The sequence below is a fragment of the Desulfacinum infernum DSM 9756 genome (genome assembly GCF_900129305.1).
GTDB classification, from domain to species: Bacteria; Desulfobacterota; Syntrophobacteria; order Syntrophobacterales; family DSM-9756; genus Desulfacinum; species Desulfacinum infernum.
Window position 1 is genome coordinate 1 of record NZ_FQVB01000006.1, and the last position, 115,343, is coordinate 115,343.

A 115,343-nucleotide genomic window follows, 5' to 3' on the forward strand; every position below is an offset into this window, starting at 1 on the left:
AGGACGCTTCGCGAAAGCGGAATTCGTCACCACTGGGCCACCTTGCGAACGCATCTGAGTGGCCAAGTGCGGGTGACCACCAGCATGGTCAATGACAAAGGGCAGGTCATTCACATACGACACACGTCCGAGCCGGAACCGGTTCACGTGAAAATTTACAATGCTCTCGGGCTCCCGGTACGGCCATTAAGGAGGCTGACCGTCATCGAATGAAAAATTTGTAGTGTAGAATTTGAAAGCACTCTACAACAAAATCAGTAACTTACACACAAAAGTGACAAACTTGGGCTACTATCTTCCCCGTGAATGGGCGGTGGTCGAAATCCTGGAAGACGTTGAGCCGCTCCCCGAAATCGTGGAAGCCTGCAAGCGATTGAAGCGGACAGGCTACACCCTGGCCCTGGACGACTTCGTCCTTGCAAACCACCATCACCTCCCCTTGCTGGCCCTCGCGGACATTCTCAAGGTGGATGTCCGTTTCACCACCCCGGAGGAACGGCGTCTTATTGTACGAAAGTTCGGAGATCAGGTTGAACGCTTTCTGGCGGAAAAGACCGAGACGCGGGAGGAATTCCACGAGGCTCTGGAGGCGGGCTATTCCCTCTTTCAAGGATATTTCTTCAGCCGCCCGGTCATCATTGCCCGCAAAGATATCCCCGTCTACAAAGTCAACGCCCTGCGGCTCATCCAGCAGATCAACAGACCCGACCTGGACCTCGACGCCCTGGAGAAGGTGATCAAGCAGGACCCCGCCCTGGTTTACAAGCTGCTTCGCTACGTCAATTCCGCCTTCTTCGCTTTCCGCCACAAGGTGGGATCCGTGCGGCACGCGCTGGTCCTTCTGGGAGAGCGGGAGCTCCGGAAGTGGGCCACCCTTTCGGTCTATACGCGCCTCACCATGAAAGAACCCCAGGAACTTCTCCGGCTGTCCCTGGTCCGGGCGCGGTTCCTGGAGCTGCTGGCTCCCTTGGTGGGCATGGCAAGCGAAGCGGATCAGCTCTTTCTCATGGGCATTTTCTCGGTGGTGGACACCTTGCTGGGAAGGCCCATGGCAGAGGCCCTGGAGGAAGTCCCGCTGGAAGACGATGTGAGGGAGGCGCTCCTGGGAACGCTCAACCGCTATCGGGTCCTCTTCGAGATCGTTCTGGGCTACGAAAAGGCCCACTGGGACACCATCAGCCGGATCTGCACGGGCCTCAAGCTGGATCCGGGCGCCATAACATCCCGCTACCTGGAAGCCGTCGACTGGACCGAAAAGGTTTACCGCATCCGCTGACGTAAGCTCTCCGGGGAACGGTCATGGGCGTCCCTGCGCGGTTCTTCTTCACGTCATTCGGGCCGGTAGGCGCAATACTCGATCCAGTTGTGTACCTCGGATAGGAGCGACCGGTACTTTTCCTTTCCCTTGCTGTACATGATGGCGTTTTCGATGGCGATCCCGCACTGTTCCGCCACGGCCATGGCGTATTCCACTTCGTACTTGTGGAACCGGCGCTTCTTTTCCGTGAAGATGCGCATGCTGCCGATCACCCGGTCGCGGATCACGATGGGCACGGCCAGGATGGATCCGATCCCCTCCAGGGCGGCTTCCGCCGGGTACTGCACCCGGGGATCGTTTTGCACGTCGTAGATCTGCACCGGCGTGCCCGACGTGGTCTCCGCGATGCTCTTTTCCGCATCCAGGGGGCCCTTTTCCAGGTACTTTTCGCTGAGCCCGTAGGCGGCGGCCTGATCGAGGCGGGCCTTGTCCTTGTCCAGCAGAAGGAGCGTGCAGCCCTTGGCCTGGAAGATCTTGGTCACCTCCTCCACGATCACCTGCAGCACCTTGCGGTATTCCAGGGTGGAGGTGACCGTCCGGCTGATGTTCATGAACCCCTGCAGGTAGGGATTCTTGAAGAGCCGAAGCATCCCCACGCTCTCTTCGTCGATGTCCCCGGCCACGAAGGCCTGTCGCTGAAAGCACTCCAGGCTGAGGGCGGTGAAGGGGCAGGCCTCCAGGTCCGACACGTCCTGGACGTTCAGCGGGCAGCACCCGTCTTCCTGCACCTTCTTCGCCAGGCGGTCCACCACCATCTCGGCCACCTGCGGCTCGGATAAACTGCCCAACAGCCCCTGCAGGACCAGGGTCAACGCCTTCTGCACCTGCGGCTTGTCCTTTTTTTCTTCCATGGTCCATCCTTCCCTCGACGCCCGACGCCGTCGGCGCCGTCAGCCAAGAGCCAGCACGGCGCGCCGAGCCATTTCCCAGAAACCTTGGGGCAGCACCCCCACTCCCACCGTGAGCAGGCCGGCCAGGATGAGCGCCGCCCGCTCCCCTCCCGAAAGCCGGATCGCGGGCTCCGGGCCGGCTTCGGCCGCCTCCGATCGCCTGTAGATGGCGATCACCACGCGCAAGTAATAATAAGCGGCCACCACCGAATTGATCACGGCCAGGATCACAAGCCATGTATAACCCGCCTCCACGGCCGCCGAAAAGACGAGCAGTTTCCCCAGAAAGCCCGCCGTGGGCGGGATGCCCGCAAGGGAGAAGAGAAAGAGGGCCATGGCCGCGCCCACCAGGGGACACCGAAAACCCAACCCCTCGAAATCCTGCAGGAGTTCCCCCCCGTCCCGCTCCTTCTGACCCACCACCATGACGCCGAAGGCGCCCACGTTCATCACGGTGTAGGCCAGGAGATACACCAGCAAGGCGGTCACGCCCGACGGGGTTCCGGCCACGACCGCCACCATGAGATACCCCGCATGGGCGATGCTGGAATAGGCCAGCATGCGCTTGACGCTCTGCTGCACCAGCGCCATCACGTTTCCCACGGTCATGGTCACCGCCGCCAGGATCCACAGGGCCGTCGTCCAATGGGGCACCACGGCCGGAAGCGCCTCCCGGAAGGTGCGAACCAGCGCGGCCAGCACCGCCGCCTTCACCCCCACGGCCATGTAGGCGGTGATGGGCGTGGGCGCGCCCTCGTACACATCGGGCGTCCAGAGATGAAAGGGAACCAGCGCCAGTTTGAAGGCGAATCCCGCCAGCACCAGGGCCGTTCCCAGGAGGAGGTAGCTGTTGAAGACCCGCTCTCCGGTGCCCAGATAGGACGCCATGGCCGTCATGGAAAGAGAGCCCGTGGCGCCGTAGAGGAAGGTGAGGCCGTAGAGAAAAAACCCTGACGCAAAGCCCCCCAGGAGCACGTATTTCAGGGCGGCCTCGTTGGCCCGCCGTTCATGGCGCGGCAGCCCCACCAGCACGTAAACGCTGATGGAAAGGATTTCCAGGCCCAGAAAGATCATGATGAAGTGGACCGCCTGGGCCATGAGCACCATGCCCGTGGCGGCAAAAAGCACCAGGGCGTAGTATTCGCCCGTCCCGGCGCCGTCCCGGCGACGGCCTTCCAGGGACAGCAGGAGCACCAAAAGCGCCCCCAGCAGGATGACCGATGTGACGAAGAGCGCATACCGGTCCCAGACCACCATCTCGAAAAAGAGCGGTTCCCCCGGACTTTCGCTCTGCCAGGCGGCGAACAGAGCCGCCGCGGTTCCGGCCACGGCCACGCCGCCCAGCCGGCCTTTGCGCCCCAGCGGAGAAAAGGCGTCCAGGAGCAGGATCAGCACCCCCGTGGCAAAGAGGATGAGAACGGCCAGAAGGCCGCTGCACTGGTAAAGGGCTTCCACCACCGACATGGACGTCGCCTCACTTTCGATCCGCTGGATACCAGGAAACGAGACATTCGGGTTTGAGCTGCGTCTTTTCCCGGGCCGTCTGCTGCACTTGCTGCACCCGCGCGAGAACCCGGTCCACGGCGGGTTCCGACTTTTTCAAAAAGCCCGTGGGCGCCACGCCGATCCACACCATGCAGGCCACCAGCGGCACCAACAGGCCCACCTCCCGAGGCACCAGGTCCAACAGGGACCGGTTTTCCTCCTTGTGAACCTCGCCGAAGAAAACCCGCTGCACCATCCACAGCATGTACCAGGCCGCCAGAATGACGCCCGTGGCCCCCAGCGCCGCCCACAGCGGCCGGACCTTGAAGGTTCCCAGAAGGATGAGAAACTCCCCCACGAAGCCGTTCAGGCCCGGCAGCCCAATGGAAGCCAGGGTGGCGATCATGAAAAAGACGGCCAGCCGGGGCACGGGGGTGGACAGGCCTCCGAAGTCGGCGATCATCCGCGTATGGCGCCGCTCGTAAAGCATGCCCACCAGCAGGAACAAGGCGCCGGTGCTCAGCCCGTGGTTGATCATCTGGATCAGGCTTCCCTGCAGGCCCTGGAGGGTGAAGGTGAAGAGTCCCAGCAGGACGAATCCCAGGTGGCTCACACTGGAATAGGCGATGAGGCGCTTCAGGTCCTTTTGCACCAGGCACATGAACGCCCCGTAGATGATTCCCGCCAGGGCCAGGGCCACCATGAGCGGCGTGAAAAAGACGGACGCCTCCGGAAAGAGCGGCAGGTTGAACCGCAAAAAGCCGTAGGTACCCATCTTGAGAAGCACGGCGGCCAGCACCACGCTTCCCACGGTGGGCGCCTCCGTGTGGGCGTCCGGGAGCCACGTGTGGAACGGAAACATGGGCACCTTGATGGCGAACGCCACGCCGAAGGCCGCAAAGAGCCAGAGCTGCAGGCGGAAAGGTAGCCGAAGGGCCATGAAGTCCGTGAGATCGAAGGAATAGGTACCCGTGGTCTTGGCCTGATGGAAGTAGAGCACCAGGATTCCGACCAGCATGAAGACGGACCCGGCCATGGTGTAAAGGAAGAACTTCACCGCCGCATAGACCCTTCGGGCGGGGTGTCCCCACACCAGGATGAGAAGAGCCATGGGGATGAGCATGACTTCCCAGAAGAGGTAGAAAAGGACCAGGTCCAGGGCCAGGAAGACTCCCAGCATGCCCGTCTGGAGGAGCAGCAGGCACACCAGAAATTCCTTCACACGATCCCGAATGTCCCGCCAGCAGGCCAGCACGCAGATGGGTCCCAGGAAGGCCGTGAGCATCACCAAGAGCAGGCTGATGCCGTCCACCCCCAGATGGTAGGAGATGCCCAGGGCGGGAATCCAGGGCGTCCATTCCTCGAACTGCATGCCCGCTCGGGCCGGGTCGAATCCCCCGTAGACGATCAGGGCGAAGCCGAAGACCACCGCCATGGTCACCAGGGCCACCCAGCGCTGGAGCGGCCGGTTTTCCCGGTCCACGAAGACCAGGAGGAGCGCCCCCAGAAGGGGCGTGAAAACCATGGCGGAAAGAACGGGAAAGAACACGTTTTCCATGACATCATCCCTCGAAGGGCCTTCGCACCCCGTGAAGATCGCCCCTGCCTTTCGGCTACGCCCCTATACGGCCAGGGCGGCCAGAATCAGAAGACACACCCCCGCCAGGACCGACAGAGCATAGTGCTGGACCAGCCCCGTCTGGATGCGACGAAGCACGGCTCCCGCCCGGCGGAAGAGGGCGCCGGCCCCGTCCACCGCCCCATCGATCACCGCCCGGTCCACCCACTCATGCACGGTTTCCGCCAGGCGCTTCAGGGGCTCCACCACCACGGCCTGATAGAGCTCGTCCACGTAGTACTTGTGGAGGAGCCATCGGTAGGCGCGGGAAAACCGCGCCGCCACCTTTTCCGGCCGCTGGGGATCGGCCACGTACCAGCGATATGCCACTCCGATGCCCGCCAGGGCCACCATGACGGAAAGGCCCATGAGCGCCCCTTCGACCCACAGGGACGGATGGGTCCCATGTTCCGAGGTTCCGGCAAGGATGCCGCGGGCCGATTCAAAAACCGGGGAAAGGAACCGGGCGAACCGCTTTCCGTCCTCCAGGATCGGCACCTGCACCCAGCCTCCCACCAGGGAGAGAACCGCCAGGATCGTCAGCGGGACCGCCATGGCGCCGGGGGCTTCGTGGACATGATGGGCCGTTTCGGGGTCCATCCGGCTTTCCCCGAAGAAGGTCCGGAAGACCAGCCGGAACATGTAGAAGGCCGTGAGGGCGGCGCCGCCCAGTGCCAGGGTGTAGAGGAGCCCATGGCCCGTCATGAGGGTTTCGAAGAGGATTTCGTCCTTGCTGAAGAATCCGGCGAAGGGAAAGATCCCCGCGATGGCCAGGGATCCGGCGAGGAAGGTCCAGAAGGTCACCGGCAGCCAGCGGCGCAGCCCGCCCATGCGCCGGATGTCCTGTTCGCCGCCCAGGGCGTGGATGACGCTGCCCGCACCGAGAAAGAGAAGGGCCTTGAAGAAGGCGTGGGTCATGAGGTGGAAGATCCCGGCCACGTAGGCCCCCACGCCGCAGCCGAGAAACATGTAGCCCAGCTGACTCACCGTGGAATAGGCCAACACCCGCTTGATGTCGTTTTGCACGAGCCCGATGGTGGCGGCGAAGACCGCCGTGGCGCAGCCCACCGCGGCCACCACGCCCATGGAAAGCGGAGCCAGGGCGTAGAGCACCGAACAGCGGGCCACCATGTAGACCCCGGCGGTCACCATGGTGGCCGCATGGATGAGGGCGGAAACCGGCGTGGGACCTTCCATGGCGTCCGGAAGCCACACGTAGAGCGGGAGCTGGGCCGACTTGCCCACCGCTCCCACGAAAAGAAGCAGCGTGATGCCGGTCAGGACCATGTCTCCGGGCTGGAACCGCTGGACGGCGGCCTGGAAGATTTCGCTGAATTGGAGCGTCCCGAAGGTCCAGAACGTGAGAAAGATGGCCAGAAGAAAGCCGAAATCGCCGATCCGGTTCACGATGAAGGCCTTTTTGCCCGCATCGGATGCGGAGCGCTTTTCGTACCAGAAGCCGATGAGCAGATAGGAACAAAGGCCCACCCCTTCCCAGCCCACGAAGAGGACCAGCAGGTTTCCGGCCAGAACGAGCAGCAGCATGGCGCAGGCGAACAGGTTGAGGTAGGCGAAGTAACGGGCATAGCCGGGATCGTCGTGCATGTAGCCCGTGGAATAGATGTGGATGAGCAAACCCACTCCCGTCACCACCAGCACCATGACCATGCTCAGGGGATCCAGCAGAAAGGAGGCCCGCACGGAAAACTCGCCCACCGCGATCCAGGTGTAGTAGACCGGCTCCCAGATCCTCCGGTCGGGAGCCTGCTGCAGCAGAAGCCAAAACAGCCGAAGCGCCGTGAGAAACGCCAGCGCCATGGCGCCGCAGGCCACCGTTCCCACCCGTTTCTTGGACAGCCGCCGTCCCCACAGGCCGTTGATGAGAAAGCCGGCAAAGGGAAATGCGGGAATGAGCCATGCACTGTCCATGTCTTCTCCTTCGTGCCCCACCGCCCAAGCGACGGCGGCGTTATCCCTTCAGCATGCGGATGGCGTCCACGTGGATGGTCTTCCAGTTGCGATGGAGGGTCACGATGATGGCCAGCCCCACGGTGACCTCCGCCGCCGCCACCACCATGACGAAAAAGACGAAAAGCTGGCCGCTCAGATCCTGGAGCTCCCGGGAAAAGGCCACGAAACTCAGGTTCGCCGCGTTGAGCATGAGTTCGATGGACATGAAGATCACGATGGCGTTTCGGCGGACCAGCACGCCCGTCACGCCGATGGCGAACAGCAAGGCACTCACCAGCAGGTAATAATGGAGCGGCACCATCTTCCGGCCTTTCTTTCAGCGTCTTTCTTTCTTGGCCAAGACCATCACGCCCACCACCGCCACCAGCAGCAGCACGGACGTCACTTCGAAGGGCAGCAGTCCCCGGGTGAAGAGAAGACGGCCCAGCGCCCGGATGTTGCCTCCCTGGGCCGCCACCCAGTCGGGCCCGTGGGATCCGGCGGGCGCGAGTCGAGCGAGGGCCCCGGTCACCGCCGTCAAGACGCCTCCCACGAAGAAAAGCACCAGCGGGACCGCCCAGCGGACCCTCACCTTGAAGGCGGCCCGGTCTTCACCCCTCGGCTTCAGGTTCAAGAGCATGATGACGAACAAAAAGAGCACCATGACCGCCCCGGCATAGACCAGGACCTGCATGAGGGCGATGAATTCCGCCTGGAGGAGCAGGTACAGCCCGCCCATGGAAAAGAAGGACAGGATGAGAAACAGGGCGCTTTTCACCGGATGGGGGTGCCAGACCACGGCGGCGGCGCTTCCCACGGTCAATGCGGAAAAGGTGACAAAGAGGAAGAGTTCCATCGCTTGTCCTTGTGGCTTCGCCCCCTACTCTTCCAGGAGCTTTTCCTTGTGGTAGACCAGAACGTCCCGCCGGTATTGGGCCAGTTCGTATTTGCGGTTGAGCATGATGGCCCCCTTGGGGCAGGCTTCCTGGCAGAATCCGCAGAAGATGCACCGGGCGAGATCCACGATGAATTCCCGCGGGTGCTTGTCGTGCATCTCCTCGCCGCCTTCGGGCTCCACCGTGATGGCCTTGGACGGGCAGATGGTTTCGCACAGGTGGCAGGCCACGCACTTGATGCGCCCGTTTTCGTCCCGAAGCAGCCGGGGGTGGCCCCGAAACCGCTCGGAAACCTCCCGTTTCCTCTCCGGGTACTCGATGGTGATGGGCTTGCGGAACATCTGTTCCAGGGTCTTTCCAAGCCCCTTAAGCAACGGTCCGATCATGGCCTTCCTTTCAGCTAAGGGTCATGGCGCTCCCTGCACCACCCTGGAAGGGCTGCGCTGCGCCGACATGCCCTCTTCAACCCTTCGCCCTGTCCCTTGTCCCTTTCCCCTTTCCCCTTTCCCCTTTCCCCTTTCACCTTTCACCTTTCACCTTTCACCTTTTACCTTTTACCTTTTACCTTTTACCTTCACCCCCACCACGCCACGGCGCACCCGGTCGCCAGGATGTTGGCCAGGGAAAGAGGCAGGAGCACCTTCCAGCCGAAGCTCATGAGCTGGTCGTAGCGCACGCGAGGGTAGGTGGCGCGCACCCAGATGAAGAAAAAGACCAGGGCGCCGGTTTTCAGGACGAACCAGAGACCGGACGGCAGCCACGGCCCCTGCCATCCGCCCAGATAGAGGGTCACGGCCACGGCGCTCACGGTGATGATGTGAGCGTATTCGGCGAGCTGAAACAGGCCGAACTTCATGGAGCTGTATTCGGTGTGGTAGCCGGCCACCAGCTCGTTTTCGCACTCGATGAGGTCGAAGGGGGTGCGGCAGGCTTCCGCAAAGGCCGCTGTGAGGTAGAGCACGAAGCCCAGCGGCTGGTAGACGATGAAGGGAAGCCGCGCCTGGGCGTCCACGATTTCGGTGAGGCGCATGGATCCGGCCACCAGCAGAACCCCCACCACCGCCATTCCCAGGGACAGCTCGTAGCTGATCATCTGGGCGGTCACCCGGATTCCTCCCAGCAGGGAGTAGCGGTTGTCCGAGGCCCACCCGCCCAGAACCACGCCGTAGGTGGAAAGGGACGAGATGGCCAGGATGAAGAGGACGGCGCCGGGAAGATCCGCGATGACGCCCCGGTGAATGCCGTATTGGGCCAGATCCACCGTGCGCCCGAAGACCTCCACGGTCTCCGGCGCCACCGTGTCCGCAAACGGGATGGCCAGAAAGGGCGTGATGGCCGCCACAGCCGTCACCCACGGCGCGATGGCATAAAGTCGCGGTTCGCTCACGGGAAGCGAGATGTCTTCCTTGAAAAAGAGCTTCACCCCGTCCGCCAAAGGCTGCAGGAGCCCCCACGGTCCCACCCGGTTGGGGCCCAGGCGAAGCTGCATGAACCCGAGCACCTTTCGTTCCATGAGGGTGGCGTAGGCCACGGCCGTGAGCAGGACGAAAAGGAGCACGGCCGTCTTGATGAGGGTGATCACGCCGTAAACGATCCAGTCCATACCGTCCTCTTCCTATTTCGGCCCGGGATCGGCCGCCGCGCGGGTCACGCGCACGGGACGGAGAATCCCCCCGTCCGTCAGCCGGCTTACGGGCAGATCCTCGAAATGCAAAGCCGCCTGCACCGTTTGCCGCGGCACCCGCCGGTCCAATTCCACCGGGCCGGAAACGGCGCCCGATGCGGACTCCACCCGGACCTCATCGCCGTCCTTCACCTTCAGTTCGGCCGCGTCTTGAGGATGCAGCCGGAATCGTCCCCGGGGCTCCAGGGTTCGGGCTCCCAGCCCGTAGCGGCTGAGGGTTCCCGACTGGAAAAGGGACCGGCTCACCAGCAGCAGGAACGGACGGTCTTTCTCGGATCGGGGCGGCAATTCGAGCCAGGGGATGACCGCCTTCAGGCTGGGGTCCAGCACCCGGCGCCAGCCCGTGGATCCGTATTTGGTACGGTACAGGCGATTCCACCAGAATCCTTCGGCGGGAATGTCCGGCAGGGCGTATTGATCGTAATGGGGAAACAGTCCGCTGATCTCCGAAAAGATCTCGGAAGCGGACAGGTATTCCATGGGACGGCCCAGACGCCGGGAGAGCTCGCAGAGAATCTTCCAGTCCTCCAGGGGCCCGTCCGGGAAAGAAATCCCCTTCTGGCGCTGCACGCGAAGCTCCCCGCTGGTCACCGTCCCCTCGGTCTCCACCGCCAGTCGTGCCGGGAAGACCACGTGGGCCTTGGAAGCCGTCCGATTCAGGAACGCTTCCTGGCACATGAGAAACGGCACCCGATCCAGGGCCTTTTCCACGACGCCTGCGTTGAGGGTGGTGCCGAAAAGATCCGTTCCCAGGATCAGCAGCCCGTGGACGGGTTCCGGGCCTTCCCCGGCCGCGGCGGCCAGCATGGCCGGAAGCGGCAAACCGGGATCCCGGGGCACGTCCGTCTTCCAGACCGCTTGGAAGCGGTCGGCCTCATCCAAGGGAGCGTAGCCGGGAAGCCAATAGGGGCTCACGCCCATGTCCGAACAGCCCTGGGTGTTGGCCTTTTCCGCGGTGAGGTGCACCTTGAGCTTCTTTCCCAGGACCAGCAGGAGGTCCGCCACGTAGCAGGCCGCGTCGTAGCCGTCCTGGAGGCCCGCCAGGTCGTAGCCCACCACCAAGGAAGGCCTTTCGGCTTCCAGGAGCCGCTCCGCCAGAAAGACCATCCCATCCCGGTCCAGTCCGGTCACATCCTGCACCAGATCCCACCGGGTGGCGTCCAGCCGGCGCCGGAGAACTTCCTCCCGTCGAAAGTCCCCCAGTCCGCGAAGCCTTTCTCCGCCGGTTTCAAAGAGGGCCTTCAGGATCCCCAGCACCACGAAGCCCGAACTTCCCGGCCGGCAGGTCCCGCCCCATCGGGCCGAAGATCGGAACCGGGTGTGCCGGGAGCTCACGACCAGAAGCTCCCGAAGACTCTTTCGTTTCTGCGCCTGGTTGATGCGCCAGACCAGCGGCGGCGTCTCCTTTTTCACGTCGGAACCCACCACCAGGACCGTGTCGGCCCGATCCAGGTCGTCCAGGGTTCCCAAGGCCACCTGGAATCCCGAAACTTCCCGGATCGCCCGATGGGATGCTCCTTCCCCTTCGGCCCAGGCCACCCGGGGGCGGCCCAGAACATGGACCAAAGCCCGAAGCATCTTCTGGTGATCCAGGGCGCCGGTGGAATCCACGTGGGAAGTCCCCAGTACCGCCCGACAGAACTTCTGGAAGGTGTAGTTGCTTTCGTTGGTGGCCCGGGCCGAACCGATCCCGGCCAAGGCCCGCGGTCCGTACCGGCTACGGATCTCCCGGATCCTCTCCGCCGCATAGTCCAGCGCTTCCTCCCAGCCCACGGGAGTAAGCACCCCGTCTTTCCGCACCAGGGGCTGCGTAAGACGCTTTTCGTGCTGGACAATGTCCAGGCTGAAACGGCCCCGGCTGCAGATGATCCCGCCGTTCACCGACTCGTCGAAGGAGGCCGTCACCCGTTTCAGTTTCCCCTTCTTCGTTTCCAGCACCAGATGGCAGCCGCCGCCGCAGTAGGGACAGACGATCACCTGTTTCCGAAGCTGCCAGGCGCGGGCCGAATACTTGAACGTCTTGTCGATGATGGCCCCCGTGGGACAGACCCCGATGCACGAGCCGCAGAACTCGCAGTCCATCACCTTGCCGCCGGCGGTCACGGCCGTGCGGTAACCCCGGTTGTCGAAGTAGAGGGCGGCCGCCCCCACCCAGCCCCGGCAGGTGCGCACGCACCGCTCGCAGTTGACGCACCGGTCGGGATAGCGCTCGATCAAGGGGGACTGGCTGTCGTACTGGGGGGTGAGCTTGGCCGCCTGGTAGGGCTGGTCGGAAATCTTCAGCTCCCGGGTGAGGTTTTGCAGTTCGCATTCCCCGCCCTTGTCGCAGATGGGACAGTCCAGGGGATGGTTGATGAGCAGCAGCTGCAGGAGTTCCCGGCGGTAATGGGCGAGGCTTTCCGATTCGGTGACCACTTCCATCTTGTCCGCCACCGGGGTGGTGCAGGCGGGAACGGGTCGGGGCGGCCCCGGCTTGACTTCCACCACGCAGATGCGGCAGGCCCCGATGGGGCTCAAGGCCTTGTGGTAGCAGAGCCTGGGGATGCGGATGCCGTTGGCGTCCGCCACTTCCATCACCGTCATGCCCGGCTGGGCCTGGTACGCCTTTCCGTTGATGGTCACCGTAATCATCGCTATCGATCCACATCCGCCAGGACAATATCAATGGTTCCAATGAGGGCGATCAGGTCCGCCAGCAGACGCCCTTCGGCCAGCTTGCTCAGCACCTGCAGGTTCACGAAGCTGGGGGTGCGGGCCCGCACGCGGAAAGGCCTGGACGTGCCGTCGCTCACGATGAAGAAGGCCAGCTCGCCCTTGGGGGCTTCCGTGTGGTGAAACACCTCCCCTTCCGGCACCCGGATGCCTTCCTCCACCAGCAGGAAGTGCTGAATGAGGGATTCGATCCTGGTGTAGACGTCCGTCTTCTTGGGATAGGTGATGGTGGGATCGTCCACCGCGATATCCCCTTCGGGCAGCCGATCCAAGGCCTGCTCGATGATCCGGCAGCTCTGGCGCATCTCCTCCAGGCGGACCAGATACCGATCGTAGGTGTCGCCGTTTTGCCCCACGGGCACCACGAAATCGAACTCCTCATACCCGCAGTAGGGATCCGCCCGGCGAACGTCCCAGGCGATGCCGGAACCCCGCGCCACCGGCCCGCTCAGCCCGTAATCCAGCACCTCGTCCACGGTGAGCACCCCCACGTCCCTGGTGCGCCGGATCCAGATGGGATTGCGGGTGAGGAGCGTTTCGTAGTCCTTCATCTTATCCGGGAAGGTCCGGCAGAATTCGCGAACTTCCGTGGTCCACCCGTCGGGGAGGTCCCTGGCCAGGCCGCCGATGCGAAAGTAGCAGGGAAAGAGGCGCCCGCCGGCCACGGCCTCGAAAAGGTCCATGAGCTGCTCGCGCTCCCGGAACGCATAGAAGAGCGGCGTCATGGCGCCCAGGTCGTGGGCGTGGGTGCCGAGCCAGAAAAGGTGGCTGGCGATCCGCGTCATTTCGGCGATGATCACGCGGATGTAGCGCGCCCTTGGAGGCACCTCCACTCCCAGCAGCTTTTCCACCGCCAGGACGAAGCCCAGGTTGTTGGCCGATCCCGCCAGGTAGTCGATCCGGTCCGTGAGCGGCAGGCATTGTTGGTACGTGCGGGCTTCCATGAGCTTTTCGATGCCCCGGTGCAGGTAGCCGATATCGGGCGTGCAGCGCACCACCACCTCGCCTTCCAGTTCCACCACCACGCGGAGCACGCCGTGGGTGCTGGGGTGCTGGGGCCCCACATTGAGGATGAGACGTTCCGGGTATTGACTCATGGGCTTTTCCACACTGACCTGCCGTCGGGTTGCCGCAAAGGGAGGGGAAGCTGACGGTTGAAGCCGTCCTCGCTTCGCTCCCACACCCCACCCATCGGCGTATCTTTGCGCCAGAACCGGACGAATCTCGCCTCTTGTCCGGTTCTCTTTCACCTGACTGAGGGACTTTTCCTTCGGATGTCTCTTACACCGCGTGATGAGCGGGCGGGGATAAACCCCGCCCCTACCCAAGGGGTCCGTGCCTTCTTGTAGGGGCGGGCTTTACGCCCGCCCTTCAGGCCTGTCCATGACAAAGAATCGTCCGATTTCGATTTCACACTAGTCCAGATCCCAATCGGGCCCTTCCGTGGGATAATCCTTTCTCAGCGGATGCCCTTCCCAGTCGGGCGGGAGGAGGATCCGTCTCAGGTCCGGATGTCCTTGGAAATGGATGCCGAAAAGATCGTAGACTTCCCGCTCCAGCCAGCCGGCGGCGCTCCAGAGCGGCGTGAGGGAGGGCACGCCGGGCGGATCCCCCTCGGCCCAGGTCTTCACCCGCAAAAGAGCGGACTTTTCATGGCACCACACGTGATAGACCAGCTGGAATCGGGGGCGTTTGGGGAGATAGTCCACCGCCGTCACGTCACTCAGGTACCGAAACCCCCACCGGTCCCGAAGCTCCTTCATGACCTCCAGAAGCCGGTCCCGGGGCACCACCGCCCACCACTGGTCCCGGAAGACTCCCCTTTCCAGGACCGCGTCCGCAGGAAGCCCCTCCAGAACCTCTTCCACCCACAAACGGGTCTCTCCCGGACGGCTCATGAACGCACCTCCCCGATCCTTTCCACATCCGCCGGGACCCGCACCGGCCCTTCCTTACGGGTGAGGAAAGGATCCTTGCGGATCTTTTCGTGGAGCTTCAGGATGCCGTACAGGAGCGCCTCGGGCCGGGGCGGGCAGCCGGGAATGTACACGTCCACGGGAAGATGCCGGTCGATGCCCTGGACCACGGCGTAGCTTCGAAAGATCCCCCCGGAACAGGCGCACGCGCCCATGGCGATGACCCACTTGGGCTCGGGCATCTGTTCGTAGATGCGGATCACGGCGGGAAGCATCTTCTTGGTGACCGTTCCGGCCACGATCATGAGGTCCGCCTGGCGGGGCGAGGCCCGGAAGGCCTCCATGCCGAATCGGGCGATGTCGAACCGGTTGGCCGCCGTGCAGATCATCTCGATGGCGCAGCAGGCCAATCCGAAGGTGGCGGGCCACACGGACGACTTCCGGGCCCAGTTGACGAACCGTTCCAGGGTGGCCGTCAGCACCTGGTTCTGGATTCGCTCTTCTATTCCCATTCCAAGGCCCCCTTGCGGAAGAGATAGACCAGGCCGATGAGGATCACCGCGGTGAAGAGAAGCATCTCCACGAAGCCGAACCATCCCAGATCCCGAAAGACCACGGCCCAGGGGTAGAGAAAGACCGTCTCGATGTCGAAGATGATGAAGATCATGGCCACCACGTAGAACTTGATGGGGAAATGGATCTCCAGGGTGCCCAGGGGATCCATGCCGCATTCGTAAGGGAGCATCTTCTCCCGGGTGACCCGGCGCCGGCCGATGCGGGCCGAAAGAAAAAGGATGACCGCCATGACCCCCATGGTCACCGCGAGGTAGATGAGTGCCGGAATGTAGACGGCGGTCATGGAATCACCTCCAGCCGGTTCCTTTAGGCGGGGCACACCCCCAGGGGGCAGGCCTTGTCCACGATGTGGGCCAGGTATTCGTCCTTCAGCCGCTCAATGGTGGTTCTCACGAAAAAGATGGGCGACATGGCCAGGGCGCAGTTGGCCGTGGCCGACATGGTCCGGGCCAGGTCGATCAGGTGGTCCAGGTCGCTCTCGCGACCTTCGCCTGCGGCGATGCGCGTGAGCGTATCGTAGAGGACCCGGGTTCCGCGGCGGCACGGCGTGCAGAATCCGCACGATTCATGCTGGAAGAAGTGCATGATGTTTCGAACCACGTCCACCACGCAGGTGCGCTCGTTCATCACCAGCATGGTGCCCGAACCCAGCGCCCCGCCTCTCTGCTGCATGGACGCGTAATCCATGACCGTGTCCAGATGCTCGGCGGTGAAAAAGCCGAAAGACGCCCCGCCCGTCTGGCACATCTTGAAGGGAATGCCGTCGCGCATCCCGCCGCCGTAACGCTCAATGAGCTCGCGAAGGGTCAGGCCCAGCGGAGCCTCCACGATCTGGGGCTCGTTCACGTGGCCGCAGATCTGGTAGAGCTTCACGCCCGGGGAATCCTCCGTACCGAAGGACCGGTACCAGGCGGCGCCGTTTCGAAGGATCGCGGGCACGTTGGCCAGGGTCTCCACGTTGTTCACCACGGTGGGGTTTTCCCACAGACCCCGCACCCCGGGAAACGGGGGCTTCACCCGCGGGTTTCCCCGCAGCCCCTCGATGGACTCGATGAGGGCCGTTTCCTCGCCGCACACGTACGCACCGGCGCCCGAGCGGATCTCGATGTCGAAGCTGAAGCGGGACCCCAGGATCCTTTCGCCCAGAAAGCCGCGCTCCCGGGCCTGCTCCACCGCCTTCTGCAGCCGATACATGGAGAGGTAGTATTCGCCGCGAACGTAGATGAACCCCTTGTTGGCCCCCACGGCATAGCCGGCGATGATCAACCCTTCCACCAGCCGGTGGGGGTTTCCTTCCATGATGTAGCGGTCCTTGAAGGTTCCCGGCTCGCCCTCATCGGCATTGCAGATGACGTACTTTTCCGGCGCCTTGATGGGAAGCGTGAAGGACCACTTGAGTCCTGTGGGAAAGCCGGCTCCGCCCCGCCCGCGGAGGCCCGACTCCTTCACTTCCTCCACCACGTCTTCCGGGGCCATGGACGAAAGCACCTTCTTCAGGGCCTCGTAGCCGCCCATTTGGATGTAGTCGTCGATGCTTTCCGGATCCACGTCGCCCACGCCGTGGAGCAGCACCGCCCGACGATGCACATCCAGGTCCTTTCGCACCCGGCCGCCGGAACCGGGGAGTTTTCGAAAATCCACCGTGCGGCCCGCCCGGTAATCGTCGATCACCTTCCGGATCTTCTCCCGGGTGAGGTTTCCGAAGACCACCTCGTTGATCTGCATGGCGGGAGCCACTTCGCACACGCCCAGGCACGAAGACCGTTCCAGGGTGAAAAGACCGTCCGGCGTGGTCTCCCCTTCTCGCACGCCCAGGACATCCTCCAGGACGTGGATCAGGTTTTCGACCCCCAGGATGTGGCAGGCGGGAGATTCGCACACCCGGATGATGAACCGACCCCGGGGCTGGAGGGAGAGCATGGTGTAGAAGGTGGCGATGCCGTAGAGGTAGCTCAGGTGCACATCCAGCGCGTCGGCGATCTCGGCCAGCACATTGGCCGGAAGCCAGTTGCCGCAGACGGCCTGGGCCTCGGTGAGAAGCGGAAGAAGCGTTCCCTTCTTGCCGGCATGCTTGCCGATGACCTCACGAAGACGGTTGGATTCCTCGGGGGTAAGATCCTTGGTGGGGTTCAGAAAAACCGCCGGTCGCCTCATGCACCACCTGCCTGTGTTGTCTTGTGGCCGGGGTCACTGTCGCAGGAGCGGTCGCTGTCGCGGGAGCCAGAGAGAGTGAGATTTTGCACAACCATGCCCCAAGAGAAGGCCGCGTGTCAAGAAATTTTTCACAAAGTTCTTCCGCCGCTGTGCGTTTTCGCGGCCCCCTTTCCCCCCGGAAGGTCATCGTAGCCCTCAAGTTTCGCCTAAAAGATGACGATGGAATAAGAGATGCGGTTGAGGTTCACCATTGATCCGCCCGACCCCATCGGCCTGCATCAGCGGCCCGAGGGGGACGAGCGCTGGCCGGTGGTCTCCATGACCGGACCGGCGCGCACAGGGCCGGTCACGAACGGATTGCACCGCCGAGGAGGCACCCCATGACCGACCGACTGTCCCTTAGAGCCAAATTGACCGTAATGTCCATGGGCCTTGTTGTCATTCCCGTACTCCTGGTTTCCCTCTTCAGTACGCACCAGATCCAATCCTCCATGGGCGCCCTGATCTCCGAAACCAGCCTGAGTCTTAAGGCAGAGGCCGTCAGTAAATTGCAAATCGGATTGGAACGCGACCGGCTAACCGTTCAAGGGCTCATCCAGAGGGTGGAATCGGAGGCTCTGAGCTTGGCCGCTTCATCCAACACCCTTGGATACCTGAGCGCCCGAAACGGAGAGAATGACCTCCTCAACGATCTGGCGCGCCGTCAAGTGGAACGGGTCGTGGAGGGTGTTCTCAATACCTGCCGAGCGCAGCAGGAGCTGCTCACCAAAAAACTCCAGAGCGACCTGACCGTGGCCGATCACCTGCTTCGATCCCACGGAGACATCCAGAAGTCGCCGCTGCCCTTCCCGTGGAAAGCCAAGAATCAGTTTACGGGTGAAGAGGTGTCAATCCAGTTGCCGCTGCTGGAAATCGGGGGTCTCTTTCTTCGCCCCACCTCATCCATGGCCGAACGGGTTCCGGTCGTGGATGACGTCAAGGAACTCATCGGCAGCACCTGCACCATCTTTCAAAAGATGAACGACGCCGGAGACATGGTGCGCGTGGCCACCAACATCACGACCCCCGACGGTCTGCGGGCCATCGGGACGTTTCTTCCGGCAATCAGACTGGACGGCCTTCCCAACCCTATCATCCAGGATGTGTTGGAGGGCAAGACCCATATCGGGCGCATCCAGATTTTCGGCGACTGGCACACGGCCGCCTACAAGCCCCTGCAGGACTCGGAGGGCCGAATCGTGGGCATGCTTTACGTGGGCGTCAAGGAACAGGACAGCCGGGAGCTGGTAGAGAGCATCACGGAGACGCGCTTTGGGGAAAGCGGCCACGTTTTCGTTATTAATTCCACTGGAAAAATCCTGCTCCACCCGGATAATTCCATGGTCGGCAAAAATATCATCACAGACCTGAATCTGCCGGAGCTCCAGGAAGTCACCTATCGAAAGAGAGAAGGTAGGAACCGTTTCTTTACTTACACCTACCAGGGGCGCAAAAGGTTCGTGGTCTATAACTATTTCAAGGATTGGGACTGGATTCTGTGTGCCACCGGTTACTGGGACGAACTGACGGAAGAGGCGGCCCGGATTTCCCTCGACTTGTTAAAGAAGGACATCCAAGCCTTTGCCGATAACGCGCTCCTGGAAACCCAGAGCGGTCTCCATCCCCTCTACACCCAGGTGCGGTTCATAGACGCCCATGGCCTGGAGCTCATCAAATGGCAACAAGGTTCGCTTACGGACGAACTCCAGGATGTCTCCAAGCAGCCATGGTTCCTCAAGTGCCGAACCATCGAGGAAGGCCGGGTGGTGCATGGAGGGCTCCTGGAGCAAGGCGTTGCAGGGGGGCCGGAAATGCTCGTGGTGAGTCCGGTGTATCTCCACGGAGTTTTCAGGGGGGCCGTCGCGCTCAACATGAACTGGGAACTCGTGTGGCAAACGATCCAGGATCACACCTACGGAAAAAGCGGTTATCCATTCGTGATCGATGCCCAGGGCCGGCCGGTGGCCCATCCCCAATACGATGTCACCAGCGGCATCCGGCTTACGGAGGACAAATACGGGGACTTGGCGGAATTGGTGAGATCCCGGATGCTCACGGGTGAGACCGGCTACGGGGAGTATACTTTTCAGGGAATCCGCAAGGTGGCGGTCTTTGCGCCCATCCACTTGGGGAACCACCTGTTCAGTATTGCCGCGACCCTTCCCATTCAGGAGGTCTACGCGCTGGCGGACACCATGGAACTGACCACCGAGAGCGCCCTGGACCGCCTTAATCTCTTTGCCGGCCTCTTCGCCCTGGCCATGGGACTCGTGGCCATACTGGTCGGCTACCGCACGAGCACCCGCATCGCCCTGCCGCTCACGCGGGTGATCGACGGCCTCAATGAAGGAGCCGAACAGGTGGCCGCCGCCTCCCACGAAGTCTCCTCCGCCAGCCAATCCCTGGCCGAGGGGGCCTCCCGGCAGGCGGCATCCCTGGAGGAGACCTCGTCAGCCCTGGAAGAGCTGGCGGCCATGACCCGCCAAAACGCCGAGAACGCCCGGGAGGCCACGGAGCTCATGGACGGCGCTTCGGTCATCGTCCGCAAGGCGGATCTGTCCATGGACGAGCTGATCGTCAAGATGGGCCGCGCGACCGCCAGCAGCGAAGAGACCCAGAAGATCATCAAGACCATCGACGAGATCGCCTTCCAGACCAATCTCCTGGCTCTCAACGCCGCCGTGGAGGCGGCGCGGGCGGGAGAAGCCGGGGCGGGGTTCGCCGTGGTGGCCGAAGAGGTGCGCAACCTCGCCATGCGCGCCGCCCAGGCGGCCAAGGAGACCGGAGATCTGCTGCACAAGACCATCGCCCAGATCAAGGACAGCTCGGATCAACTGCAAGAAACGAACAGCCTCTTCGCCCAGGTGACTCAAAGCACTGCCAAGATCACCCAGCTCGTAAAGGAGATCGCCCAGGCTTCCGGCGAGCAGGCGGAAGGCATCGAACAGATCAACCGGGCGGTGGCCGACATGGACCGCACGGTTCAGATGACGGCGGCCAACTCCGAGGAATCCGCTTCCGCTGCGGAGGAATTGAACGCGCAGGCGGAACAGATGCGGGCCCTGGTCTTCGAACTGCTCCAACTGGTCCGAAGCCGCCGGGAGGCGGAAAGGCTTCTGGCTGGACGCGAAGAGGCCCAGGAGGCCGAATCCGAGGCCGTACACACCCACCCCGTATCCACCGGGAAAGACGAAGATCCGACACCGGCCCTCCCCCGCCGTGCGACCAAGGGGAATGGCGGGGGTCGAAGCGCCATCGATTGGGAAGAGGAGGGATTCTAAGCCGTCGGGAGGCTGCCTAGGAGCCTGTCCGAGAATGGCAGATTTGCGCCGTTCAACGTCCATTCGTCATCCCCGCGAAGCTTGTCCCCGGCTTGAACGGGGAGCGGGGATCCAGAATTTCCAGTAAGTTATGAACTCCCGCTTGCGCGGGAGTGACGGGTGGCGGAGTTTTCAGACAGGCTCCTAGGAGCCTGTCCGTGAATATTTTTCCGGCTCGAGAGGCGAAGGGTTTTCCCTTCACTTCGTAGCCGCGGGGCTTTAGCCCCGCTGGAAAGGGTCATCGCACCCTCTTGAGATTACAACAACTATTCCCGATGGCCTCTCTGACACCCGTGGAGTCCTCCGCAGCCCTAAAGGGCTGCGCTACAAGAAATGTGGTCACCCACGGAGTTTTCGGACAGCCTCCTGGGACCTCCTCGGGCCGGCGGCCAGTGCGGGAGCCTTCGCCGATGGCGGGCGGTAACGGTGGGGGCGAAGGATTCTTCGGCTCTACCGTCCGCTGCGCCACGGGCTCCACCCTCTCCGTCAAGACCTTGATCCATCCGATCGAATAGTGTTTTACTGGCTCCGACATCGACACTTCAGACTGTTGGAGCAGCCATGGAAGAACGCATCCGCACCCTGGGGAGCATCCACGCCAACCACTTCAGCGCCTACCTGGACGCCGTTCGTCTGAGGACCGGTCGGATCACGGAACGGATTCGCATGGACCATCCGGAAGCGGCGGCGGTCCTGCCCTTCGCGGACGACGGCCGGCACGTGATCCTGGTCCGCCAGTGGCGATACGCCATCGGACGGGAAACCCTGGAAATCCCGGCGGGAAAGGTGGATCCCGGCGAGTCCGTGGAAGCCTGCGCCAAGCGGGAGCTCATGGAAGAAACAGGCTACGAGGCCCGGCGGTTTCTTCCCCTCTTCCGGTACCATCCGGCCATCGGCTATTCCAACGAGGAGATCGCCATCTTTGCGGCGTCGGGGCTGGTGAAAACCTCCCGGCGGGAGGACACGGACGAGATCTCCCGCGTGGAAGTGCTCCCGTGGGAGGACGTGTTGGGCCGGATCCACGACGGAACCATCACCGACGGAAAGACGGTCATCGCCCTGTGCCTTTTCAAGAGTCTCTTGGACCGGGAAGCACTGCCCGAGGACTTTTTCCCGTAAGAGGGACCGGACATGGAAAAGATCCCCATCACCCGGAACGGATACCGGCACCTGGCGGCGGAACTTCTTCACCTGCGCCGCGTGGTGAGGCCGAGAGTGCTGGAGGAGCTGCAGGAGGCCCGGCTTTTCGGGATCAAGGCCGACAACCAGCAATATCTCCTGGCCCGGGAAAACCATTCCGTCCTGCTTCGCAAGATCCACGACCTGGAGACCAAGCTGGCGCAGTGCGAAATCTTCGTGGGTCGCAAGTTCACCTCCAAGGTGGTGGGGTTCGGCACCTGGACGGTGGTCCGAAACCTGGAGACGGGAGAGACCCTCCGCTTTCAGATGGTGGGGCCCTACGAATCCGACGTGGCCAACGGCCGCTTGTCGATCCTGTCGCCGGTGGGCCGATCCCTCATGGGGCGATCGGAAGGCGACGAGGTGACCGTCTTCACGCCGGCAGGCGAAAGAACCTATCAAGTCCTGGAGATTCTAAGCTGATTCCGTCCCCACCGCCCCCGGTCACTCGTCACCCATCACTCGTCACTCCTCACCCATCACCCCTTCATGACTCCCAGGGGTTTCAGCCGGGCCACCGGGCGGCTGATGCCGGCACCCTGCACCACGGCCACCACATCGCTCACGTCCTTGTAGGCTTCGGGCATCTCCTCGCTCAGGGTCGCCTTGCCGGCCGCCGTCACAAACACCCCCCGTTGTTCCAGTTCCTTGGCGATGCTCCGCCCCCTGGCGGATTTGATGGCCTGGTGGCGGCTGAGCACGCGGCCCGCCCCGTGGCAGGTGCTTCCGAAGGTCTCCGCCATGGCCCGGTCCGTCCCCACCAGGACGTAGCTGTAGCGGCCCATGTCCCCCGGGATGAGCACGGGCTGCCCGACCGCCCTGTAGACAGGGGGCACCGCCGGGTGGCCCGCCGCAAAGGCCCGGGTGGCCCCCTTGCGGTGGACGCACAGTTTCCGCAGGCGACCTTCCACGGTGTGTTCTTCGATCTTGGCCATGTTGTGGCACACGTCGTAGAGCAGACGCAGGCCCAGCCGTTCCGCCGACGTGCCGAAGAACTGCTCGAAGGTCTCACGCACCCAGTGGGTGATCATCTGGCGGTTGGCGAAGGCGAAATTGGCCGCCGCCCCCATGGCCCCCAGGTAGTCCCGCCCCTCCCGGGATTCCACGGGCGCGCAGCAAAGCTGCTTGTCGGGAAGGTGGATGCCGTACTTGGAGGCACTTTTGAGGAGAATGCGGATGTAGTCGTCGCACACCTGATGGCCCAACCCGCGGGACCCGGTGTGCACGAAGACGGTGATCCCTCCCGGGTGAAGCCCGAAGACCTCGGCCACCCCCGGATCGTACACCTCCTCCACCACCCCCACTTCCACGAAATGGTTTCCCGATCCCAGGGTACCCAGCTGGGAGCGGCCCCGTTCCCGGGCCTTGGCAGACACCTTGGACGGGTCGGCCCAGGGGATGCAGCCCCCTTCTTCGATCTTTTCCAGGTCCGACGGATCTCCGTAGCCTTTGGCCACCGCCCAGGCCGCCCCCTGTTCCAGGACGCGATCCAGCTCGGCATCCTTGAGCTTCATGTCTTTCCTGGAAGACCCCACTCCGGAAGGAATGTTTGTGAAAAGGGCCGACACCAGGTCCTTGATCCTTTCTCCTCCCAGCTCCTTCAGGGTCAGGTGGCTGGTCATGAGCCGGACGCCGCAGTTGATGTCATAGCCCACGCCTCCCGGGGAGACCACGCCCTCCTCCACGCTGAAGGCGGCCACCCCTCCGATGGGAAAGCCGTAACCCCAGTGGATGTCAGGCATGGCCATGGAATACCCCACGATCCCGGGAAGACAAGCCACGTTGCTCACCTGCTCCAGGGCCTGTTCCTCCTGGATCGCTCGAAGCATCTCCTCGGTGGCATAGACCAAGCCGTCCGTCTTCATGGCCCCGTGGCGGCGGATCTTCCAACGCCACGGATCCACTTGTTCCAGATTCCAGGTCTTTCTTGCACCCATGATTCCTCCTCCAACGCTGCGGTCCGCTCCGGGACCCGCAGGCTTAAACGTCAAAGATCACCTGGGCTTCCCAGCCGTCTTCCAGTCTTTCCACTTTCAATCCATGGTAGGTGACCGCCTTGTAGACCAACTGCACCTCATGGCGATCGGGATCCAGGCCCTCTCCCCCGATCCGCCCATGAAGCGTCCAGCCGGCACCTCTTTCCAGGGAAACCTGTGCGGATCGGCCCAGAAAGCCTTCCGTCTCGAAAAGAAACAAGAGCTCCGAAAGCCAGACCACCAACAGGTCGTCCAGTTCCGATGCATCCACCACCACATCCCTGTGTTCCCGCTCTTCCACGGTGGCCCGATCCACCATGAGGTCATAGAAAGCATGTGCGGCCACCTGGAAAAGCTCCTCAAGGCTTCGGGCCCGGACCCGGAAACCCGCATCCGCCGTATGGTTCAACAGTTCGTATCCCCCCGCTTCGATTTTCATTTTTCCTTCCATTTACGTCCCTGTCACTCCACTCTCACCTCCGCCGCCCCGCCTCTTTAATCCCTATCAACTCGGGCCCCAAAAGAGAAGCGGATCCCATGGGGCGCAAAATCAATTATCCCTTGACTTCATGGGGGCTCATCATTACACTTCGCATGCTGTGGCGAACGGGCGGGCATAGCTCAGTTGGTAGAGCACGAGCTTCCCAAGCTTGGGGTCGCGGGTTCGAGTCCCGTTGCCCGCTCCAGCAGCCCACAAGGTGCTCACCCTTCCAGAGGCGGAAGGCTTCCCTTATTGAGGTTGGCGTCGGGCCCGGCGACGGCGCACGCCTACTTCGATTAGTGGATGACGATGTTCAACACGGTCTTTTGTGAACGCAGTTTGCATTTGCACTGAAGCCGGATCTCCACTGATCATTCGTCTGCTAATGGAAGTGGGCAAGTTGCCCACTTTTTTTTTGCAGCCGAGCCGGCGGATCGGGAGTCATTTCAACGGGCATGGAGACATCGGAAGACAGGTCCCGGCAGATCGTTGAGCGCATTTGGTCCCTGGCCACACCGGTGATTCGAGCCGAGGGCTTGGAATTGATTGAAGTGGAATACCGCAGGGAGAGTCAGGGCTGGGTTCTGCGCCTTTTCGTGGACGGGGAAGACGGAGTCACGGTGGAGGACTGTGCCGTGGTCAGCCGGGTTGTGGGCGATCTTCTGGACGTGGAGGATCCCATCTCGGGCCCCTACCATTTGGAGGTCTCCTCCCCCGGGCTGGACCGGCCCTTGCGCAGGTGGGAACACTTTCAGGCTCACCTGGGCATGATCGTTTTTGTTCGAACCCGTGAGGCGCTCGAAGGGCGAAAAAATTTCAAGGGAACGCTCGTGGACGCCCGTCCGGAGACCATTCAGATGGACTGCGACGGCAACGTCTATGAGATCGCCCTGGACAATATCGAAAGAGCCCGGCTCCGCTACTTTGAGTCGCAGGAAGGCTCCAAGCGTTCTCCCACTTAGCGACCGTGCACAGGGCTGGCACCGGACGGGCAGTGAAAGGATTTTGAGGAGATAACAGATTATGGAGAGGGAACCACTGAAGCGGTTGGTCGACCAGGTGAGCCGTGAAAAGGGGATCGACCGTGCCGTTCTGATCGAGACCTTGGAAGAGGCCGTCAAATCGGCCGTCAAGAAGCGCTACGGGTCCAAGATCGACGTTGAGGTGAGCTTCAACGAAGAGTTCGGGGAAATGGAGGCCTTCCTTTTCAAGGAAGTGGTGGAGACGGTCAGCGACCCGGACAAGGAGATCTCCCTGGAAGAGGCGCAAGCGTTGGATCCCGAAAGCCAGATCGGCGACGAGCTGGGCATTCGCATGGATACGGACACCTTGGGCCGCATCGCCGCCCAGTCCGCCAAGCAGGTGATCATCCAGAAGATGAAGGATGCCGAAAGGGAGGCCACGTACGAAGAGTACAAGGACCGCAAGCGCGAGATCATCAACGGCATTGTCCAGCGGGTGGACCGCTCCGGGATCATCGTCAACCTGGGCCGCGCCGAAGCCATCCTGCCCGTCAAAGAACAGATCCCGCGGGAGATCTACCGTCAGGGCGACCGCATCCGCGCCTACATCCTGGACGTGAAGAAGATCAGCAAGGGCCCGCAGATCATCCTGAGCCGCACCCATCCGGACTTTCTCATCCAGCTCTTCCGCATGGAGGTGCCGGAGGTGGCCGACGGGACGGTGAGCATTCTGGCGGCGGCCCGGGAGCCGGGGTCCCGCGCCAAGATCGCCGTCGTGTCCCGCGACCCGGACGTGGACCCGGTGGGAGCCTGCGTGGGCATGAAGGGATCGCGTGTCCAGGCGGTGGTCCAGGAGCTGAGGGGAGAAAAGATCGACATCGTTCCCTGGAACATGGATCCCGCCAAGTTCGTGGTGAACGCCCTGGCCCCGGCCATCATTACCAAGGTCATCATCGACCAGGCCAACAAGAGCATGGAGGTGGTGGTTCCGGACGACCAGCTGTCCCTGGCCATCGGAAGACGCGGCCAGAACGTGCGACTCGCTTCCAGGATCACCGGATGGCACATCGACGTGAAGAGCGAGTCGCGTTATGAACGCCAAAAGCAAGCGGGCTATCAGTCGCTGCTCTACATCGACAGCCTGACCGAAGAAATGGCCGACCGCCTCTACGAGGCGGGCATCACCTCCCTGGAAGAGTTTTGCGAGGCCGGTCTGGAAGAGCTTCAGTCCCTCACGGATCTTTCGGAAGCGGCACTGGCCGCCATGCAGGCGCAGGCCAGGGAGCTCCTGGAGTCGGGATTCGACCCCCACGCCGAGTGGGAAGAGGAAGCGGATGCCGTCCCGGAGTCGTGGGAAGAAGCGGAAACCGATGCCGAAGAGGCAGTGGAAGACTACGGAGACCAGGGACCTGCGGAGACGGCGGAGGCCCCTTCCCGTGAGGACGACGCCTCGGCGGCGGATGTCCCCACAGATGAGTCGGGCGGGTTATCCGAAACCACGGAAAACGAGGGCCGCAACTGAGTGTGGGGCGAGCGGGTCACATCCCTTACAGAACCTGCCTGGTTTGCCGATCCCGCCGGCCCAAGGCGTCGCTCCTTCGTCTCGCGGTGGACGATCGGGGCGAGGTGGTTCCGGACCCGCGCCAGGACAGGCCGGGACGGGGCGCCTATGTGTGCAGCGCGTGCCTGGGGCGGCTCACCTTCGATCGGCGTGTGCAGCGCGCCTTCCGAGGCCGGGCGGTTCGTTTTTCCCGGACCCTGGAAGGTTGGATGGAAGACCGGGACGGGACGCCCGCAGACGGAGGCTTTCGGGAGGAAAAACCACCATGTGTGCGTAGATGAATCGATACGGGCCGCCGGGCGGCTTGGATGAAGAGTATTTGGACATAGGGGGACGGTTGCATGGCACGAGTCAGGGTGCACGAATTAGCAAAAGAATTGGACATGAACAGCAAGGAGCTCATTGAGCGGATTCTGAAACTGGGGATACCGGTCAAGAACCACATGAGCGCCTTGAGCGATTCGGCGGTGGCCAAGATCCGCGACCATCTGCAGGGCGGAACGCAAGAGCAGGTGGAGGAAAAACGAATCGGCCGTCGCGTCATCCGCCGCAGAAAGAAGGCGGAAGAGCCGGAGCCTGTTGCGGCCGAAGCGCGGCCCGAGGTGGAGGTGTCCGCTGAGGCGCCGGCCGTGCAGGGACCCGATCAGGAAGAGCCGGCAACCCCGAAGATGGAGGCGCCCCAACCCGCGGAAGCCGCCGAGGAAGCTCCCAAGGTCCCCGAGGAGGCTCCAGTTGCGGAAGCCGCCCAACCGGAAGCCCCTGCTCCGGAAGCGCCTGTCACAACCGAAGCCCCTGCAGCCCCCCCCACTGCAGAGGCCCACGAAGCCGCCGCGCCCGCGCACCCCGAACCCATCGCCCCCCAACTCCCGGAAACCGAGCCCGCCCCCTCCCCGGCGGAGGCCGCCGAGCAGCCGGCGGGACATCCCCCGGAGGAAACCGTGCCCGAGCCCCCAACAGCTGCTGCAGAGACGGTAACGGAGTCCTTGCCCGAGCAGGCGGAGGCCGCCCCGGAAGCCGAGCCCGTTTCCGAACCCACCCTCGCGGAGGACGAAGAGGAAGTCCCCGCGGCCGAGGAGGTGAAAAAGGGTGTGGAGGAAGAAGAGGAAGAGGAGCCGGGCAAGAAGAAAAAGGCCAAGCGGCGCCGGCGCAAGAGACGAAAGGACGAACCGGCCAAGATCATCCGACTGCCGGACCTGGTGCCGGGAGAGCCCGAAGAGGAGCCCGAGATCCCGGTTCCCGCGGCCCGATTCGTTCCGGACGAACAGGTGAGTCGCGAGCCCTTGCGCAAGAAACGGGCCCGGGACGATGAGGAAGTGGGGGCCGGCAAACGCCCGCGCCGGGTCCGTAAGGAAGTGGTGAGCCGCGAAGACCTTTACAGCAAGAAGGAACTGAGGGCCCAGGCGGAAAGAGGTCGGGGAGTTCCCAAGAAGGGCGAATCCAAGGACGCCCAGAAGCCCGTCGCGACGGTGCCCAAAGCCGCCAAGCGACGCATCAAGATCGATGAGGCCATCACGGTGGCCAACCTGGCCAAGCAGATGGGCGTCAAGGCCACGGAAATCATCAAGAAGCTTCTCCTTCTGGGGCTGCCGGCCAACATCAACCAGGCCATCGACTTCGACACCGCGGCCCTGGTGGCCTCCGAGTTCCAGTATGAAGTGGAAAAGGCCGGATTCGAGGAGGAAGACATCCTGCAGGCCGCTGAAGACAAGCCCGAAGACCTGAAGCCGCGTCCGCCCGTGGTCACCGTCATGGGACACGTGGACCACGGAAAGACCTCCCTGCTGGACGCCATCCGCCACACCAACGTCATCGACGGAGAAGCCGGCGGCATCACCCAGCACATCGGCGCCTACTTCGTGGAACTGGACGGACGACACATCACGTTCCTGGACACGCCCGGCCACGAGGCCTTCACGGCCATGCGCGCCCGCGGTGCCAAGGTCACGGACCTGGTCATCCTGGTGGTGGCCGCCGACGACGGCGTCATGCAACAGACGGTGGAAGCCATCAACCACTCCAAGGCCGCGGGCGTGCCCATCATGGTGGCCATCAACAAGATCGACAAGCCCAACGCCAACGTGGACCGGGTCAAGCGAGAGTTGGCCGAACACGGTCTGATCCCCGAGGAATGGGGAGGCGATACCACCATGGTGGAGATTTCGGCCAAGAAACGCATGGGCATCGAAGATCTCATGGAGATGGTGCTGCTCCAGGCGGAACTTTTGGAGCTCAAGGCCAATCCCGAAAAGCCGGCCAGGGGCCGGGTCATCGAGGCCAAGCTGGACAAGGGGCGGGGCCCCGTGGCCACCGTCTTGGTCCAGGAAGGCACCCTGCGCGAAGGCGACGTTTATGTCTGTGGCACCTACTTCGGTCGTGTGCGCAGCATGTTCGACGACAAGGGCCGGCGCATCTCCGAGGCCGGCCCCTCGGTGCCCGTGGAAGTTCTGGGTCTTTCCGGCGTTCCCAATGCGGGTGACGATTTCGTCGTCTTGCCCGACGAAAAGCAGGCCAAGCTGGTGGCCGAGCACCGCCAGTTGAAGCAGCGGGAAAAGGAGCTGACCCGAACCACCAAGGTGACCCTGGAGCGGCTCTACGAACAGATTCAGGAAGGCCAGATCAAGGAAGTGAACGTCATCCTGAAGACCGACGTGCAGGGCTCTCTCGAGGCCATTCGGGACTCGCTCCTCAAGCTCTCCACGCCGGAGGTGAAAGTCTCCCTCATCCATGCGGGAACCGGTGCCATCTCGGAAAGCGACGTCATGCTGGCCTCGGCGTCCAACGCCATCATCATCGGGTTCAACGTGCGGGCCGACGCCAAGGCGCAGGAGCTGGCCGAGCAGGAACAGGTGGACATCCGCTACTACGACGTCATCTACCAGATCCTCAACGACATCAAGGACGCCATGGTGGGCCTCCTGGAGCCGGAATACGAGGAGCAGATCATCGGCCGCGCCGAAGTGCGCCAGACGTTCCACATCTCCCGGATCGGCACCGTGGCCGGCTGCTACGTCACCGACGGCAAGATGGAACGCAACGCCAAGGTGCGGCTCATCCGCGACGGCGTGGTGGTCTGGGACGGCAAGCTGGCCTCCCTGAAGCGCTTCAAGGACGACGCCCGGGAGGTGAAGGCGGGCTTCGAGTGCGGTCTCACCATCGAGAATTTCAACGACATCAAGGTGGGCGACCAGATCGAGGCCTACCAGATGGTGGAGGTGAAGCCGACCTTGGAATCGGGGGAATCGGAAGGCTAGGAGGCTGTCGGAAAACGTCGCGGATGATCTCCTTTTTCGTAGCGCAGCCCTTTAGGGCTGCGGAAAAAACCCCGAACGTTGGATGGGCCATCGCGTATTTCCCATCACTTCATGAAGTTACGATGGCCCTTTCCGCGGGGCAGAAGCCCCGCGATTACGAAAAGAGTGGCCAGAGCCCGGGCTCTTGTTTCGGAGAGCCATTGTTGGACAGGCTCTTGGGAAGCTGTCCTGAAATTGACAACTTCGCCGCTCCCGCGGTGACGGGAGTCTCTACCCAAAGGAAACGCCCATGTCGGTGACCGTGGGGATCGCCCGGGTGACCTTCAGGCTCCATGACAACCATTCCTTGAAGGGCAAACGGAAGGTGGTCAAGAGCCTGATCGAAAAGAGTCGACACCGCTTCCAGGTTTCCATCGCCGAGGTGGACGACTTGGACGTGTACCAGCGGGCGACGCTGGGAGTGGCCGTTATCGGCAACAATTCCCGTGTCCTCAACTCCGTGCTGGATCGGGTCATCGATTACATGGAGTCTTTGGGGCTGGCGGACCTGGAGGACTCCGACATTGAACTGATCTCCCTTTGAGCGGAGGTCTGCGAGGAACCATGGAATACAAGAGAGCGGATCGCGTGGCGGACGTGCTCCAGAGGACCATTGCCGAGCTGTTGTACCGGCGCGTCCGAGATCCCCGACTGACCAAGATCACCATCACAGGCGTGGAACTGACCGACGATCTGCGGCACGCGCGGGTCTTCTACTGCATGGTGGGCACGGATTCGGAAAAGGACCTGGCGGCGGCAGCCTTGGCTAAGGCGGCCCCTTTCATCCGCCGGGAAGTGGGCAAGCGGGTCCACCTGAAGTATCTGCCCAGCTTCACCTTCTCCTACGACGAATCCTTCGACTACGGAGAAAAGATTGAGCGGCTTTTGCGTGAGTTGCGCGACGATGAGTGAGACCGGCCTGTCCGTACTGAACGACATCCAACAGGTGATCCGGCGTGCCACGCGACTGGCCGTGGCCACCCACGTCCGCCCGGACGGCGATGCGGTCGGAGCCCTGCTCGCCACCACCACTCTGCTACGGAAACTGGGCAAACAGGCCGACGCCTATTGCCAGGACCCTCCCCCGCCGGGCCACGACTTCCTGGAAGGAGTGGAATCGATCCGGCACCTGTGGGATGCGGGCGCCGCCTACGATGCGGCGATCCTGGTGGACTGCGGAGAGTTCCAACGGGTCGGCGAAGACCTGGCCCGAAAGATCGCCGAAGTCCCCGTACTGGTGAACATCGATCATCACATGAACCACGATCCCTTCGGCACCGTGGCATGGGTGGACCCACAGGCCAGCAGCACCTGCGAAATGCTGTACGTGCTGTGTCGGCATGTGGGCGTGGAAGTGGACAAGGCCCTGGCCGGGCAGCTTTACACGGGGATCCTCACCGATACGGGATCCTTCCGCTTTTCCAACACCACCCACCAGGTGCTGACCATCGCCGCGGATCTGGTGGCCCGCGGGGCCGACCCCGCCTTCATCGCCGGTCGGATCTATGACTCTGCATCCCCCGGGCGCCTGCACCTCTTGGCCAGGGTTCTGAACACCGTGGAGTACCATGCGGATGACCGCTTGGCCACGGCGGAACTGACCCAGGCCATGTTCCGCGAGACCCGCACCGGCCGCGAAGACGCCGAAGGGTTCATCAACCATCTACGCAGCGTCAAGACGGTTCTCATGGCCATCCTTTTCCGGGAGGACCCGGACCAGATAGTCCATGTGAGCCTCCGGTCCAAGGACCCCGTAGATGTGGCGGCTTTCGCCCGCACTTACGGAGGCGGAGGACACCGGCACGCCGCAGCGTTTAGAATGGAGGGAGGCCTGGACCGTGTTCGAAAAGCCGTGAGCCAAGCAGCCGTGGCCCTCCTTGAACGCACGGCCCCGGGAAAGCCGATGCCATGACGTACGGAACGGAAACCGGAATGCCGGACAAGTCCGTCCCTCGCCCCCCCCGCAGGGAATCCCTTCCCAGCGGCGTTCTACTGGTGGACAAACCCGAGGGGTGGACGTCCCACGACGTGGTGTATCGGCTGAGAAAGTGGTTCCGCTGGAAGAAGGCCGGTCACTGCGGGACCCTGGATCCTTTCGCCACGGGGTTGCTGGTGGTTTGCGTCAACGACGCCACCCGCATCGTGGATCAACTGGTGGGACACGAGAAGGGATATCGGTTTTCCATGCAGCTGGGCGTGGAGACGGACACCCTGGACCGAACCGGCCGGGTAACGGCCCGCTACCAGGGGCCTCCGGTGAAAGAAGACGCCCTGCTGGAGGCGATCCGAGCCTTTCAAGGCCCGCAGGTCCAGAAGGTCCCCAAGTATTCGGCCGTCAAGGTGGGCGGCCGGCGTCTCTACGAATGGACCCGGGCCGGCCGGGAAGTGGAACAGCCGAAACGGGAGGTGGTGATTCACCGGCTGGAAGTGATCCGATACCGGTGGCCGGAAGTGGACTGCGAGATTTTTTGTTCCAAAGGAACTTATGTAAGGCAGTTGGCGGCGGATGTGGGGGCCCGGCTCGGCTGCGGCGCCCACGTCACCGCTCTTCGGCGGACGGCCAGCGGCCCGTTCGCCGTGGAAGACGCATTGTCCTTGGAAACGCTCAAAGGTTGGCGCGGCGCGATGGAGTGGACCTCCCATCTCATCCCCCTCCATGCGGCCCTTTCCCATCTGCCTGCTTTGGTGATCGATGACCCGACCCTACGGGATCAGCTGCAAAGCGGACATCTGTCCGACCAATGGCTGGATACCCATGCGGCGGTTGTGGAAGGACAAACCGGCCCTGTTCGCCTGATGGGCTCCGACAACGTGCTGCTGGCCCTTTGGTGGCCCGCCGCCCGGCCCGGAGAGCGTCGTCTGAGGGTTTTTCACCAACCATGAAGCCACATCAACACAAAAGGAGGAACAACCGTGGTTCTGACGCCTGAAAGGAAAAAGGAGATCATCGAAGATTTCAAGATCCACCCCTCGGACACGGGTTCGCCCGAAGTGCAGATTGCGCTCCTGAGCGAGCGGATCAACTATCTCACGGAGCATTTCAAGGTCCACAAGAAGGACCACCATTCGCGGCGCGGCCTCTTGAAACTGGTCGGTCAGAGGCGCCAGCTGCTCAACTACCTGAAGAAGAAGAACATCGACCGCTACCACACTCTGATCGAACGCTTGGGTCTGCGCCGCTAAGGCGAGGAATTTATTGAGTTCGACGGAGCAAATAGAGGAAGTCATCTATGAAAAAGTCAGTGCAAGTGGAAGTGGGCGGACGCCCGCTGATTCTGGAAACCGGCCACGCCGCCCGGCAGGCCAGCGGCTCGGTCTTCGTGCGCTACGGAGACACGGTGGTGATGGTGGCGGCCGTCAAGGAGGATCGAGTGCGCGAGGGCATCGACTTCGTCCCCTTGATGGTCGAATACCAGGAGATGAGCTACGCTGCGGGTCGCATTCCCGGGGGCTTCTTCCGCCGAGAGGTGGGACGCCCCAGTGAAAAAGAGACCCTCACCTCGCGCCTCATCGACCGCCCCATTCGGCCCCTCTTTCCCAAGGGCTATTCCTACGAGACGCAGGTGATCGCCACGGTTCTTTCCGTGGATCAGGAAAACGAACCCGACGTGGCCGCCATGACCGGGGCGTCGGCGGCCCTGCACATTTCCAACATCCCCTTTGCCGGCCCCATCGCCGCGGTGCGCGTGGGCCGCGTGGACGGCCGGTTCGTGATCAATCCCAGCGCCGCTCAACTGGAACAGAGCGACATGAACGTGGTGGTGGCCGGCAGCCGGGACGCCGTGATGATGGTGGAGGGCGGAGCCCAGTTCGTCACAGAAGACGACATGTTGGAAGCCATCGACCTGGCCCACAAGGCCATCCTGCCCATCCTGGATGCCCAGGATGAACTGCGCCGCCTGGTGGGCAAGCCCAAGGACGAAGTGACAGCGCCGGTCGTGGACGCCGCCCTGGAGGAAACCGTTCGAAGGTCGGCCGCCGATGAAATGGCCCAGGTGATGACCATCGCCGACAAACTCGAACGCAAGAACGCCAAGAAGGCCCTGAAGCAACGGGTCCTGGAGGCGGTGGCCGAGCAGTTTCCGGAACAGATCAAGGATGCGGAACACGTCCTGGAAACCCTGGAAAAGGAAACCGTCCGGGGCATGATGGTGCGAGAAAAGCGCCGCATAGACGGTCGGGCCTTCCACGAGATCCGCCCGCTCGCCATCGAGGTGGGCCCGCTGCCCCGCACCCACGGCTCCGCCCTCTTTCGCCGAGGCGAGACCCAGGTCCTGGCCGTGACCACCCTGGGTTCTTCCAGCGATGAGCAGAAAATCGAGGCGCTGACCGGGGAGACCTTCAAGTCCTTCATGCTTCACTACAACTTCCCACCCTACTGCGTGGGGGAAGTCCGTCCGCTGCGCGGCCCGGGCCGGCGGGAAATCGGCCATGGAGCCTTGGCCGAACGCGCCGTCAAGCCCATCCTGCCGTCCAACGGGGAATTTCCCTACACCATCCGGGTGGTGTGCGAGGTGTTGGAGTCCAACGGATCCAGTTCCATGGCCTCCGTGTGCGGTGCCTGCCTGTCTCTCATGGATGCGGGCGTGCCCGTTTCGGACATGGTGGCCGGTATCGCCATGGGCCTGGTGAAGGAAGGTGACGATTTCATCATCCTCTCGGACATCCTGGGAGATGAGGATCACCTGGGGGATATGGACTTCAAGGTGACCGGAAACGAACGGGGCATCACCGCCATCCAGATGGATGTGAAGATCCCGGGAATCACCCGCGAGATCATGACCCGGGCTCTGGCTCAGGCCCGCGACGGCCGCCTCTACATCCTGGGCAAGATGCGCGAGGTCATTTCCGAACCGCGTTCCGAACTGTCCCCCTACGCGCCCAGGATGGAAACCATCCAGATCAACCCGGACAAGATCCGGGACGTGATCGGGCCGGGCGGCAAGGTGATCCGCTCCATCGTGGCCGAAACCGGAGCCAAGATCGACATCGAGGATTCCGGCCGGGTGGTCATCATGAGCCCGGACAAGGAGGCCTGCCAGAAGGCCATCGACAGGATCAAGGCCCTCACCCAGGAACCCGAGGTGGGCGAGGTCTACATGGCCCGGGTGACCAAGGTGACGGACTTCGGCGCCTTCGCCGAGATCCTGCCCAACACGGAAGGACTCATCCACATCTCCCAGCTGGACCACAAGCGGGTGCAGAAGGTGACGGATGTGGTCAAGGAAGGCGATGAGGTCCTGGTCAAGGTCATCGACATCGACCGGGAGGGAAGAATCCGCCTGAGTCGAAAGGCCGTTCTGGGAAAACCGGAAGGGCGAAAGAACTAGAGAGGCCGCCTTGGTTCAAAAAACGACGCTGTCCAACGGCATCCGCATCGTGACGGAGCAGATTCCATTCGTCCATTCCGTTTCCATGGGCATCTGGGTAAATGTGGGTTCCCGGGACGAATCGGAGCCGGAGCGAGGGATCACCCACTTCATCGAGCACATGCTCTTCAAGGGCACCGAACGGCGATCCGCTCTCGATATCGCCAAGGAGCTGGATGCCGTGGGCGGCTTCGCCAACGCCTTCACATCCAAGGAAAACGTCTGTTTTCATGCCAAGGTCCTGGACACCCACCTCCCTCTGGTGGTGGATGTCCTGACCGATATCTTTCTCCATTCCACGTTCGCACCCGACGAGATGGATCGGGAGCGCCAGGTGATCCTCCAGGAAATCAGCATGATCGAGGACTCCCCGGAGGATCTGGTCCACATCCTTTTCCAGGAGGAATTTTGGAAAAACCATCCCTTGGCCAACCCCATCTACGGGACCCCGGAGACGGTCCAGGCATTGGACCGCGGGATGGCCATGGATTACATGGTTCGGCAGTTCCGCCCCGGAAAGATTGTGGTGGCCGCCGCCGGCAACCTGGAACACGACGCCTTTGTGGAACTCCTGGCCCCGGCGTTGAACAACCTGAATCATTCCGGATCCCCCGCCCCAAGGCACTCTCCGGTACTCCACCCCCACCGACAGGTGGTGACCAAGGATCTGGAGCAGGTGCACCTGTGCCTGGGCTTTCCGGGATGCTCCCATTCCGATCCCGGAAGGTTCTCATGCCATGTCCTGAACGTGGTGCTTGGAAACAGCATGAGCAGCCGCCTTTTCCAGGAAGTCCGGGAAAAGCGCGGGCTGGCCTACTCCGTGTACTCGTTTGTCAACTCCCACGAGGACACGGGCCTGATGGGCGTCTACGCCGCCGTGGCCCCTTCTCAGGTGGAAGAAACCTTGCGGGTGATCCAGGACCAGATGGCCCGGATCGCGGCGGAATCCATCACGGAAGCGGAACTGAGCGCCGCCAAGGAGTATCTCAAGGGCAGCATGTACCTGAATGCGGAAAGCACCGATTCGCGCATGAACCGGCTGGCCAAGAACGAAATTGTTTTCGGACGCCACATTTCCTTCCGGGAAGTGGAGAAACAGATCGACGGCGTGACCACCGAGGATGTGCGTCGCTGGTTTGAGGGCGCCTATCGCCCGGAAGTGATCGCCGTTACCCTGCTGGGTCCGGTTTCCGAGGATGTTCTTGACCGGTGCTTTCCCGCCGTCCCGACCGCGGCAGCGACGGAATCTTCCCGATAAGGCCCCCATAAGGCCGGCGGCCGTTTGCCGGGGCGGTTCTGGAACCGCCAGGTTCGGATTGTTGTGAGGAACGCATGCCCCTTTTCTTCCAGGTTCTCGCCAGCGGTTCCAAAGGAAACGCCATCCTGGCCGGCACCGGCTCCACCTGCATCCTCCTGGACGCCGGTCTGAGCGGCAAGGAGATCGAACGGCGCCTGGCCGAAAGTCCTGTTTCCCCCAAGGACGTTCAGGCTCTGGTGGTCAGCCATGAACACAACGACCATGTGCGGGGTATCGGAGTCCTCAGCCGCCGCTACGATCTGCCCGTCTTTTTGACCCGGGGCTGCCTGGAAGCCCTGCCCTCGTCCGTGGGCGAGCTGGCCCACAGGAACCTCATTCAGCCGGGACGCTCTTTCGCCATCGGGGATCTGGTCATCCACCCTTTCGCGCTCTCCCACGATGCGGCGGACCCCGTGGGATTCATCCTGGAACATGGCGGGTTTCGTTTGGGTATCTGCACCGACTGCGGAACCGCCACCCAGCTGGTACGCACCCGCCTGCAGCATTGCCATGCCCTGGTGCTGGAAGCCAACCATGATACCGACCGGCTGATCCACGGTCCCTACCCGTGGCATCTCAAACAGCGCATCCGAAGCCGCCATGGGCACCTGAGCAACGAGGACAGTTGCCAATTGCTTGAGCAGATCCACCATCCCGGACTCCAGGTGGTGGTCTTGGCCCATCTCAGCGAAGTGAACAACCACCCCGATCTAGTCAAAGAAACGTTGCGCAACCGCCTGGTTCCTGCCATCCTGGATACGACCCGATTCGAAGTGGCCATGCAGAACGAACCGTCCGCCGTCTGGCACATCCACACGACAGGAGGTGACCATGGAACCGTTACCGAAGGCCTTTCTCCTGCCCATTGACGATTCGGAAGATTCCCTGAGGCCCATTCGCTTCCTCACGAGCCTCTACCCGGAGCGATCCCACATCAGCCTCACCCTCCACTACCTGATGCCTCCCTTGCCGCCCGTTTACAAGGAAAAGGACCGCACGGAAGCCCAGATCGCTCAAAAGAAAGCCTTCGTACAGGCGCGCGAGGAGGCCGCGCGGAAGGCCTGCCAGCGCGCCAAGAAGGTTCTGGTGGAGTCGGGATTCTCCGAGGAGGTCATCCACGAGTTCGTGCAGGAAAAGGAACTGAGCGTGGCCCACCATGCCTGTCGTCTGGCCGACATCAAACGGGTGGACGCCGTGGTGATCCAAAAGCAGACCAGTTCCCGTCTGGAAGGATTCCTCAAGGGCGATCACACGTCCGCCTTGCTGCACCACTGCCTAGTGAGCCCCATCTGGTTTGTGGACGACGAAACCGACCCGTCCAAGGCCGTGGTCTGCCTGGCGGACAACGATCCCTCCCTGCGGGCCCTGGACCATGCACTCTTCATGCTGGAAGAGACTCCCACTCTCATCGAGATCGTCCATTTTTCCAGGAAGGCATCCCGTCCCCTTGTTTCCGCCCTGGACCCGCTGGACCCCGATCTCGCCCAGTGGCTTCGGACCAGCGGCACGGGCTACGGCCCGTTTTTCGCCAAAGCGCGCGAGACGGCGCTCGCTTCCGGAGTGGCCCCGGAGCGGGTCCACATATCCGTGCAGCCCAGCCGGGGAAAGCTTCCCAACGAAATTCTTTCCTATGCCAATAGAGCGGGTGCGGGGATCGTGGTACTCGGCCACGGCGGATCCGGAGGCACCTGGGGATTTCTCAAGAGCTCCATCACCAAGCGGATCCTCACCGACTTTCGTCATCAGGCCGTCTGGGTCAACCAGTAATCGGCCATCACAAAAGTCCGACCGCGCTGTAGGGGCGAAAGATCTTTCGCCCCTACACAGGGAGAAGTCCAGGAGCATGGGGAAATCGCAATTCCCCGCCAGCGCCCTGGGAGACGGCCCGAAAACGCCGGCCATGACCGCTTTTCTCGTCGCGCAGCCCTTGCGGGCTGCGGAGGAATCCCCGAACGTCGGACGGGCCCATCGGGTACCGCCTGTCACTTCATTGCGTCAGGATGGTCTCCTTCCGCGGGGCCGAAGCCCCGCGGCTACGACTGAAGAGGTCGGGGACCTTGTCGTTTGATTCAGGAAACTTGTTCTCGGAAAGCCGAGGGGGTGGGGATCGGTGTGATGCCGGCAGGAGCGGTTCACAACCGCCCCCGCACGAAGCGCTGCCGAGAGACTCAACGCCTTGGCGTCCAAGGCTTCACGCCCGGGCGGTGCGGCGGCGTTTGGCGCGTCCTTCCGCGGCCCAGTCTTCGTAAAGGATCAGAAGGGGGCTGGCCACGAAAATGGACGAATAGGTACCCACCACCACGCCGATGAGCAGTGCGAAGGCGAAATCGTGGATCACCGTGCCGCCCAGAACGAACAGGCAGACAATCACCAGCAAGGTCGTTCCCGACGTGAGGATGGTCCGGCTGAGGGTCTGGTTGATGCTCCGGTTCACGAGCCCTTTGAAGTCTTCCCGCCGCGACGCCCGCAAGTTTTCCCGGATGCGGTCGAAGACGATGATGGTGTCGTTGAGCGAATACCCTACGATGGTGAGCAGGGCGGCCACGATGGTCAGGGAGAATTCCTTGTTGGTAAGCGCAAAAGCGCCCAAGGTGATGAGCACGTCGTGGATCAGGGCCAGCACCGCCGCCAAGGCGTAGGGCAGACGCAAGACCCAGCAGAGCACCAGCGTGAGGAGCAAGGCTCCCACGATCAGGTAGGTGGTGGGCATGCCGATCAGCCGTAGCAGGTACACCCCCACCAACAGGCCGGCGGCCATGATCCCGCTGGTCCCCCATTTGAGCTCGAACCGCCCGGAGATGTAGAGCGCGATGAAGAGCAGGGCGTAGTAGATGGCCAGCAGGGCCTTCTGGCGCAAGTCCCGGCCCACCTTGGGGCCCACCATCTCCACGCGGCGGATGGACGCCTTGCCCTCCCCGTAGGCCTTGTCCAGGTGCTCCTGGACGGCCTGGCCCACGTTCTGGGTCTCGGTGCTCTTCACGTCCGCCCGCACCAGGAATTCGTTGTCTTCCCGGGCCCCCACCTGCTGGATGGCGCTTCGACCGATCCCCAGGTCCTTGAGCGCGTCCCGGATCTGCTCGGGCGTGGTGCTCTGTTCAAACTTGACCTGGACCAGCGTGCCGCCGGCGAAGTCCACGCCCAGGTTCAGGCCGCCGCGCCACACCAGAGCGGCCAGACCCAGGAGAATCACCGCCACCGACAGCGTGATGGCCTTGAAACGCATGCCCACGAAATTGATGTTGATGTCCGGCTTGATGATTTGCATGGTCTTCGTCTTCTTCTCCCTCTCGTACCCCACATGGGCCGGTTAGATGCTGATGGAGCGAACCCGCCTCTTGACCAGCAGGTAGTCGAAGATGAGCCGCGACACGATGATGGCCGTAAAAAGGCTCGCCACGATACCAATGCTCAAGGTCACCGCAAAGCCTTTCACCGGGCCGGTTCCGAACTGGAACAGAACCACGGCGGCGATCAGCGTGGTGATGTTCGCATCCAGGATGGTCAGCGTGGCCCGACCGAAGCCGGCATCCACGGCCGCGCGAGGTGTTTTCCCAAGGCGCAGCTCCTCCCGGATGCGCTCGAAGATGAGCACATTGGCGTCCACCGCCATGCCGATGGTCAGGATGATACCCGCGATGCCCGGCAGCGTGAGGGTCGCCTTGAAGGCCGCCAGCGCGGCCATGATGAGCACCACGTTCAGGACCAGGGCCACGTTGGCGATGACCCCGGACACCCGATAATACACCATCATGAACAACAGGATCAGCACGGATCCCACCACCATGGAGAGAAAGCCCTGGCGGATGGAGTCAGCTCCCAGGGAGGGACCCACGGTGCGTTCTTCCAAGATCTTCACGGGGGCCGGCAGGGCGCCTGCCCGGAGCACGATGGCCAGGTCCCTGGCTTCCTCCATGGTGAAGGATCCCGTGATGCTGGCCCGCCCCCCGCCGATCTTTTCCTGGATAACCGGGGCCGAGTAGACCACGCCGTCCAACACGATGGCCAGCCGCTCCTTCACATGCTCCCCGGTGATCCGTTCAAACAGACGGGCGCCCTGGGGATCGAATTCCAGGGCCACGTAGGGCGTGTTGTATTGGGTATCGATGCGAACGTTGGCGTTGGTGATGTATTCGCCCGTCATGAGCGTCCGGTCCTTGAGGGCGATCCGGGTCTCGAAGGTTCGGCCTGTGTTGGGATCGAAGCGCTTCATGGGATAGGCCTTCACACCCGGCGGCAGGGACTTGGCGTCCGGATCCACCCCCTCGGCCACCAGCTTGAATTCCAACAGGGCGGTCTTTCCGATGAGGTCGATGGCCCGCTGCGGGTCCTTCACTCCGGGAAGCTGCACCAGGATGCGGTCCTCTCCCTGAGGACGGATATCCGGTTCGCTCACGCCGAACTGGTCGATACGGTTTCGAATGGTCTCCAGGGCCTGCCTCACGGCCAGATCCCGAATGTGGGCGGCTTCCTTGTCGGAGATGCGGCAGACCACGGTGGCACCGTCCTGTTCCGTCGTGGCCGCCACCCAGTCCAGGATCGGGAAGTCCTTCTCAATAAGAGTCTTCAAAGAGCCCACCGCGGTCCCGTCAGCCAGTTCCACCCGGATATCCCAATCCTTGGTGCGCTGGACGGTCCGGAAGGGGATCCGCTCGGTGCGCAAGGTTTCCTTCAGCTCGTCCACCAGGCGCTCCGCCGTGGTGCGCACCGCCTCGTCCGCTTGCACTTCCAGTACCAGATGCATGCCTCCCTGGAGGTCCAAACCAAGATGGATCTTGTCGTTGGGCAGGGTTTCCTTCCACCACGCGGGCAAGGAAGCATTGAGAGACGGCAGCAGGTAGACGATTGCAACCAGCATGACCACCGCGATAAGAATGGCTCGCCACCGTAAGTCCTTCAATCCACGTCCTCCCTACTAAATCCTGAACCCTGAATCGGATACGGGTTGCGGGCGGCTCCCTCAAAAGAAGGCCGCACCGTAGAACAGGCCCCCCTGGAGCTCAAAAGACAAGATCGGCGCGTGCGCCGATCTTGTGGGATCCAAGCGAGGTTCCCGGCGTTTATTCGCCGTTTTCCGCCTTGTTTTCGCCCCGGCCGAGCAGAGCGGCGATGTAGCCCCGCTGGACCTTCACCCGGACCTTGTCGGCGATTTCCAGGGTCACCACGGAATCCGTCAGGCCCGTTATCTTTCCATGCAGGCCCCCTTGGGTGACCACGGTGTCTCCCTTTTTCAGGTTGGCCAACATGTTGCGGTGTTCCTTCTGCCGTTTCTGCTGGGGTCGGATCAACAGGAAATAGAAGATGACCACCATGAGGATCAGGGGCGCAAAAGCCGCCAGTCCGCCTCCTGCCGCCTGGCCTCCGCCGCCTTGTCCTGCCGTACCCATTGCATAAGCTACACTGACAAAATCCATTGATTCCTCCATTCGATCTTCACTGCTCGACCAAAAACCACGTCCATTTGGCTAATCGAACCCTTAAACGATATTTTTCGTGTCTTGTCAATCTTCCTGCCGGGTCTCTTGGCGTCGCGCATAGAAGCGGCGGCGCCACTGGGAAAAGGCTCCTTTCTCCAGGCTTTCGCGCATCTCGGCCATGAGGCCCAGATAGTAGTGCAGGTTGTGAATCGTGTTCAATCGATAGGCCAACAGTTCCCGCGCCATGAACAAATGCCGGAGGTAGGCCCTGGAAAAGTTCCGGCACGTGGTGCAGCCGCAGCCCTCTTCCACGGGGCGCGGATCGTCGGCATACCGGGCGTTCTTGATCTGGATGGATCCCCAGGAGGTGAAGAGCATGCCGTTTCGCGCGTTTCGGGTGGGCATGACGCAGTCGAACATATCCACGCCACAGCGCACGCCTTCCACCAGGTCCTCCGGCGTCCCCACGCCCATGAGATACCGAGGCTTGCCGGCAGGCAGAGCGGGCGTCACCTCTTCCAAGACCGCCAGCATCTCCTCCTTGGGTTCCCCCACGGACAGGCTCCCGATGGCATACCCGGGAAGGTCCAACGCCGCCAACTCTTCCAGGCACGCCCTCCGAAGATCCAGGAAGGTACCGCCCTGGACGATCCCAAAGAGCGCCTGGTCCTCCCGGCGATGGGCTTCCAGACACCGCCTGGCCCATCGCACCGTCCGCTCCATGGACGCCTTGGCGTATTCGTAGGTCACGGGATAGGGCGTGCATTCATCGAAGCACATGGCGATATCCGATCCCAGGGCCTCCTGGATCTGAACGGATTTTTCGGGCGTGATCACGTGGCGGGAACCGTCGATGTGGGACTGGAAGGCGACGCCCTCCTCGTCGATGGTGCGGATCTTGGCCAGGCTGAAAACCTGAAATCCACCGCTGTCCGTCAGGATGGAACCCCGCCAGCCCATGAACCGATGGAGCCCGCCCAGGCGTGCGATCCTTTCCGCTCCGGGCCGAAGGTAGAGATGGTAGGTATTGCCGAGAATGATCCGGGCCCCCAGCTCCTCCAGTTCCTGGGGAGTCAGGCTCTTGACCGTGCCCTGGGTCCCCACGGGCATGAAGACGGGGGTTTCCACCACCCCGTGAGAGGTGCGAAAGCGCCCCCGACGGGCGGCAACCTCCTTGTCCCGGCAGATGATTTCGAAGTGCACCGATTTTCCTTTCCAAAGATTAGAAGATGAGCATGGCATCACCGTAGCTGAAGAACCGGTAGCGCCGTTCCACCGCCTGCCGATAGGCGTCCAGGATCTTTTCCCTGCCCGCAAAGGCGGAAACCAGAAGGATGAGCGAGGTCTTGGGCAGATGGAAGTTGGTGATGAGAGCATCCACCACCCGGAACCGGTAGCCGGGATAGATGTAATGGCGGCAAAGGCCCGCCCAGGCCCGGATCCCGCCGCACTGCTCGGCCACCCATTCCAGGGTGCGCACCACGGTGGTCCCCACGGCCACGACCCGCCGACCTTGGGATTTCGCAGAAGCCACGGCCTCGGCCGCCTCGGGCGAAATCTCCGCATACTCGGCGTGCATGGTGTGCCGGCGGATATCCCGAACTCGAATGGGCGCAAACGTCCCGTACCCCACGTGCAGCGTGAGCCGTGCCGTCAGGACTCCGCGGCTTTCCAAATCCCTTAGAAGATCTTCCGTGAAATGCAGCCCCGCCGTGGGAGCGGCCACGGCCCCCGGGCGGCGGGCATACACGGTCTGGTAATCGCGCCGGTCCTCTTCCCGCTGCACGTGGTTTTCCCTCTGAATGTAGGGCGGCAGCGGGATCCGGCCCCACTTCTCCAGGGCGTCCAGGAGATCCGGACAGCGAAAGAGCACCTGTGCCTGCCCGTCCACCGGATCGGATGCGATCGTGGCCTCCAGGGCGTCTTCCAGGAGGAGGCGCATCCCCTTCCGCGGGGGCTTGGACGCCTTGACGAGACAGGCGTAGCCTTCCCGCATGCCCGTTTCCGGATCCTTGTAGGGATCCAGGACCAGCAGCTCCACGCGTCCCCCGGTCTCCTTCCGCCCCAGCAGCCGCGCGGGCACCACCCGCGTGTCGTTCACCACCAGCAGGTCTCCGGGCCGGAGGTATTCCTTCAGATCCGAAAAGAGCCGGTGTTCCACGGTCCCCGTCCGCCGGTTGAGAACCAGAAGACGACAGGCGTCCCGGTTGGGATCGGGATGCTGAGCCACCAGTTCCTGGGGGAGTTCGTAATCATAATCTTCCAAGTTGTAGACCATTCAGGGCCCTCCGTACCGACGGCCCAGATAGACGAGTCCCAATCCCACCGCCATGAGAGCGCCGCCCCAAAACCGCAACTGGTCGGAAGGGAGCTTGGCGATGTGCTCCAGCCACTGCTTGATCCGGTCCGGAAAGGCCGCATAGGGGAGGCCTTCCAGAAAACAGACAAGCCCCAATGCCGTGAGAAGGTAGTCCATACGGGTCCGCCCTTTGACTTGCAATCCGCTTGAATTTCTTGGCAATCGAGCGCCGATGCCCTATCATAGCTGACCTGTTTTGTAAAGATTCTCCATGGGCATGGACCGGAAACGGCAAAGGCGAAACGGAGGCTTCGGTGGCGCTCAACTGGGTGGAAATCGATCTGGCAGCCCTGCGGCACAATTTTCAGCAGGCAAAAGACAGGGTATCCAAGGACACGGCACTCCTGGCGGTGGTGAAATCGGATGCTTACGGGCATGGGATGGTCCCGGTGGCACGGGAGTTGGCGGCCATGGGTGCCCGGTTTTTCGGTGTGAGCAAGTTCTGGGAAGCCATGGCCCTGCGGGAGGCGGGCATCACCCAGCCCATCCTGGTGCTCGTCGGCATTGAGCCCGCGGATGCGGAGGAAGCCGTCCGCCAAGGGATCCGGCCGGCCCTCTACCGGCTCGATCATGCCGAGATGTTGAACGACGCCGCGCGGAGAATGCAGACCAAGGCCAAGGTTCACGTAAAGGTGGATACGGGCATGGGACGGCTCGGCGTGCCCCCGGGCTCCCTGGAATCGTTCCTGGAAGGATTGTGGCGCCTCCCGCATGTGGAGGTGGAAGGGGTCTTTTCCCACTTCGCCACGGCCGACGAGCGGGACAAGAGCTACAGCGCTCTGCAGATGGAACGATTTTCCCAGGCGTTGGATCTCTTCCGAAGAAAGAGGATCCCCCTTACCTACGCCCACATGGCCAACAGCGCCGGAACCCTGGACCTGCCCGGCGCCCACCACCAGCTGGTGCGGCCCGGCATCATGCTCTACGGATCCCCTCCCTCCTCCGACCTCCATCACCCGGCGGATCTGAAGCCGGTCATGAGCCTCAAGGCCCGGGTGGTGCAAGTGAAAAGCGTCCCGCAGGGACATCCCATCGGCTACGGAAGAACGTTCACCACCCCCCATGCGATGCGGATCGCCACCGTTCCGGTGGGCTACGACGACGGCCTTCCGCGCCTGCTATCCAACAAAGGCTCGGTCCTCATCCGGGGCCGACGCGCCCCCATCGTGGGCCGTGTGTCCATGAACATGATCACCGTGGACGTGAGCGCCGTGCCGGACGCGCACGAAGACGACGAAGTCGTGGTGTTGGGAAGCCAGGGGACGGAACGGATCACCGCCGATGAGATCGCGTCCCTCTGCGGCACCATCAGCTATGAGATCTACTGCAGCATGGGCAAGAACCCTCAACGCGTCTTCCTCAACGCGAGCACCGGCCTTGCATCTTGATCCGGGCGGGTCTATAAAGCGTCTCCTTGTCACCACGTACCGAACAGGAGGACCCAACACATGGCATTGATTCGCGAACGACTCACGCATATGCTCCACCAGGCCGTCAAGGACCTGCTTCTGGAATCCGGCATTCAGAACGAGGAAGACCTGAAGGTGGAACTGGAGATCCCCAAGATCTCCGACCACGGGGATTACGCCACCAACACCGCCATGACTCTCACCAAGGTGCTGCGCCGCAACCCGCGGGAGATCGCCCAGGCGGTCATCGACAGGATGGAGGGCCGTGACGAGTTGCTGGCCCGGGTGGAGATCGCCGGCCCGGGCTTCGTCAACTTTTTCGTCCGGCCGGACGCCTGGGGGGAAGTGCTGAAGGACATCCACGAAAAAGCCGACGCCTACGGCGTGCAAAACTTGGGCAGGGGCAAGCGGGTCCAGGTGGAATTCGTGAGCGCCAACCCCACGGGGCCCCTTCACATCGGTCACGGGCGGGGAGCCGCCATCGGCGATGTGCTGGCCAACATTCTGCGCGCCTGCGGCTACCAGGTGGACAAGGAGTATTACATCAACGATGCGGGAAAGCAGATGCAGACCCTGGGTCGAAGCTTGTACCTGCGCTACCTGGAAGCCCTGGGCGTTCCCATCGATTTCCCAGACGACCACTATCGGGGCGATTATATGAAGGACTTGGCCCGTGAGGTGCTCGATCGGGAGGGAGACCGCTACAAGGACGTCCCCGAAGAGGAGGCCTTGCCCTTTTTCACGCGCTACGCCGGCGATCGCATCCTGGACGGCATCCGGGAGGACCTGGAAGCCTTCGGGGTGCAGCACGACATCTGGTTCAGCGAGCAGAGCCTGCACGATGCGGGAGAGGTGCAAAGGACCATCGAGGCCCTGGAACGAGCCGGCTACATCTACGAGCAGGACGGCGCCAAGTGGTTTCGCAGCACCGCCTTCGGCGATGAGAAGGATCGGGTGGTGGTGCGCGCCAACGGCATGACCACCTATTTCGCCGCCGACCTGGCCTATCATAAGAACAAGTACGAACGGAACTACGAGACGGTCATCGACATCTGGGGCGCCGACCACCACGGCTACGTGCCCCGCATGACGGCGGGCGTCCAGGCCCTGGGGCGAAAGGCGTCGGATCTTCGAATCATCCTGGTGCAGCTGGTCAACCTGCTGCGCGGAGGCAAGCCCGTGGCCATGTCCACCCGGGCGGGCGAATTCGTGACGCTTCGCGAAGTGGTGGACGAGGTGGGAAAGGATGCCGCCCGCTTCATCTTCCTCACTCGCCGCTCCGACAGCCCCCTGGACTTCGACCTGGAAGTGGCCAAGATGCAAAGCAACGACAACCCGGTCTACTACGTCCAGTACGCCCACGCGCGGCTGTGCAGCGTTTTTCAGGTGGCGCGGGAAAAGGGCGTCGCCTGCTCCTGGGACGTTCCGCCGGACCTGTCCCCGCTCCACCAGCCCAAAGAACTGGAACTGATGAAATTGCTCGGCGAATACCCCCAGGTGGTGGCTTCCGCAGCGGAACAACTGGAACCGCACCGGATCCCCTACTACCTGAGCGACCTGGTCTCCTGCTTCCACAGTTACTACAACCAAAACAGGATCCTGGGAGAAGACGAGGCGCTGACCCAGGCGCGCCTCTATCTGGCCGCCGCCGTTCGCATGGTCCTTCGCAATGCCCTGGGCCTGCTGGGAGTGAGCGCTCCGGAAAAGATGTAGACTTCAATCGGACGATTCTTTCTCATGGACAGGTCCTGAAGGGCGGGCGTAAAGCCCGCCCCTACAAAAGGGCACGGATCCGTTGCGTAGGGGCGGGGTTTATCCCCGCCCGCTAATCACGCGGTGTAAGAGACACCCGAAGAAAAAATCGCTCAGCTTAAGGTAGATCTTTCCACGATCCACGGCGAGGTGCCTCCATGGCCCGTAGCAAGGCGCACCCTTCAGGGGGAGGAACGAAAAAGGATTCGCCTCGCGCCCGATTGGTCCTGCAGTTGACCTTCGGCCAATGCGTGGTGTGCGCCCTGGTCTTCCTGGTATGCCTCGCCTGGATCTTCCTGGCGGGCGTTCTGGTGGGAAGGAGCAGCTCCCCCCATGGCGCTCCCGCCTCCTGGATGCCCAAGGGACTGGCCCATCTCATGGGCCTGGACCACACTCCCCCGGAACCCGATCCCAACGCCGCGGACACCTGGCTGCCGCCCGAAAAGATCCTGGAGGAGCTTCAGTTCGAAAAAACCCTGCCGGGGGTAGAGAAGTCGCAGGGAGGACCCTCTCCGGCACCCGCCGCCCGCCCGGAACCGGCTCCAGGGGTCGACTCCTCCGGTGGGGCCGAGCCCGCAGAAGTGGGTGAAGCCCCCGAATCGGGCCCGCCCGAGGGGGCTTACGTCTTAATGGTGGCCTCCATGCGCCGCCGGGAAAACGCTCTGTCCCTGGCCGACCGGCTGACCAAGAAGGGCTACCGACCCCAGGTGGAGAAGGTGTCCATGGGCGAAGGGGATCTCTGGTACCGGGTGACCCTGGGCTCCTTTCCGACCCGGGAGGAAGCGCTGGCCTTTGCCGCACGGTTCAACAGGGAGGAAAATCTGGAGGCCCTGGTCATCCAAAAAGAGGGACCCGCCGGCTCTTCTCCGTGACCAGCCACCCTCCGGCCACCGGCCTATAAGACCCATCCCCTTCCGCAGCCGTTCATGGCAACGATGGCTGAAGACCAGAAGAGCTGCAGGGGCGAAAGATCCTTCGCCCCTGCGGGCCGGAAGAGCTCGGTGTGAAGTCAACCTGCCCGCCCGAGCCCCGTGGCAATTTCAACCCCAGGCCGTCTCGGTCCCTGATGATACGCGAAAAAGGACCTTCCGCCCCGTCAGCGGGGGAGGCGGGAAGGAACCCCGCCCGTGGAGCCGCTGAGACGCCCGAGGATGGAATGGGCGAACCGAACTTCCTCATCTCCGTAGAACTTGATGTAGTGCTGGGCGGCGGCTTTGCCGAAGCCGCGGTACGTCTTGTGCTCCCCGCCGAATCCGGGATCGAACACGTGGATGCCCTCTTCGATGGCGTACCGGATCGGATGGTAGTAGCAGGTGGCGAAATGGAGGAAAGGAACGGAGCTGTAGGTTCCCCAGTAGCGGCCGTAGAGGAAGCCTTTCTTTCGGTAGAAGACGGCCAAGGCCAGCAGATCCCGGTCATCGCGGGCCGTGCAGAAGATGGTGCGGTGCCGGAACCTTTCCCCCAGCATCTGGAAGAAGCATCGATTCAGAAAGGGGGGAATGTCCTGCCCCATGTATTTGCGCCATGTGGTAATGTAGAGATCGTACATCCGATCGTAAAGGGAATCCGGCGCTTCGCGGCCTTCCAACATCCTCAGGCGGATTCCCTGGGACTTGATGTCCCGCAGCTCCCGCCGAATCTTGTGCCGGCGGCTGGACTTGAACGTCCGCAGAAAGTCGTCAAAGGATCCGTACCCCTTGTTGGTCCACAGGCAGTATTCGCTTCGTATCCCCACGTAGCCCTTCTGCAGCAAGACGTCGTGGACGCCTGGAGCGGAATCCACGAAGAAGTAGAACCGGGAGGTGGCAAAGCCGTGGGTTTCACAGATGAAATCAATGTAGTCGCTGAGGATGGCATAGACACGCCGCGGATCCCGACTCCTGCCGTAAAGTACCTTGTAGGCGGGAACGGGGGTCAACGGCACGGTGGCCATGAGTCCCACGTGGTAGCTGTGTCCCGTCAGTTCCGCGAGGAAGCGCAGGAGTCCTCCGTCACCGAATTCCACCCACGGCCGCAGACGCTCGTACATGGGGGCGATGGCCACCACCTCCTGCCCCTCGTAGGCCACCAGATGCCGCGGTCGAAAGCCTCTTTCCGGAGTCAGAACACCGGACTTTTCCAGACAATAGAGGTACTCCCACTCCATCATGGGAGGCGCGTTCCAGCAAAGACGGTTCCAGAGCACCGGATCCACGCGATCCACCCCGGAAACGATTTCGAACCGTACCGCCATTCCTTTCCTTTCTATGTGCGGGTCGTTCTGGGATGCCTGGGCCGATCCTAAATCACCCGGCCCATCCGGTCAACGCACGCACATCCCGTCTCCCGACGCAAAGCTCCTAGGATCCATCGGCAAAAGAGAGTATGCTGGGGGAGTATTTTGGCACATATCGAGAGAACTTTCGAAAGGAGCAGGCTTCATGACACTGACCGACATCTTTGAAAAGATAGACTCCAATCACAAACGATACGTTCAGGAACTGGTGGAGCTCCTTTCCATCCCCAGCGTGAGCACCTATTCTCGCCACAAGGGCGATGTGCAACGGGCCGGGGAATGGGTCGTGAACATGTGCCGGCGCTTAGGGATGGAGGCCCGCCTGTACCCCACTGCAGGCCACCCGGTGGTGTACGCCTCCCACTGCCCCCATCCCGACCGCCCCACCCTTTTGATCTACGGCCATTACGACGTGCAGCCGCCCGAACCTGTGGACGAATGGCTCACGCCGCCTTTCCAGCCCACCGTTCGGGACGGTTTCGTCTATGCCCGCGGCGCCAGCGATGACAAGGGCCAGTTCCTCACCTACCTGAAAGCCATTGAGGTGGTGATGGCCGTCCGGGGGGAGGTGCCCATCAATGTCAAGGTGCTGGTGGAGGGCGAGGAGGAGATCGGAAGCCCCCATTTGGGGGATTTCCTTCGCCGACACAAGGACCTGCTGAAGGCCGACGCCATTGCCATCTCGGACGGGTCCCAGTTCGCCCCCGATGTCCCCGCCATCACGTACGGCCTGCGAGGGCTTGCCTACTTCCAGTTGGACGTGACCGGGCCGAGGGTGGATTTGCACTCGGGAAGCTTCGGAGGGCTCGTGATGAATCCCATCCAGGCGCTCTCCGCCATCCTCTGCAGCCTGAAAGAGGGCGGGGACCGAGTGGCTGTTCCCGGCTTCTACGATGACGTGGCCGACATGGCCCCCTGGGAGCGCGAGGAGATGGAGTCGCTTCCACTGGACTTGGCCAACTTGAAGGAATACTTGGGGGTGGAAGTGCTCTGCGGCGAGGAAGGCTACAGCCCCATGGAACGCAAGACGGCCCGGCCCACTCTGGACATCAACGGGGTGTGGGGGGGCTTTGCAGGCGAAGGCGCCAAGACGGTGATCCCTTCCAAGGCGGGAGCCAAGGTGAGCATGCGCCTCGTCCCCAACCAGGATCCGGACAAGATCGCCGGGCTATTCCGGGCCCATGTGGCCAAGGTCTGCCCCCCGGGCGTCCAACTGAAAGTCACCCACCTGCATAGCGCCCAGCCGGTGCTGGTTTCCAGGGATCTTCCCCAGGTGCAGGCCGCCGCCCGTGCCATCCACACCGGGTTCGGCAAGGATCCCGTCTTCATCCGCGAGGGGGGGTCCATCCCCATCGTCAACCTCTTCCAGGAGGAGCTGGGCCTGGACGCCATCCTCCTCCTGGGGTGGGGCCGGCCCGACGATGGAGCCCACTCGCCCAATGAACGCTTCTCGCTGGAAGACTTCCGGAGGGGCATCCGATCCGCGGTGGCCCTCCTATACGAACTGGCCGGGGAAGGGGCGTAAGGAAGGGATTCATAAAGGCAAATGAACCTGTGGGGTAGGGCCGGGGTTCACCCACGCCCGCCAATCCCAGGGCGATGGCCGCACAGGGGCGCTTCGCGAACCGCCCCTACAGGAGCTTGTGCGAGAACGTTACGGACGACCGCTTCTCACGTAGCGCAGCCCTTTAGGGCTGCGCAAGATCCCCCGAACTTCGGATGGGCCATCGGGCTTACCGCCTATGATGTTATGAGGTTAAGACGGCACGTTCCCGCAGGGCTAAAGCCCCGCGCCTACGAAGCAAACGGGAATTCCCTTGTCTCACGAGCTGGAAGAACATTGTTGGACAGCCTCATAAAGGCAAATGAACCTGTGGGGTAGAGCCGGGGTTCACCCACGCCCGCCAATCCCAGGGTGATGGCCGCAAAGAAAGGGGATGGAGACAAGGTCTTAATGGGGGTCTCCAGTGAATAGGCTGATGGGCTCCTTGTCCCCGTAAGCCATACGGATCTCTTTCAGGAGCTGGTTGGTTGCCTGTTCAATGCGGAAAATATCGCTTTCGTCCACCGTGTCGTCGGACACGTGCCGGAGGGACTCTTTCAGGCGCTGGAACTGCTGGATGATCTCCGGGCGGATTTTTCCCTCTCCCAGCCTGTGGTCCAGCTCCAGGATGGTCGTCACACAGCTCTCGATGCGCGCCCGAAAGTGCCTGGAGCGCCCGTTGCCCCCTCTGCGCCTGAACAATTTCTTCCATCCTTGGCCGATCAGAGTCGCCCCCTTTCGTTCAAGGCCTCTTGGAACATGCGGTAGAACTTCTTGCGGCTTTTCATCTCCCGTTCCAGGAGCACTTTGGCCTTTTCCAGGTCCGCGGGATGGATGATGAGGTCCACCTGCTGGCGAAAAGCGGCAAAGGAATCCATGCTCCGTTCCCGGTCCGTGATGAGGCAAAAGAAGGACTCCCTCCTTTGGGCCATGGGAAGGTTTTTTACAAATCCCACCAGCACGTGGGCGCGGTCTTCCGGCCCCGCCGGCTCTTCGAGGACCACAAGCTCATAACCTCCGTGACGGAGTCGCCGAACGGCCCGGTCGGGATCCGGCTCCGCAATGGCCCGAAACCCCAGCTCCGAAAGGAGCTGCCCCAGTCGCTCCGCCCGCTGGGGCTCAGCCGTGCAGATAAGCGCCGTCATCCCCCCTTCGTGGAGAGTATCCAAAAAGAGATCCTCTTCCAGATCGTCGTGATCAGGAACCAACGACGGCTCTTCGAAGGAGGTTCCTTCCGGCTGCTTGGAATTCTTCACCACGATGGCATTTTGGCAGCGGGGGCAGGCAACACGCACGGCCTTGCCCGGCGGCAATTTGTCGTCCGGAATGGAGAAAGAGGCCCGGCAGCCTTCGCATCTGATCTTCAACGTCCCCCTCGCTTCTCGGCCCGGAGCATTCGGGAATCTCTCATATGGCAAGTCAATCTTACTTTGCTTTTATGCCAAAAGGTCCCATCAGGTCAATATATGGGAAGGAGCTCTAAAGGATCTCCACAAAGCCGTCGTGGGTGAGCAGGGCGAAGGTGTGGGGAGGCCCCACTTCTTCCTTGAGCCAGGTGAGGATCTTCAGGGCCGAACGCATCTCTTGGAGAATCTCGGCAAGGGGAGTTACCCGCCGAACCAGCCTTTTCAGGCGATCCTCCAGCACTCTTCTCCGGGGAAACGTCCATGCGTCCTGGATCGGCTCCGCGGCCGCCCCATCCTTCGTTCGCCGCAAGGCATAGGCTTTCGGAATACGCCGTTCCCCCTTCATCTCCCAGCCAGCCACGGCCATGGCGAACGGTCCATTGGCAGGCTCCTCCCTTTGCCACGTGGGACCCAGCCGGGTCATTTCGACCAACGCATCCGCCACCCGATCATCCAAGGTTCTCTCGTGCCGTGTTCCCTGTCCGTCAGCCCACCGGGCCATATGATCCGCCGCGATGGGCCCGCCGCCCACCAACACCACCCCGTGGGTTGACAACGGATAGATGCGTCGGACGGCTACGATTTCCTGGTCGCCGCTTTCGCGGAATCCAACGGCCCGCCCGTCGGCGGCAAGGGCGATGCCGTCCTTGCCGATGGTGAGAATCAACTGAGCCATGGTCGGTCTTTGCCTTGATCAGCCGGCAAGGAACGCCTAAATTGAACCTAGTTTTCCAACGAAAGCATCATTGTTTTCCACCTCTGATGAGAGGTCTTCCCCATGAGGATCTTGCTGGGCCTATTCCTTACCTTCTTGGCGCTGGCAACCCATCCGGTTTCTCTCCTGGCGGCTCAGAAACTCTACAAGGTGTGCCTCTACGAAAACCCTCCACTGGTCGGACTGGATGCCGACAGACGAGCCTCCGGCCTCTTCGTGGAGCTGCTGGAAGCCGTGGCCCAGGCCGAAGGGTGGCAGCTTCAATACCGCGAAGCCTCCTGGGCGCAGTGTCTCGAAGAACTGCGTTCCGGCGCGGCGGACATCCTCCCCGTCATCGCATATTCGGAGGAACGAAGTCGAGCGTTTCTCTTTTCCAGCGAAACGGTGCTCACCAACTGGGGCGTTGTGTACTCCCGCAAAGGCGAGAAGGTCTCGGGCATTCTGGATCTGGAAGGCAAGATCATCGCCGTCAAGGATCAGGACATCCACATGCAAGCCCTCCAGGCTCTCCTCAGCAAATTCCCGATCAAGGCAAAGTTTGCTCCTTACGAAACCTACGATCAGGTTTTGTGGAGCGTGGGAGAAGGCAAAGCCCATGCCGGAGTGGTCAACCGGATCTATGGCCAGACCAACAGCCATCGGTTCAGCGTTGAAAGCACGCCCATTGTCTTCAACCCCATCGAGATCCGCTACGGGGGGCACCCGGGCACGAGCCGCACCGCCCTGGAGACCCTGGACCGGTACTTAAAAAACTGGAAGCAGGAAGAGAATTCCGTCTACCATCAGGCCGTCACCCGGTGGCTCCATGTGACCGCACCCCCTCCCGCCTGGACAAGAACCGTCAAGATAACGGTGGGGGCCACGATCCTGTCCCTCCTCCTGTTGGGCTCTGCGGCCCTTTTTCTCAAACGCCAGGTACGCCTCAGGACTCAGGATCTCAAAACCTCCCACGGCCATCTGGAGCAGGCTCTGCGGCAACAGAAAGCATTCCAGAGCGCCCTGCTTGAAACGGAACACCGCTACCAGGCCTTGTTTCAAAAGGCCACCGACGCCTTGCTGGTGATCAACGAGGACGGTCGCATCCAGGAATGCAACCAGGCGGCTCAGGATCTTTTTCGAGCCTCCCGGGAAAACCTGGTGGGGCGACGCCCCGGCGATCTCTCCCCGCCCCGGCAGCCCGACGGCGCCCCGTCCGACGAAAAAGCCTCCGTCCTCTTCGAATCTGCCCTTCCGGGATATCCCCAGAGATTTGAATGGGTTCACCAGAGACCGGACGGGTCCCTTTTCGATGCGGAAGTCCAGCTCAGTCTCATCTTCCAGGAAGGGGATGCACGGATGTTGGCCAGCATCCGGGATGTCACCGAAAAAAAGGCCATGGAGAAAGCCATCGAAGCACAACGAAAACACCTGGAGAGGGTGCTGGACAGCACGCCCATCGCCCTCTTTCTGGTGGATGTGGATGGAAAGGTCATTTTCTGGAACAAGGCCAGCGAAGAGCTCATCGGCATTTCCAAAGAGGACGTGATCGGCACCCCTCCCGATTTTTCCAATCTCTTCGGAGGCAAGCCCCCCGTGATCCCGGCGCTTCTCCTGCTGGAGATGGATCCGGTAGAGGTTGAAAAAAGATATGCTCCAAGAGGCATTCGCCGCTATCCGTTGCATCCTGAAGGAATTCAGACCATCAGCCGCTTTCAGATGCCGGGCGGCTGGCGGCACGTGAGCGTCGTGGCGGCACGCCTCCGCGATGAACAGGGAAATCTCTTGGGGGTCATCCAGTGCGGGCGCGATATCACCCAGGAAGTGGAACTGCAGGGACAGCTGGTGCAGGCGCAAAAGATGGAGGCCATCGGGCGCCTGGCCGGCGGAGTGGCCCACGATTTCAACAACGTCCTCACGGTTATCCTGGGCTACTGTGATCTCCTGCTTCTTCGTTCCTCCCTAAACCCGGACGAAGCGAAAAAGGTGTCCGAAATCAAGAAGATGGCCCAGAGGGCTTCCCAACTAACGGGTCAACTCTTGGCCTTCAGCCGAAAACAGGTCTTGCAGCTTCGATCGGTGGATCTCAACGCCGTCCTGGAGAACCTGCGGAAAATGCTGGAAAGGCTCATCGGAGAGGACATCCGCCTCCAAGTGACGCTCGCACCCGGGCTCTGGCCCGTCAAGGCCGATCCGGTCCACCTGGATCAGGTGATCATGAACCTGGCCGTGAACGCCCGGGACGCCATGCCCGAAGGCGGCCTCCTGACCCTGGAGACCGCCAACCTGAAGCTGGAACATCCCCTCCGCCACGATTCCGTGGTTGTGCCGCCGGGAGAATATGTCAGTCTCAAGGTGGCGGACACGGGCCACGGCATGGACCCGGCCATCCGGGACAAGGTTTTCGAGCCCTTTTTCACCACCAAGCCCGCCGGGGTGGGAACAGGCCTGGGACTTGCCACCGTGTACGGCGTGGTGAAACAGTTGGGAGGGTTCATCCTGGTGGACAGCACGCCGGGTCGAGGGACCACCTTTTCCGTTTATCTTCCCAGACAGGTGGGAGCAGCCGAGCACGTCCCGGCGGACTCGCAACCGGAGACGCCCCACGCCGTCGCCGGCACCGAACGCATCCTGGTGGTGGAAGACGAGGAGCTGGTGCGCACCATGGCGGCGGAGACCCTGGAAACCTACGGGTACCGGGTGCAGGTGGCGGCCTCGGGGGCCGAGGCCCTGGAAATCTGCAGCCGGGACGGCTCCTTTGATCTCCTGCTCACCGACGTGGTCATGCCCGGCATGGACGGTCCGGAGCTCGCCCGACGCATGGCGGAAATCTGCCCGGGCATCCCGGTGCTTTTCATGTCCGCGTATCCGGACGACCGTCTCGCCCGCCATGGTGTTCTCGGCCGTGACGTGGAGCTCCTCCCCAAGCCCTTCTCCCCGCATCAGTTGGCCCGCAAGGTCCGGGAGCTTCTGGATGCAAAAAAAGTGGTTAGGTGTTAAGGGCTAGGGGTTGAGGGTTGAGGCGGCGTCGAAACCGCCGGGGGGAGCCGCCTGCTTGCCGGTTCGGGGCATAGGAACCCCCATCACGGGCAGGCCGCGACAACGAAGAGCGCAATGCACCCTTGAGAAGCGGAAGGTTCGCCCTGGAACCATAAGAAAAAACGCCCGGTTTCCCGGGCGGTTTTTTAGCGGCTTCTGGTCGGGACGACTGGATTTGAACCAGCGACCTCTGCGTCCCGAACGCAGCGCTCTACCAAACTGAGCCACGTCCCGACCGACGGAGCCCTTCTACCAAAAAAGATTTTTCCTGTCCAGCCTTTTCCCCGGCCGCCAAAAATCCCCCGCACCTTCTTTTATAAGGGGAAAGTCTCCAACACCACCCCGCCCATCCCCCATCCCCCATCCCCCATCACTCATCACTCATCACTCATCACTCATCACTCATCACTCGTCACTCATCACTCCCCTCCCCTTCTCCGAATCCCCCTGGAAGTGTTATAGATGCGGCGCCACGGTTCCGGCATGGCAAAGATCCGCTCCCAACTCTTCAGGACAGACCGGGAATGAAAGAACACGAACTCGACAGGAAAGACAAAGAGCTTCAGCCGCAGGAATCAAGGAGTCTTCCCAATGACGGGGCCGATGAACAGCGCCTGTGGGTAGATCTCGAGACCATTCCGCATCTTCCCGGCGTGTACCTCTTCAAAGCCCCCACGGGACAGGTGCTCTACGTGGGGAAGGCCCGCGACCTGCGAAAGCGGGTAGCCAGCTACTTCCGACCGGAACACACTCTTCCCCTCAAGACCAAGGCCCTGGTCCGCCGGGCTTCCGACTTGGATTTCGTGGTGACCCGAACGGAAAAGGAAGCGCTCCTTCTGGAATCGAGCCTCATCAAGCGGCATCGGCCGCGCTACAACGTGATCCTCCGGGACGACAAGAACTACCCGGCTTTGCGCCTCGATCCGCGCGAACCCTTTCCGAGGCTCCAGATCGTGCGCCGGTTCCAAAAGGACGGAGCCCTCTATTTCGGTCCCTACCACTCGGCCCATTCCCTTCGGGAAACCCTGAAGGTGCTCAACCGCATCTTCCCGCTCCGCCAATGCAAGTCCAAGAAGCTGGTGCCCAGGAAAAGGCCCTGCCTCAATCATTCCTTGGGCCGGTGTCTGGGAGCGTGCGCCGGCAAGGTGACGGAACAGGAATATGGGCGGGTGGTGGACGAGGTGGTCCTTTTCCTGCGGGGCAAGACGGATCGACTCCAGGAAAAATTGCGGGCGGGCATGCGGGAGGCCTCGGAGGCTCTGGATTTCGAACGGGCCGCCCTCTACAGGGATCGACTCCGGGCGGTGGAGGAAATGCTGGAAGCCCAGGTGGTGGTGTCCGACCGCCTGGAGGACCAGGACGTGGTGGGCCTGCACTTTCAGGAGGATTCCGCGGAAATCGTCCTCCTTTTCGTCCGGCATGGCGCCATCGTGGGACAACGCGGCTACTCCTTCCGCGATCCATCGGAAGGCCCGGAGGAACTTCTGGGGGCCTTTCTCCAGCAGTTCTACGCCGACGGGAGGCTCATTCCCCGCGAGATCCTGGTTCCGATGCTTCCTTCCGGCCATGAGGTCCTCGGTGAGTGGCTCTCCGATACGGCCGGGCGCAAGGTCCGCCTCTGGGCGGCCCAAAGGGGAAGCCGCCGGGCCCTGCTGGATCTGGCCCAACGGAACGCCGAGGAGCGAGCCAAGGCCCGCTCCGGGGAGGCCACCGACCTGTCGGCCGTCTTGGAGGCGCTTCAGGACCTGCTTCGCCTGCCCCGATTACCGCACACCATAGCCTGCGTGGACATCTCCAACATGCAGGGCCGCCATGCCGTGGGTTCCGTGGTGGTCTTTGCCGGCGGCCACCCCCGCCACGGGGATTATCGCCGGTTCCGGATCCGCACCAAGATGGAACCGGACGACCCGGCCATGATGGCGGAAACCGTGGAACGGCTCTTGGAAAAGGAGAAGCCGCTGGCGCATCGTCTGGACCTGCTCCTGCTTGATGGCGGCAAGGGGCAGCTGAACCGCATCCTGGCCCTGCTGGACGAAAAGGGGTGGAAGGACCGGCTTCCGGTGGCGGCCTTTGCCAAGGAAAGGGAAAAGGACCTGGGCGAAGAAGGCCGGGGCCTCTACGAGAAGGTGTATCTACCGGAACGAAAGAACCCTCTCTTCCTGACCCGCCATCCGGAGGTGCTCCATCTTTTGCAAAGGATCCGCGACGAGGCGCACCGCTACGCCGTCTCCGGCTACCACCGTCGCCACCACCAAGAGCTCCTGTCCTCGGAACTGGACCGCATCCCCGGCGTGGGCCCCAAGAGAAGACAGACCCTGCTCCAGCACTTCGGCGATGTGGAAGCCATACGCCGCGCCGGTGTGGAAGAGCTGGCCCGCGTGCCCGGCCTGCCGCGCCCCCTGGCGGAAAAGGTTCATGCCTATTTCCGCCAAAGATGACGGGGCGGCGAACCAGCCCTCTAAACAAGCGGGGGATCCCGGAAAACGCCGTGCGCAGAGGCGAAAGATCTTTCGCCCCTACCGTTCGCTACCCCCATCATGGGAACCTGGGTACGGGGGGGGAATCGTTCCCGTCCCTCACGGGAGAAGCGAATGCGGCGAATTCGGGCTGTCGCGCCTTTCGGCGCTCCCACACGGGGAATTCGTCCGTCATTCCGACTCGGGATCGTGATCGGCGGGAACGAGCCGGAGCAGCTTCTCTCCCAGCTTCCGAAGTTCCGGGTCGGAAAGGGACTGCAGCAGCTTCTCCTCCTCATGGGTCAGAGGCCGAAGGGTCGGCTTTTTCCGGCGCCGGGTGCGCCTCTTGGACTGGAGTTTTTGCAGCCGCCGGTAGTTGGCATCCAGCTCGGGATTTAGATCCTCCACTTCGCCCACCCGTATGGAGATCTCCCGGACCACCACCTTCCCCCACAGGGCATTGATCCTCTCGCGCAAAGCTTCCTTGTTGATCTCCAGGTGGTGTTTCCACACGCCGTCCCGAGCCACGATGACCAGGCGCCCGTTCTTGAGGGACCTTGGAACCGTATGCCGGGCCACGGGCTCCCCCACCAAGTCCTTCCAATCGCCCAGAGGGTTGGAAGCGAAGGAGGGATGCCGGGAAAGCACCTCTTTTACGAAGGCCCGGAGCGGCTCCGCGCTCCGGGTTCCCGTGGACTTGTTTTCTTCCATGGGGCCCCGTTCCATGTTCCTTTGAACCTCCGCGTGTCCTTGCGGCGATTGACACGACCGTGCGGCTGTGATATGGACGGTCTGCTTTTTCTCGTCCCGGCCCCCGTAGCTCAGGAGGATAGAGCACAGGATTCCTAATCCTGGTGTCGCAGGTTCGAATCCTGCCGGGGGCACCAATTTATCCTGCAAATTCAATCTATTACACTACACTCCAGACACTCTTCAAAATCGGCTTTGGGGGCATTTTGGGGGCAGATTTCGGCGGTATTTTCCCAAAATGCTTCTAAAAACAGAGACTTATTTCTTATTCAGGGCCTTGGCCAGAGCACCCAGCAACTCGTCGGGCGTGAAGGGCTTGGGAAGCAGGACGGAGGCTCCCTTGCGGTAGCCCTCCCGGATGGTTTCCGGTGTGGAAAAGCCCGTCATCATCACGATGGGAAGATCCGGGCGTTCCTTCAGGACCCGTTCGACCAGGTGCATGCCATCCCGGCGGGGCATTTTGAGGTCCACCAGGATCGCCCGGAAGCTCCGGCCGGGAAGGATCTCCAGCGCCTCGTCCACCGAGGAAGCGAGCACCACCCCGTAGCCCTCTCCCTCCAGGACCATCCGGCAGCTTTGAAGCACGATGGGATCGTCGTCCACCACCAAAATCATCGCCTTTTCATTCACGGTCATCATCCCGTTCCAGAGGCAGCCACACGGTAAAGGTGCTCCCCCTACCGGGGGCGCTGTTGACAAAGATCCGGCCTCCGTGCCGCGCCACGATCCCGTAGGAAACCGACAGGCCCAGACCCGTTCCCTTCCCCACCTCCTTGGTGGTGAAGAAGGGATCGAAGAGCTTGCCCATGTGTTCCTCCGGAATGCCGCAGCCGGTGTCCAGCACGCTCACGCTCACCCCCGGCCTTTCCCTTCCGTCGCGGTCGGGGCGACTCTCCGTGCGGCTCGACACCGTAATGGTCCCGCCGGCCTCGGTGGCGTCCAGGGCGTTGATGAGAAGATTCATGAAGACCCCGCGCATCTGCTCCGGATCCACCACCAGCGGGGGGAGCGACTCGGCAAGGAGACAGTTCAACTCCACTCCCTTGATCAGGGCCTGGTTTTCCATCAAGGCCACGGTGGAACGAACCAAGTGATTGATATCCGTCGGTTCCGGATGGAGAGCCGTCTGGCGGGAAAAATCGAGCAGGCCCTTCACGATCTTTCGGACCCGTTCGGTGGCGTCGGCGATGGTCTTAAGGCCGTCGCGCACGTCCTCCGGCAGATCCTCGCGATTCATGAGGAGGTGGCTGAAGGTGAGAACGCCCGTCAGCGGGTTATTGATTTCATGGGCCACGCCGGCCGCCAGACGCCCCACGCTCGCCTGTTTCTGGGCTCGAAAGAGCTTGTCTTCCGTTTCCTGGCGCTGCCGGTTCTCCCGCTCCCGAATGGACGCCAGCATGTCCTTGAAGGTCTTCTGAAGCACTCCCAGCTCGGACTCGGAAACGGGCTCGATCTTGGGGGAAAGATCCCCCTGGCTGACCTGCCGGGCGGCTTCGATGAGCTGATGCACCGGCCACATGATCTTTCGCTCCAACACGGACCCCACCACGATGGCCGTGGTGATCCCGAGAAGACTCATGGCGAAGAAGGTGAACAGGGCCCTGTTTCTCACATCCACGTAGGGTCTTTCGGGAATCCCCACGTAGAGCATCCCGATCCTCTCTCCCGTCACGGCATCCACCAGGGGCTCATAGGACGTCATGAACCAGTCGCTCACCACCTGGGCGCGGCCCACCCAGCGCCGCCCTTCCTGCAGCACACGCCGAGCCACTTCCGCCTGAGCCCGGGTCCCATGAGCCCGGGCCCCGTCGGGCAGGGTCACGTTGGTGGCGATGCGAAGATCCCGGAGGAAGATGGTCACCGTCCCTTCGGGCCCTTCCCCTTTGTCCCGGCGAAAGACCGTGTCCCGGATACGGTCCACCAGGTTGGTGTTGCCGTTGACCAGAACGGCCCCGTAGGCCACTCCCACGAAGGAACCACCTCGAAAGACGGGGACGGCCGCCCCCAAGAGCACCCCTTCTTCCACGAACGGCTCCCCGTTCGGTTCCGCCCGCCCCTCCTGTGGAATGGACACGACGGGAACCCGCGCCCGATGGGCGAGAACCGGGTTTTCTTGGGCCAGCCACTTGGCGGGAAGGACCACGGCGCCGGCCACCTCAGTTTGGTCTCGGAGCGCCGGGCCCACGAAGGGATGATGGCCGTAGTCGGCTGAAACGGGAAATGGATCGGGACCGATCCGAGCCACCACCCGACCGTTCCCATCCACCATGCCGCACAGGTCCAGACCGGCCGCCCGGGCCAGGTTTTCCAAAAGGCGCAGCAGCCGGGCCGGTTGGTCCTCTTCCGCGGAGCCGCTCCAACCCGTACCGGCCAGAGCCGCTTCCAGACCCAGCTGCACCTGGTGCACCTGCTCGTCCACCATGAGGCGCGCGGCGTTCAAGTCCGTTTCGATCCGCCCGGACACCTCGCCCACGTAGGCCTGGTACAGCAGGTGAGCCCCCACGATCAGGGACGTCACGCCTACCAGGAAGGAAACACCCAGGAAGCTCACGATGAGCTTGGTTCTTGTCTTTTTCAAGAGTTGCACGAAAGGTTTTCTCCCAGCCGGATTGGATGACGGCCTCCCATGAGGCGACCCCTACGGGCGGGCTAAAAGCCCGCCCCTACTTCAACGCCTTGCCCCCACACATGTCTCACCCCATACCCCATATCCCTTATCCCGTGCCCCCCACTCCCCCTTACGCTCGAAGGCTCGCGATGGTATGCTTACGGGCGCCCGAGCCTCGCGGCCGAAGCGCCTCCGCGGGGCGTGGATGAACCCAAGCCGGGAGTATCCCATGAAAGACGGAACCGCCGCAACTTTTCAGGAACACACCATCGCCATCTCCCGGCCCTTGGTGCACGAAATCAACAACGCCCTCACGGGCGTCCTCACCTTTTCCAAACTGGCCGCAAGAAAAGTTTCCGAGATGGAATCTCTCCCTCGGGGGTTTTCGGAATTGATGGCTCAGCTGGAAGTGAGCGCCCAGCGGTCGGCGGTCCTGGCCAAGGCTCTTCTGGATTTCCTTCCCAAGGCCCCCTTGGCCTGGGAGTCGACGGACTTGGTCGCCCTGGTGGAAAAGGCCCTGGCGGACCCGCCTCCCCTCCGGGAAAACTCGGTCCGCACCTCCCCGGCGATTAAGATGGATCTCCCCGGCGAACCGGTGGCGACCCAGGCCTGCCCCGGCCTTTTGTCCCAAGCCCTGAGGGCCCTGGCGGCCAACGCCTTGGAGGCCGCCCTGGAGGCCCTTCCGGAGCGTCCTCCGCGGATCGCAGTCCGGCTTTGCACCAGCGAGGGCATCGCCCGGATCCTGGTGGAAGACTCGGGATCGGGAGTTCCCGGGCATCTGACCGAGCGGATCTTTGAACCCTTTTTTACAACCAAAGCCGCCGGAGAACACTTGGGCCTGGGTCTGTACGTGGCGCGCGCGGCGGCCCGCCTTCACGGCGGCGACCTCCACCTGGAATCCACGGGCGATGCAGGTTCCCGGTTCGTCCTGTGGTTCCTTTTGAAGGAACCCCCACAGCGGCCCGTTTCCTGGGAGGCTGTCCGAAAACGTCGTGGATGATCTTTTTTCTCGTAGCGCAGCCCTTTAGGGCTGCGGAAGAACCCCCGAATGTTGGATGGGCCATCGCGCATTTCTTGTCGTTTCATGGAGTTGCGAAGGCCCTTTCCCGCGGGGCTAAAGCCCCGCGGCTACGAAAAGAGGCGCCATAGCCGGGGCTCATGTCTCGGAGAGCCATTGTCGGACAGGCTCCTAGGAGGCTGTCCGAGAACTCCCGCCAACCGTCACTCCCGCGCAAGCGGGAGTCCATAACCTATTGGAAATTCTGGATCCCCGCTTTCGCGGGGATGACGGCTGGACGTTGGAAAGGGCAAATGAGCCATTTTCAGACACGCTCCTGCGAGGTTGCCTGAAAACGTTAAGGATAACCTCTTTTTTCGTAGCGCAGCCCTTTGCGGCTGCGGAGGAATCCACGAACGTCGGATGGGCCACCGGGTGTTGCCCGTCACCTCATGGGGTTGCGATGACCCCTTCCCGCGGGGCTGAAGCCCCGCGGCTACGAAGGAAATGCAATTCCGCGCCATCTTGAGCCAAGAGCCGTTGCCGGACAAGCTCCCCGGGGGCGCGTCTCGTCCTTTGTTGTCGCGGGCTGATTGTGATGCAAGTTCATAGGAGGCCGGTCCCATGACCGAAACGACTTCAGAAGACCGCTTCAAAATCCTCATCGTGGACGACGACCTCCACGTGCGCCTTGCCCTTTCCCAATGGCTCGAAGAAGACGGCTACGTGGTGGACTCGGCCCAGGACGCCCCATCGGCCCTTCAGCTCTTCCATGAATCATCCTGGGACGTGGTTCTTCTCGACCTCCGCATCCCGGGCGGCGACGGAATCCAGCTTCTCAAGCAGATCAAAAGCACGGCCCCTCATACGGTGGTTTTCATGATGACGGGCTACGCCACCATCGACTCGTCGGTGGCGGCCATGAAGGAAGGCGCCTACGACTACATCGTCAAACCGGTGGACCCCGAAAAGCTCTCTACGGCCCTTCGCGCCGTCCTCAACCGCCGCCGACAGGTGGCCCGAACCCCGGAGGAATCCCCACCGCCCGGCACGCCGGTTCGCTTCCACAATATCATCGGCAGAAGCGCTCCCATGCAGCGCATCTTCGAACTGATCCGGCGGGTGGCGGACACCAACGCCACGGTGCTCATCACGGGCGAGACCGGCACGGGAAAGGAGCTGGTGGCTCGAGCCATTCACAGCCAAAGTCTCCGACGTTTCGGGCCTTTCGTGGCCGTAAGCTGCAGCGCCATCCCGGAAAACCTCCTGGAAAGCGAACTCTTCGGCTACGAAAAAGGGGCCTTCACCGGCGCCGAGCGCCTGAAGCAGGGCCGGTTCGAACAGGCGGACGGCGGCACGCTCTTCCTGGACGAGGTGGGGGAGCTCTCGCCGGGGATCCAGGTCAAACTCCTGCGGGTCCTCCAGGAAAGATCCTTCCAGCGGCTGGGAGGCACGGAAACCGTTTCCGTGGACGTGCGCCTGGTGGCGGCCACCAACCGAAATCTTTGGCGGGAAGTGGAGCAGGGCCGCTTTCGAAGCGATCTGCTCTACCGCCTGAACGTGGTCCATCTGCACCTTCCGCCCTTGCGGGAAAGAATCGAAGACGTGCCGCTGCTGGCCGCCGCCTTCATGAAGAGGTTCAGCGACGAATACGGTCGGGACTTCCGGCGGATCTCGCCGGCCGCAGTGGAACGGATGCGGGCCTATTCCTGGCCCGGAAACGTGCGTGAGCTGGAAAACACCGTGGCCCGGGCGGTGGCCCTCCACGCCGGTCCCACCCTGGAAGACTGGCACCTTCCCTTCGGTGAGCCCATCCGGGAAAAGCCTCCTTCGGAGCCGGATTCCGAACCGCGGAGCCTTCGGGAAGTGGAGCGGCGCCACATTCAAAAGATGCTGGAACGGTTCCACTGGAACATCTCCCAGACGGCCCGGGTTCTGGAAATCGATCGCACCACGCTGCACAAGAAGATCAAGAAATACGGGCTGAAACCTCTCGGGCGCCCGTGACCGAGGCGGTTCGCCACACCTGTGGTCTTTTCCCACAGATACCCCTCCGGACCGATCCCACCTTTCTTTCGGCCCCCAAAACGGCCCCTCGGAGGCCCGGACTGTGGTTTTTCGCCTCACCTCCTCCGGCGGTCAGATCCAGGAAGCCGCCCTGCCATCCATGAAAGACCGGACCCGGCGAGACCCTTCCGTGCGAGCGCCGAGAAGGGCACCGACCCGGCCGCCGCGGCCTTCGCCACTTCCACAACATGCGGACACCACAGAGTTTTCTCGCCATCCCCGGAAGTTTCCGCAGCCCTTTGCGTCCCCGGCCCCGTGAGCTCCCAAGGGCTCATTTTTGCGATTCGACGAAGCCTGGCACGCATCGTGCCTTGGTGTTCGGGCACCACACGGGGCCGACGGGTCCCGTCCAATGCCAATAGGGACGAGATGAGCGCCTTCGGGCCTGAAAGAAAGGAGAAACGCCATGTTGAACGCCCTTGTGATCGACGACGAAAGCATCGTGTTGGATTCCATCGCTTCCATCCTGAGAGGCGAAAACTTTTCCGTGGACCTGTCCCGGGACGGACGCCAGGGGTTGGACCGGGCTCTTCGCCGCAACTACGACGTAGTTCTCACGGACATCCGGATGCCCGAACTGAACGGTCTCGACGTGCTGCGCCGGATCAAAGAGAACAAGCCCCACGTTCCGGTGATCGTAATCACCGGGTACGGTTCCGTGGATTCGGCTGTGGACGCCATGAAATCGGGCGCGGCCAACTACCTGGAAAAGCCCTTCACACCGCGCCAGATCATCGAAGCGGTGGTTCAGGCCGTGGGCCTGCGCAAGGGGCATCCCTTCGGCGCCGACCCCGTCGTGCACCCCTATGAGGTGGAACGGGTGCTGACCCAGGCGGCCCGCGACCCGGAAAGGGCCCGCGCGCTCCTGGAGGACGGCCCCCGGGCCCTGCCCGACCGGCTGACCACGGCGGAAAAGTGCGCCATCCTTTCCGGAGACGTCGCGTGGCTGGAACAGCGTCTGGGAACCCTCACGGGGGAAGAAAGAAGTATTCTGGAATCCCGCCTGAGCGCGGAAATCTGGTAATATCTGTGAGTTGAGCGATTCTTTTCCATGGTGCGGTTCCGGCGGGCGGGCGTAAAGCCCGCCCCGACCTGCTCCTCCCATCCCTCATCACCCATCACCCGTCACCCATCACCCGTCCCCCGGTTCACGCAGTCAAATTGCAAAATCCCGCCGTTTTGGTATCATCGGGACTCCATCCGCTCGTGACCCTTTTCCAAGACGAAAGGAGATGACCCCGTGCCCTCCCGCCTCCATCCTTTGCAGGCCGTCATTTTCGATTTCGACGGCGTGGTGGTGGATTCCGAACCTCTCCATTACAAGGCCTTCATGGAGACCCTGGCCCCCTTCCACCTTCAACACGATTACGACGTGTACGTGGAGCGCTACATCGGCTTCGACGACCGGGACGCCTTTCGGGCCATCTTCGAGGATGCCGGGCGCCCCCTTCCCGCGGACCTGTTCGAGCGCCTGATCTACGAAAAGCAAGGGGCCTTCAAGAGGATCGTGTCCAAAGAGCTCCGACCTTTTCCCGGCGTGCACCGGCTGGTGCAGGAGCTGGTTCGGGAGGAGGTGCCGCTGGCCATCGCTTCCGGGTCCGCCCGAGAGGAGATCCTGCTCATGCTGGATGTGCTGGGACTCAAGCAATCCTTTCCCGTGATCGTGACGGCGGACGACGTGGCCCGCAGCAAACCCGATCCGGAAAGCTACATCCTGGCCGTCCGGCTCCTGCGGGACCGGGGCTACCTGCCGAACATCGCCTCGGGCCCGCCGGAGGGATGCCTGGTGATCGAGGACACGCCCACGGGCATCGAAGCCGCCAAGGCGGCCGGGCTCTTCGTGGTGGCCGTGGCCCATTCGTTCCCCGTGGAGGCTCTGGGGCCGGCGGACCGTGCCGTACCGGCCTTGTCGGATCTTTCTGGGGATCTGTTGCGCTCGTTCATTCGGGATGCAGACCAAAGGGCATAAGGAGGGAGGCCCATGCGGATCGTGCCGTCGGAAGAGATCGCCGGACGTCTCGTGACCTTTCAGGCCGGGTTGAAAAAACTCGAGGTTCAGGGCGCCGTCATTCGCCAGAACACCGATCTCTACTACTTCACGGGAACGGTCCAGGACGGATACCTCATCGTGCCCGCTGAAGGAAAACCGGTCTTCGCCGTACGGAGGGACGTGCGGCGGGCCGAAGAGCAGTCGCCGCTTCGCCCCATCGTTCCCCTGGGGAACCTCAAGGAGCTTCCCGCCCTGGTGGACGAGGCCGTGGGCGCGCCCGCCCCGCGCACCCTGGGTCTGGAACTGGACGTCCTGCCGGCGGCCACCTTCTTCTTCTTCGATGAGAAACTCTTTCCCAAGGACCACCTGGTGGACGTGGGCGGCCTCATCCGCCAGGTCCGCATGGTCAAGTCGGCCTGGGAGCTTTCCATGATGCGCGAAGCGGCCCGGATTTCCCACGCCGTGGCCCGGGCTGTTCCCAACCTCGTCCGGGAGGGGATGAGTGAATGGGACCTCATGGCGGAGCTGCAGCGGGTGGCCCTTCTCCACGGACACTTGGGCTTCTCCAGAGTTCGGGCATTCAACCTGGAGATCTTCTTCGGCCATATTCTTTCCGGACCGGAAGCGGCCACCCCCTCCTACGCCGACTCCCCCACGGGAGGCCCCGGCGTCAGCCCGGCCTTCGGTCAGGGTTCCGGTGCGCGGGCCCTGAAGCGCGGGGACCTCATCAGCGTGGACACCATGATGAACCGACACGGCTACCTGAACGACCAGACGCGAAACTTCAGCCTGGGAGAGCCCCATCCGCAACTCCGGGAGACCTACGACCTTTGCCGGGACCTTCACCAGTGGCTGAAGGAAAACGCCAAGCCCGGGGCGGTCACGGGCGAGCTCTACGATGCCGCCTTGGAGTTGGTGAAGAAGGCGGGCCGGCTGGAGAACTTCATGGGGCCCGGCGGCAGCGGCGTCTCCTTTCTCGCCCACGGACTGGGCCTGGAAGTGGACGAATTTCCCTTCATCGCCCGGGGTCAGAAGATGGTCTTGCAGGAGGGCATGACCCTCGCCTTCGAGCCCAAGTGGGCCATCCCCGGCGTGGGCATCGCCGGATTTGAAAACACCTACGTGGTCACTCCCGACGGGCTGGAATCCCTCAACATCACCCCGGAGGATCTGGTGGTGATTTCGTGATGGGTGACGAGTGATGGGTGACGAGCCTGAATCTGGGAGATGGTCTGAAAGCCCTGAAGGGAGGGCGCAAAGCCCGCCCCTAGTCCGCCAGCTCTCGGGCCTAGGGCGAACAATTATTCGCCCCAACAGGCCGCGCGCTCGAACGGAACGAGGTCGCGTTTCATATAAAATCGCCCGGCTTAGCTACGAAACAAGACGGATCCCCTGTCGGCGCCGCCTGCCAGTGCCGCCGGGGGCTACTGGAGCGCCAGGTGGGGAGCGCGCAGGAGCCGGCTGATCTGGCGGCCGTAGTACTGGACCAACGGGCGATCCCCCACGAACTCGAACTTTTCCACCGTCTTGTCCCGTCCCTTTGCCTCATGGGCGCGCCGTTCCAGCAGCCCCTTCTCCACGTAGTAGGTGATGGCGTTTCGGCACACGATCTTGGAAACCGTTTCGGGCCTTTCGATCAGCTCCAGCTTCAGGTTCTTTTCTCCCGCGGCCAGGATCTTCTTGACGAAATCCTTTTCCGTATAGGGCTTCTTTTCCACGTAGCGCATGGATCTCAGCACGAGCCAGTAGGTTTCGAAGAAGTTCCGGATGAGCCCGTGGAAGGCCTGGGCGGCTGTCAGGCCCCGGTGGGTCAGAAGGTACGGCTGATCCTCGGAGGGCTCCATGTGGCGAAGCCACCCCAGGCGCTCGAAGACGTCCAGCACGTGCTTGGCCAGCTGATGATCCCGCACGTCCATGTCGTAAACGAATTCGTACTTGAAGAGATCCTTCATGAAGGCCAGGTCTTCCAGGATCTGGCTCAGGCTGAACCGGAAGGTCTCCTGACTCAGGATGGACGTGGACACGAAGGCCGCCGGCAGCAGGAAGTGGATGATGTTGTTCTTGTAGTATTCCAGCGCCAGGCGCTTGGCATCCTCCATGGTGTAGACCTCGTCCTCCAGGTCGTCGTCCTCGTCCTTGAGGCGATCCAGGAGCTTGTTCTTCACCAGGTCCCGGATGGTTTCGTCCACCACCTGCTCGGCGTGGCGGAAAGTGCGGGAGAAGCGCACGTTGTTCTGTTCCAGATAGCGCAGGAAGGTGAGGCACGTGTTCAGGAGTTCCGCCTTGGACACCCCGCGGCGCGACCGGGACAGGAGTGCGGCGGAAACCAGGGCGTGGGGCGTCACCAAGGACGATTCGTTGATGGCGGAGATGATCCGGTAGGCAAAATCCCGGTACATGGCATGGCGGAGCTTCCCGCTCATCTTCTCCAGATCGTACCGGTTCCGCTCCAGATAGCGTTGGAGCGACATGGGTTCGGCGAACCGAACATAAACCCGCCCGTATCGTTTCTTGAGAAAACGCCGGGCCCGGACCAGCTGGCCCAGGTTCTCGTCCTGCTTGCTCCCGCCCTTGATCTCGTTGACGTACACCTCTTCTTCCGGAATGCGATCGTAACAGATGGCCGTGGGGACAAAGACCAGGTCGTCACAGAAGCCTTCCTGCACGGCCTGGATGAGGATGGACAGGAGCCCCATCTTGGGCAGCACCATCTTGCCGGTGCGGCTCCGGCCTCCCTCGATGAAAAATTCGATGTTGTGGCCGAACTGCACCATGGTCTTCACGTAAAGCGAGAAAACCTCGGAATAGAAGCGCGCTCCCTTGAAGGTCCTCCGGATGAAGAAGGCGCCTCCCCGGCGGAAGATCGGTCCCAGGGGCCAGAAGGAGAGGTTCTTTCCCGCGGCGATGAAGGGCGAATAGAGATTGTTCCTGAAGAGGACGTAAGAGAGGATCAGGTAGTCGATGTGGCTCTTGTGGCAGGGCACATAGACCAGGGTGTTGTGGCGCGCGGCCTTTCGCACCCGGTTGAGGCTCTCCATGTCCACTTCGATTCCGTCGAACAGGTTGTTCCACATCCAGGTGAGCACCCTCTCGGCGATCTGGATGAGGGTGTAGCTGTAGTCCGCGGCAATCTCCTCCAGGTATTCGTCCGCCTCTTTTCGGATCTTCCACACGGGCTCTCCCGACGCCTTGGCACGGCGACGCATGAAGGCTTCCAGCTTGGGATGATGGAGGATGATCTCCTTGAGCTCCAGCTTGGACTTGATCTGCGGTCCCACAATGGCCCGGCGAACCTCGTCGATGCTTTCGATGAGCCCGCGGCGGACTTCAAAGACCTGTTTGCGCCGCTCCCACAGATCCTCGGAAAGCTCCGTCTGGACCTCCTGGAGATTCACCGGTTCGCCCACTTCCATGACCGCGTAGGAATAGTTCCGGATGAAGGAAACCAGCTTCCTCAAAAGCCCTGGCCGCTCCGGATTGCCGAAGACGATCTCCCAGAACCCCCGGCGCTGCCTGCTGGGGGCCCGGCTGTAGAGCAGCATGAGGGGCACCACGTAGATGGGCCGGTCCATCTTCTTTTGGATATCGAAGAGCTGTTCCAGCGGATCGTTTCGCACCATGACCGTGCGCTGGTAGTAGCCCTTTTCGCCCAGGAGGAAGAGAAGTCCCGAGCGACCTTCGCGCACCAGGCTTTCGTAGTGGCCCGAGGTGTAGGGGTCCGGGACGCCGTCCCGGGTGAGAAACCGGGCGAAGTTGTGCACAACGAGTTTCAGGGCGTACCAGCGCTTCTGCCAGAAATACGGGCGCAGATCGAAAAGGAACGTGGGGGCGGGAAGGCCCAGCTGGTGCAATCGCAGGTTCGCATAGACAAAATCCAGCTGGGACCGGTACTTGAGGGCGTAAACGACCGTCCCCTCCCGGCCCAGGGACTCCAGCATCTCCTGCTGATCCTGAGGGATGGCCGTCTTGGCGATGAGTTTTTCAAAGACGGGACGAAGCAGGAACTGGGGCCGCCCCGGAACGGAAAAACCGAAGGGATCTTCCCTGAGGCTCGATCCTTCCTGGCGGGCCGGAAGGAAACGCTCCTTGACTCTCTTCAACCAGTTGCTCATGATGACATCCGTCCTTTCTCCAGCCTTCGATGGGTCGAGCGAGGAAAAGAGGGTAACTTAGCAGATGCCCACGTCGTAGAAAACGTTTTTCCCGAATTCCCGAAAGAGCTCAGGCCGTGCTCAGTGAATTGATCGTCCACAACTTCGCCATCATCCGCCGCCTGCACCTTTCCCTGGACCCGGGACTCACCATTCTCACGGGCGAGACGGGGGCCGGAAAATCCATCCTGGTGGGGGCCGTCAACCTGGTGCTGGGAAGCCGGGCGTCCCAGGAGATGATCCGCACCGGTGCCGAAGAAGCCACCGTGGAGGCGGTCTTCACGTTCGACAGCCCCGACGTGCTGCGCCCGCGCCTGGAACCCCTGGGATTGGAACCCGCCACGGAGCTCCTCATCAAGCGCACCGTCACCCGCAGCGGTCGAAACCGGGTCTTTATAAACGGTCAACTGGCAACCGTCCAGCAGCTTCAGGGGCTGGCTCAAGGCCTCATTTCCATCTCCGGCCAGCATGAACACCAGGTTCTTTTGGACCCCGACGTCCATCTGGAACTCCTGGACCGTTACGGAGACCTGGGCGGAGACGCGGCGAAGGTGCAGGAGGCCTTCCTGCGCTGGGCGGAAAAACGAGAGGCCCTGCGGCGGCTGCGGCAGATGAAGCGGCAGCGTCAGGAGCAATTGGACTTCATGCGCTTTCAGCTCCAGGAACTGGAAGCCGCGCAACTACAGGAAGGAGAAGACGAGGCCCTGGAAGCCGAAAGGCGCCTCCTGAAGCACGCGGCCACCCTCCATGAGTCCGCCTCCGCATCCTACGGCCTGATCTACCGGGACCAGGGGGCGGTGCTGGAGCGGCTGGACGACACTTCCCGCCACCTGCAAACGATCGTGGAGATCGATCCCAGCCGGAAAAACCTCCTGGAATACGTGGAACAGGCCCGGATCCACATGGAAGAGCTCAGCCACGGGCTCCAGCAGGTTTTATCCTCCATCCGGTTCGACCCGGGACGCCTGGCGGAGGTGGAAGACCGCCTGGCCGTCCTCGGCCGGCTGGCCAAGAAATACGGCCCCACGCTGGCGGACATGATCCGAAAGCGCGATGAACTGCGTCAGGCGGCGGCTTCCGATGCGGACGTGGAATGGGAAGAATCCCGGCTCGAAAAGGAGATCGCCACCGCCTTCGATGAATACCGGGAACTGGCGGGGGATCTTTCCCGCAAGCGGAAGGAAGCGGCCGGACGGCTCCGGGAGGACGTGGAAAAGGTCCTGGCCGACCTGGACCTTCCCCGGGCCCGATTCGACGCCGCCGTCCAGGTCCCTTCCCCACGGGATGTCGCGGCATGGGAGGCGGCGGCCACGGCCCGCGGTGTGGACCGGGTGGAGTTTCTCCTTTCCGCCAACCCGGGCGAAGACCTCAAGCCTCTGGCCAAGGTGGCATCCGGTGGAGAACTCTCCCGGATCCTCCTGGCCTTGAAGACGCTTCTCAGCCGTCAGGGGGAGGCGGAGACTCTCGTCTTCGACGAGGTGGACACGGGCATCGGGGGGCGCACGGCGGAGCTGGTGGGCCGGCAGCTCCAGGAACTGGCCGAGCGGTTTCAGGTCATCTGCATTACGCATCTGCCTCAGATCGCCTGCTTCGGCCGGCACCACTTCCGGGTCCACAAGGAAAGCGACGCCGATTCCACACGCACCTCAGTCACCCGCCTGGACGATCGGGAGCGGGTGGAGGAGCTGGCGCGCATGCTGGGCGGTGTCACCATCACGGAAAAGACGCTGGCTCACGCCCGCGAGTGGTTGGAAAAGGCGCGGTAGTCCTCGGATCGAATCCCGTAGCGGCGCATGATCTTCTGGAGGGCGGCCCGGGTGAGGCCGCTCATCTCGGCGGCCCGCGAGACGTTTCCTTCCGTACGTTCCAATAGATCCCGAACATATCGGGAAGTGAATTCCTCCACGACCCTTTCCTTGGCGTCCTTGTACGGCACCACACGACCGTCTCCCGGCCCGCCTGCGGCCTTCCTTCCGCCGCCCACATTTCCCCCGAAGCCGGTCTCCAGTCGGCGAAGATCCTCGGCCCGAATCACGTCCTCCGGCGAAAACATCACCGCCTGGCGCACCACGTTCTGAAGCTGCCGGACGTTTCCCGGCCAGTCCCGACCCATGAGGGCCTCCAGTGCGCTTTCGGAGAATCGCTTCACCGAAACGCCCAGCTCTTCACAGGCCATGCGGACAAAGTGGGTCGCCAAAAGCGGGATGTCTTCCGGGATTTCCCGAAGCGCCGGCGTGCGGATGGTCACCACGTTCAGGCGGTAGAAAAGGTCTTCGCGGAAGGTGCGGTCCCGAATCTTTTCCTCCAGGTCCTGGTTGGTGGACGACAGGATGCGAACATCCACCTTCCTGGCCTTCACGTCTCCCAGGGGCTTGATCTCGCCTTCCTGCAAGGCGCGAAGGAGCTTGGTCTGCACGTTCACCGGGATGTCCGCGATTTCGTCCAGAAAGAGCGTCCCGCTGTGGGCTTCCTCGAAGATGCCCCGATGATCCCGATCCGCTCCGGTGAAAGCTCCCTTCTTGTGGCCGAAAAGTTCGCTTTCCAGCAAGTGCTCCGGAATGGCCGGGCAGTTGATGGAAATGAGCGGGCGCTGCCCGCGGCGGCTCAGGCTGTGCACGGCCCGGGCCACCAGTTCCTTTCCCGTTCCGCTCTCTCCGCGGATCAACACGGCGTAGTCGGTTCGGGCCACGGCCTGGATGCGCTCGTACAGGCTCCGCATGGGCGCCGACTGCCCCACGAATTGCTCGAAAGGCGGCTTCCCCTCCGCCCGTCGCCTCAGATGGAGGTTTTCCCGGATCAGGCGGTTCCGTTCCATGGCCTTTTCCAGGACCCGGATCAGAGCCTGCCGGTCGAAGGGCTTGGTGACGAAATCGTAGGCCCCCTTCTTGATGGCTTCCACGGCCGTTTCGATGCTTCCGTAGGCGGTCATCATGACCACCGTGAGCCACGGGTCCTTGCGGCGAAGCGCCGCTAGTACCTCCATGCCGTCCATTTCCGGCATGCGGATGTCCAGGAGCACCACATCGTAGAGTTCTTGCTCCACCCGGGCGACGGCCTGCGACGGCCGCGACGCCGTGTCCACCGCCACGTGGGGCATCTCGTAGCCCAGAAGGCGCCTCAGACCCTCCAGCATGTCCTCTTCGTCGTCCACGATGAGCAGTCTCGCCTTGTGCTCGTCGGTCATGTGAGATTCCTTTCCAGCGGCACGCGCACAACGAACTCCGTCCATCGTCCCGGCTCACTCTCCACGGAGATCTCCCCGCCGTGGTCCTGCACGATCCCGTAGCTCACCGAAAGCCCCAGGCCCGTCCCTTCCCCCGTGTCTTTGGTGGAAAAGAAAGGGTCGAAGATCTTGTCCCGGATGGCCGGGTCGATGCCGGGGCCGTTGTCCCAGACCCGCACCTCCGCCGCATCCCCGTCCCGCCGGGTGGTGATCCGCACCACCCCACGACCGTTCAAGGCCTGGCGGGCGTTCATGAGCAGGTTCACCAGGACCTGCTTGATCCTCTCCACATCCAGGGGGATTTCCGGCAGATCGTCGTCCAGATGGATTTCCAGTCGGATCCCCCGTTTTCGAAACTGGTGGCTCATCATCTGGATCACATCCTCCACCATCTTGTTCAGGGAGGCGGGCCGGGGTTCGGACCCGGCCTGGCCGCGTGCGAACTTGAGAAGATCGGACACGATCCTCTGGCAGTTGAGGGCATGCTTTTCGATGATGCCCACGTCCTTGAGCCCCATGGGAAAGTCCGCCATCTCCCGCTTGAGAAGGTCCGTGTAGCAGAGGATCACGCCCAGCGGGTTGTTGAGTTCATGGGCCAGCCCCGCCGTGAGCTGCCCCAGGGCCACCAAGCGCTCCGTCTGCTGAATCTTTTGCTCCACCCGTTTCTGGTGCGTGATGTCCTTGGCGTACCGGATCACCCCGTCCACCCTCCCGGACTCGTCCAGGACGGGATAGAGGTGGACCAGATAGACTTCCCCCTGCGGACTGTGGACCTCTTCGGTCTTGGGCGTGCCGGTGTGGATCACCTCCTCCAGGCTGCATGCCGAAAAGGGACACCGCCCCTCTTCGTGCACCTCCGTGCAGAGCCGGCCCGTCACTTGGCTCAAATCCAACCCGAAACGCTCCAAATAAGCCCGGTTCACCATCCGGATTCGACCTTCCCGGTCCAGCAAAACCAGCATATCGCTGATCCCGTCCACCACCGTCTGCAAAAGCTCCTTGCTCTGCAGGAGCTTCTCCAGGTTGTTGAGGCTCTCCAGGGCCACGCCGATCTGACGGCCGATGGAAAAGAGCAGCTCCTGCATCTCGGGACCGACGGCCTCCAGATTGACGCCGTGGAAGGTCATGACGCCCAGCACCCGGCCCCGGCAGCACAGGGGAATGTTGAGATAGGCCCCGTTCCCGCCTTCTTCGTAAAAGCTCACCTGCCCGCAGGCGGCTTCATTGAGGGAAGTGGGATAGTCGGGATGGTCTTCTTCCAAGATCAGGGAGCACCGGGCCGCGTCAAAATGGAGGACCGGAAGGGGATCTTTCACATTGTTGGCGATCTGCAGCTCCAGACGGTCCGGGTTTTCCTTGAGCAGGTAGATGGCGGCGCCCTGGGCCGGAACGATTTCCAGGGTCCGTTGCAAAACTTCTGGAAGGATGTCGGTGAGACGCCGGGCCTGGGTAGTCATTTCCGCGATGGTGTTGAGGGTCTTCAATTCCCGATTTCTCTGGATCACCTGCCGACGCAGACGCTCCTGGGAATCTTCCAGGGCCCGCGTTCGATCGGCCACCATGCTCTCCAGGTTCTCCGAATGGAGTTCCAAACGGCGCCGGGCTTCATTGAGGCGGCTGACCATGGTTTGCGCCAGGCCGCTCAGTTCCTGGATCTCATCCTGAGACTCCATGCGCTGCTCGAGCTCTTCCTGTTCCGCGTCGCTCCACAGCCCCTGCTGGAAGATGCCCAGAAGGCCTTTCAGGTTGTGGACCACCACCCGGTTGAAAAAGAAGCTCAGAACGGCATAGAGAAGAGCCACACAGAGAAAACCCACCACGAAAACGGACAGGGCCATGCCTTTGATCTTGGCCATGGCCACCTCCACGGGGATTCCCACTCCCGTCACCCCGGCCACGTCCCCCGGCTTTCTTCCGAAGCCGCGGTCCGTTCCGTAGAGCTCGATCAAGGATTGAGGCGCCTGGGACGGGTCCCCGTGGCAGTGCATGCAGCTTTCCCGGAAATAGACGGGCTTGAAGCGGTAATAGTAGGAGGTGCTGTGGAGCTTTACGATTCCCTGCCACTCCTGGCGGCCGCGATCGGTTTCGAAATACCGGATCATTTCCCGTTCCAGCGGGTTGGCCTCGCTTTGGGGGTTCCTGGCATTGACGGCCACGCGCCGGTATACGTACTCGGGAAGACTCTCGCCGAATCGGTCCATCACCGCCCGGCTCACGTAGGACGTGGACATGGCCTCCAGGACGAACGCGTCCTTGCCCAACATCTCGTACATCTTCGGCCGGAGCACATGGCGCACATAGTTCCGGTTGGCCTCCACGGCCGCCATCACGATCTCGGACTTGTTGTAGGCCGCCTCCTCCAAGAGGCTCTTTTCCTGGACGTAGATGAGACCGGCTCCCAGCACGCAGAAACCCAGAAGGATCAGGGCCGTGCCGATCAAGAACTTCTTTTGAATGGTCAGCGACCGCCTCTGGGCGGACGATCGCCCTCCTTCTTCCGGATGTTTCCCATGGCTCATGGATGTCTCCTGAATGAAAGTATCTCCGAGACCCCGCCACTCCCGAGGAAGCACGCACCCACAGATCGTATGGGGCCAAGCTGCCTCGTGGGTGACGGGGACGCGGCGGAACGGGCCGCTCTTCCTCCTCCGGACTGTTTCTCGATGCCGGATCTGCGTGGGGGATTCTAGCGGCAACCCCTCCACGGGAAAAGGCACAAACGCGCGATATGCCAACTCACGGAAGCACCGCCAACGCCGGGAGGCACACCTTTTTGCAAGCCCTGCCCGTAAGTGTGCCGACTCACCCTTTCTTTTCCGCACAAAAACAGTGGGTTGCAAAAACCCTGCCCAATTGTTCCTTTTGGCACCTTCCTTGCCTTAATGAGGAAACGCCAGCTGGTTTCGTCTTTTTTTGGGTTTGGATTGTGCCGCGACACACCCCGTGGAGCGGCCGGGTCCCGGAAACGTCATTTCGAGTGAATTGCAAAGGAGAGTTGGAATGGAAGAAAAACAGCAGCGGATGCATGAACAGGACGTGGTCACCGACAAGGCGGTCAGTCGCCTTTCGGACTTGTGGAAAAAGGAGGATTACTGGGCCATCTGGATCGGCTTCTTCCTTCTGATCGTGGGCATGATCATCTATCTGCCTCGACCGCCCGCGGGAATGAATGAAACGATCGAAAAGGCCAACGCCGTTCTGGCAGCCGAAGCCCAGCGGGCTCCCTTCAAGACCATCGAGTGGTACCAGGCAACGGATGCCAAGAAGAAACTCAAGGCCTCCAGTTCGCCCATCGGGAAGGCTTTGAGCCACTTCATGCACAAGCCCCACGGATGGAGCACCAATCCTCTGGACGCCTTCTATTTGAGTGAAGAGGCGGCGGAGGCCAAGAAGGCCAAGGCCATGGAAAAGTATGAGGCGGCCAAAGCCAAGGAAGCGGCGGCTCTGGCTCTTGCCAAGGAAAAGCAGGCGGCGGCGGAGGCGGCCGGGTTCAAGGATGCGGCCCTCAACGAAGAAGCCCGCAAGGCCATCGGCGAATGGCGCATGGCGCACGACAAGGCTTCTTCGGCCAAGAAGAAGACGAGCGTCAAGCCTTATAACCAGATTCCCTACCTCATCGGTTTCGGCATCTGCCTGGCTCTCCTGTTCAGCGTGGGCATGAAGTTCATGGGGCATTCCCCGGCCAGGTTCATGGCCGGCTTCCCCCTGGTGTTCCTGCTGGCCATTCTCGCCTACGCGGCGGAAGGACAGGCCACCATGAAGCATTGGGGCATCGGCTATGCGGCATGGGCCATCATCTTCGGCCTGATCATCAGCAACACCGTGGGAACGCCCAAGTGGGCCATGCCCGCCGTGCAGGTGGAATATTATATCAAGACCGGCTTGGTGCTTCTGGGAGCCGAGATCCTCTTCGGCAAGATCCTGGCCATCGGCATCCCGGGCATCTTCGTGGCCTGGGTGGTCACCCCCATCGTCCTGATCACCACCTTCATCTTCGGCCAGAAGGTCCTGAAGATGCCCTCCAAGACTTTGAACATGACCATTTCGGCCGACATGTCGGTGTGCGGCGTGTCCGCGGCCATCGCCACCGCGGCGGCCTGTCGGGCCAAGAAGGAGGAGCTCACCCTGGCCGTGGGCCTGTCCATGGTTTTCACCTCCATCATGATGGTGGCCATGCCCGCCTTCATCAAGGCTGTGGGCATCCCGGAGGTGCTGGGCGGCGCCTGGATGGGCGGCACCATCGACGCCACGGGCGCCGTGGCCGCAGCCGGCGCCTTCCTGGGTGAACGCGCACTGTATGTTGCCGCCACGGTCAAAATGATCCAGAACGTGCTCATCGGCGTCATCGCCTTCGGCGTGGCCGTCTATTGGTGCGCAAAGGTGGACTGCGTGCCGGGTCAGCGGGTGAGCGCCATGGAGATCTGGCACCGCTTCCCCAAGTTCGTGCTGGGCTTCATCGCCGCCTCCATCATCTTCTCCATGCTCTACCAGGCCATGGGCCCCGATGCGGGCTACGCCATGGTGGACCACGGAGTCCTTCGAGGCTTCACCCGGATCTTCCGCGGCTGGTTCTTCTGCCTGGCCTTCGTGAGCATCGGTTTGGCCACCAACTTCAAGGAGCTGGCCCACCACTTCAAGGGCGGCAAGCCGCTCATCCTGTACGTGTGCGGTCAGTCCTTCAACCTGGCCCTGACCCTGCTCATGGCCTACATCATGTTCTACAAGGTGTTTCCTGACATCACCGCCAAAATCTAAAAGGCAGGTGGATCATGAGGACCGCGGAGATGTGTTCGTGTTGCACCGAAGGGCCCTGGCGCCCTTCGGCCCGGGCCATGGGGTGGATCAAGCTGGCAGCGGGAGTCTTTTTCATCTGGCTCTTCATGTTCGTGATCGGGCCCTGGCTCCAGAAGGCCCCATCCGTTGAGCCCCTGGCCCAATTCATCGAAGAGAGCGGCATCGAAGCCACCGCCTTTTACTACACGGAGGTGGAACAGACGGGAGATGCCGAGGTGGACATCCGAAGCACCTTCCGCTTCATGCCCCAAGACCCGTAATCCGAATCCGCATGGGGTGGTCGGCTTTGGGCCGGCCGCCCCGCCCTTGTCTTTCCCAGGCCCCAATCCCCCGCACAGCCGTCTTCACAACGAGCATAAAAAACTGCCCTTTCCCCACCCCAACCATTTCTTGTTATAGTCCTTACAAACGAATTCCACCGGGGCCCAAGGACCCTCCCCGGGTTTTCCTCTCCTCCGGCGCCGGCCCCGGCATTTGACCAGAATCACAAAGCCCGCCGGAAAAGAGGGCACAAGGATGCCGCTCATCGTCTGCAGCGCATGGGGAATCGCCTCCACCTATCTTTTCTTCTACTGTTGGCTGGGTGTGCTGGGGCTCGTGGCCTGCCTCATCGGTGGGACCCGCCAGGCAGCAAACGGAAGAGTCCTTGTGGCGGTCGGCTTCACCTACGCCTGCCAGACCTTCGCCCTGGCCCTGCTGCTGATCCTGGGCTTTCGGCAGATCTGCGGCGTCCACGGCTTCGGTTATACTCCGGGCCAGGTGCTCCTCTACTGGGCTGCCTCCACCCTGGCTCTCTGCCGCCTGCTTCCAGGGGCCAGACAAAAGATCGACCGCATCTGGGAAAAGACCAATCCGCAGGAGGAGGAATGACCGAAGCCAGCTACTTTTTCAGCAGATCGGCCAATCCGGCGAAAGGATTGTGCTTGAAGCCGGCATCCGCGGCTTCCGCACCCGATTCGGCCTCATAGGCCTCAGCGACCTGATCCCGGGCATGTTCATTCTCGTGGCAGTAGAGGCACAAGAGCTCCCAGTTGCTTCCATCGGGCGGATTGTTGTGATGGTTGTGGTCCTTGTGATGGACCGTGAGCTCCCGCAGGCGCTTGCCGCTGAACTCCCGGCCGCAGCGCGCACACACGTGGGGAAAGAGTTTCAGGGCGCGCTCCCGGTAGCTCTTTTCCCGTTCCTTCCGGATACGGAGCGCCTCTTCAAAGGCCCCTCGATTCTCGCCGCTCTTGGTCGAAGGCACGTCTCACCTCCTCTCTTGCGGGGTTCAACCCCACTTCCACTTCCGAAAATTCCTTCACCGGCATCCGTCTTCCTACTACGGCGTTTTGTACGGAAACACTAGGCCTGTTTTGGAACGCGGGATACGGTCACGACGCGCACAACAAGATCAGCGAAACCATACGGCCCAGGCCCCCACCGACGCTAGGCAGCGCAACAGGGTCACGATCTTTTGATAATGAAACATCCCGGGGAGGAATTCCACGCCGGGCAGCCAAATGAGTCCAAAGGTGAGCGCCACCGGCGCGTCCGGGTCCCCCATGAGAAAGAGGAAAGGAGAGAGGACAACCGCCAAGCTGCTGAGCATCAGCCCCACGGATTTTGTCATGATCCAAAGGGAGGCGCGCCGATCGTCCTCTCCACCGGGCCCGAGATACATCCAGGAAAAGAGCCGGGGCCGGCGCCGCATCAAGAGGCCCGTCACCAAGTGCTGATCCACTTGTCGGCGAAGCCATGGCGAATCCAACAATTGCACAAGAAGATTTTTTTTCCGGGACCGTTTCCATCACGGATTTCTCCCCGAATTGGACGATTCTTTCTCATGGACAGGTTCTGAAGGGCGGGCGTAAAGCCCGCCCCTACAAAAGGGCACGGACCCATTGGGTAGGGGCGGGGGTTATCCCCGCCCGCTAATCACGCGGTGTAAAAGACACCCGAAGAAAAAATCGCTCAGTTTAGGTTCTCCTCGGATGGGCCGGATGTGTAACCGCACTCGTTCGGGGAATGGTTCGTCCGCAGCGCCCTTCCCGAAGAGGCTTTTCGTTCCCGTAAAAGATATCGGCGGCCGTAGATTCGCACTTGAGGGCGCCCAAGGTCGCTCCTACAATGGAAAAGACCCATTTGTGTCCATTCGCGTTCATTGGCGGTTGTCTTTCACATTGAACTGGACGATTCTTCCCCATCGCCACGTTCCGCCGGGCGGCATCTTTTCCATGGTGGACATCGCGGCGGGAAGCCGCCACGCCGACAACCTGGACCACCCCCTTGCGCCCTTTCTCTACACGGTGAGCCTCCTGCACTGTCTGCCCGTGGGCCGGGTGGACGGCGGCGCCGGGCTGGGCATGATGTGGGGGCGGGAGCGCGCTCTCGATCTCCTGCGCCAGGCCGGGTTCACCCAGGTGGAGGTGCAGACCATGAGCCACGACCCATTCAACGATCACTACCTGTGCCGGAAGGGTTCCAACCGCCCATGATCGGGAGCCCCGCCCGCGGGCGTTCATTGGCGGTTCTTTTTAACATTACATGCACAAGGCCCTCATACCACCACCTGGGGCACCAGGTCGCCGGCCTTGCCCTGCAGGCTCACCGACAGGGCCCGGCTGTAAGGGGTGGGCTCCAGGTTGATCTCGGCCACGAACGCCCCGTTTTCCTTGGCGTAAAGACCCATGGACGCCGCCGGCTGCACCACCCCCGAGGTGCCGATCACCAGCATGACGTCGCACCTTTCCAGGGCCTGGTAGGCGAGGCGGAACACGTCCGGGTCTAGGGACTCCCCGAACCAGACCACGTCCGGGCGCAACATCCCGCTGCAGGACTCACACACGGGCGGATAGGGGATCGGCACCCGGCGGTCTTCCTTTCGGTTCCCGCACCGGGAACAGCGCACCCGCCAGATGTTTCCGTGGAGCTCCACCACGTTTCGGCTACCCGCCGCCTGGTGAAGGCCGTCGATGTTCTGGGTGAGGAGCACGAAGGATTCCTTGGCCCGCTCCAGATCCGCCAGGGCCCGGTGGGCGGCGTTGGGCTCCAGGGGCGCCAGGACCTCCCGGCGATAGTTGTAAAACTCCCAGACCAGCCGGGGGTCCCGGGCGAAGGCTTCCGGCGTGGCCAGGTCCGTGGCCTTGTACTGACGCCACAATCCGCCCGCCCCCCGAAAGGTGGGCACCCCCGATTCGGCGCTCACGCCCGCTCCGGTGAGCACCACCACCCGGGACGCATCACGGACCTTTTCCTTCACACGAAGAAGATTTTCCGCCGCCTGATCCGGTCGGGTCATAGCCAGCCTCCTTCATCCAGTTCCCGAAAGATTTCGTGGACATCGAGTCCCCGTCGGCGAAATCCCTCCAGCCCGTAGGCCATGTTGGCTTCCAATACCCACCACCGTCCGTCGTGAAGGCAAAGGTCCAGGCCCACCTCGTCGAAGCGGCATCGAGCCGCGACCCAGCGGGCAAAATCCAGGGCGGCCTCGGGGATGCGGTCAAAGGAGATCCGGCCGCCGCAGGAGACGTTGTTTCGGAAATCGCCCGGGGGGGCGATCCGCCAGTAGGCGTGAACCACCCGGCCCGCCAGGAGCACCACGCGAAGATCCCGGTCGATGGGCAGGTACTCCTGGACGTAGGCCGGGTTGTGTGCCGAGAGATAGGCCCGCAAAGTCCCCCTGTCCCCGATCCGCCACACGCCCCGCCCCTGGGATGAACCCACCGGGGTCTTGGCCACGAGCGGGAAAGAAAAATCGGCCAGGATTCTTTCCTCGCGCTCCTTTCCATAGTAGATGCCGGTGCGGGGATGGGGCACGCCCAGAAGCTGGAAAAGCTGGGTCTGGCGGATCTTGTTTCCCATGAAGGCGTAGTAGTTTCCGGGAAAGACGCTCTTCCCCGCGGCCCGAAAGAGCTCCTCGTAAAGCCGGCTGGGGTAGTGGATCGTTTCCGCGGAGCGGATGGCCCGCTTTTCTTCTCCGCCGTAGTCGTCCCAGTTGGGATGAACCCCGAGGCAGCGAAAAGAAGGGCATCGCCGCAACCGTTTCCCCAGCGACAGGCGGCCGTTTCGTCGGGAAGAATCCGCCATGGTTCTCCTCTTCACGGGGCGGGCTCTTTCCCGCCCCGGGGATCTCTCTTCGCAGCCCTGAAGGGCTGCGCTACGATGCCACAGCCCGGGAATCACCGCCCTTTTTATGTGACACGGGGCGGGTTTGGTGTCAAAATTTTCCGAGCCATGAAAGCGACGGAAAAAGTACCGCGAATGAACGCCGATAAACGCAAATGTTTTAGGGGCGGGGGGAAAATGGCTAGGATCACGGCACTATACGGAAGTCCCCGAAGGGAAGGCAATACGTCGGTTTTGCTTCGGAAAACGGTGGAGGGCGCACGGCAAGAAGGCGCTCTCGTGGAAGAATTCTTCCTTCGGGACCTCAGGATCTCCCCCTGCCTGGAGCTCTACGGCTGCAAGGAAACCGGCCGATGCGTGATCGACGACGACTTCCACCGGGTGGCCGAGGCCATCCAGGAATCTCAAGGCGTGATCCTGGCCTCTCCCATCTTCTTCTACACCGTCTCCGCCCACACCAAGATCTTCATGGATCGGTGCCAGTCCCTGTGGGTGAAGCGCTACTGGATCGACGGGGTCCCCTTCGGATCCAAGGATTTCGTTCGACGAGGCCTGTTCATCGCCGCGGGAGCCACGAAAGGCAAAAAACTCTTCGATGGCGTGCTCCTCACGGCCCGGTACTTTTTCGACGCCCTGGGAGCGGATCTTTGGGACTCCCTGCTGGTGCGGGGCGTGGACGCCGAAGGGGACGTGCTCCAACATCCGGAACACTTGAAGACGGCCCACGAAAAGGGTAAAGAATTCGCCCGCATGCTGCAAGGCGCCGCGAAGAAAGACTGAAACGAAAGGAGATTCGGACAGGACATGGAAAGCAGGGATCAGAAGGCACTCTTGGTACTCAACAGCATCTTCGTGGGAAGCCTGGTCATCGCTTCGGTGTTGGCCAGCAAAATCATCACCGTCTTCGGGCTGGTGGTGCCCGCCGGCGTTCTGGCCTACTGTGTCACCTTCGTCATCACGGACGTGATCAGCGAACTGTGGGGAAGGGAACGGGCGGCGTCCACCGTTCTGGGAGGCTTCATCGCCCTGCTCGTTTCGCTCGTGCTGGTGCGCCTTGCCATCGCCTGGCCCCCTGCCGGCTTCTGGCCCCACGACGACGCCTTCCGAACGGTTCTCGACAGTACCTCGCGGATCATCGTGGCGTCCTTTACCGCCTATCTTCTCAGCCAGTACCACGACGTTTGGGCCTTTCATCTGCTCAAGCGCCTCACCCGGGGAAGGCACCTGTGGCTGCGAAACAACGCCTCCACGGCCGTCTCCCAGCTCATCGACACGGTGGTCTTCATCACCATCGCCTTCTACGGCTCCATGCCGGTGCTGCCGTTGATTCTGGGCCAGTGGGTCGTTAAGCTCACCATTGCGGCCATCGACACCCCGGTGATCTACGCCGTCATCTGGCTGCTTCGCCAGCGAAACTGGGCCCCGCCGGAAGCCGCTGCCCAAGCCGCACGATAGGAGACGGGCCGGGGAATCCCCCCAGCCCCCCTTTGAGAAAGGGGGGAGGAATCCCCCGCCCCTACCCAAGAGGCCCACGCGCTCTCGTCGGGGCGGGCTTCATGCCCGCCCGTCGGGACCGCCGCCGAGTTTTGGGACAGGAGGATCGGCGCGGCACCCGGCGCGCTCAAAAGTGACCTGAACATAGGAGAACCCCCTCTCGTCACTCATCACTGGTCACTCATCACTCTTCGCAGATCACGGATTACGGATTACGGAATGATCGCCTCCTCCACATCCCACGCGCCCCGAAGCGCCCTCCGCCTGCTCAAGCCCTTTCTGCGCGACCACGCCCTTCGCCTGGCGGCGGGCTTCGCGGCCCTCCTGATCGTGGATCTTCTCCAGGTCTGGATCCCCCGGGTGATCAAGCATGCGGTGGACGCCCTGGGACGGCCGGGCATGACCCAGGGGGGCCTGTTTCTCTACGGGGCTCTGATCGTCGGGCTGGCCCTGGTGATCGCCGTCTTCCGCTACCTGTGGCGAGTCCTGCTGCTGGGCTTTTCCCGCGTTCTGGAACGGGACCTCCGCGAGCGCATGGTGGAGCGCATCCTCTCTCTGGACCGAACCGTCTTTTTCCGGCGAACCACCGGCGACTTCATGGCCCTTTCGGGAAATGATCTGGCGTCCGTGCAACTGGCCGCCGGCATGGGCCTGGTGGCCTTCGCCGACGCCGTCATCATGAGCGCGGCGGCCCTGGGTTTCATGGCCTACATCCACCCGACCCTCACGGCCGTCGCCGTGGCTCCCATGCCCCTTCTGGCCCTCGCCACGCGCTTTCTTTCTGCACGGCTTCATAAACGTTTTTTGAGGGTCCAGGAGCTCTTTTCCCAGCTCACGGAACTGGCCCGTTCCACCTTTTCCTCCATCCGCCTCTACAAGGCCTACACCCAGGAAGAAGCCCAGTGCCGCCGCTTCGACGCCCTGGGCCGCTCCTACATCCGAAACAACCTGCGAGTCGCCCTGGTGCAGGGCACCCTCTTCCCCTTCGCGGGACTCACCGCCAACACGAGCCTCCTTCTGGTCCTCCTTTTCGGCGGGCGCCTCACCCTCCAGGGGATCATCACCACGGGCGACTTCGTGGCGTTCATCGCCTACTTGCATCTGCTCACCTGGCCCATGATGGCCTTCGGATGGGTGGCGAACCTCTTTCAGCGGGGTCTTACCAGTCTGGACCGAATCGAGGGCCTGCTGGAAGAACGCCCAGCCCTCCGGGATCCCGCCCGGCCCCTTCCGCCGCCCCGCCCGCCGGTGACCATCGAACTCCGCGGGCTCACCTTCGCCTACCCGGGCCGGCCGGAACCGGTCTTGCACCGCGTCCGGCTAGCCTTCCCGGCGGGCGTTACGGGCCTCGCAGGTCCCACCGGATCCGGCAAATCCACGCTCTGCCAGGTCCTGGCCCGGCTCTATCCCATCGAGGACGGCGCCTACCTGGTCAACGGAACGGACGTGAACCTCTTGAAGGTGGCGGACGTGAGGAGGCTTATCGCCTACGTTCCCCAGGACGGCACGCTCTTTTCCGATACCATCGCCGCCAACATCGCCCTGGGCCGCCCCGACGCCTCCCGGGAGGAGATCGAGCAGGTGGCCCGGGCCGCCGCCATCCACGAGGAGATCCTGGCCATGGAGCACGGCTACGACACGCGGATCGGGGAAAGAGGCGTGCGGCTTTCCGGAGGCCAGCGCCAGCGGATCGCTCTGGCCCGCGCCCTGCTCCTGGACCGCCCCATCCTCCTCATCGACGATGGACTGTCCGCCGTGGACCTGGAAACCGAACGGGCCATCTTGAGATCCCTCACACCCTACCTGGAAAAGCGCACGTGCCTCATCGTCTCCCATCGCGTGGCGGCCCTGGCGGACTGCGATCGCATCGTGGTGTTGGATCGAGGAGCCGTGGCGGACCAGGGACGCCACGAGGAACTCATGGAACGGAACCTCTTCTACCGCACCATCTATCTGCACCAGACGCTCCGGCACTGAAACCAAGGCGGACCCGTCATGCACTACGGCTACGGATATTTCGAAGAGGGACAATTGGGAAAGATCCAGGACGTACGCCTCTGGAAGCGCCTCTTTCCCTACCTGCGCCCCCACGGACCCCACATCGCCCTGGCCGTGGTCCTCTCCCTGATCATCTCCGCGGCGGATCTGGCGCTGCCTTACCTGCTGCGCCTGGGCGTGGACCGCTACATCACGGCCCAAGGCCTTCCTTTGTCCGCGAAACTCCAGGGGCTTTCCCAACTCGCCGCCGTCTTTGCGGGCCTCATGGCGGTGGGCTTCGTGGCCGAATTTTTCCAGGTTCTCCTGCTGGAATGGACCGGCCAGAACATCATGCACCGGCTCCGCCAGGATCTCTTCCGGCACGTGCTCCGCCTGGACCTCCCGTTCTTCCACGCCAATCCCGTAGGGAAACTGGTCACGAGGCTCACCAACGACATCCAGAACATGCACGAGATGTTCACATCGGTGATCGTCACCGTCTTCAACGACCTCATCCGGCTCGTGGGAATCCTGGCCGTGCTCTTCTGGATGGATGCGTCCCTTTCCGCCATCCTGGTCTGCCTCATCCCCGTCATGCTGGGAGCCACCCTCAAGTTCAGCGCCCTGGCCCGGGAGGCCTTCCGGACCATTCGGACCCGGCTGGCCCGCATCAACTCCTTCCTGCAGGAAGTGCTGGCTGGACTGTCCGTTCTTCAGATCTTCGGGCGGGAAGAAGACACCCTGGACCGGTTCCGGGACCTGAACGAGGCCCATCGCAAGGCCGCCATGCACCAGATCCATCTGTTCGGGCTTTTCGTCCCCTTCATCGAAGTTCTCAGCTCCGCCGCCGTGGCGGTCATCATCTGGTACGGCGGCGGCCAGGCCCTGCGCCAGGCCGTGAGTCTGGGCGTGCTGGTGGCGTTCCTTTCCTACATCCGGCTCTTCTTTCAGCCGCTCCGGGAGCTGAGTCAGAAGTTCTCCATCGTCCAGTCGGCCTTGGCCTCGGCGGAACGGATCTTCGAACTCATGGACACCAGGCCGGATCTGCCGGCCCCGGATCCGCCCCTTCGACCCGCCGAACTCCAAGGATCCGTGACCTTCCAAAACGTCACCTTCGGATACGACCCGGACCGACCCGTTCTGCGAAACGTTTCTTTCCACGTGGATCCCGGCCGGACCCTGGCCGTCGTGGGGCCCACCGGTGCCGGCAAGACCACCCTCATCAACCTGCTGGAACGCTTCCACGATCCCCAGGAAGGGGTCGTCCGGGTGGACGGGATGGACCTGAGGTTCCTGGACCCGGCCTGGCTCAGACGCCGCGTGGGCCTGGTCATGCAGGACGTGTTCATCGTTCCGGGCACCTTTCGGGAAAACATCTGCCTGGATACGGAACCGGACGAGGCGAGACTCCGGGAAATCCTCGACCTGGCGCAGCTTTCCGACCTGGCGGAAAATCTTCCCCAAGGGTTGGAAACCTCCGTGGGGGAAGGCGGAATCGATCTTTCCGCCGGTCAGAAGCAGCTTCTCGCCTTTGCCCGGGTGTTGGCACGGGACCCCAAAATCCTTATTTTGGACGAAGCCACGTCCAACGTGGACTCGGAAACGGAGATTCGGATCCAGCGGGCCATCGAACGGGCCATGGCGGGCCGGACCAGCATCGTGATCGCCCACCGGCTTTCCACCATCCGGAAGGCATCCCGGATTCTGGTGCTGGACCAGGGGCGGATCGTGGAAGAGGGAACCCATGAGGAGTTGATGGCAAGGAAGGGATTTTACCACCATCTGATCCTCCTGGACCAAGTGAAGAGGGAAGGACTGAAGGATTAAGCCTGAATTGGACGGTTCTTTCTAATGGACAGCTCCTGAAGGGCGGGCGTAAAGCCCGCCCCTACAAAAAGCCCCGGCCCCATTGGGTGGGGCGGGGTTTATCCCCGCCCGCTAATCACGCGGTGTAAGAGACACCCGAAGAAAAAATCGCTCAGATTAGGTTAAGGATTAAGGGGACGTTGGGATATGGGAGCAAGGGCATGGGTGGAGACCCGGGAGGAATGACGATGGAACGGTGGAAAAGACTCTTTCCTGTTCTTTGCGTGATGGGATGCCTGGCCCTGGCGTGGACCCAGGGCGTACGGGCTCAGCCGCCGGCGGATATGGGCGGCTGGGAAAGGGGAGGCGCCTACGACCGGCTCTACGATCCCCAGGAGCGGGACAAATTCAAGGGAACCGTGTTGGACATCAAGGAGGTGGTGCCGCTTCCGGGCATGAGCCCCGGCGTGGCTCTGCTGGTGAAAGACAGGGACGGGGAAGAGATCCTGGTGCACCTGGGCCCGCGCTGGTTCATCGACCCCAACACCATGGGCATCCGGGTGGGGGACAAGGTCAAGGTGACCGGTGCATGGGCCGAAGTGGGCGATGAGGACGTCTTCATCGCCGCCAAGGTGAAAAAGGGCGAACACTTCGAATTCAAGGTGCGGCTCACCAAGGACGGAACCCCCTTCTGGACCCTGAGTCCGGAAGAACTGGCCAAGGAACGCGCCGGCGATTAGGAGGCCGTCTGGGAACGCCGCGGACGACCTTTTTTCTCGTAGTGCAGCCCTTTAGGGCTGCAGAGGAACCCCCGGCCGTCGGATAGGCCATTGCGTATTTCCTGTCACTTTATGGAGTTGCGATGCCCCTTTCCGCGGGGCTGAAGCCCCGCGGCTACAGGGAGGACCAAAATTCCTCGGCCTTGTAAGTCGGAGAACCATTGTGGGACAGCCTCCTCGACTGAGCGGTTTTTTCTTCTGGAGTCTCTCCCACCGAGTGAGCGGCGGGCGGGGATAAACCCCGCCCCTACCCAAGGGGGCCATGCGTTCTTGTAGGGGCGGGCCTTACGCCCGCCCGTCAGACCCTTATCATGAAAAAGCATAACGCAGTGTTAGGTATCTGAAAGGACAAAACGGCGAATCCCCATGTGGACCTTCCTGATCCTCTTCCTCACCGTCTACACCACCATGCACGCGGTCTTTTACCACCGAGTGCGTATCCTTTTCGGCGACCGAAAACTTCTCCTGGGGCTCTGGGTGGCCTTCCTCGTGGTGATGGTCCTGGCCCCCGTGCTCTGCCGGGTGCTGGAGCGGCTCGGCCACGAACTTACCGCGCGCGCCCTGGCCTATGTGGGCTACACCTGGATGGGATTTCTCTTTCTGGGCTTTTGGGCCTCCGTGGCCGTCGGGGTGGTCAACGGCGGCGCGTGGACCCTGAACCGACTGGCGGGCACCCAGGTTCCCGCCCTTCCCGGCCGGACGGCCGCTCTGGCCGTGATCGCCGTGGCCGGCGTGCTCACCCTGTACGGGGCCTTCGAAGCAAGTCGCATCCGCATCGAACGCATCCAGGTGGCCTCCCACAAGCTGCCGCCGGGCCGGGACCGCATCGTGGTGGCCCAGATCTCCGACGTGCACCTGGGCCTGGTGGGCCGGGAAGCGCGTCTACGAAAGATCCTGGACGCGGCCCGCTCCGTCCAACCCGACCTTCTCGTCTCCACGGGGGACCTGGTGGACGGAGCCACCCACTCCCTGGAGCATCTCCTTCCGCTTTTCCAATCCTTTGAGCCCCCCCTGGGGAAGGTGGCCATCGTGGGAAACCACGAATATTACGCCGGGATCGAGGCGTCCATGGACCTGACGCGCCGCGCCGGCTTCACCGTGCTTCGGGACCAAGCCGTCACCGTGGGAGACGTGCTCAACGTGGCGGGATCCGACGACACCTGGAAAAACCGCCCGGAACGGGAAACGCGACTCCTTCGATCCGTTCCCCCGTCCCTCTTCACCCTCTATCTGAAGCACCGGCCCCAGGTCTGCCCGGAAACGGTGGGGCTCTTCGATTTGCAGCTCTCCGGCCACACCCACCGGGGCCAGATCTTTCCCTTCACCCTGTTCGTGGCTCTCCAATACCGCTACCAGAACGGGACCTACGACCTGGGACGGGGCTCGCTCCTCCACACCAACCGCGGCACGGGAACCTGGGGGCCGCCCATCCGCGTCCTTTCCCCGCCGGAGCTGACCGTGATCGAGATCGTGAGAAAAGAAGGCCGCGCTCCATGACAGATGGCGATTTCCTTTGACTCTCCCCCCGGGATGTGTCATGGTCTTCTCACATCCTGGCACAACCCTCCGGGACGGCACGGAACCCCCTATTGATCCCTCTCTCGACGACAATATGTGGTTCACGCGACATCCGACGGGCGGTCACAGTGATCGGGGTGCGTCGAAGAGCCGCCGTTTAGGGCGGTATGTCGCCCGGGAGTTCTCGTGGTTGTCAACGGGCGGCACCATGAGACGAAACCACGCTTGCAAAGGAAGAAGAATGAATCTGTACGTCGGAAATCTTGCCTACGGTGTCACCGAAGATGAACTCCGGGCCGCTTTCGCCGAACACGGCGAAGTGGAAAGCGTCAACATCATCACGGACCGCTACACGGGCCAGTCCAAGGGCTTCGGCTTCGTGGAAATGCCGTCCAACTCCGACGCCGACAAGGCCATCAAGGCTCTGAACGGCGCCAGCCTGCAGGGCCGCCCCATCAAGGTGAACCAGGCAAAGCCTCGGACCAATAACCGCTCCTTCCGAGGACCGCGTTACTAGTTCGCACGGGCCGACGCTTCCTCTCCCGCTTCTTCCGGGAGGGGGAGCCCGGCCTTCCCTACGCCCCGCCCTTTCCACCCCCGCCCAATCTTTTCCAACGAATTCCGGTTTCCACATTTCCATTGACCCGGCGCTTGTTTCTCCGTATGGTTCGCATGCGAAGGAGGAAACGCCATGCCGGCCTTGCCTGAAGATCTTCCGGAATGCCTCGTTTTCCTGCTGGGAAAGGCCTACCAGAAGGCCCACGCGGACTTCAAGGCCCGCCTCCAGCCCTACGGGCTCACCAACATGCAGCACCTGGTGCTGGAAGGCCTCTGGTACCGCCAGGGGATGACGGCCACCGAACTGGGGAAATGCCTCATCCTGGACAAGGCCACGCTTTCCGGCGTGCTGGACCGCATGGAGGCCGCGGGCTGGATCGAAAGGCGCCCGGATCCCGAAGACCGGCGCCAGATGCGCCTCTACACCACGGAAAAGGCCGACGCCCTCAAGGACGACCTCATCCGGGAACGCCAAAAGGCCAACGAAGAGCTCCTGGCCCACTTCACCCGGGAAGAACGCGTGCTCCTCAAGAGGCTCCTTCGGGATCTCATCGGCTGACGTCGGCCCGCGTGCGCTTTTTTGACCACACGGTTTGTATGCGAAGCAAGGGGCTCACCGCCCCGGCCCGGCCGCCCGGGCCTCGGAGAAGGCGACCATCAAAAGGAGGGAAAGACCATGTTGCTGCATCCCAAGAAGGAAGACTACGCCCATCTGGATCCCCGCTCCCGGGAGATCATGCAGAAGACCATCGAGTTCTTCGAAAGGAAGGGCAAGGCGAAGCTGAAGGAAGACTACCACCACATGGTATGGTACAAGGACTTCCTGGATTTCGTGAAGGAAAACGAAATCTTCGCACCGCTCCTCACCCCGTCGGCCTACGGCGGCGGCGACCCGGCCTACCGCTGGGACACCCGGCGCATCTGCGACATGAACGAGATCCTGGGCTTCTACGGCCTGCCCTACTGGTACACCTGGCAGGTGACCATCCTGGGCCTGGGCCCCATCTGGATGAGCGCCAACGAGACGGCCAAGAAGAAGGCAGCGCAGCTTCTCAAGGAAGGCCACATCTTCGCCTTCGGCCTTTCCGAACGGGCCCACGGCGCGGACCTCTACTCCACCGAAATGGCCCTCACCCCGCTGGGAAACGGCCGGTACGTGGCCGACGGCGGCAAGTACTACATCGGCAACGGCAACGAAGCCGCCATGGTGTCCACCTTCGGCAAGAACAGCGAAACCGACGAATACGTCTTCTTCGCCGTGGACTCGCGCCATGAGGCCTACGACTGCATCCAGAACGTGGTGGCCTGGCAGGGGTTCGTGGCCGAATACGCCCTGAACGGCTACCCGGTGACCGAAGAGGACATCCTGTCGACGGGCCAGGCAGCCTGGGACGCGGCCCTGAACACGGTGAACGTGGGCAAGTTCAACCTGGGCTGGGGCTCCATCGGCATTTGCACCCACGCCCTCTATGAAGCCATCACCCACGCGGCCAACCGGAACCTCTACGGCAGGTGGGTGACCGACTTTCCGCACATCCGCCAGCTCTTCGTGGACGCCTACGCGCGCCTGGCGGCCATGAAGCTCTTTTCCACCCGGGCCATCGACTACATGCGTTCCGCGAGCCTGGAAGACCGCCGCTACCTGCTCTACAACCCCATGGTGAAGATGAAGGTGACCACCGAGGGCGAGCACGTGATCAACCTGCTCTGGGACGTCATCGCCGCCCGCGGCTTCGAAAAGGACGTCTACTTCGAGATGGCGGCCCGCGAGATCCGGGCCCTTCCCAAGCTGGAAGGAACCGTGCACGTGAACATGGCCCTGGTGGTGAAGTTCATGAAGAACTTCCTCTTCAACCCCGCGCCGTTCCCGGAAATCCCCAAGCGGGACGATGCGGCCAACGACGACTTCCTCTTCAACCAGGGCCCCACGGGCGGTCTCAGCAAGGTGCTCTTCCACGACTACCGGATCGCCTACGACAGCATGGACCTGCCCAACCTGGCGGTCTTCAAGGAACAGATCGACGCCTTCAAGCGGTTCCTCATGACCGCCCCGCCCAGCAAGGAACAGAGCCGCGACATCGACTTCCTGCTGAGCCTGGGCGAGCTCTTCACCCTGGTGGCCTACGGCCAGCTCATCCTGGAAAAGGCCGCCATGGACGACGTGGACAAGAACCTGGTGGACCAGATCTTCGACGTCATGGTCCGCGACTTCTCCAAGTTCGCCCTGGAGATCTACTCCAAGCCCAGCAGCACGCCCGAACAGATGGAGCTGTGCCAGAAGATGATCCGCAAGCCCCACGTGGATCCCGCCCGGTTCGGCACCGTCTGGAACGACCACGTCTATGCGCTTAAGGGCGCGTATGAGATGAATGCGTGAGCCGTGAGGCGTAAGGCGTGATGAGTGATGAGTGATGGGTGATGAGTGATGAGTGAAAGTTCCCCCCTTTTTCAAAGGGGGGGACTGCCCTTCCCCGGCTTGAACGGGGAGCGGGAACCCAGCCCATCCTTCAGACCCAGGAGGCTTTCCGAGAACTCCCCCAACCGTCACTCCCGCGCAAGCGGGAGTCCATAACTTACTGGAAATTCTGGATCCCCGATTTCGCGGGGATGACGTAGGGGCGTTGAACGGGGCAAATCCGCCGTTGTCGGACAGCCTCCGAGGCCCGTGGCGTCGAAAAGCGCACGGGGCAGACTCTCGCCCGTGGAGGCGAATCACGGCCCCTACAGCCCGCGTCCCTTGACGGCCCTACGCCTCGGCTCATTCCCCATCGGCAGGCCACGCGTCGCCCAACTTCCTCTTCCAAGGTAATCGGACAACCAAGAGGGACGTAGCACTTGGAGGGCGGGGATAAACCCCGCCCCTACGTGAACTCAATCTGCTCCTGTAGGGGCGGGCCTTATGCCCGCCCGTCGGGACCGCACCATGGGAAAGAACCGCCCACCCCTTCCCGCCCACGGTCCCAAGTGTGGGTAATCGTCAGCTTCCTGAAAGGAGGCGGGGGAATGGATGGGCCTCAGCCGTTTTTCCGGAACCAGGCCTCCAGGCGATCCATGGCCTCGTCCAACTCTTCTTCGGAACCGCCGAAGGACAACCGGATGTGCCCTTCCCCATCCGGGCCGAAGGCGGCACCGGGAATGGTGATCACCCGGGCCTCGTGGAGGAGGCGAAGGGCCACGGTCATGGAATCCTCGGCCAGGCTGTGGGTTCGCACCATGAGGTAGTAAGCTCCTTTCGGTTTCACGTAGGACACCCAGCGCGCCATGGCATCCAGCCGCCGGCAGACCCGGTCCCGGCGGGCCTCCAGGATCCTTCGAAACTCCTGCACGCAATCCTGCGGACCTTCGAGCGCGGCCAGGGCCGCCATCTGGGAGGGGGTGGGGGCGCAGATGGCCGCCGCATCGTGCACTTTCATGATCTGGTCCAGGAGCTCCCCGTCGCCCACCACGGCGCCCACACGCCATCCGGTCATGGCGTATTTCTTGGAAAAACTGAAGAAGCCCAGCACCTGTCTTTTCAGCTCCGGAACATTCAGCAGGCTGAAGGGGGCCTCCCCCTCGTAGGTGAGAAAGTCGTAGGTTTCATCGCACAGGACGAAAAAGCCCTTCTCCAGGGCCAGATCGGCCACGGCCCGGAGCGCCTCCCGGCTGAAGACGGCCCCCGTGGGGTTGTGGGGACTGCAGAGCACCAGGGCCTTGGTGCGGTCGCTCACCTTCGCCCGAATCGCCTCCGGATCCAGCCCCCAGTCCTGGCGGCGCAGGGGAGAGAAGACCGGCCTGCCCTCCGCCAGCAGCACCTGCTCGATGTGGGAAGCGTAATTGGGGGAAGGAAGGAGCACTTCGTCGCCCCGGTCCACCAGGGTGAGCATGGCCGCGCACAGCCCTTCCATGGCCCCCACCGTGATGCACACCTCACGGTCCGGATCCAGCTCCAGGCCCCGCTCTTCTCTAAGCGATTCGGCCAGGGCCCGCCGCAACGCCGGAAGGCCCGGCCCCAGGCTGTATTTTCCGATCCAGGGGTCTTGGCGCAGCGACCGGCAGACCGCCTCCACGATGTGTTCCGGGGTCCTGAAGGACGGAATCCCCTGCCCCAGCGAGACGCATCCGGGGACCTTTTCGGCCAGGAGCGGCATCTCCTTGATGGCCGAGACGGCGATCCCCCGCACCCGCCGGCTGATCCCCTCCTCCCTGTAGCTCTTCCCCGCGGCTTCCAATGCCGACCGTTTGACGCTCATGCCGTGATCCGTTTTCCGTTATCAGCTGTCAGTTGTCAGTTGTCGGTTGCCGTCTTCCCTACGGAATGTTTTTCACGCGCGTGGGATCCGGGGCAATCCCCCCTGGCCCTCCTTTGAAAAAGGGGGGAACTTTCAACCGTTACCCTTCACTCTTCACCCTTCACTCATCACTCATCAAAGATCTTTCCGGGGTTGAGGATCCCACTAGGATCCAGCAGCCGCTTGATGTCCCGTTGGAGGCGGATGCTGTCCGGGGCGAGTTCCATGGAAAGGTAGCGTTTCTTGGCCGTGCCGATCCCGTGTTCCCCGCTGATGGTTCCTCCGCGCCGGAGGACTTCCGCCAGGATCCGCCGGACGCCCGCCTCCACCTTCTCCGGCGCCGCCTCGCCGGATGCGGTGATGTTCAGGTGGATGTTGCCGTCGCCCGCATGGCCGAAGCAATAGATCTCCAGCCCGGTCTCCGCCTCCAGTTCCGGAACCTTGGAAACGAAGGGCGCGATCTGGCCCAGGGGCACCACCACGTCTTCGGGGATGTAAACGGGCGCGCTCTCCTCGATCCGGAGCGACACCTGACGGCGCACGTCCCACATGCGTTCCCGCTTGGCGGCATCGGGAGCCAACAGCACGTCCGAGGCGCCCTTTTCCAGGCACACCTCCCCCATGCGCTCGATCTCGCGCCGGATCACTTCCGGATGGCCGTCGGATTCCAAGAGAAGAAACGCCCCGGCATGGTTCGCGCCTTCGCAGGGGAGCAGATCCCCCACGAGGCCCAGGCACCGCCGGTCCAGGAACTCCGCGGTGGACGGCACCATCCCGGACGTGAGCACCCCGTGCACGGCTTCCATGGCCCGGACCATGTCCCTGAAAAGGGCCACCAGCGTGGTGACGGCGGGCGGGCGAGGCACCAGTTTCAGGACGAGCCGCGTGATGACTCCCAGCGTTCCTTCGGATCCCACCAGCAGGCGGGTGAGATCATAGCCCACCACCCCCTTTCGGGTCTGAACGCCCGTGTGGAGAAGGGTTCCCGTGGGAATGACCACCTCCAGGCCCAGCACGTAGTCCCGGGTGGTGCCGTACTTGACGCAGGCGGGCCCGCCGGCGTTGGTGGCGGCGTTCCCGCCGATGGAGCAGGTATCGAAGCTGGCCGGGTCGGGCGGATAGAAAAGGCCCTCCCCGGCGGCCGCCTTCTTGAGTTCCCCGTTGATGACCCCCGGTTCCACCACGGCGATGAGGTTCACAGGGTCCACGTCCAGGATGCGGTTCATGGCGGAACAGTCCAGCACCACGCCGCCCAGAACCGGCACCGCCCCTCCGGCCAGCCCCGTCCCCAGGCCCCGGGGCGTGACGGGAAATCGGAAGCGGTTGGCCAGATCGAAGAGCCTTCGGACCTGGGATGCGTCGGAAGCCCTCACCACGGCTTCGGGCATTCGGCGAAGCCGACTGGCGTCCTCGGCATAGTCCGCCATGCGCTCCGGATCGGTGACGACCCTGTCGGGGCCCGCCGCATCCCGAAGGCGTTCCAGCACATCCTTCGTGAGGGGCGAAAAAGGAAGGTGCGTTTCCTTCGACATCGATCGACGGCTCATGCAGGGCGCTACGGCTTGTACTTTTCCACCAGCTCGTTCCACTTGGGCGAATTCATGAGCCGCTGCAGTCCTTCGTTGAGCAGGTTCAGGAGCTCCGCATCCCCCTTGCGGACACCGTAGGCGAAGGACTCTTCCGGCATCCCGAAGGTTCCCAGAATCTTCACCGGCTTTTCCCGGGCGATGTCCTTGGCCGGCGCGTCGTCCATGGCGGCGGCCATGATCCGGCCGTTCACCACGTCCTCGGCGGCCAGCGGGGCCGAGTCGTAATAGACCAACTCGAACCGGCGGCCCTTGTCGATAAGGTTTTCCTTCATCCACTTGGCCTCTGACGTTCCGCGCTGCACGCCCACCTTGTTGCCGTTGCCGAGCACGTCATCCACGGTGAGGTTCGAATCCTTCTTCACCACCAGCACCTGCTTGATCTCCCAGTAGGGGATGGTGTAGTCGATCTGCTTTTTCCGCTCTTCGGTGACGCTCAGCCCCGAGGCGATGAGATCGATCTTTCGGTTGGTGAGACTGGGAATGATGGCGTCCCAGTCGATGGCCACGTGTTTGACCTTGAAGCCCATTTCCCGGGCGATCCAGTCCAGGGCCTCCACATCGAACCCGGCGGGCTTTCCGTCCTTGTCGATATAGGCGAAAGGTGGGAAATTGGCGTCGATGCCGTTGACGTAAACCTTCTCCTCCGCTTGAACGGGGCTGATCCCCCATCCGAGGGTGACCAGGGCCAGGGCCAGACTGAGCACGTGGATCCAGCGAAGCTTCATGGGCATTCCTCCTGTTCGGTTGATAAGACCTTGTCTTGCGATTCCCGAAAACCAGCAAAAGATTTTGCGAGAGTATTCTCAAAGGCGGGGCGGATCAAGGGGAAAGAAGGAAACGGGCCGTACGCACTCAAAGAGCTGCAGGTGCCGGCGCGGCATTTGAACATACAGGGGCAAAATTCTGACGGGCTGGCATAAAACCCACCCCTACGGAGCGAAAAAACCTCCCGGGTAAGGGGGCTTATCCCCGCCCGCTGATCCCCCAACATTCAGGAAACCGGGTAAAATGATGGCTTGATAAAGTGAAAAAGCATCGCACATAAAGGCGAGCAAACGTCAAGGGCAACGAGTGGGCTGTGGGAGCGGCCAAGGCCGCGCAAGAAGTGCCCGGCCATCCAGTGGCCATGGGTCGCCCCGAGCCCATCGCGCCTTGCGGCGCTCCCACAACCTGTTTTCTGACAAGCTCCCAGGAGCCTGCGTGAGAACGCTGTTTTCCCGGGAGCGCGGGCGTCTCGCCCGCTTCCCGTGCGGGCCGGAGGCCCGCGTTCCCGGGGCGAAGGGCTTTCGGACACGTTGTCAGACCCTACCTGGAAGCCTGTCCGGGAATGGTTTTCAGGCTCAAGGGGCCGAGAATTTTCAATCATTTCGTAGCCGCGGGGCTTCAGCCCCGCGGAAAGGGCCACTGTAACCCCTTGAAGACGCAGGGCGTATGCGAGGCCTATCCGACAACCAGGAATTCTTCCGCCGCCCTAAAGGGCGGCGCTACGAGAAAAGAGATCATCCGCGACGTTTTCGGACACCCTCCTGGGCAGCTTTCAGGCGCCCAGCACGTCCCGCACCTTTTCCAGCAGGTCCCGCACGGAAAAGGGCTTTTGAAGGAAAGGCACGTGGCCTTCCAAAATGCCGTGGCGCACCACGGAATCATCCGTGTAACCGGACATGAAGAGCAAGCGCAGCCCCGGCAGGCGCCCCCCCAGCTGTTCCGCCAACTGAGCGCCGCTCATCCCGGGAAGCACCACGTCGGTGACCACCACATCCGGGCGGAACCCGCCCTCTTCCACCAACCGCAAAGCCTCTTCGCCACTGCCCGCGACCTCCACCCGGTATCCGTACCGTTCCAGAACGGCCTTGGCCAGTCCTCGCAACGCGGGCTCGTCTTCCACCACCAGCACCCGCTCGCCTCCCCGAGCCCGTTCCAGGGGGGCCTGTGATTCTTCCTCTTGCTTACGCTCCTTTTCCGCGCGGGGAAGATAGACCTTGAACGTGCTGCCTTTGCCCGGCTCCGAATAGACCCAGATATGCCCTCCGGACTGCTTCACGATGCCGTAGACGGTGGCCAGACCCAGCCCTGTTCCCTTCCCGGTCTCCTTGGTGGTGAAGAAGGGCTCGAAGATCTTGGAAAGAGTCTCCGCATCCATGCCACATCCGGTGTCCGACACGGATAATTGCACGTAATCGCCAGGGGTCACTTCCGCATGACGTGCCGCGTAGGCCTCGTCCAAATGCACCGAAGCCGTCTCGATGAGAAGCCTTCCTCCGGTGGGCATGGCGTCCCGGGCATTCACGGCCAGGTTCAGGATCACCTGCTCCATCTGCCCCGGATCCACTTCCACGGTGGGAAGGTTTTCGGCCAGGGCCAGCCGCAGGTCGATGTCTTCGCCGATGAGGCGCCGAAGCATCTTGTCCAGGTTCTTCACCAAGTCGTTGAGATCCAGTACCACCGGCTGCAGGGTCTGCTTTCGGCTGAAGGCCAGGAGCTGACGGGTGAGCGAGGCGGAACGTTTGGCCGCTGACAGCATCTGCTCCACCATGCGGCGAAGCGGGTCTTCCGGGTGGATGCGCTCCAGGGCGTGCTCCCCGTAGCCCAGGATGATGGTGAGAAGGTTGTTGAAATCATGGGCCACGCCGCCGGCCAGACGCCCCACGGCCTCCATCTTCTGGGCCTGGAGGAACTGAGCCTCCAGCGCCTGACGCTCCCTTTCCTTTGCCATGAGATCCAGGCGCCCCTGGAGGATGGGGGCCATCCAGCGGGCCACGTCCTCCACCAGGGCCACGTCGGCCTCCGTATAGACCGTCTCCCGCTTGTCGGCCAGCAGGATGTTGCCGATGAGTCGGTCCCGATAGACCACGGGGACACTCAAAGCGCGATGGATCGCCACGTGCCCTTGGGGCACCTGAAAGGGACCTTGGGAGACTCGGGTGCGCTTCTCCCGCATCGCCTCTCCCCAGATCCCCTTCCATTTCTCGGGCGGAAAGACGAAGTGTTTCTCTTCCATTCGGCAGCGGTCCCACACGTCCCCGGAAAGGGTCGGACACACCCACCGCCCTTCTTCGTCCACATACCCGAAAATGCCAAGCGGACTCTTCGTTTCTTCCATCACCACCTGCAGCACCGCCTCATAGACCCCGTCGTCCACCTGGGTGAGGAAGATCTCGGCGATGCGGTTTTTCACCGCCAGGCGTCGTTGCGAGTTCCGAAGCGCCTCCTGGGCCGCCTTCAGTTCGGTGATGTCGCGGATGGAGACGATGGTGGCGGGATTCCCGTCCCAGACCGTTTCCGCCGTGTTGAGCAGGCCCCATCCCGCACCGCCGTGACGCCGGGGAAGATCGATTTCCACGGGCACATCGCCTTTTATGAGGCAGCCGAAGGGCGTTGCCAGAAGATCCTCCACCGACTGCCCGAGAAGGGCTTCGGCGGCCGGGTTGGCGAAGACGATGCGCCCGTCGCGATCCAGCACCAGGATCCCGTCGGCCGTATTCTCCACCAGGGCCCGGATGTTGGCGTCCATTTCCGCCAGGCGCCGGCGTTGCTCCATCATCACGAGGGCACGACGCACCGTGTGGGGAAGTTGGGCGATGTGGTGGGGCGTCTTGATCACGTAATCGTCTGCCCCCTCCTTTAGGGCCTTGACGGCGATCTCTTCCGAGCCCGTGCCGGTCACCACGATCACCGGAACATCGGGCTTTACCACCTTCACCGCCCGGATCACCTCCAGGCCCTCGAAACCCAGGATGTTGAAGTCGGTGAGCACCACGCGGAAGTCTTCTTCTTCCAGAGCCCTCTCGAAGGATTCCCGGTCGTCGGCCTCGATCAACAGGTAATCGCCCTCCACGGACAGGGCATGGCGGATCAGGGCCCGATCATGGGGTTCGTCGTCCACGCACAAAATTCGGATGGGTTTGCCGCTCATGACTCCTTATCCTTCCATCGCAACCGGAACCGGCGGCGGCACGTTGAGTGTCAGCCAGTAAGCGCACAGGTTTTGAATCACCTCCAGAAAGCCGTAGAAACTGAGAGGTTTCACCAGGTAGGAATTGACCCCGTAGTCGTAGCCCAGGGCCCGATCGCTTTCCTCCTGGGAGGAGGTGAGGATGATCACGGGAATGCGCTTGATTCCGGGGGTAGTTTTGAGGATCTTCAGCACTTCCAGTCCGCTCAGGCCCGGGAGCTTGAGATCCAGCAGGATGTAGTCGGGAAGCGGATGGGCCGTTCGGTCCGCGTAATCCCCCCGACCCAGGAGATAGTCCAAGGCTTCTTCGCCCGTTTCCACCACGCGCACCTCGTTATCCAGATGGGTCTCGCGGAAGGCGTTGAGGGCCAGTTCCGCGTCCATGGGATCGTCTTCCACCAGCAGGATCAGGCCTTTTTTGTTTCCGGTCATGGGTTCATCCCTCGGCAACTTGGGGAAGCGCCATTCGGTTGAACGAATCCTTCTCGGAGCGCACTCCTGAAGGGCGGGCCTGAAGTCCGCCCCATGACAGCACATGGGCCTCTTGGGGTAGGCCGGGGTCTATCCCCGCCTACCCGCCGCTCCATCCAGGGGGTTATCCGACAATGTGTGCGAAGGCCCTTTCCCCTGGGAGCGCTGGCCTCCGGCCCGCACAAGAAGCGGGCGAGACGCCCGCGCTCCCTGGAAAACAGCGTTCTCGGACATCCTCCCAGGAGGCTGCTCGAAAATGCACGTGTTGACCCCTTTTCCCGTAGCGCAGCCCTTCAGGGCTGCGAAGGAATCCCCGGACGCGGAGGGACCATCGCGTATTTCCTGTCCCTTCATGGGGTTCCGATGTCCCCTTCCCGCGGGGCTGAAGCCCGCGGCTACGAAACAAAGCGGGGCCCGTATCGGTTATTGAAAAAACCTGTTCCCGGCCAGGCTCCCGGTTTCTCTCTTCTATTCCCGCTTCCCTTCCTCGGGCAGGGGCCAGCGAATTTCAAACTCCGTCCCATTTCCCGGCTCCGAGGCCAAGCGGATCGTCCCCCCCAGGAGACTCACCGCCTTCTTCACCAGGGCCAGCCCGATCCCGGTGCCGGCGTAAGCCGTGCGGGGATGTAACCGCTGAAAGATATTGAAGATCCTCTCGTGATGGACCGGATCAATCCCGATTCCATTGTCCGACACCATAAGAACCGCTTCGTTTCCTTCCACCCGGCAGGCGATCCGCACCCGGTGCCCCGAGTCTTCCCTCCGGTACTTGAGGGCGTTGTCCACCAGGTTGGAAAGGATCTGCCGAAGCAGGGCTCGGTCCGCCCATAGGGAGGAAACCTCCAGGTCCAAAACCAGTTCCGTTTCGCCGGATCGCATGGTCTCCTCATACGGCTGGAGAACGTCTTCCACGAAGGACTCCACCTGGACGGCCTCCCATGCGAGCGCCTTCCGGCCCAGGCGGGAATAGTTCAAGAGATCCGAGATGAGGTTCCCCATGCGTTCGGAGGCTTCCAGGATGTGGTCGAAATAGCGCCGCCCCTCCTCGTTCAAAGCCTCCCGGTGGCGCCGGGCGATGATTTCCGCAAACCCGCTGATGGCCCGAAGCGGCGCCCGAAGATCGTGGGAGACGGAAAAGACAAAGGCCTCCAATTCCTTGTTGGCTTCGGTGAGCTGGGCGATCCGCTGCGCCACGCGCAGCTCCAGTTCGGCCGCCAGCTCCTTCAGGGCCCGCTCCGCCCGGACGCGCTCCGTGATGTCCATCCCCACGGAGATCAGGCACTGGGTCCCCTGGAGAACCACCAGTTCGCAGGAAAAGAGCATGTGGCTGATCTCGCCGTTTTTCATCCGAAGATCCAGGTCCAAGTTCGTCACGCGCCCTCGGGTCCGAAGCTGTTTCAGCAGCCGCCGTCGGTCCGAGGGGTCGCGCCACAGGCCGATTTCCAAGGTGGTCCGCCCGATCATCTCTTCCCGGCTGTATCCCGTGACTTCACAATAAGTATCGTTGACGTCCAACACTAGGGCATCTTCCAGACGGGTGATGCTCATGAGGAGCGGGGCCGACCGGAAGGCCTTGGCGAATTTCTCCTCGCTCTCGCGAAGGGCCCGCTCCACCCGCACCCGCTCCGTGATGTCGAGAGCCGTGAACGTCACCCCGTGGGACAGATCCTGCGGATCGATGGGGCACGAACTGAGCAGGATCTCGAGGATGCGCCCGTCCTTGCGCCGCCAGCGGGTTTCCACCGTGCCCATGCCCTTTTGAGCGATCTGGCGGTACATTTCCCGGCCCACGAATTCAAACTCCTCGTCGCTCGGGTAGAAGATCCGCGCACTTCGCCCCAGGAGTTCATAGCGGGAGCAGCCTGTCATTCGGCACAGCTGCTCGTTGGCCTCGTGAATCACCCGGTTTTTCACCATACCGATGCCCACGGGAGCGGCCCGAAAGATGCTCTTCAAGGTGGATTCCCTCTCCCGAAGCTCTTCCTCGGCCACCCTTCGCTCCGTCACGTCCTGGACGAACCCCACGGATCGGACGATGCTCCCGTCGGTTCTCCGAACATGTTCACACTTTTCGAAGACCGTCCGGATCCGCCCGTCCTTGGGTCCAACGATGCGATGTTCGATCTCGTAACCGTCCTTTCCTTGGCGAACGGACTCCATGTAGGCCCGGTCCACCCGGCCCCGGTCGTCTGGATGGACACACTGGAGGAACAACTCGTAGGAAGGCGGTGTGTCGGGATCCACGCCGAACAGGCGGGAGACTTCCGGAGACCAGGTGAGGGATCGGGTTTCCACGTCGTACTCCCAGGATCCGATGCGGGCAATGGACTGGGTCTTTTGGAGAAGTTCCATGTTCCGACGCAGAGCTTCTTCCGAAAGCCGGCGGCGGGCCTCCATGGCCAGCAGTTGCCCCAAAAGGACCGTGGCAGGCGGATAGATGAGGAGGACGGGCAGACCGATTTGCTTCAAGACGCCGAGGCCCATGGGCCAAGGGAGGGTGAGCATCCAAAGGAGCATGAGGACATGGACGGCAAGTCCCAGGAGGAAAAGAGAACTGGCTCCCACTTCTTCCGGCCGTCCCTTCATCCGGCGATGCCACACCATGCCGGCCTGGGCCGAGGTGGTGATCACCCCTATGCCGGTCCAGGCTCCCACGCCCCCCAGATGAAACCGATAAGCGGCGGCCATGGCCGCGGCCACCGCTCCCGTAACGGGGCCGCCGAAGAGTCCGGCCAGGGACAAGATGATGGACCGCCCGTCGAAGATGAGTCCCGGGGCGTAGTGGAACGGAAGCTGCATGCCCACCACGGTGACAAAGCCGAAGAGGAGACCGCCCAGGACCCGTTTCACCGAATCTTGTGGAAAACGTAGGCGCTCCAGCAGGTTGTAGCTGGCGCTCAAAGCGACCAGCAACGCCACATTCAAGACGAGATCGCGGTACACGGCATCCTCGTTATCCAGTAGCCGTCATATGGTCCGATCTTGGGGCGGGATAGCAGCTCGCCCCTAAGAAACCGGACCAAACTCGTGAGTAGGCGCGGGATCTATCCCCTCCTGCCCTCCGTAAAAGCAGATTATGGGGCCAATGATGAGAAGCCCCTACCGTCTTTTGCCTGGAGGAAGGCCACGTCTTGGTATGGAGTTGTTCATAGCCCAGGTGGGACCAAAGGAAAAGAGGGACCGCCAGGATGGTTTCCACCCGGAAGGGATTTTCCCTGTTCCGATCGAATGCTTTCTGCTGTAGGTTTTCGGGAGGTTTTTTTGGCTCCTAGAGGCCGAGTCAAAGGTTCTTCCCTGTTAAGGAGGTGTCCCATGGCCGACTATCCGACGCTTTTTTCGCCCTTTCGCCTGAACGGCCTTGAACTTTCCAACCGGATCACCATGGCGCCGTTCTATGCCGGCTACGCCCACGCAGACGGCACGGTGAGCCCGCTTCTGCTGGATCACTACCGGGAGATGGCCCGATCCGGGGCCGCCATGATCGTGGTGGAAAACATCGGGGTGCATGAAACGGGGCTGGGAAGCCCGTTCATGCTGCGGGCCGACCACGACCGCTACCTGCCGGGCCTGGAGCGGCTGGCTCGGACCATCCAAGACGAAGGGGCCGTGGCCGCGGCGCAGATCAACCACGCGGGCCGATTCGCCTACACGCCGGAGCGCCTGGCGCCGTCCCCGTTCCAGACGGGAGAGGTGGTGCCCAGGGAGATGGACGCAGGGGATCTGGAAACCGTCCGCCGAGCCTACGCCGATGCGGCGCGAAGGATCCGGGACGCCGGATTCGACCTGGTGGAGATCCATGGCGGGACGGGATACCTGCTGGTGCAGTTTCTTTCCGCCCGAACCAACCGGCGCCGGGACGCCTACGGAGGATCCCTGGAAAACCGCATGCGCTTTCCCCTGGAGGTGGTGGAGGCGGTCCGGGAGGCCGTCGGGCCGGGATACCCGGTGGGCTACCGGTTCCTGGCCGACGAGTGCCTTCCCGACGGACTCGGAGTGGAGGAGACGGCCGTTTACGCCGTGGAACTGGAAAAGCGGCGGGTGGCTTATCTTTCCGTGATGGCCGGGACCTACGACTCCTTCTTTCTTCCGGACTATCTCGCCCGGGAAAAGCAGCAGGGGTACATGGCGGATTTCGCCGCCCGGATCAAGAAGGCCGCGGCCGGAACACCCGTCATCGCCGCCGGGCGGATCCAGGATCCGGAAACGGCCGAGGCCATCCTCACCGAAGGCAAGGCGGATCTCATCGGGCTGGCGCGGGTGCTTTTTGCCGATCCGCTCTGGCCGCGGAAAGCCAAGGGAGAGTCGGCCGAACCCATCGTGCGCTGCGAACCCACCTGCTCCCTTTGCATGAAACGGGTCATGAAGGGAAAGCCCGCCTTCTGCTCCCAGTGGCCCAAGGAAAAGCGCGAGGCGTTCCTGGCCCGCTGCAACGAATCCCCGGCCGAAGCCGAAAAGGACCTGGCCGAATAACCCGACCAAAGGGGGGAAGCGGCATGGACGAAGCCTTCTACAAGAGCCTTTTGGACAGCATGGCCGACGGCGTCTATTTCGTGGACATGGAGCGGCGGATCACCTTCTGGAACAAGGCGGCGGAGCGCATCACCGGTTACACGGCCCAAGAGGTGCTGGGGAAGTCCTGCGCCGACAACATTTTGAGGCACGTGGACGAGTCGGGACGGGAGCTCTGCGTGGAGGGGTGCCCGCTGGCGGCCGTGGTTCAGGACGGCCGAATGCGCGAGGCCCGGGTGTACATGCACCACAAGCTGGGGCACCGGACCCCCGTGGACGTCCGGGCTACGGCCATGCGGGACGTTGCGGGAAAGATCGTCGGCGCGGTGGAGATCTTCCATACCGCGTCGGAAAGAATCAACGTCCTGGATGAGATCGAAAAGCTCCGAAAGGAAGTGCTGACAGACCCCCTCACCGGGGTGGGCAACCGCCGCTACGCCGAAATGCGCCTGGAAGAATGCGAAAAGGACGAAAAGGAATACGGCGTTCCCTACGGCATCCTCTTCGTGGACATCGACCACTTCAAGGCGGTGAACGACACGTGGGGGCACGGGGTGGGCGACAAGGTGCTGCGGATGGTGGCGGGGGTGCTGGATGGAGCCGTCCGAAGCCTGGACACCCCTTGCCGGTGGGGCGGCGAAGAGTTCGTGGTGCTGTGCCGGAACATCTCCCAAGAGGGCTTGCGCGCTCTGGGGGAACGCCTGCGGATGCTCGTCGAAAAGAGCTGGCTGGATCATCAGGGGGAGCGGATCGCCGTGACCGCCTCCATCGGAGGCGCCATCTCCAGGCCGGGAGAAACCTCCGACGACGTGGTGGAGCGGGCCGACAGGCAGCTCTACCGAAGCAAGGCCGAAGGGCGAAACCGCCTGAGCCTGGAGGAGTGATGAGTGACGAGTTATGGGTGACGGGTGACGAGTGATGAGTGATGGGGGCGTGCGTGGGACCTCCCCCATGCGGTTGACCGTTGGTAACAGAGCCGATAAAATCTGGTCAGATTGGTCAGACTATCCCATGAGTCCCGCATATTGGAGGCGGTTGTGGAAAAGGGAACATGGCAAGTTCAGGAAGTCAAAAGTAGGCTGAGCCACGTTCTGGAAAACGCTCGAAAGTTCGGCCCGCAGATCATTACAAAGCACGGCAAAAAAGTGGCCGTCATCCTCAGCTATGAAGACTACACAAGGCACCGACGAGCGCATTCCTCCCTGGTCGATTTCTTCGCCGGATCCCCACTTAAGGGAATCGACTTGGACGATCTCAGACAAAAGGATCCTCCAAGGGACGTGGTGCTGTGAGATTCTTGCTGGACACGTGCGTACTTTCTGAACTTCTCAGGGCCGTTCCCGCTCAACCCGTCGTGGACTGGATTGCTGCGCAGGAGGAAGTGGATTTGTGCATCAGCGTTCTTACCGTGGGTGAAATCCACAAGGGCGCCGAGAAGGTTTCCGATCCGGCGCGCAGGACGAAAATCCGTAAATGGCTGGAAAGGGATCTTACCGAGCGCTTTTATGGACGGATCCTTCCAATCGACATCCAAGTGGCCCGCGTATGGGGCACTGTTCAGGCCAAGGCCGAAGCGAATGGCCGTCCCATGCCGGCCATCGATGGGTTGATCGCAGCTACCGCTATCGCCCACGATCTGACCGTCGTGACGAGGAACACTCGGGACATGGAAATAAGCGGTGTTTCCCTCCTGAACCCTTGGACAAGCTAGCTGCTTTTGCGGACATCGGCCCGCCACTTTCACCTTCCGGTATGAAGAGAGTGCAATCCGGATCGGAAGATCCTTTCCGGCGGTTCGGTTCCGTCGGGCGGCGTAAAGCCCGCCCTACGAAAGACGACCATGATCGCTAGATGAAGGGCACCAGCTCCACCAGGTCGGTCATGAGGTGGAAGAGGCGGAAGGCCTGGAGGACGTCCGCAGCCGATGCGGCGACGGTGGTGCCGTCCAGCCGCTCGACGCCGGGGATGGCCGTCACGCGGTCCACGGCCGACGCCGTGGTGAAGCCCACGGTCAACTGCACCGGCTCTTCCACCCGGAAGGGCTTCAGGGATCGGGCCTTCCGGAGGGCCCTTTCGGCGCCCGCCCGGATTTTTTCGTTGCAGGCGGCCGGAGACAGGCAGAGCGCCGCGTAGGCCCCCAGGCCCTGCTTCACCTCCACCGTTTCCACATCACCCAGCAGCTCCCGGGCCTCCCGCGCCGCCTTGTCGTCACCCGTCACCAGCGCCACGGGGATGCCGTAATGGCCCGCCAGGGCGGCGCTGATCCCGATTTCCCCCACCGGCGTCCCGTTGAGTTTCACCGAGGCGATGCGGCCCGTGTAGGTGTGAACGATCACCCCGTCGGCCGTTCCCGCCATGGCGTGATAGCCCACCAGGAAGACGGCGTCGAAGCCCAGCTGCACGCCTTCCATCATGGAAAGGGGCCGAGGCGAGCCCATGACGAGCCGCACCCGGGGATCCAGTTCATCGGCCAGAAGGTTCAGGCCCACGTTGTGGGAGTCGGCCACGGCCACTTCGGAAGCGCCCGCCGCAAAGGCTCCCGCCACGGCCGCGTTCACCTCCTCGGTCATGCGCTTTCGCGCCCACTGGAATTCCCGGCCCTGCGGGGACGAATGCTCGCTCCGAACCACGCAGCCGATCCCTTCGATATCCACCGAGACAAAGACCTTCATGCGGACCTCCTCCGTGCGTCAAAACCGGTGCCGTGCCACAGATGGCAGGCGACCACATGATCCGGCCCCACCTCGACCGGGGCGGGCTCTGTTTCCCGGCACACGTCCATCACTTCCGGACACCGGGGATGGAACCGGCAGCCGGGCGGGATGTGGACCGGGCTGGGCACGTCCCCCGGCAGGAGCGCCAGCGGCTGACGGCGCGCCGGGTCGGGCTTGGGCACGGCCGCCATGAGCGCCCGGGTGTAGGGATGCCTTGGAGTTTGGAACAGATCCCCTCGCGGCGCGGTTTCCACGATACGCCCGAGATACATGACCGCCACCCGGTGACTCACGTGCCGGATGACGCTGAGATCGTGGGAGATGAAAAGATAGGAATAGCCCCGCCGTTTCTGTAGGTCCTTGACGAGGTTGAGGATCTGGGCCTGGACGGAGACGTCCAGAGCGGACGTGGGCTCGTCGAAGACCACGAACCGGGGGCCGGTGATGAGGGCCCGGGCGATGTTGATGCGCTGGCGCTGACCGCCGCTGAATTCGTGGGGATATCGGTACATGTGCTCGGGGCGGAGGCCCACTTCGGCCAGCATGGCTTCCACCCGACGGGTCACTTCCGCTCCGCGCGCCAGCCCGTTCACTTCCAGAGGAAAGCCCACGGCCTTCTTGACGAGCATCCGGGGATCCAGGGACGACTGCGGGTCCTGGAAGACCACCTGGATGTTTCGGCGCATGCGCCTTTTCGCCTCGCCTTCCAGGGCCAGGATGTCTTCCCCCCGGTAGAGGACCCGGCCGGCGTCGGGACGGTGGAGGCCCAAAAGGAGCATGCCCACGGTGGATTTGCCGCAGCCCGACTCCCCCACCAGGCCCAGAGTCTCCCCTTCCCGCACGTGGAAGCTCACGCCGTCCACGGCTCGCAAAAACGCCTTCCTGCGCCCCCACAGGCCGGAAGCCCCGGCGGGAAAGTACTTTCGGAGCCCCTCCGCGCGGATCACCACCCCTTCATCCACCTTCCAATTCCTCCCCTGCATCCCGGGCACGGCCTTCGGGCCGCCGCCTTATCCCCACAAAGCCAAACGAAGAGAATTCCGTCACCGCGCATTCAGCGGGCGGGGATAAACCCCGCCCCTACCCCGACGGGCCCATGCGCTCCCCCCTCACCCCTTTCACCTTTTACCTTTCACCTTTCACCTTTTACCTTTCACCTTTTACCTTTCACCTTTTACCTTTCACCTTTTACCTTTCACCTTTTACCTTTCCCCTTCCCGCATGACAAAACACCCAATGATCCTTCCCCACTTCCACCCCGGCCGGCTCCAGGTGCTCGCACTCCTTGCGGGCCGCCGGGCAGCGGGGGTGAAACCGGCAGCCGGCCGGCGGATCGATGAGGCCCGGAACCACTCCCGGGATGGAGGCCAGAACCTCCCGGTCCTCGTCCACGCTGGGAACGGCCGCCAGAAGCCCCCGGGTGTAGGGATGGCCGGGAGAGCGGAAGAGGGCGTCCACAGGGGCCGTCTCCACGATCTTTCCCGCGTACATGACCGCCACCCGGTCGCACAGGTGCGCCACCACGCCCAGATCGTGGGTGATGAAAAGAACGGACGTCCCCCGGGCCCGGGTGAGTTCGTTCAAGATGTGGAGCACCTGGGCCTGCACGGTCACGTCCAGGGCCGTGGTGGGCTCGTCGGCGATGAGAAGGTCCGGCCGGCACGACAGTTCCATGGCGATCATGACCCGCTGGCGCATGCCGCCGGAAAGCTCGTGGGGGTATTTGCGAAGGACCGATTCGGGATCGGGCATGCGCACCTGTTCCAGCATCTCCACGCAGATCCGCCGGGCGGCCTTCCGGCTCACCTTCTGGTGGAGACGCACCACCTCCTCCATCTGGTTTCCCACGGTGAAGACGGGGTTGAGGCTCGTCATGGGCTCCTGGAAGATCATGGAGATGTCGTTCCCCCGAATCCGGCGCATCTCCTTCATGGGAAGCGTCAGCATGTCCCGGCCCTTGAAAAGGATCCGGCCCCCCATGATCCGCCCCGGCGGATCGGCGATGAGCCGCAGAATGCTTCGAGCCAGCACCGACTTGCCGCATCCCGTCTCTCCCACCAGCCCCAGGATTTCCCCGCGGCGCACGGCAAGGTGCACGCCTTCCAGGGCCCGCACCACCCCCTGGTAGGTGAAGAACCGCACCGAAAGGTCCTGAATGTGCAGCAGGTCTCCGTTCACGCGTCACCTTCTGATTCGAGGGTCCAGCACGTCCCGGAGGGCGTCGCCGAAGATGTTGAACCCGATCACCGTCACCAGGATGAAGAGGCCCGGGAAGGTGGCGTACCACCACTGGTCCATGAGGAACTTTCGGCCCACGCTGATCATGGCGCCCCATTCCGGGGTGGGCGGCTGAGCGCCCAGGCCGATGAAGCTCAGGGAAGACGCAATGAGAATCGTTTCGCCCACCACCAGCGTTCCCAGAACGATCACCGACGACAGGCAGTTGGGAATCACGTGGTGAAAGACGATCCACGTGTGGCTCGCCCCCGACACCTTGGCCGCGGCTATGAAGGGCCTTTCGCGGACGGCCAGGGCCTCGCCGCGCACCAGCCGGGCGAACTTGGGGATCATGACGAAGGCCACGGCCAGGATGGCGTTCCGGAGGCTGGGGCCCAGGGCCGCCGCCAGGGCCATGGCCAGCACCAGGGACGGAAAGGAGAGCACGATGTCCAGGCACCGCATGATGACGTCGTCCGTCTTGCCGCCCACGTAGCCCGCCACGGCCCCCAGGATCGTTCCCAGCCCCCCGGCGATGCCCACCACCAGCAGCCCGATCCGAAGCGAGATCCTGGCGCCGTAGAGAACGCGGCTGAAGAGGTCGCGGCCCAATTCGTCCGTGCCGAAAAGGTGGTGCCAGGACGGTGGGGAGAGCCGCTCGCTCAGACTGATCCGGATGGGATCGTAAGGGGCGACCCAGGGGGCCGCAAGAGCCAGAAAGACCATGGAGCAGATGATGACGAAGCCCGCCACGGCCGACGGATTCCGCCGGAGCAGGTGCAGGGTGAAGAAGAACTCGCGGATCTGCCACGCGTGTTCTTCCCGAAAGCGGCGCCACCCGCCCGTGGGATCAGTACCGGATCTGGGGGTTGAGGAAGGCATAGATCACGTCCACCGCCAGGTTGATGAGCACGTAAGAAAGGGACACCACCAGGGTGAAGCCCATGATGGCGGGAAAATCGAGGAAATTGACCGAATCCACCACGTACTTTCCCATCCCGGGCCAGCCGAAGATGGTCTCGGTGAGAATGGCGCCACCCAGGAGTTCCCCCACGGAAAGGCCCGCGATGGTGACCGTGGGGATGAGGGAATTCTTGAGGCAATGCTTGAGGATCACCACGGGCTCCGAAATCCCGTTGGCCCGAGCCGTGGTCACGTAGTCCTGCTCCATGACGGCGATCATGGAGGAACGCACGATCCGGGTGATGACCGCCAGATAGACGTAGGAAAGGCAGAAGGCCGGCAGGATGATGTGGCTCAGGGCGTTGAGGAAGACGGGGCGGTTTCCTTCCAGCAGGGCGTCCACCAGGTAGAGGCCGGTGACGGAGGCGGGGGGATCCAGCCCCACGTCCAGCCGGCCCGACCCGGGAAGCCACTGCAGGTTGCGGTAGAAGAGAAGAAGAAGCATCAGGCCCAGCCAGAAGACGGGCATGGACACCCCGCAGACGGAAAAGACCCGTGAGGCATGATCCAGGGGGCGGTTTCGGCGCACGGCGGAAAGGATCCCCAGGGGCAGGCCCACCACCAGGCACAGGGTCATGCTGGCCAGGGTGAGCTCCAGCGTGGCTGGAAAAAAGTCCTTGAGATCCTCCACCACGGGCCGCTGGCTCCGCACGGACCGCCCCAAGTCTCCGTGGAGGAGTCCCTTCATGTAGCGCAGGTACTGTTCATGGAGGGGCCGGTCCAGCCCCATGGACCGGCGCAGGTTCTCCACCGCCTCGCGGCTCGCCTTCTGGCCCGCCATCATCCGGGCCGGATCGCCCGGGATGGCGTGGGAGATGAAGAAGACGAGCACCGTCACGCCCAGGAGAACCGGGACGAGGTGCAGCAGGCGTTTGCCGATGTAGCGCAGCAGTCGCATGAACGGACCGGTCCCCTTCCTATCCCTCTATTCCTTGTAGATGGATTCGAAGTTGTACATGGATTCCAGCATGGGGTTGTACACGTAGCCCTTCACGTTCTTTCGCATGGGCACGATGGTCTGGGTCTGGTAGAGGAAGATGTAGGGCGCGTCGGCCATGATGATGTCCTGGGCCTCGTTGTAGAGCTTGATGCGCTCCTGCTGGTCGCTCAGGGCCAGGGCCCTTCGGATGAGCGAGTCCACCTTTTCGTTCTTGTAGAAGCTGCGGTTTCCGGGAAGGCCCCAGTTGTTGGAATCGAACCAGAAATTCATGAACATGGATGGATCCGCGTAGTCGGGACTCCAGGCCCCCAGGCACAGCTCGAAATCCCCTCGGTCGATCTTGTCGCGCAAAGTGGGATTGGCCATGAGCTGGAGCTTCAGGTTCACGCCGATGTCGGCGAAGTTGCTCTGGAGCACCGTGGCGATCTGTTCCCAGGTGGCCCGCCGTTCCGAGTAGATGAGGGTGAGTTCCAGGCCCTTGGAGACGCCGGCCTTCTGCAGCAGTTCCTTGGCCTTTTCCACGTCCCGATGGTACTGGAACACGTCGGGCTTGTGACCCCACATGCCCTTGGGAACGGGACCGCGCATCTGCACGCCGTTTCCCTGGAGCACGTAGTCGATGATGCCCTGGTAATCCACGGCGTAGTTCAGGGCCTGGCGCACCAGCGGGTTGTCCAACGGCGGCTTCTGACAGTTCAAATAGACGTATTCCACCAGCTGGGACGGATAGCGGCGGACCACGAGATCGGGGTTTTTCTCCAAAGCGGGGATCTGGTCGATCAGGATGCCCTCCGCGATGTCGATGTCACCGCGCTCCAGGGCCATGCGCCGGTCGGAGGATTCGCGCATGAACCGGATGACCACCTGCTTGAGCTTGGGGGCTCCGCCCCAGTAGTCCGGCTTGGCTTCCAGCACGCACCGCTCCCCCCGGATCCACTCCTTCAGGCGGAACGGACCGCTTCCGTCCGTGTTCTGGGCGAGCCATCCCTGGGCCAGGTCTCCGTCCTTTTCGTGCTTCATGACGGCCGGATTCACGATGGAGGCCGCGTCGGTGGCGAGCGTCTGCAGGAAGGGGCCGAAGGGGTTCTTGAGCGCGATCTTCACCGTGTAGTCGTCCACCACGTCCACGGTTTGAATGGCGCCGAGATTATCCGCAGGGCCCTTTCCGATCTTGAGAACCCGCTCGAAGGAAAACTTCACGGCCTTGGCGTCCAGGGGCGTGCCGTCGTCGAACCGGATGCCCTTGCGGATCTTGAAGGTCCAGACCATGCCGTCCTGGGACACCTGCCACGATTCGGCCGCCGAGGGTTCCACTTCCGTGGAGCCCTCCCCGTTGACCACCTTGTACTTTACCAGGCGGTCGTAACAGGGATAGATCTGGCGCCAGTCGTAGTTGTCGCTGGAAACCGCCGGATCCAGCAGGTGGATGTCCGAAGAGACCCCCACCACCAGGGTGTCGGGCGGCGTAGCGGCTTGGGTGAATCCGGGAACCCACAGTCCCGCAGCCATGGTTACCAGGAAAATCAGAACCAGTGTCCTTTTCATGGCGTCCTCCTTCTTGGGTTTTCCTGTTGGGAAAGTCTCCATCGAACGAACGGTGAGCGCTTCAAGGCTTGACCGGCTTCGGCCTCACCGTCTTCCTCCCGGGCGGAACGTTCATCGGCTGGAGCGGGATTCTTTGACTCTCAATGCGGGTCCCCCTGGAAAGCAGTTCCACCTTCAAGACGTCCCCCCGGATCGCTCCCTTGGCCGCCCGCACCTCATGGCTCACCGCCTCTTCCGGCGCCAGGCACGCATCGGGAAGACTTGAACTGCCGATGGGCAGAAAGCGGTCCGGGTGCGCCGCCCGCGCCGCGGACAGCCTCAAGACCGGGTCCGCAA

The 115,343-nt window shown here is 62.6% G+C and carries 95 protein-coding genes, 3 tRNA genes and 1 pseudogene (1 of these 99 running past the window's edge); 49 read left to right on the forward strand and 50 right to left on the reverse strand.

Annotated features, from left to right (window positions below; translation table 11 throughout):
• Together BUB04_RS19235 and BUB04_RS03035 are read left to right on the forward strand one after the other, a co-directional pair.
• Window positions 1-213: pseudogene (locus BUB04_RS19235) on the forward strand (hypothetical protein); the annotation flags it as partial.
• Between the two features lie 70 nt (window positions 214-283).
• Window positions 284-1,276, forward strand: a complete 993-nt coding sequence (locus BUB04_RS03035; protein WP_073036837.1) for an EAL and HDOD domain-containing protein — start codon at window positions 284-286, stop codon at window positions 1,274-1,276.
• Between the two features lie 53 nt (window positions 1,277-1,329).
• Here the strand turns inward: BUB04_RS03035 and BUB04_RS03040 are convergent, their stop codons facing one another.
• The 14 genes from BUB04_RS03040 to nuoF all read right to left on the reverse strand — a co-directional run bounded on the left by BUB04_RS03040 (window position 1,330) and on the right by nuoF (window position 17,199).
• Window positions 1,330-2,169, reverse strand: coding sequence for a GAF domain-containing protein (locus BUB04_RS03040; protein WP_084076057.1), 840 nt, complete (start codon window positions 2,167-2,169; stop codon window positions 1,330-1,332).
• Between the two features lie 39 nt (window positions 2,170-2,208).
• Window positions 2,209-3,672: an NADH-quinone oxidoreductase subunit N gene (locus BUB04_RS03045; RefSeq protein WP_073036839.1), complete on the reverse strand. Its 1,464-nt coding sequence runs from the start codon at window positions 3,670-3,672 to the stop codon at window positions 2,209-2,211.
• Between the two features lie 10 nt (window positions 3,673-3,682).
• Window positions 3,683-5,251, reverse strand: a complete 1,569-nt coding sequence (locus BUB04_RS03050) for an NADH-quinone oxidoreductase subunit M (protein ID WP_073036841.1) — start codon at window positions 5,249-5,251, stop codon at window positions 3,683-3,685.
• 63 nt (window positions 5,252-5,314) lie between these two features.
• The gene (gene nuoL / locus BUB04_RS03055) at window positions 5,315-7,240 is read right to left on the reverse strand and encodes an NADH-quinone oxidoreductase subunit L (RefSeq protein WP_073036842.1); all 1,926 of its coding nucleotides are present in this window, start codon (window positions 7,238-7,240) and stop codon (window positions 5,315-5,317) included.
• Between the two features lie 40 nt (window positions 7,241-7,280).
• A complete protein-coding gene (nuoK, locus tag BUB04_RS03060; protein ID WP_073036844.1) occupies window positions 7,281-7,583 on the reverse strand; it encodes an NADH-quinone oxidoreductase subunit NuoK in 303 nt (100 codons plus the stop codon).
• A 15-nt stretch (window positions 7,584-7,598) separates the two neighbouring features.
• Complete coding sequence (locus tag BUB04_RS03065) at window positions 7,599-8,117, reverse strand: NADH-quinone oxidoreductase subunit J family protein (protein WP_073036846.1); 519 nt, start codon at window positions 8,115-8,117, stop codon at window positions 7,599-7,601.
• 24 nt (window positions 8,118-8,141) lie between these two features.
• Entirely contained in the window at window positions 8,142-8,543 is a 402-nt protein-coding gene (locus BUB04_RS03070) for a NuoI/complex I 23 kDa subunit family protein (RefSeq protein WP_073036848.1), read from the reverse strand.
• Between the two features lie 188 nt (window positions 8,544-8,731).
• Window positions 8,732-9,760 carry an NADH-quinone oxidoreductase subunit NuoH gene (gene nuoH, locus BUB04_RS03075; protein WP_073036850.1) on the reverse strand — a complete coding sequence of 343 codons (1,029 nt, stop codon included), beginning with the start codon at window positions 9,758-9,760 and terminating at the stop codon, window positions 8,732-8,734.
• A gap of 12 nt (window positions 9,761-9,772) precedes the next feature.
• The gene (locus BUB04_RS03080; protein WP_073036852.1) at window positions 9,773-12,472 is read right to left on the reverse strand and encodes a molybdopterin-dependent oxidoreductase; all 2,700 of its coding nucleotides are present in this window, start codon (window positions 12,470-12,472) and stop codon (window positions 9,773-9,775) included.
• 2 nt (window positions 12,473-12,474) lie between these two features.
• A complete protein-coding gene (gene nuoD, locus BUB04_RS03085) occupies window positions 12,475-13,650 on the reverse strand; it encodes an NADH dehydrogenase (quinone) subunit D (protein WP_073036854.1) in 1,176 nt (391 codons plus the stop codon).
• Between the two features lie 318 nt (window positions 13,651-13,968).
• A complete protein-coding gene (locus BUB04_RS03090; RefSeq protein ID WP_073036855.1) occupies window positions 13,969-14,451 on the reverse strand; it encodes an NADH-quinone oxidoreductase subunit C in 483 nt (160 codons plus the stop codon).
• The gene (locus BUB04_RS03095; protein WP_073036857.1) at window positions 14,448-14,981 is read right to left on the reverse strand and encodes an NADH-quinone oxidoreductase subunit B; all 534 of its coding nucleotides are present in this window, start codon (window positions 14,979-14,981) and stop codon (window positions 14,448-14,450) included. Before BUB04_RS03095 ends, BUB04_RS03090 begins: the two co-directional genes overlap by 4 nt.
• Window positions 14,972-15,328 (reverse strand): NADH-quinone oxidoreductase subunit A, encoded by a 357-nt coding sequence (locus tag BUB04_RS03100; RefSeq protein WP_073036859.1) that lies wholly within the window; start codon window positions 15,326-15,328, stop codon window positions 14,972-14,974. Before BUB04_RS03100 ends, BUB04_RS03095 begins: the two co-directional genes overlap by 10 nt.
• Window positions 15,329-15,351: 23 nt before the next feature.
• Window positions 15,352-17,199 (reverse strand): NADH-quinone oxidoreductase subunit NuoF, encoded by a 1,848-nt coding sequence (gene nuoF / locus BUB04_RS03105; protein WP_073036861.1) that lies wholly within the window; start codon window positions 17,197-17,199, stop codon window positions 15,352-15,354.
• 380 nt (window positions 17,200-17,579) lie between these two features.
• On the opposite strand from nuoF, the gene BUB04_RS03110 reads away from it, so the two are divergent.
• From BUB04_RS03110 to BUB04_RS03120, 3 genes are all read left to right on the forward strand, one after another.
• Complete coding sequence (locus BUB04_RS03110) at window positions 17,580-20,519, forward strand: Cache 3/Cache 2 fusion domain-containing protein (protein ID WP_073036863.1); 2,940 nt, start codon at window positions 17,580-17,582, stop codon at window positions 20,517-20,519.
• A gap of 600 nt (window positions 20,520-21,119) precedes the next feature.
• On the forward strand, window positions 21,120-21,677 hold the full coding sequence (locus tag BUB04_RS03115) for an NUDIX hydrolase (protein WP_073036865.1): 558 nt from the start codon (window positions 21,120-21,122) through the stop codon (window positions 21,675-21,677).
• Between the two features lie 12 nt (window positions 21,678-21,689).
• Complete coding sequence (locus tag BUB04_RS03120; RefSeq protein WP_073036867.1) at window positions 21,690-22,160, forward strand: GreA/GreB family elongation factor; 471 nt, start codon at window positions 21,690-21,692, stop codon at window positions 22,158-22,160.
• Window positions 22,161-22,216: 56 nt separating this feature from the next.
• Here the strand turns inward: BUB04_RS03120 and BUB04_RS03125 are convergent, their stop codons facing one another.
• Both BUB04_RS03125 and BUB04_RS03130 read right to left on the reverse strand, forming a co-directional pair.
• Window positions 22,217-23,674, reverse strand: coding sequence for an RtcB family protein (locus BUB04_RS03125; protein ID WP_073036869.1), 1,458 nt, complete (start codon window positions 23,672-23,674; stop codon window positions 22,217-22,219).
• 43 nt (window positions 23,675-23,717) lie between these two features.
• A complete protein-coding gene (locus BUB04_RS03130) occupies window positions 23,718-24,152 on the reverse strand; it encodes an archease (RefSeq protein ID WP_073036871.1) in 435 nt (144 codons plus the stop codon).
• A 171-nt stretch (window positions 24,153-24,323) separates the two neighbouring features.
• On the opposite strand from BUB04_RS03130, the gene BUB04_RS03135 reads away from it, so the two are divergent.
• From BUB04_RS03135 to BUB04_RS03200, 14 genes are all read left to right on the forward strand, one after another.
• Window positions 24,324-24,399, forward strand: a tRNA-Gly gene (locus BUB04_RS03135).
• Between the two features lie 250 nt (window positions 24,400-24,649).
• A complete protein-coding gene (gene rimP / locus BUB04_RS03140; protein ID WP_073036873.1) occupies window positions 24,650-25,156 on the forward strand; it encodes a ribosome maturation factor RimP in 507 nt (168 codons plus the stop codon).
• Window positions 25,157-25,217: 61 nt separating this feature from the next.
• Window positions 25,218-26,678 carry a transcription termination factor NusA gene (gene nusA, locus BUB04_RS03145; protein WP_073036874.1) on the forward strand — a complete coding sequence of 487 codons (1,461 nt, stop codon included), beginning with the start codon at window positions 25,218-25,220 and terminating at the stop codon, window positions 26,676-26,678.
• Window positions 26,679-26,680: 2 nt separating this feature from the next.
• Window positions 26,681-26,998, forward strand: coding sequence for a YlxR family protein (locus tag BUB04_RS03150; protein WP_073036877.1), 318 nt, complete (start codon window positions 26,681-26,683; stop codon window positions 26,996-26,998).
• A 60-nt stretch (window positions 26,999-27,058) separates the two neighbouring features.
• Window positions 27,059-29,968 (forward strand): translation initiation factor IF-2, encoded by a 2,910-nt coding sequence (gene infB / locus BUB04_RS03155; RefSeq protein WP_084076065.1) that lies wholly within the window; start codon window positions 27,059-27,061, stop codon window positions 29,966-29,968.
• A gap of 289 nt (window positions 29,969-30,257) precedes the next feature.
• Window positions 30,258-30,551, forward strand: coding sequence for a DUF503 domain-containing protein (locus BUB04_RS03160; RefSeq protein ID WP_245795112.1), 294 nt, complete (start codon window positions 30,258-30,260; stop codon window positions 30,549-30,551).
• 20 nt (window positions 30,552-30,571) lie between these two features.
• Window positions 30,572-30,919 (forward strand): 30S ribosome-binding factor RbfA, encoded by a 348-nt coding sequence (gene rbfA / locus BUB04_RS03165; protein ID WP_073036882.1) that lies wholly within the window; start codon window positions 30,572-30,574, stop codon window positions 30,917-30,919.
• Window positions 30,912-31,919, forward strand: a complete 1,008-nt coding sequence (locus tag BUB04_RS03170; RefSeq protein WP_073036884.1) for a DHH family phosphoesterase — start codon at window positions 30,912-30,914, stop codon at window positions 31,917-31,919. The genes rbfA and BUB04_RS03170 overlap by 8 nt, the downstream gene beginning before the upstream one ends.
• On the forward strand, window positions 31,916-32,890 hold the full coding sequence (gene truB / locus BUB04_RS03175; protein ID WP_084076067.1) for a tRNA pseudouridine(55) synthase TruB: 975 nt from the start codon (window positions 31,916-31,918) through the stop codon (window positions 32,888-32,890). The genes BUB04_RS03170 and truB overlap by 4 nt, the downstream gene beginning before the upstream one ends.
• A gap of 30 nt (window positions 32,891-32,920) precedes the next feature.
• On the forward strand, window positions 32,921-33,190 hold the full coding sequence (gene rpsO / locus BUB04_RS03180; RefSeq protein ID WP_073036886.1) for a 30S ribosomal protein S15: 270 nt from the start codon (window positions 32,921-32,923) through the stop codon (window positions 33,188-33,190).
• 47 nt (window positions 33,191-33,237) lie between these two features.
• Window positions 33,238-35,337, forward strand: a complete 2,100-nt coding sequence (gene pnp, locus BUB04_RS03185; RefSeq protein ID WP_073036888.1) for a polyribonucleotide nucleotidyltransferase — start codon at window positions 33,238-33,240, stop codon at window positions 35,335-35,337.
• Window positions 35,338-35,347: 10 nt separating this feature from the next.
• Window positions 35,348-36,634: a M16 family metallopeptidase gene (locus tag BUB04_RS03190; protein ID WP_073036890.1), complete on the forward strand. Its 1,287-nt coding sequence runs from the start codon at window positions 35,348-35,350 to the stop codon at window positions 36,632-36,634.
• A 74-nt stretch (window positions 36,635-36,708) separates the two neighbouring features.
• Window positions 36,709-37,542: an MBL fold metallo-hydrolase gene (locus tag BUB04_RS03195; RefSeq protein WP_073036892.1), complete on the forward strand. Its 834-nt coding sequence runs from the start codon at window positions 36,709-36,711 to the stop codon at window positions 37,540-37,542.
• Window positions 37,505-38,440: a universal stress protein gene (locus tag BUB04_RS03200; RefSeq protein WP_073036894.1), complete on the forward strand. Its 936-nt coding sequence runs from the start codon at window positions 37,505-37,507 to the stop codon at window positions 38,438-38,440. Before BUB04_RS03195 ends, BUB04_RS03200 begins: the two co-directional genes overlap by 38 nt.
• Before the next feature lie 424 nt (window positions 38,441-38,864).
• Here BUB04_RS03200 and secF read toward each other — a convergent pair whose 3' ends face one another.
• The 6 genes from secF to BUB04_RS03230 form a co-directional block, all read right to left on the reverse strand.
• Entirely contained in the window at window positions 38,865-39,938 is a 1,074-nt protein-coding gene (gene secF, locus BUB04_RS03205) for a protein translocase subunit SecF (RefSeq protein WP_073036895.1), read from the reverse strand.
• Window positions 39,939-39,980: 42 nt separating this feature from the next.
• A complete protein-coding gene (secD, locus tag BUB04_RS03210) occupies window positions 39,981-41,570 on the reverse strand; it encodes a protein translocase subunit SecD (protein WP_073036897.1) in 1,590 nt (529 codons plus the stop codon).
• Window positions 41,571-41,730: 160 nt separating this feature from the next.
• Window positions 41,731-42,084 (reverse strand): preprotein translocase subunit YajC, encoded by a 354-nt coding sequence (yajC, locus tag BUB04_RS03215; RefSeq protein ID WP_073036899.1) that lies wholly within the window; start codon window positions 42,082-42,084, stop codon window positions 41,731-41,733.
• An 87-nt stretch (window positions 42,085-42,171) separates the two neighbouring features.
• Window positions 42,172-43,329, reverse strand: a complete 1,158-nt coding sequence (gene tgt, locus BUB04_RS03220; RefSeq protein WP_073036901.1) for a tRNA guanosine(34) transglycosylase Tgt — start codon at window positions 43,327-43,329, stop codon at window positions 42,172-42,174.
• Window positions 43,310-44,365, reverse strand: a complete 1,056-nt coding sequence (queA, locus tag BUB04_RS03225; RefSeq protein WP_073036903.1) for a tRNA preQ1(34) S-adenosylmethionine ribosyltransferase-isomerase QueA — start codon at window positions 44,363-44,365, stop codon at window positions 43,310-43,312. The genes tgt and queA overlap by 20 nt, the downstream gene beginning before the upstream one ends.
• Window positions 44,366-44,563, reverse strand: coding sequence for a DUF2065 domain-containing protein (locus BUB04_RS03230; protein WP_073036905.1), 198 nt, complete (start codon window positions 44,561-44,563; stop codon window positions 44,366-44,368).
• A 137-nt stretch (window positions 44,564-44,700) separates the two neighbouring features.
• Between BUB04_RS03230 and alr the strand changes: the two genes are divergently transcribed.
• The 3 genes from alr (at window position 44,701) to BUB04_RS03245 (ending at window position 48,479) form a co-directional block, all read left to right on the forward strand.
• Complete coding sequence (alr, locus tag BUB04_RS03235) at window positions 44,701-45,834, forward strand: alanine racemase (RefSeq protein ID WP_073036907.1); 1,134 nt, start codon at window positions 44,701-44,703, stop codon at window positions 45,832-45,834.
• Window positions 45,835-45,894: 60 nt separating this feature from the next.
• Window positions 45,895-47,568: an arginine--tRNA ligase gene (gene argS, locus BUB04_RS03240; protein ID WP_143156332.1), complete on the forward strand. Its 1,674-nt coding sequence runs from the start codon at window positions 45,895-45,897 to the stop codon at window positions 47,566-47,568.
• A gap of 197 nt (window positions 47,569-47,765) precedes the next feature.
• Window positions 47,766-48,479, forward strand: coding sequence for an SPOR domain-containing protein (locus BUB04_RS03245; protein ID WP_143156333.1), 714 nt, complete (start codon window positions 47,766-47,768; stop codon window positions 48,477-48,479).
• Between the two features lie 224 nt (window positions 48,480-48,703).
• Here the strand turns inward: BUB04_RS03245 and BUB04_RS03250 are convergent, their stop codons facing one another.
• A complete protein-coding gene (locus BUB04_RS03250; protein WP_073036910.1) occupies window positions 48,704-49,840 on the reverse strand; it encodes a GNAT family N-acetyltransferase in 1,137 nt (378 codons plus the stop codon).
• 187 nt (window positions 49,841-50,027) lie between these two features.
• Here BUB04_RS03250 and BUB04_RS03255 point away from each other — a divergent pair, with 187 nt between their 5' ends.
• The gene (locus BUB04_RS03255; RefSeq protein ID WP_073036912.1) at window positions 50,028-51,407 is read left to right on the forward strand and encodes a dipeptidase; all 1,380 of its coding nucleotides are present in this window, start codon (window positions 50,028-50,030) and stop codon (window positions 51,405-51,407) included.
• Window positions 51,408-51,833: 426 nt separating this feature from the next.
• Here the strand turns inward: BUB04_RS03255 and BUB04_RS03260 are convergent, their stop codons facing one another.
• The 3 genes from BUB04_RS03260 to BUB04_RS03270 all read right to left on the reverse strand — a co-directional run bounded on the left by BUB04_RS03260 (window position 51,834) and on the right by BUB04_RS03270 (window position 53,507).
• A complete protein-coding gene (locus BUB04_RS03260; protein ID WP_073036914.1) occupies window positions 51,834-52,127 on the reverse strand; it encodes a hypothetical protein in 294 nt (97 codons plus the stop codon).
• 20 nt (window positions 52,128-52,147) lie between these two features.
• The gene (locus BUB04_RS03265) at window positions 52,148-52,792 is read right to left on the reverse strand and encodes a zinc-ribbon domain-containing protein (RefSeq protein ID WP_073036916.1); all 645 of its coding nucleotides are present in this window, start codon (window positions 52,790-52,792) and stop codon (window positions 52,148-52,150) included.
• A gap of 112 nt (window positions 52,793-52,904) precedes the next feature.
• Window positions 52,905-53,507 (reverse strand): Ntn hydrolase family protein, encoded by a 603-nt coding sequence (locus BUB04_RS03270; RefSeq protein ID WP_073036918.1) that lies wholly within the window; start codon window positions 53,505-53,507, stop codon window positions 52,905-52,907.
• Between the two features lie 102 nt (window positions 53,508-53,609).
• Here BUB04_RS03270 and BUB04_RS03275 point away from each other — a divergent pair, with 102 nt between their 5' ends.
• The gene (locus tag BUB04_RS03275; RefSeq protein ID WP_073036920.1) at window positions 53,610-56,522 is read left to right on the forward strand and encodes a PAS domain S-box protein; all 2,913 of its coding nucleotides are present in this window, start codon (window positions 53,610-53,612) and stop codon (window positions 56,520-56,522) included.
• A gap of 196 nt (window positions 56,523-56,718) precedes the next feature.
• On the opposite strand, the gene BUB04_RS03280 is transcribed toward BUB04_RS03275, so the two are convergent.
• Window positions 56,719-56,795, reverse strand: a tRNA-Pro gene (locus BUB04_RS03280).
• 290 nt (window positions 56,796-57,085) lie between these two features.
• Here BUB04_RS03280 and uvrC point away from each other — a divergent pair.
• The gene (uvrC, locus tag BUB04_RS03285; RefSeq protein WP_084076076.1) at window positions 57,086-58,999 is read left to right on the forward strand and encodes an excinuclease ABC subunit UvrC; all 1,914 of its coding nucleotides are present in this window, start codon (window positions 57,086-57,088) and stop codon (window positions 58,997-58,999) included.
• A 210-nt stretch (window positions 59,000-59,209) separates the two neighbouring features.
• Here uvrC and BUB04_RS03290 read toward each other — a convergent pair whose 3' ends face one another.
• Window positions 59,210-59,728 (reverse strand): DciA family protein, encoded by a 519-nt coding sequence (locus BUB04_RS03290; protein WP_178371890.1) that lies wholly within the window; start codon window positions 59,726-59,728, stop codon window positions 59,210-59,212.
• A 99-nt stretch (window positions 59,729-59,827) separates the two neighbouring features.
• Here BUB04_RS03290 and BUB04_RS03295 point away from each other — a divergent pair.
• A tRNA-Arg gene (locus BUB04_RS03295) sits at window positions 59,828-59,904 on the forward strand.
• Window positions 59,905-60,025: 121 nt separating this feature from the next.
• Here the strand turns inward: BUB04_RS03295 and BUB04_RS03300 are convergent.
• Window positions 60,026-60,397, reverse strand: coding sequence for a response regulator (locus BUB04_RS03300; protein ID WP_178371891.1), 372 nt, complete (start codon window positions 60,395-60,397; stop codon window positions 60,026-60,028).
• On the reverse strand, window positions 60,390-62,354 hold the full coding sequence (locus BUB04_RS03305) for a sensor histidine kinase (RefSeq protein WP_073036923.1): 1,965 nt from the start codon (window positions 62,352-62,354) through the stop codon (window positions 60,390-60,392). Before BUB04_RS03305 ends, BUB04_RS03300 begins: the two co-directional genes overlap by 8 nt.
• Before the next feature lie 250 nt (window positions 62,355-62,604).
• Between BUB04_RS03305 and BUB04_RS03310 the strand changes: the two genes are divergently transcribed.
• The 5 genes from BUB04_RS03310 (at window position 62,605) to BUB04_RS03330 (ending at window position 68,617) form a co-directional block, all read left to right on the forward strand.
• Window positions 62,605-63,375, forward strand: a complete 771-nt coding sequence (locus BUB04_RS03310) for a sensor histidine kinase (RefSeq protein ID WP_073036925.1) — start codon at window positions 62,605-62,607, stop codon at window positions 63,373-63,375.
• A 621-nt stretch (window positions 63,376-63,996) separates the two neighbouring features.
• On the forward strand, window positions 63,997-65,379 hold the full coding sequence (locus BUB04_RS03315) for a sigma-54-dependent transcriptional regulator (protein ID WP_073036927.1): 1,383 nt from the start codon (window positions 63,997-63,999) through the stop codon (window positions 65,377-65,379).
• 466 nt (window positions 65,380-65,845) lie between these two features.
• Window positions 65,846-66,463: a response regulator gene (locus tag BUB04_RS03320; protein ID WP_073036928.1), complete on the forward strand. Its 618-nt coding sequence runs from the start codon at window positions 65,846-65,848 to the stop codon at window positions 66,461-66,463.
• Between the two features lie 216 nt (window positions 66,464-66,679).
• The gene (locus BUB04_RS03325) at window positions 66,680-67,408 is read left to right on the forward strand and encodes an HAD family hydrolase (protein WP_218588357.1); all 729 of its coding nucleotides are present in this window, start codon (window positions 66,680-66,682) and stop codon (window positions 67,406-67,408) included.
• 12 nt (window positions 67,409-67,420) lie between these two features.
• Window positions 67,421-68,617 (forward strand): M24 family metallopeptidase, encoded by a 1,197-nt coding sequence (locus tag BUB04_RS03330; protein ID WP_073036930.1) that lies wholly within the window; start codon window positions 67,421-67,423, stop codon window positions 68,615-68,617.
• A gap of 236 nt (window positions 68,618-68,853) precedes the next feature.
• Here BUB04_RS03330 and BUB04_RS03335 read toward each other — a convergent pair whose 3' ends face one another.
• On the reverse strand, window positions 68,854-71,541 hold the full coding sequence (locus BUB04_RS03335; RefSeq protein ID WP_073036932.1) for a 1-acyl-sn-glycerol-3-phosphate acyltransferase: 2,688 nt from the start codon (window positions 71,539-71,541) through the stop codon (window positions 68,854-68,856).
• Between the two features lie 116 nt (window positions 71,542-71,657).
• Between BUB04_RS03335 and recN the strand changes: the two genes are divergently transcribed.
• Window positions 71,658-73,346 carry a DNA repair protein RecN gene (gene recN / locus BUB04_RS03340; protein ID WP_073036934.1) on the forward strand — a complete coding sequence of 563 codons (1,689 nt, stop codon included), beginning with the start codon at window positions 71,658-71,660 and terminating at the stop codon, window positions 73,344-73,346.
• Here the strand turns inward: recN and BUB04_RS03345 are convergent.
• Window positions 73,313-74,764 (reverse strand): sigma-54-dependent transcriptional regulator, encoded by a 1,452-nt coding sequence (locus tag BUB04_RS03345; protein ID WP_073036936.1) that lies wholly within the window; start codon window positions 74,762-74,764, stop codon window positions 73,313-73,315. The two genes, recN and BUB04_RS03345, sit on opposite strands and share 34 nt — an antisense overlap.
• A complete protein-coding gene (locus BUB04_RS03350) occupies window positions 74,761-77,322 on the reverse strand; it encodes a c-type heme family protein (protein ID WP_073036938.1) in 2,562 nt (853 codons plus the stop codon). The genes BUB04_RS03345 and BUB04_RS03350 overlap by 4 nt, the downstream gene beginning before the upstream one ends.
• 481 nt (window positions 77,323-77,803) lie before the next feature.
• On the opposite strand from BUB04_RS03350, the gene BUB04_RS03355 reads away from it, so the two are divergent.
• From BUB04_RS03355 to BUB04_RS03365, 3 genes are all read left to right on the forward strand, one after another.
• Window positions 77,804-79,558, forward strand: coding sequence for a YeiH family protein (locus BUB04_RS03355; protein WP_073036940.1), 1,755 nt, complete (start codon window positions 77,804-77,806; stop codon window positions 79,556-79,558).
• A 29-nt stretch (window positions 79,559-79,587) separates the two neighbouring features.
• Window positions 79,588-79,857 carry a hypothetical protein gene (locus BUB04_RS03360; protein ID WP_073036942.1) on the forward strand — a complete coding sequence of 90 codons (270 nt, stop codon included), beginning with the start codon at window positions 79,588-79,590 and terminating at the stop codon, window positions 79,855-79,857.
• 256 nt (window positions 79,858-80,113) lie between these two features.
• Window positions 80,114-80,467, forward strand: coding sequence for a hypothetical protein (locus BUB04_RS03365; protein ID WP_073036944.1), 354 nt, complete (start codon window positions 80,114-80,116; stop codon window positions 80,465-80,467).
• A gap of 10 nt (window positions 80,468-80,477) precedes the next feature.
• On the opposite strand, the gene BUB04_RS03370 is transcribed toward BUB04_RS03365, so the two are convergent.
• Entirely contained in the window at window positions 80,478-80,843 is a 366-nt protein-coding gene (locus BUB04_RS03370; RefSeq protein WP_073036946.1) for a YajD family HNH nuclease, read from the reverse strand.
• A gap of 147 nt (window positions 80,844-80,990) precedes the next feature.
• Complete coding sequence (locus BUB04_RS03375; protein WP_143156334.1) at window positions 80,991-81,356, reverse strand: hypothetical protein; 366 nt, start codon at window positions 81,354-81,356, stop codon at window positions 80,991-80,993.
• Between the two features lie 367 nt (window positions 81,357-81,723).
• Here BUB04_RS03375 and BUB04_RS03380 point away from each other — a divergent pair, with 367 nt between their 5' ends.
• On the forward strand, window positions 81,724-82,074 hold the full coding sequence (locus tag BUB04_RS03380) for a hypothetical protein (RefSeq protein WP_178371892.1): 351 nt from the start codon (window positions 81,724-81,726) through the stop codon (window positions 82,072-82,074).
• A gap of 62 nt (window positions 82,075-82,136) precedes the next feature.
• Here the strand turns inward: BUB04_RS03380 and BUB04_RS03385 are convergent, their stop codons facing one another.
• Window positions 82,137-82,877, reverse strand: coding sequence for an SIR2 family NAD-dependent protein deacylase (locus BUB04_RS03385; protein ID WP_073036950.1), 741 nt, complete (start codon window positions 82,875-82,877; stop codon window positions 82,137-82,139).
• A complete protein-coding gene (locus tag BUB04_RS03390) occupies window positions 82,874-83,665 on the reverse strand; it encodes an ATP-grasp domain-containing protein (protein WP_073036951.1) in 792 nt (263 codons plus the stop codon). The genes BUB04_RS03385 and BUB04_RS03390 overlap by 4 nt, the downstream gene beginning before the upstream one ends.
• 216 nt (window positions 83,666-83,881) lie before the next feature.
• Here BUB04_RS03390 and BUB04_RS03395 point away from each other — a divergent pair, with 216 nt between their 5' ends.
• The 9 genes from BUB04_RS03395 (at window position 83,882) to BUB04_RS03435 (ending at window position 94,213) form a co-directional block, all read left to right on the forward strand.
• Window positions 83,882-84,484, forward strand: a complete 603-nt coding sequence (locus tag BUB04_RS03395) for a flavodoxin family protein (RefSeq protein WP_073036953.1) — start codon at window positions 83,882-83,884, stop codon at window positions 84,482-84,484.
• A 24-nt stretch (window positions 84,485-84,508) separates the two neighbouring features.
• On the forward strand, window positions 84,509-85,159 hold the full coding sequence (locus BUB04_RS03400; RefSeq protein WP_073036955.1) for a queuosine precursor transporter: 651 nt from the start codon (window positions 84,509-84,511) through the stop codon (window positions 85,157-85,159).
• 258 nt (window positions 85,160-85,417) lie between these two features.
• A complete protein-coding gene (locus tag BUB04_RS03405; protein ID WP_073036957.1) occupies window positions 85,418-87,175 on the forward strand; it encodes an ABC transporter ATP-binding protein in 1,758 nt (585 codons plus the stop codon).
• 18 nt (window positions 87,176-87,193) lie between these two features.
• Complete coding sequence (locus BUB04_RS03410; RefSeq protein WP_073036958.1) at window positions 87,194-89,002, forward strand: ABC transporter ATP-binding protein; 1,809 nt, start codon at window positions 87,194-87,196, stop codon at window positions 89,000-89,002.
• 227 nt (window positions 89,003-89,229) lie between these two features.
• Entirely contained in the window at window positions 89,230-89,721 is a 492-nt protein-coding gene (locus BUB04_RS03415; RefSeq protein WP_073036960.1) for a MamS/MamX family magnetosome protein, read from the forward strand.
• Window positions 89,722-90,126: 405 nt separating this feature from the next.
• On the forward strand, window positions 90,127-91,257 hold the full coding sequence (locus BUB04_RS03420; protein ID WP_073036962.1) for a metallophosphoesterase: 1,131 nt from the start codon (window positions 90,127-90,129) through the stop codon (window positions 91,255-91,257).
• A 262-nt stretch (window positions 91,258-91,519) separates the two neighbouring features.
• On the forward strand, window positions 91,520-91,795 hold the full coding sequence (gene rbp / locus BUB04_RS03425) for an RNA-binding regulator (RefSeq protein ID WP_073036964.1): 276 nt from the start codon (window positions 91,520-91,522) through the stop codon (window positions 91,793-91,795).
• A gap of 174 nt (window positions 91,796-91,969) precedes the next feature.
• Window positions 91,970-92,395 carry a MarR family winged helix-turn-helix transcriptional regulator gene (locus BUB04_RS03430; protein ID WP_073036966.1) on the forward strand — a complete coding sequence of 142 codons (426 nt, stop codon included), beginning with the start codon at window positions 91,970-91,972 and terminating at the stop codon, window positions 92,393-92,395.
• Window positions 92,396-92,512: 117 nt separating this feature from the next.
• Window positions 92,513-94,213, forward strand: a complete 1,701-nt coding sequence (locus tag BUB04_RS03435; protein ID WP_073036968.1) for an acyl-CoA dehydrogenase family protein — start codon at window positions 92,513-92,515, stop codon at window positions 94,211-94,213.
• Between the two features lie 637 nt (window positions 94,214-94,850).
• On the opposite strand, the gene BUB04_RS03440 is transcribed toward BUB04_RS03435, so the two are convergent.
• The 6 genes from BUB04_RS03440 to BUB04_RS03475 form a co-directional block, all read right to left on the reverse strand.
• The gene (locus BUB04_RS03440; protein ID WP_073036970.1) at window positions 94,851-96,068 is read right to left on the reverse strand and encodes a pyridoxal phosphate-dependent aminotransferase; all 1,218 of its coding nucleotides are present in this window, start codon (window positions 96,066-96,068) and stop codon (window positions 94,851-94,853) included.
• Window positions 96,069-96,235: 167 nt separating this feature from the next.
• Complete coding sequence (locus BUB04_RS03445) at window positions 96,236-97,639, reverse strand: FAD-binding oxidoreductase (RefSeq protein WP_073036971.1); 1,404 nt, start codon at window positions 97,637-97,639, stop codon at window positions 96,236-96,238.
• Window positions 97,640-97,662: 23 nt separating this feature from the next.
• Window positions 97,663-98,421 carry an ABC transporter substrate-binding protein gene (locus BUB04_RS03450; RefSeq protein ID WP_073036973.1) on the reverse strand — a complete coding sequence of 253 codons (759 nt, stop codon included), beginning with the start codon at window positions 98,419-98,421 and terminating at the stop codon, window positions 97,663-97,665.
• 812 nt (window positions 98,422-99,233) lie between these two features.
• Window positions 99,234-101,609 carry a response regulator gene (locus tag BUB04_RS03455; protein WP_084076088.1) on the reverse strand — a complete coding sequence of 792 codons (2,376 nt, stop codon included), beginning with the start codon at window positions 101,607-101,609 and terminating at the stop codon, window positions 99,234-99,236.
• Window positions 101,610-101,615: 6 nt separating this feature from the next.
• Window positions 101,616-102,080: a response regulator gene (locus tag BUB04_RS03470; protein WP_073036975.1), complete on the reverse strand. Its 465-nt coding sequence runs from the start codon at window positions 102,078-102,080 to the stop codon at window positions 101,616-101,618.
• Between the two features lie 507 nt (window positions 102,081-102,587).
• Window positions 102,588-105,062 carry a PAS domain S-box protein gene (locus tag BUB04_RS03475; RefSeq protein ID WP_073036976.1) on the reverse strand — a complete coding sequence of 825 codons (2,475 nt, stop codon included), beginning with the start codon at window positions 105,060-105,062 and terminating at the stop codon, window positions 102,588-102,590.
• A gap of 369 nt (window positions 105,063-105,431) precedes the next feature.
• Here BUB04_RS03475 and BUB04_RS03480 point away from each other — a divergent pair, with 369 nt between their 5' ends.
• From BUB04_RS03480 to BUB04_RS03495, 4 genes are all read left to right on the forward strand, one after another.
• Complete coding sequence (locus BUB04_RS03480) at window positions 105,432-106,589, forward strand: oxidoreductase (protein ID WP_073036978.1); 1,158 nt, start codon at window positions 105,432-105,434, stop codon at window positions 106,587-106,589.
• Between the two features lie 23 nt (window positions 106,590-106,612).
• Window positions 106,613-107,512 (forward strand): GGDEF domain-containing protein, encoded by a 900-nt coding sequence (locus BUB04_RS03485; RefSeq protein WP_073036980.1) that lies wholly within the window; start codon window positions 106,613-106,615, stop codon window positions 107,510-107,512.
• A gap of 153 nt (window positions 107,513-107,665) precedes the next feature.
• On the forward strand, window positions 107,666-107,920 hold the full coding sequence (locus tag BUB04_RS03490) for a type II toxin-antitoxin system Phd/YefM family antitoxin (protein ID WP_073036982.1): 255 nt from the start codon (window positions 107,666-107,668) through the stop codon (window positions 107,918-107,920).
• On the forward strand, window positions 107,917-108,339 hold the full coding sequence (locus BUB04_RS03495) for a type II toxin-antitoxin system VapC family toxin (protein WP_073036983.1): 423 nt from the start codon (window positions 107,917-107,919) through the stop codon (window positions 108,337-108,339). Before BUB04_RS03490 ends, BUB04_RS03495 begins: the two co-directional genes overlap by 4 nt.
• A gap of 136 nt (window positions 108,340-108,475) precedes the next feature.
• Here BUB04_RS03495 and BUB04_RS03500 read toward each other — a convergent pair whose 3' ends face one another.
• The 7 genes from BUB04_RS03500 to BUB04_RS03530 all read right to left on the reverse strand — a co-directional run.
• Window positions 108,476-109,300 carry a M55 family metallopeptidase gene (locus BUB04_RS03500; RefSeq protein WP_073036985.1) on the reverse strand — a complete coding sequence of 275 codons (825 nt, stop codon included), beginning with the start codon at window positions 109,298-109,300 and terminating at the stop codon, window positions 108,476-108,478.
• Complete coding sequence (locus tag BUB04_RS03505) at window positions 109,297-110,304, reverse strand: ABC transporter ATP-binding protein (RefSeq protein WP_245795114.1); 1,008 nt, start codon at window positions 110,302-110,304, stop codon at window positions 109,297-109,299. Before BUB04_RS03505 ends, BUB04_RS03500 begins: the two co-directional genes overlap by 4 nt.
• A 226-nt stretch (window positions 110,305-110,530) precedes the next feature.
• Complete coding sequence (locus BUB04_RS03510) at window positions 110,531-111,520, reverse strand: ABC transporter ATP-binding protein (protein ID WP_073036989.1); 990 nt, start codon at window positions 111,518-111,520, stop codon at window positions 110,531-110,533.
• Between the two features lie 3 nt (window positions 111,521-111,523).
• Window positions 111,524-112,441 (reverse strand): nickel transporter permease, encoded by a 918-nt coding sequence (gene nikC, locus BUB04_RS03515; RefSeq protein WP_084076092.1) that lies wholly within the window; start codon window positions 112,439-112,441, stop codon window positions 111,524-111,526.
• Window positions 112,410-113,420 (reverse strand): ABC transporter permease, encoded by a 1,011-nt coding sequence (locus BUB04_RS03520; RefSeq protein ID WP_073036991.1) that lies wholly within the window; start codon window positions 113,418-113,420, stop codon window positions 112,410-112,412. The genes nikC and BUB04_RS03520 overlap by 32 nt, the downstream gene beginning before the upstream one ends.
• Before the next feature lie 27 nt (window positions 113,421-113,447).
• Entirely contained in the window at window positions 113,448-115,007 is a 1,560-nt protein-coding gene (locus BUB04_RS03525; RefSeq protein ID WP_073036993.1) for an ABC transporter substrate-binding protein, read from the reverse strand.
• A gap of 61 nt (window positions 115,008-115,068) precedes the next feature.
• A protein-coding gene (locus BUB04_RS03530) for a hypothetical protein (protein WP_143156335.1) crosses the window boundary here: on the reverse strand, window positions 115,069-115,343 show its 3' end. 415 nt of this gene lie beyond the right edge of the window; 275 of the gene's 690 nt are visible here — the last part of the coding sequence; its start codon lies beyond the right edge, outside the window; the stop codon is at window positions 115,069-115,071.

Bases quoted from the DNA above. Each gene is read 5' to 3' on its own strand.
- BUB04_RS03250 (WP_073036910.1), bottom strand. From the start codon at position 49,840: ATGGCGGTACGGTTCGAAATCGTTTCCGGGGTGGATCGCGTGGATCCG.
- BUB04_RS03290 (WP_178371890.1), bottom strand. From the start codon at position 59,728: ATGGAAGAAAACAAGTCCACGGGAACCCGGAGCGCGGAGCCGCTCCGG.
- BUB04_RS03450 (WP_073036973.1), bottom strand. From the start codon at position 98,421: ATGAAGCTTCGCTGGATCCACGTGCTCAGTCTGGCCCTGGCCCTGGTC.
- BUB04_RS03405 (WP_073036957.1), top strand. From the start codon at position 85,418: ATGATCGCCTCCTCCACATCCCACGCGCCCCGAAGCGCCCTCCGCCTG.
- uvrC (WP_084076076.1), top strand. From the start codon at position 57,086: ATGAAAGAACACGAACTCGACAGGAAAGACAAAGAGCTTCAGCCGCAG.
- queA (WP_073036903.1), bottom strand. From the start codon at position 44,365: ATGGTCTACAACTTGGAAGATTATGATTACGAACTCCCCCAGGAACTG.
- rbfA (WP_073036882.1), top strand. From the start codon at position 30,572: ATGGAATACAAGAGAGCGGATCGCGTGGCGGACGTGCTCCAGAGGACC.
- BUB04_RS03245 (WP_143156333.1), top strand. From the start codon at position 47,766: ATGGCCCGTAGCAAGGCGCACCCTTCAGGGGGAGGAACGAAAAAGGAT.
- BUB04_RS03365 (WP_073036944.1), top strand. From the start codon at position 80,114: ATGCCGCTCATCGTCTGCAGCGCATGGGGAATCGCCTCCACCTATCTT.
- BUB04_RS03410 (WP_073036958.1), top strand. From the start codon at position 87,194: ATGCACTACGGCTACGGATATTTCGAAGAGGGACAATTGGGAAAGATC.
- BUB04_RS03355 (WP_073036940.1), top strand. From the start codon at position 77,804: ATGGAAGAAAAACAGCAGCGGATGCATGAACAGGACGTGGTCACCGAC.
- BUB04_RS03200 (WP_073036894.1), top strand. From the start codon at position 37,505: ATGGAACCGTTACCGAAGGCCTTTCTCCTGCCCATTGACGATTCGGAA.
- secF (WP_073036895.1), bottom strand. From the start codon at position 39,938: ATGCAAATCATCAAGCCGGACATCAACATCAATTTCGTGGGCATGCGT.
- BUB04_RS03315 (WP_073036927.1), top strand. From the start codon at position 63,997: ATGACCGAAACGACTTCAGAAGACCGCTTCAAAATCCTCATCGTGGAC.
- BUB04_RS03065 (WP_073036846.1), bottom strand. From the start codon at position 8,117: ATGGAACTCTTCCTCTTTGTCACCTTTTCCGCATTGACCGTGGGAAGC.
- nuoH (WP_073036850.1), bottom strand. From the start codon at position 9,760: ATGGACTGGATCGTTTACGGCGTGATCACCCTCATCAAGACGGCCGTG.
- BUB04_RS03395 (WP_073036953.1), top strand. From the start codon at position 83,882: ATGGCTAGGATCACGGCACTATACGGAAGTCCCCGAAGGGAAGGCAAT.
- BUB04_RS03125 (WP_073036869.1), bottom strand. From the start codon at position 23,674: ATGGGTGCAAGAAAGACCTGGAATCTGGAACAAGTGGATCCGTGGCGT.
- BUB04_RS03170 (WP_073036884.1), top strand. From the start codon at position 30,912: ATGAGTGAGACCGGCCTGTCCGTACTGAACGACATCCAACAGGTGATC.
- BUB04_RS03160 (WP_245795112.1), top strand. From the start codon at position 30,258: ATGTCGGTGACCGTGGGGATCGCCCGGGTGACCTTCAGGCTCCATGAC.
- nikC (WP_084076092.1), bottom strand. From the start codon at position 112,441: ATGCCTTCCTCAACCCCCAGATCCGGTACTGATCCCACGGGCGGGTGG.
- BUB04_RS03275 (WP_073036920.1), top strand. From the start codon at position 53,610: ATGAGGATCTTGCTGGGCCTATTCCTTACCTTCTTGGCGCTGGCAACC.
- BUB04_RS03095 (WP_073036857.1), bottom strand. From the start codon at position 14,981: ATGGGAATAGAAGAGCGAATCCAGAACCAGGTGCTGACGGCCACCCTG.
- BUB04_RS03070 (WP_073036848.1), bottom strand. From the start codon at position 8,543: ATGATCGGACCGTTGCTTAAGGGGCTTGGAAAGACCCTGGAACAGATG.
- BUB04_RS03525 (WP_073036993.1), bottom strand. From the start codon at position 115,007: ATGAAAAGGACACTGGTTCTGATTTTCCTGGTAACCATGGCTGCGGGA.
- nusA (WP_073036874.1), top strand. From the start codon at position 25,218: ATGGAGAGGGAACCACTGAAGCGGTTGGTCGACCAGGTGAGCCGTGAA.
- BUB04_RS03255 (WP_073036912.1), top strand. From the start codon at position 50,028: ATGACACTGACCGACATCTTTGAAAAGATAGACTCCAATCACAAACGA.
- BUB04_RS03350 (WP_073036938.1), bottom strand. From the start codon at position 77,322: ATGAGCCATGGGAAACATCCGGAAGAAGGAGGGCGATCGTCCGCCCAG.
- BUB04_RS03420 (WP_073036962.1), top strand. From the start codon at position 90,127: ATGTGGACCTTCCTGATCCTCTTCCTCACCGTCTACACCACCATGCAC.
- BUB04_RS03115 (WP_073036865.1), top strand. From the start codon at position 21,120: ATGGAAGAACGCATCCGCACCCTGGGGAGCATCCACGCCAACCACTTC.
- BUB04_RS03440 (WP_073036970.1), bottom strand. From the start codon at position 96,068: ATGAGCGTCAAACGGTCGGCATTGGAAGCCGCGGGGAAGAGCTACAGG.
- nuoK (WP_073036844.1), bottom strand. From the start codon at position 7,583: ATGGTGCCGCTCCATTATTACCTGCTGGTGAGTGCCTTGCTGTTCGCC.
- BUB04_RS03390 (WP_073036951.1), bottom strand. From the start codon at position 83,665: ATGGCGGATTCTTCCCGACGAAACGGCCGCCTGTCGCTGGGGAAACGG.
- infB (WP_084076065.1), top strand. From the start codon at position 27,059: ATGGCACGAGTCAGGGTGCACGAATTAGCAAAAGAATTGGACATGAAC.
- BUB04_RS03040 (WP_084076057.1), bottom strand. From the start codon at position 2,169: ATGGAAGAAAAAAAGGACAAGCCGCAGGTGCAGAAGGCGTTGACCCTG.
- truB (WP_084076067.1), top strand. From the start codon at position 31,916: ATGACGTACGGAACGGAAACCGGAATGCCGGACAAGTCCGTCCCTCGC.
- BUB04_RS03310 (WP_073036925.1), top strand. From the start codon at position 62,605: ATGAAAGACGGAACCGCCGCAACTTTTCAGGAACACACCATCGCCATC.
- BUB04_RS03130 (WP_073036871.1), bottom strand. From the start codon at position 24,152: ATGAAAATCGAAGCGGGGGGATACGAACTGTTGAACCATACGGCGGAT.
- BUB04_RS03400 (WP_073036955.1), top strand. From the start codon at position 84,509: ATGGAAAGCAGGGATCAGAAGGCACTCTTGGTACTCAACAGCATCTTC.
- BUB04_RS03415 (WP_073036960.1), top strand. From the start codon at position 89,230: ATGGAACGGTGGAAAAGACTCTTTCCTGTTCTTTGCGTGATGGGATGC.
- rimP (WP_073036873.1), top strand. From the start codon at position 24,650: ATGGAGACATCGGAAGACAGGTCCCGGCAGATCGTTGAGCGCATTTGG.
- BUB04_RS03050 (WP_073036841.1), bottom strand. From the start codon at position 5,251: ATGGAAAACGTGTTCTTTCCCGTTCTTTCCGCCATGGTTTTCACGCCC.
- BUB04_RS03430 (WP_073036966.1), top strand. From the start codon at position 91,970: ATGCCGGCCTTGCCTGAAGATCTTCCGGAATGCCTCGTTTTCCTGCTG.
- BUB04_RS03480 (WP_073036978.1), top strand. From the start codon at position 105,432: ATGGCCGACTATCCGACGCTTTTTTCGCCCTTTCGCCTGAACGGCCTT.
- BUB04_RS03345 (WP_073036936.1), bottom strand. From the start codon at position 74,764: ATGACCGACGAGCACAAGGCGAGACTGCTCATCGTGGACGACGAAGAG.
- nuoL (WP_073036842.1), bottom strand. From the start codon at position 7,240: ATGGACAGTGCATGGCTCATTCCCGCATTTCCCTTTGCCGGCTTTCTC.
- BUB04_RS03045 (WP_073036839.1), bottom strand. From the start codon at position 3,672: ATGTCGGTGGTGGAAGCCCTTTACCAGTGCAGCGGCCTTCTGGCCGTT.
- BUB04_RS03335 (WP_073036932.1), bottom strand. From the start codon at position 71,541: ATGAGCAACTGGTTGAAGAGAGTCAAGGAGCGTTTCCTTCCGGCCCGC.
- BUB04_RS03485 (WP_073036980.1), top strand. From the start codon at position 106,613: ATGGACGAAGCCTTCTACAAGAGCCTTTTGGACAGCATGGCCGACGGC.
- tgt (WP_073036901.1), bottom strand. From the start codon at position 43,329: ATGCCATGCTCATCTTCTAATCTTTGGAAAGGAAAATCGGTGCACTTC.
- pnp (WP_073036888.1), top strand. From the start codon at position 33,238: ATGAAAAAGTCAGTGCAAGTGGAAGTGGGCGGACGCCCGCTGATTCTG.
- BUB04_RS03270 (WP_073036918.1), bottom strand. From the start codon at position 53,507: ATGGCTCAGTTGATTCTCACCATCGGCAAGGACGGCATCGCCCTTGCC.
- BUB04_RS03195 (WP_073036892.1), top strand. From the start codon at position 36,709: ATGCCCCTTTTCTTCCAGGTTCTCGCCAGCGGTTCCAAAGGAAACGCC.
- BUB04_RS03120 (WP_073036867.1), top strand. From the start codon at position 21,690: ATGGAAAAGATCCCCATCACCCGGAACGGATACCGGCACCTGGCGGCG.
- BUB04_RS03520 (WP_073036991.1), bottom strand. From the start codon at position 113,420: ATGCGACTGCTGCGCTACATCGGCAAACGCCTGCTGCACCTCGTCCCG.
- BUB04_RS03500 (WP_073036985.1), bottom strand. From the start codon at position 109,300: ATGAAGGTCTTTGTCTCGGTGGATATCGAAGGGATCGGCTGCGTGGTT.
- nuoD (WP_073036854.1), bottom strand. From the start codon at position 13,650: ATGAGTCAATACCCGGAACGTCTCATCCTCAATGTGGGGCCCCAGCAC.
- BUB04_RS03330 (WP_073036930.1), top strand. From the start codon at position 67,421: ATGCGGATCGTGCCGTCGGAAGAGATCGCCGGACGTCTCGTGACCTTT.
- BUB04_RS03455 (WP_084076088.1), bottom strand. From the start codon at position 101,609: ATGAGCGGCAAACCCATCCGAATTTTGTGCGTGGACGACGAACCCCAT.
- BUB04_RS03320 (WP_073036928.1), top strand. From the start codon at position 65,846: ATGTTGAACGCCCTTGTGATCGACGACGAAAGCATCGTGTTGGATTCC.
- argS (WP_143156332.1), top strand. From the start codon at position 45,895: ATGGCATTGATTCGCGAACGACTCACGCATATGCTCCACCAGGCCGTC.
- BUB04_RS03385 (WP_073036950.1), bottom strand. From the start codon at position 82,877: ATGACCCGACCGGATCAGGCGGCGGAAAATCTTCTTCGTGTGAAGGAA.
- rbp (WP_073036964.1), top strand. From the start codon at position 91,520: ATGAATCTGTACGTCGGAAATCTTGCCTACGGTGTCACCGAAGATGAA.
- nuoF (WP_073036861.1), bottom strand. From the start codon at position 17,199: ATGAGGCGACCGGCGGTTTTTCTGAACCCCACCAAGGATCTTACCCCC.
- BUB04_RS03080 (WP_073036852.1), bottom strand. From the start codon at position 12,472: ATGATTACGGTGACCATCAACGGAAAGGCGTACCAGGCCCAGCCGGGC.
- BUB04_RS03360 (WP_073036942.1), top strand. From the start codon at position 79,588: ATGTGTTCGTGTTGCACCGAAGGGCCCTGGCGCCCTTCGGCCCGGGCC.
- BUB04_RS03230 (WP_073036905.1), bottom strand. From the start codon at position 44,563: ATGGACTACCTTCTCACGGCATTGGGGCTTGTCTGTTTTCTGGAAGGC.
- BUB04_RS03110 (WP_073036863.1), top strand. From the start codon at position 17,580: ATGACCGACCGACTGTCCCTTAGAGCCAAATTGACCGTAATGTCCATG.
- yajC (WP_073036899.1), bottom strand. From the start codon at position 42,084: ATGGATTTTGTCAGTGTAGCTTATGCAATGGGTACGGCAGGACAAGGC.
- BUB04_RS03435 (WP_073036968.1), top strand. From the start codon at position 92,513: ATGTTGCTGCATCCCAAGAAGGAAGACTACGCCCATCTGGATCCCCGC.
- BUB04_RS03445 (WP_073036971.1), bottom strand. From the start codon at position 97,639: ATGTCGAAGGAAACGCACCTTCCTTTTTCGCCCCTCACGAAGGATGTG.
- BUB04_RS03470 (WP_073036975.1), bottom strand. From the start codon at position 102,080: ATGACCGGAAACAAAAAAGGCCTGATCCTGCTGGTGGAAGACGATCCC.
- BUB04_RS03100 (WP_073036859.1), bottom strand. From the start codon at position 15,328: ATGACCGCCGTCTACATTCCGGCACTCATCTACCTCGCGGTGACCATG.
- BUB04_RS03090 (WP_073036855.1), bottom strand. From the start codon at position 14,451: ATGAGCCGTCCGGGAGAGACCCGTTTGTGGGTGGAAGAGGTTCTGGAG.